This window comes from Micromonospora andamanensis (assembly GCF_016863495.1).
Classification (GTDB): domain Bacteria; phylum Actinomycetota; class Actinomycetes; order Mycobacteriales; family Micromonosporaceae; genus Micromonospora; species Micromonospora andamanensis.
In genome coordinates this window covers 1-115343 of sequence record NZ_BOOZ01000002.1, presented here as the reverse complement: position 1 = coordinate 115343, position 115343 = coordinate 1, and the positions used below count along the sequence as shown (strand labels likewise).

Sequence of the window (115343 nt, the reverse complement as noted above, 5' to 3'; positions counted from 1 at the left end):
TACTACTTCCAGTCGAAGGAACACCTGATCCAGGAGTTCTACGCCCGGACGCAGACGGAGCACCGGGCGGCGGCACAGCCGGTGCTCGACCGCGAATCCGACTTCGCCGCCCGGCTGGCCGGAGTGCTGCACGCGGGCATCGACGTGCTGACGCCGTCGCACGAGTTCGCGGCAAGCTTCTTCAAGACCGCCGCGGAGCCCACCTCGCCGCTGAGCCCGTTCTCCGCGGAGTCCTCCGGGCCCCGGGAGGCATCCATCGACCTCTACGCCGAGGTGCTCACCGGCTCGACCGCCAAGGTCGACGCGGAACTGCGTCCGCAACTGCCCGAGCTGCTCTGGCTCGCCTACATGGGAGTGGTGCTCTTCTGGGTCTACGACCGCTCCCCGGGGCAGACCCGGACCCGGCGACTGATCGACGGCGCGGTGCCGCTTGTCGACCGGCTGGTGAAGCTGTCGCGGCTACGCGTGCTGCGGCCGGTGACCCAACAGGTCGTCAGCCTGATTCACACCCTGCGTCACTGACCGAAGCGGACCGAGCGACACGCTTATCCGCAGGTCAAGTCCACAATTGGACAGCAACGAGACAGTGGCGGCGGCTTGCCGAGCGGGTTCTCGATACGTAGCGTGATCGGCACTGGAGCTTCACGCGGACCTGGGGGGAGGCTGCGGACCGTGGATCCGGCCCGGGATCCACGGTCCGCGCCCTGCCGGTGAGCGGTCAGCTCGGGTAGACGCCGTAGGACCGCCAGCCACGGTCGGGGAAGCCGGCCGCCTCCGCGACCCGCGCCGAGGCGCCGTTGCGCCGGTCGTGCAGATAGGTGGGCACCGCACCGTCGTCGAGCACCCGACGGGCGGCCTGGGCCACCAGACGCCGGGCCAGGCCGCGCCCCCGGGCCGCCGGGACGGTGCCCACCGCCAACTCGTGTCCGTGCCGGTCATGCCGCTTGATCCCGACGCCGGCCAGGTAGCGGCCCCGGTGGTCGCGCACGATGAGCACCGACCTGTCGAACAGGCGCAGCCAGGAGGGCAGACCAGCGGTGGTGGGCGGTACCCATTCACCGACCTCCGGCAGCGCCGTCGGCGTCACACTCCACCGAAACACGTCGTCGTGCACCGCCCAGCCGGGATATCCGACAGCCGAGGGCAGGGCGCTCAGCAGACCATCCGGATGGCGCGCCAGGTCGCGCACGGCCGCCACCCGGTCGGGTGCCACGGAGAGCACGCCGCTGCCTCCGGCGTGAACCGCGATGGCAGGACGCGGCCGGCCGTCCCAGGCGGGTCCGGTGCGCCGCCCGGACCCGACCACGTGCAGGCCCGGGCCGGCCGGCCACTGTCCCAGCCAGGTCGCCAGGTGCAGGTGGAGCCGCCGGTCGAGCATCAACACCTCCGGGTCCGTCACCGCCGACGCCGCTCACCGTACGACGGCGCGGTGAGTTCGGCGGGTAGGTGGGGGTGATCCGGGGAACCTTAACGATCGATCGACCGTCATATCCATTTCCATACATGGACAACTTTCTTTGGAACGGTGGGGGTATGCCGAAACAGCCGCAGGACCGTTATCAGCAGGACACCGGGTGCGCCTGGCGCGGCCTCGGAGCCACAGGCCGGTTCCCGGCTCAGGCTCCGTACCAGGGTCACCGCACCCTTCCCGGCGCGCTCTCCTGGTGCGAGCTGAACAGCCTGCCGGCCGGTGCCGTACGTCACCACCTGAACCCCCAATGACGCACCAACTCGGCTGCGAACTTGGTGCGTCGATGCATGGGAGTTGAATGTACGATTCGGCACATGACACGCATCACCGTGGACGTCAACGACGAGTGGCTTGAGGCCGCCCGGGAGGTGCTCGGCACCGACACCAAGGTGGCGACCATCAACGCCGCCCTGCACGCCTTCGCCCTGCGCCGCCAGGCGCGGGAAATAGTCGCCGCGTTCGATCAGGTCGAGATGGACTTCACCGGCTCCGGCGAGGGGTGGCACTACGGCGGCGGCCGGGATCTCGGTCGACTCGTCGAGGATGCTCGTGACGTCGAGGCCGCGTGATGGCGGGAGCTGTCTACCTCGCCGACACCTCGGTCTTCGTGCTTCAGGGGAGGCACCCGGCCGTCCGACGCCGGTTCGAGACGCTGCTGGCCGAGGGGCGGCTGGCGGCCTGCCACATGGCCGCTCTCGAGTTTCTCAACAACGCTCCCCACCCGAAGGGATACGAGATCCTGTGGCAGGCATTGCGCGGCCACCGATGGATGGATGTGACGGCCGAGGCGATGGACCGTGCTCTCGCGGTGCACCGCATGCTCGCGGCGGACAGCCAGCACCGCAACTTCCGGCTACCCGATCTGGTGATCGCGGCGACCGCGGAGGTGCACGGCGCGACAGTGCTGCACTACGACGCCGACTACGACCGGATAGCCGCGATCACCGGTCAGCCGACCGAGTGGGTGGCGCGCCGAGGAAGTCTCTAGCGCGGCGAGCCAGCGCGCGCTTTCGCACACCTGTCGGGTAACGTCTGCTGGTCCTTCGACGGGTCACGACAGGAGCTGGCACATCCATGGGCAAGAAGACGATCCACGTCTCCGACTTCAGCGGCACGGTGCTGGGTGCCGACGACGAGGCCGTCCGCGTCGTCGTGCTGGAGCACCCTGACCTGGTGGCCGGGCCCGTGCAACTGGACGCCACCCCGGTGGAGGTGGAGAGCATCGACGACGCGGCGCTTGACGTGGCGGTGGTCGAGATCCACGACCGGCACGGCCACGGCGAGCCGCGGCGGGTGGTGCTGACCGCCAGCGAGTTCGACGCGATGGCCACCGACGTGCCGATGGCGCAGTTGCTGAAGACCGCGGAGCGGGTCCGCCCGCCGAAGACCCGCCGCGGCGCCGAGAAGATCGACTACGGCACCATCGAGCATGCGGGCCGGCCGCACCGGGGGCGGGTCACCGAGGAGGAGGGCCGGCTGGTGCGGGAACGACTCGACGAGGTGAACAAGCGCCTCGCCGACGCCGGGCTACGCCAGATCGACCCGGCCGATCCGGAGCACGCCGCCCGGTACGGCTTCCCCGTCGAGTCCTGATCGGCTACTCGAAAGTCCGCAGTTTGGCCAGGGCCGCCGCGATGTTCGCCTCGGTGGCGGCCTTGTCCACACCGAGGCCGGTGAGCACGCCCTCGCCGTTCTCCTGCTCCAGCAGGGCCAGCAGGATGTGCTCGGTGCCGATGTAGTTGTGCCCGAGCCGCAGCGCCTCACGGAAGGTCAGCTCCAGGGCCTTCTTGCCGGCGGCGTCGTACGGGATCAGGTCCGGGACCTTGTCCGAGGATGGCGGCAGCGCCGCCGTGGCGGCCTCGCGCACGGCTTCCACCGACACACCGCTGGCAGCCAACGCCCGGGCGGCGAGCGCCTCCGGCTCGGCCAGCAGGCCGAGCACCAGGTGCGCCGGGGAGATCTCGGCGTTACCGGCGGCCTTCGCCTCGTTCTGCGAGGCCATCACCACGTTGCGGGCGCGTGGGGTGAACCGCTGGAAGCCTTCCTGCGGATCCAACGCCGAGGCCACGAAGCGCTTCTGGGCGGCCTGCTTGCTCACCCCCATGCTGCGACCGATCTCGGTCCAGGACGCCCCGGAGCGGCGGGCCTGGTCCACGAAGTGGCCGATCAGGTGGTCGGCGACCTCACCGATGTGGTCGGCCACGATCACCGCGTCGGAGAGCTGGTCGAGCGCGTCGGAGTGAGCCTGCTTGATGGCCTGGATCAGATCGTCGAGTCGGACCGGGTTGTTCATCTGGACGGGTTCAGTCATGCGTCAACTCTAGGTTGACGATTCCCGTCCGTCAACCGGAGGTTGACGATCACCGTCGCGCCAGCGCCGGCCGATGATCGCTGTTAACAACCTTGACTAATCTTGTCGAAATCGACAGACTCGGATTTGGAGAGCGCTCTCCACCCCCGCCTCGCCAGCGCAGCCGTCCCTCCACCCCCGAGGAGATCCCATCGTGTACGCCATCTCCCGCAGCCTCCGGCGGGCAGCCGCCGCCCTGAGCGCGGCCCTCGTGGCCAGCGCACTCCTGCTACCCGTGCAGACCGCACCGGCCGCCGCCGCGATCGGCGGAATCACCTGGCAGGACGAGTTCAACTCGCCGGCCGGCACCCCCGTCGACCAGTCCAAGTGGCGCTTCGACATCGGCGGTCACGGCTGGGGCAACAACGAACGGCAGTACTACACGAACAGCACGAGCAACGCGGTGCACGACGGGCAGGGCAACCTGGTCATCACCGCCCGCCGGGAGAACCCGGCCAACTACCAGTGCCACTACGGTCGGTGTGAGTACACCTCGGCCCGGCTGCTGACCGCGGCCACCTTCAGTCAGGCGTACGGCCGGTTCGAGGCGCGCATCAAGATCCCCCGAGGTCAGGGCATCTGGCCGGCGTTCTGGATGCTCGGCAACGACTTCGGCAACGTCGGCTGGCCGGCCTCCGGCGAGATCGACATCATGGAGAACGTCGGGCGGGAACCGAACACCGTGCACGGCACCATCCACGGGCCGGGCTACTCCGGCGGTGGCGGGATCACCGGCAGCCGCACCATCGGGCAGCCGCTGGCGGACACCTTCCACACCTACCGGGTGGACTGGGAGCCGAACATCATCCGCTGGTACCTCGACGGATCGGAGTTCTTCCGGGTCGACCCGAGCCGACTCGGCGGCAACCGCTGGGTCTTCGACCACCCGTTCTTCATGATCCTCAACGTGGCGGTCGGCGGTAACTGGCCCGGCTACCCCGACGGCAGCACCCAGTTCCCGCAGCAGATGCTCGTCGACTACGTGCGGGTCTCCAGCTACGTCCCGGACGGCAACACCGGCACCACCCGGATCCGGGGGCAGCAGAGCGGCAGGTGTATCGACATTCCCAGCGCGAACCCGGTCGACGGAGCGCCGTTGCAGATCTGGGACTGCAACACCACTGCCGCCCAGGCCTGGACCTTCGCCGCCGACGGCACCATCCGGGCGATGGGCAAGTGCATGGACCCGGCCTGGGCCGGCACCGCCAACGGCACCGAGGTCAACCTGGTCACCTGCAACGGCAACCCGGCGCAACGGTTCACCCTCAACGCCGCCGGTGACCTGGTCAACCTCAACGCGAACCGCTGCGTCGACGTCCGCGACAACAACCCGAACAACGGCGGCCGGCTGCAACTGTGGGACTGCGCCGGCACGCCCAACCAGAAGTGGTCCCGAGCCTGACGTCACCCGCCACCAGACCCGGCTCGGCGCGGGAACCGGGCAGCGCCCGCAAGCACGTCGGGCGCTGCCCGCGGTGAGCCCGCCGGGCGTGCCGCGCGTAAGAGTCGGTGACAGGCGGGTAGTAACCCGTGCGGTCATCGATGTACGGGAGGCGACGTGGAGAACGCTCAGACGGCCGGCGGGCGGCGGTTGTGGTGGTGGCTCGGGGCGATCCTGCTGGTCGTGGTGGTCGTGGTGGTGGCCACCTGGACGTGGGTGACGGTCCGGGGTGACGGCCGCGACGGACACGTCGTCACCGGCGCCGCCGGCGACCTGCGGGAGGCCACCTTCGTGCTGCTCGACGGCGCCGACGTGGTCCGGATGGGCACCGCCGACCTCGGCGCGGACGCGTACCGGGTGTCCACCCCCCGCGACGCGAGCGTCCGGCCCGCGGTCTCGCTCACCGACGGGAGTCTGCTGACCAGCCTGCGCGGCACCGACCGGGACGGCCCGGCGGTGGTGGAGGTGGTGCTTGCCGAGTCGGTCCGCTGGCACGTCCGACTCAACGGCGGGGCCAAGGAGCAGCACCTCGACCTGCGCGGCGCGCGGGTCGGCGACGTCGAGTTCACCGCTGGCGCGAACCGGATCGAACTGACGCTGCCCGCACCGGAGGGGACGCAGCGGACAGTGCTCGGCGGCGGGGCGAGCCAGGTCGTCGTCCACCTGGCCGGGGACGCTCCCGTGCAGGTACGCGCCGGTGGCGGCGCCGGTTCGGTCACCGTCGACGGCACCACCCACTCGGGGGTGGCCGGCGGAACGACTTTCACCCCGCCAGCGTGGAACTCCGCGACGGACCGTTACGACATCGACGCCGCCGGCGGCGTCTCCTCCGTCACCGTCGACCGCACCGCCGCCGGCTGAGCATCCGCAGACGCGGCTTGCTCGTCGCCGCCGACCGGAGAGTCAGGCGTCGAACAACTGGTCCAGCTGATAGTGCAACAGGGCGATCGCAGCCTCCGCCCCGCGCATGTTCGCCATCACGCTGTCGGCCAGGCCGGTCGCCAGCGCCAGCAGGTTGCCCGCCTCGGCGCCGACGTCCCGGGCCGAGGAAAGCTCACCGGCCTGCTGCGCGTCGGCCAGCAGCGCACGGAGCACGTTTTCCAGCTCCCCGGAACCTCGGGTGTAGGAGAGCTCGGCCAGCGCCGGATCGGTCAGGGCCAGGGCGTGGTAGGCGGCGAAGACGGTGTACGAGGCGCGTTGCTGCTCGTCGACGGGGATGAGCTGCACCAACCAGGCGTACAGGCGGTCGCGGACACCGGCTGTCGCGCTGGCCTCCAGCCCGGCGTCGATCCGCCGGCCGACCGCCTCGGCCTGGTGTTGCAGCCCCGCGAAGAGCAGTTGCTCCTTGGTGTGGAAGTAGTACTGCACGGTGCTGACCGAGACGCCCGCCTCGGCCGCGACCGTCCGCATGCTCGCGGCGTGCAGACCTCGACTCGCCGCGATGCGCAGGAGCGCGGCGACGATCAGGGCCCGCCGTTCCTCGTGGTCGGCCAGCTTCGGCATGCGCCACATCACCCTTCCCGCTTTGATGGTACGACTGTACTGTACGGTCGTACTATCAAAACGCAGAGGGGAGGCCCGGTGACAGCCACCAGAGATCCCGGCGTCGGACGGTTCGTCAACGACCAGGCACGAGAGAGATTCCTCCAGGCGTACGACGTGGCGATGCGGTCCTGGCCGCAGCCCCGACAGGAGTTCGACGTCGAGACGAGCTTCGGGACCGTCCACGTGCACCGCCACGGTGCCGGGCCTGGCGCACCTGTGGTGCTGCTGCACGGTGCCCAGGGCAACTCCTCGAACTGGTATCCGCAGGTCGCCGCGCTCGGCGAGCACCACCCGGTCTACGCACTGGACACCATCGACGACCCGGGACGCAGCGTGCAACGGCGTCCGGTGGTGGGCTCGGCCGAGAGCGCCGCCTGGCTCGACGAGACGCTCGCCGCTCTCGACCTGAGCGACGTGCACCTGGTCGGGATGTCGTACGGCGGCTTCCTGGCGCTGGCCGTGGCCGTGCACCGACCCGACCGGTTGGCGTCGGTCACCCTGCTCGACCCGGGCGGCCTCCAGAAGGTCCCGGTCAAGTTCTACGCCAACGTCCTCGCGGGTGCCCTGGCCACGTTGGCGCCGCGCCGCACCCGGGCCTGGTTCGCCCACCGGCTGGCCAACCACGCGCTCATCGAGTCTGCCGAGCAACTGGCCCCCGTCATGATCGCCGCGCGGCACTGGCGGACCCGTCGTCCTGCCGCCCGCCGGTTCGACGACGACGAGCTGCGGGCGATCCGGGTACCGGTGCTGCTCCTGGTGGCCGAGCGCAGTTCGCTGCTACGACCACGGCAGGCGGTGGCCCGGGCCCGGGCGCTGATTCCGTCGGTGCGGGCGGAGCTCGTGCGCGGTGCCGGTCACGGTCTCTCGCTTGAGCGTCCCGAGCTGGTCAACAGGCGCGTCCTCGACTTCATCGCCGACCGCACGTCGGACGGCGCCGTCGGACGCGACAAGCCCGGCCGGTGACGGCGCAGGGCGGCGTCGGGCGACCCGCCCGGGCTCGTGCCGACGCCCGCCCGCCGTCCGGCAACCGGCCTCCGGATACGGTACGTCCGATCGCCCGCCGCTCAGCGGGAACGACTGCGGTGTACCGAGGCTGGAGGGGCCGGCGTGGCCATGCGACTGCACGTCGGGTGTGCGATGTGGACCCACCGGTCGTGGCAGGGCAGACTGCTCCCCCATCCCCTGTCGGCGCAGGAGCGGCTACGGCACTATGCCGGCTGGTGCGACGCGGTCGAGGGCAACACCACCTTCTACGCCACCCCGGCCCGCGAGACGGTCGCCTCCTGGGCGGAGCAGACCGACCCTGATTTCCGCTTCGTGGTCAAGCTGCCGAAGGTGGTCACCCACGAACGCCGCCTCACCGACGTGGACAGGCCGATGCGCGCCTTCCTCGACGCGATCGAGCCACTCGGCTCCCGGGCGTACGCCCTCTGGGTCCAGTTGCCCGGCTCCTTCGGCCCGGACGACGTACCCACGCTCGCCCGGTTTCTGCGCCGCCTGCCCGCCGCCCACCGACCCGCCGTGGAGGTGCGCGATCCGGCGTTCTTCACCGACCCCCGCGCGACCCGGCTGCTGGAGACGACGCTCGCCGAGACCGACGCCGAGTGGATCCCGTTCGACACCACCGTGTTCTTCGCCGAGCCGCCGACAAGCGACGCCGAGCGCGACGCGTGGACGAAGAAACCCAGGATGCCGCCACGTACGGTGGCACTCACCGACCGGCCGATCATCCGTTACCTCGGCCGCGACGATCCGGAGCGCACCGTCGAGGGCTGGCGGCAGTGGGTGGACCTGACCGTGGACTGGCTGCACCAGGGCCGGTCGCCCACCGTCTTCATCCACACCCCGGACAACGCCGACGCGCCGACCCTGGCCCGCCGGTTCCATGACGAGGTACGCGCCCGGGTACCCGGGTTGGCGCCGCTGCCCGACCCGATCCCGGTCGAGCCCACCACCCTCTTCTGACTGCAGGCCCGGTTGACGGCATCAGCGCGGCGCGTCCAGATGCTTGTCGAGGTTGACAGCGGTGCTGATCAACGACAGGTGGCTGAACGCCTGCGGGAAGTTGCCCACCTGCTCCCCGGTCGGGGCGATCTCCTCGGAGTACAGGCCCAGGCGGCTGCTGTAGGTGAACATCTTCTCCAGGGTGAGCTGTGCCTCGTCGAGCCGCCCCGAGGCGGCGAGCGCCTGCACGTACCAGAAGGAGCACATGCTGAAGGTGCCCTCGGCACCGGGCAGACCGTCCGGAGAGGCAGCCGGGTCGTAGCGGTAGACGAGGCTGTCGGAGACGAGCGCCTGGTCCATGGCGCGCAGCGTCGACTGCCACATCGGGTCCGCCGGCGAGACGAAAGCGACAGACGGCATCGCCAGCAGTGACGCGTCCAGGATGTCCGTGTCGTAGTGCTGCACGAACGCGCCCCGCTTCCGGTGAAAGCCCCGGCTCATGATCTGGTCGTAGATGGCGTCCCGGGCCTGCGTCCAGTGACCGGTGTCGGCGGGCCGTCCACGGCTTGCCGCCAGACGGATCGCGCGGTCGAGCGCTACCCAGCACATCAGTCGTCCGTAGGTGAAGTCCCGCCGGCCGGAACGGGTTTCCCAGATGCCGTCCTCCGGCTGGTCCCAGTGTTCGCAGAGCCAGTCCATCAGCCGAGCGGTGTGCTGCCACCCCTCGTGCGACACGAACAGCCCGTTGCGGTCGGCGAAGTGCAGCGAGTTGAGCGCCTCGCCGTAGATGTCGAGCTGAAGCTGGTCGGCCGCGCCGTTGCCCACCCTTACCGGCGCGGAGCCGCGGTATCCCTCCAGGTGGCCCAGCAGTTCCTCGGGCAGGTCGGGTGAGCCGTCGACCCGATACATGATCTGAAGCGGCCGGCCGGCGTCGTGTGCGTCCCGGATCCGGTTGTCGAGCCAGGCCAGGTACCGCCGGGCCTCCTCCCCGAAACCCAGCCGCAGCAGCGCGTGCACGGAGAAGGACGCGTCCCTGATCCAGGTGTACCGGTAGTCCCAGTTCCGGGTGCCACCTACCTGCTCCGGCAGGCCCGCGGTGGGCGCGGCGACCAGAGCGCCGGTGGGGGCGTACGTCATCAGCTTGAGGGTGATCGCCGACCGCTCGACCATCTCCCGCCAGCGTCCCCGGTACGAGGAGCGCCCCAGCCAGCGCCGCCAGAACTCACCGGTCCGGTCGTGCAGCTCGTTCACCTCCGCCAGGTCGATGGGACGCGGTGGGTGCGGACACGCCGTCTCCAGGACGACACCCCCGACGTCTCCCTCGCGGAGGAGGTACGTCGCGCGCACACCCGCCTCGTCGCGCCGGATGCGACTTCGATCGATCAGATCGTCCCGGTTCTCGAAGGGGGTCAGGCTGAGCGTGAGCGCGCCGCTGCGGAAGACGTCGCCGTGCGGGTGCACCTCAAGCTCGTACCTGTCGCGTCCGTAGTTGAACCGTGGTCGGCAGTCGAAGCGGAACCGCATGGCGCCACGCACCACCCGGACGATGCGGATCAACCGGTGCCGGTCGGTGGCCCGTTCCCCGGTCACGGGCATGAAGTCGATCAGCTCACCCACCCCGTCCCGGCTGAGGAATCGGGTGATCAGGATCGGGGTGCCCGGCAGGTAGAGCTGCTTGCTGACGTAGTCGACCCCCTCCGGCGCGAACCGGAAGTGGCCGCCCTTGCGACGGTCCAGCAGGGCACCGAAGATGCTCGGCGAGTCGAACCGGGGTGCGCAGAACCAGTCCACCGTGCCGTCGTCGCTTACCAACGCGGCGGTCTGGAGGTCACCGATCAGGCCGTGTTCCTCGATCGCCGGGTAGTCGTCCACCCCGTCCTCCCGCCCTCGCGTCGGAGACGGCGACTACCCGGGACTTCCCGGGGCAAACGGCTCACCGAGCGGGACCGGCCGTGGCGCGATGGTCAGGACGCCTCCTTGATGAAACCGGCGATGTCGGCGACGATTCGTTCAGGCTGTTCACCGTTGACGGCGTGGGAGGCGTCCGGGTAGAGCCGTACGGTGCCACGGGGCAGGTTGCGGCGCGCGGTCTCGGCTGCCGACCGCGCGTCGTGCATCACCGATTCCCCAGCGATGATCGCCAGGACCGGCAGGTCGATTCGACGGAGTCGCTCCTCGCTGATCCGGGTGGGCTGCGGCAGCCGGAGCTTGTAGTGCCGCATGCCGGCTTCGATCATGTCGGCGACCGGCTCGTCCTCGACCGGGGCGCCCCCGGCGGTGTAGGAGTTGAAGCTGTCCCGCCACGCCTTCGGCAGCCAGGGCAGCGCGGCGGGGATCGAGCGCACGATGGTGCCGAGCGGCATGTCGGCGAAGACGTACACCGGATCGATGACTGCCATCGACGCGATGTGGTCCGGCCGGTGCAGGGCGAGGTTGACCGCCGTCCAGCCACCTATCGACAGGCCGACCAGGTGGAACTCGTCAGGCGGAAGCGCCTGGAGGGTCTGGTGCAGCCACTCGGCCTGCTCCTCGTCGCTGCCGATCGGGCGCTCCTGCACGCTCATGCCCGGTTCGCCGAGCAGGTCGATGGTGTAGACGTCGCTGATCCGCAGCAACAGGGGCAGGTTGTCGGCCCAGACCGGGGTGGCCGAGGCCCGCCCAGGCAGCAGTAGCAGCGGTGTGTTCGCACCGCTTTCCGTGCCGGCGTCGGTGCCGGCGAAGCGGTAGACGCGGACGATGCCGAAGTCGGTGCGTACGTCGATGGTCTCCACCGGGGCGGGCAGGGCGGCGAATGCCTCCGTGTAGGACCGCAGGAACCGGTCCTGGCCGTCGGCGCCGTCCCAGTGACCGATCGGAGCGGGCTGGCGGATGGCGAAGGTGACCACCAGCGCGATCAGTGCGAGCCCGGCCAGGACCAGGCGCAGCCATCGTGACCTGGGCCGCAGCCGGTTGAGAGCCTTCATCAGCCTGGTCCGCATGACACGCTCCTAACCGATCGGTAGATTTTTCGACCGTACGGTAGAATCCGGCGGGTGACAAGGAGACGAGAGGGCGCGACGGGCGAACTGACCCTGATCGAGCGCGCCCGCCGCACCCAACTGATCGAGGTCACCATCGAGCTGGTCGCCGACCGGGGTTACGGCGGTGCCTCACTTGCCGCCATCGCCGAGCGCGCCGGGATCACGAAGGCCGCCGTGCTCTACCACTTCCCGACCAAGGACGCCGTGGTACGCGCTGCTCACAAGCACGCCCTCGCCGCCCTCGTCGCAGACGTCGCCGGTACGGTCGAGGCCGCCGACGCGGCGAGCCGGCCCGCCGCGTACGTCAGGTCGATGGTGGGGCACCTACGGGAGCATCCGCGGCACACCCGCATGATCATCGAGGCGATGGTGCACGACGACGGCGACAGCGATCCGGCCGCCCGCTGGCGCCCCCTGGCCGAGCTCATCAGCGCGGCCCGGGCCGCACGCGGCGGCAACGGCGACACCGACGCCCGCACCACGGCGATCATCGTCGGTGGTGGCATCGACGCGATCGTCGCCGAGCAGCTCCACGACCCCGACTACGACACGGCGGCGGCAGCCGAGCACCTCATCGAGATGCTCGACCCGACGCTCTCGCCATGACGGGGTACGGTCCGTGGTTCCGGACCGGTCACGCCGCCGGCTGTCGCGGTCTCGGCTGCCTGTGGTATTTCGGCCCGCCCGGGGCGTGCATCTCGCCCCGGTAGATGCCGTGCCGCAGCTCGGAGACGTATCCCGCCAGCTCGGGCATGCCCAACCGGGCCGCCACGGCCAACTCGGCCTCGACGTCGTACGGCACCCGGACGAACTGGATCGAGAACGGCGCGTCGACCTCGGACCCCAGAACACCTTCGAGGATCACGTAGACCGGGGTCGGATCGTCCATGGCGTTGCCGACGCTGCCGGTGTTGAACAGGGTGCGGCGTTCGCGGTCCACCTCGTAGAACGGATCGTGGGTGTCGCCGTAGCCCACGACGGAGGGCGCCGGTCCGTCGCCGGTGGCCGGAGTGTTGGCGAACATGCCGAGGAACTCGGCCTCGTCGTGGTCGAACCGGACCCGACGGTGCACGCTCGTCGCCGAGGCGTGAAAGAGTCGGACCCGTCGCCCGCTCAGCAGGAAGTCGTGACTGAACGGCAGGCCGCGCAGCCACTCCCCCTGGCCGTCAGCGAGCTGCGCCAGCCACCAGGCGATCGCCTCGCTGTCGTAGGTCCGGTCCGGGTCGGGGAGGAAGTCGTCCCAGTTGCCGAGGATGTTGACCTCGCAGCGCTCCCGGCAGACCTCGATCACCTCCCGACCGCGCGGCCCCTTGCCGACGTAGTCACCGAGGTTGAAGATCCGCTCGATGCCACGTCCGTCGATGTCGGCGAGCACGGCCTCCAGCGCGGTCAGGTTGCCATGGACGTCGGAGATGAGGGCGATGCGGTCGAGGGGGTAGGCCACCGGCCGATCGTAGATGCAACGACGCCTGCCGTGGGTGCTGCGGGATCAGCTGTTTCATCCGCATTTCCGTGGTGCGTCAAAGCAGTGAAGACAGGCTTGCCACGCCATTAACAGAGCTGTATGTTAGCGCTCACATCGATCCATGCGGAATCTTTCCCTCCGGCACGGGGAGTTCCTGCACGTCCATCGACTCGTAGCGGATGGACGCAGTCAGAAAGGTCATCGCCATGGCATTAACCCGACGGCAGTTCGCCCTGGGAACGCTAGCCACAACCGCCTTCACCGCGACCGGGCTGGCGGTCCGCCCACATCCGGCCCTCGCGGCGACCAACACCGCGTACCTCAACACCTACTTCACCGAGACGCCGAACCAGTCGGCGTCAAGCTACGGCCTGCACCTCGCGGTCAGCCGGGACGGTCTCAACTGGAGCCCGTTGAACCAGAACAATCCCGTAGTCACGCCGACCCAGGGCGACCTCGGCCTACGCGACCCGTACATCTACCGCAAGCAGGACGGCACCTTCGTGGTGGTCGCCACCGACCTCCGGGGCCTCAACTTCGGCCGCAACAGTCAGTACCTGCACGTCTGGGACTCGACCGACCTGACCAGTTTCACCGGGTACCGCAGGATCCAGATGCACACCTACAGCAACGTGCACACCTGGGCGCCGACGGTCTTCTGGGACGCCGCACGGGGTCAGTACGGCATCGTCTACTCGGCGAACACCACGACCGACCTGTTCCTGATCAACTACACGAGCGACTTCCGCACGGTGAGCGCGCCACAGACCTACTTCAGCCCCGGCTTTCCGGTGCTCGACGCCGACATCCGGGTCAGTGGCGGTGTGACGTACATGTTCTACAAGAACCTCGCCAACGGGAACCTGTACGGCGCGCGGTCCAGCAGCGGTGCCCCGAACAGCTTCACCACCTACACCAGCGGGCTGCGGCAGGGCACGGCGATCGAGGGAGCACACCTGGTCCCACGCAACGACGCCGGCGGGTGGTGGCTCTGGGGCGACTCCTTCGGCCCGATCAACAACGACATGTACCTCTGGTCCACAAACAACGTAGGCGGCAACTCGTGGTCGGTGGCGAACCAGCGCGACTACACCCCACCGCTGAACTCCAAGCACGGCTCGATCGTCGGCATCACCGACGCCGAGTACACGAACGCGGTCAACCGATGGGGCCTGCCGAACTGGGTCCGGTTGAAGTCCTCCAACTTCCCCGACTACTTCGTCCGGCACAGCAGCAACGCGATCCGGATCGACCCGTACCCCTTCGACCCGCACCAGGACCAGCTGTGGCGGATGGTGCCCGGCCTGGCGGACTCCGCCGCGGTCTCGTTCGAGTCGGTGAATCGACCCGGCAACTTCATCAGGCACAGCGGCTACGTCGCGCAGCTCGCCGCGAACGACGGCAGCTCGACCTTCCGCGCCGACGCCACCTTCTACCGCACCGCCGGCCTGGCCGACAGCGCGTGGTCGTCGTTCCGCTCGTACAACTTCCCGGACCGCTACCTCAGGCACGCCGGCTACGTCCTGCGCATCGACCAGCTCAGCGCGGGTTCCCCCGCCGCAGACCGGCAGGACGCCACGTTCCGCGTCACCTCGTAGTGCCGCGCGGACGTACTCCCTGACTCCTGACGACGACGAGGTGAGGACGACAACAGTGGACAGCCTGCTCGCGAGTCGCCGCGCCGTGCGCGGTGCGCTCGCACTGCTCCTGGGAATCTGCACCGCCGTCGTGGCGGTGCTACCGACCGAGACCGCCAAGGCGGACAACCCGATAGTTCAACACATCTACACCGCTGACCCCGCACCGCTTGTCCACAACGGACGGGTGTACGTGTACACCGGTCGCGACGAGGACGGCTCCACCTACTTCACGATGCGGGAGTGGCGGGTCTTCTCCTCCGCTGACATGGTCAACTGGACCGACCACGGCGTGCCGATGAACCTCGCCACCTTCAGCTGGGCGAGTGCCGACGCCTGGGCCGGTCATGTCATCGAACGCAACAACCAGTTCTACTGGTACGTGCCGGTAAAGAACCGTGCCACCGGGCGGATGGCCATAGGGGTCGGCGTGTCCAGCAGCCCCACCGGCCCGTTCCGGGACGCCCTCGGCCGCCCGCTCCTCGAAAACGGCGAGATCGACCCCCACGCGTTCATCGATGACAACGGCCAGGCCTACCTGTACTGGGGCAACCCCAACCTGTGGTACGTCAGGCTGAACAGCGACATGATTTCCTTCTCGGGCGGCCTGACCCAGATCCCGCTGACCACAGCCGGGTTCGGCACCCGCACCGGAAACCCCAGCCGACCCACCCTCTACGAGGAGGGCCCCTGGGTCTACAAGCGCAACGGCACCTACTACATGATCTGGGCCGCCGAGTGCTGCGGCGAGTTCATCGCCTACTCCACCGCCCCCGGCCCCACCGGACCGTGGACCTACCGCGGCACGGTCATGCCCCGGCAGGGATCCAGCTTCACCAACCACCCCGGAATCGTCGACTTCAGCGGGAGATCGTACTTCTTCTATCACAACGGCGCCCTGCCCGGCGGTGGCGGCTTCACCCGCTCGGTCGCGGTCGAGCAGTTCACCTATCGGGCCGACGGGACCATCCCGTCGATGAACATGACCACCACAGGCCCTCCACAGGTCGGCACGCTCAACCCCTTCGTCCGCCAGGAGGCCGAGACGATCGCCTGGAACTCCGGCATCGAGACCGAGCGCGCCAGCAGCGGAGGCATGAACGTCTGGTCTATCGACAACGGCGACTGGATCAAGGTCAAGGGCGTGGCGTTCGGTACGGGTGCCAGCTCCTTCACCGCCCGGGTGGCCTCGGCAGCCGCAGGCGGCAACATCGAGGTACGCCTCGACAGCGCGACGGGCCCCCTGGTCGGCACCTGCCGGGTGCCGGGAACCGGCGGCTGGCAGACCTGGGTCGACACCTCCTGCGCGATCAGCGGCGCGACCGGCACCCGTGACCTGTACCTGCGGTTCACCGGCGGTTCGGGCAACCTGTTCAACGTCGACTGGTGGCAGTTCACCGCCGGCGGCACCTCGACGCCGTCCTACCGGATCATCAACCGCAACAGTGGACAGGTGATCGACGTCCAGTGGCCCAACCTCGACGACCTGGCCGTGATCGGTCAGTGGTCAAGTAACGGGGCCAGTTGGCAACAGTGGCGCTTCCTGGACGCCGGCAACGGCAACGTACGCCTGCAGAGCGTCAACAGCGGCAAGTGCGTCGACGTCAACAACTTCTCCACCGCAGACGGGGCACAGATCATCCAGTACACCTGCCATGACGGCCTCAACCAGGTGTTCAGCTGGCGCTCAGCCGGCAACGGCTACTACAACCTGGTCAACGCCAACAGCAACAAGTGCCTGAACGTGGTGGGTGGCTCGACAACCGCCGGCGCCGCGCTGGAACAACGGACATGCGGCTCCGCCACCAGCATGCAGTGGTCACGAGCCTGAGTTCGCACCCAAGGAGCAATCCATGACAAGCACGGCGAACCCCCGTACCCCCTCTTCCACCAGACGACGCCTGACAACCGGACTGTCCGCTGCCGTGGCCGTGGTGCTCGCCGCCAGCGCGATGGCGATCGTCAACGCCACGCCCGCCTCGGCTGCCACTGTCGACACCACCGCCTGGTACGTATTGACCAACCGCAACAGCGGCAAGGCGTTGGATCTGTACAACATGGCCACCAGCGACGGTGCGCGGATCACCCAGTGGGCCCGCAACGACGGGAACTGGCAGCAGTGGCAGTTCGTCGACTCCGGCGGCGGCTACTACCGGCTGCGCTCGCGGCACTCGGGCAAGGTGCTCGACGTGTACAACTTCTCCACCGCCAACGGCGCGTCGATCGTGCAGTGGAGCGACCACAACGGGACCAACCAGCAGTTCCGGCTGGCCGACTCCGACGGCGGTCACGTCAGGCTGATCAACCGCAACTCCAACAAGGCGCTTGAGGTGCAGAACGCCTCGACCGCCGACGGCGGCAACATCGTGCAGTACGACGACTGGGGCGGCGCGAACCAGCAGTGGCAGCTGGTCCGCGTCGACGGCGGCACCACTCCCACCAACCCGCCGCCGGGCGGCGGCACCTCGGGCTGCGGCAAGGCCCCGGGCATCGCGAGCGGAACGCACACCATCACCAGCAACGGCACCAACAGAAGCTTCATCCTGCGGATCCCCGCCACCTACAACCAGAACAACCCGTACCGGTTGGTCTTCGGCCTGCACTGGTGGGGCGGCACGGCGGTTGACGTGGACACCGGCCAGACGGTGGATCGCAACACCTGGTCCTACTACGGCCTGCAACGGCTGGCGAACAACAGCACGATCTTCGTCGCGCCCCAGGGCATCGGCAACGGCTGGGCCAACACCGGTGGCGAGGACGTCACCTTCATCGACAATGTCCTCAGCCGGGTCGAGTCCGCTCTCTGTGTCAACACGCGCCAGCGCTTCTCCATCGGGTTCAGCTACGGCGGCGCGATGAGTTTCGCCCTCGCCTGCGCCCGACCTAACGTCTTCCGAGCGGTGGTCGTCCAGTCCGCGCCCCGGGAACTCAGTGGGTGCAGCGGCGGTACCCAGCCCGTCGCCTACCTGGGCGTACACGGCATCAGCGACAACATCGCCAGCGGACGCGCGTTGCGTGACAGGTTCGTCCGCAACAACGGTTGCACTGCGCAGAGCCCTCGGGAACCGTCGGCCGGCAGCCTCACGCACATCGTCACCAACTACTCGGGCTGCCAGTCCGGGTACCCGATGACGTGGGCTGCCTTCGACGGGGGTCACATCGCTGCTCCTCAGGATGGGGCCGGTGGCGACAGCGGGCCTCGGACCTGGGTCCCGGCGCTGGCCTGGAGCTTCTTCACCCAGTTCCAGTGATCCAGCGTCCATCAGGTGACGCTGCTGGCCCACGCGGTGGCGTGGTTCCCGCGTAGGCCAGCAGCCCTGACCACCACCAGCCGACACTGGCACCAGGCGCCAGCGGAGGACAGTGGTGGCACGCCCCGGGACCGGGCAGGCACGGTGCCTGGTCCCGGGGCTGTCCATCAGGCGCGCCGACTCCACTGCTGGTTCGCGCCGCCGTTGCAGGACCAAAGGATGATCTTTGTTCCGTTGGCGGTGGCAGCCCCGTTGGCGTCGAGGCAGAGTCCGGACTGGACGTTCGTGATGGTGCCGTTGGCGTTGATGTTCCACTGCTGGTTGAGCCCGCCGTGGCAGTCCCAGATGATGACAGTGGTGCCGTTCGTGGTGCCGGCACCGTTGGCGTCCAGGCACTTGTTGCCGTACACGGTGAACTGCTTGCTGGCGGTGTAGGTCCACCGCTGGTGGGTGCCGCCGGAGCAGTCCCAGAGCTGCATCTGGGTGCCGTTGCTGGTGGCGGCGTTGGGGGACTCGACGCAGCGGCCCGACTGGCCGCCCACGATCTGTGCGTCACCCGTGTTGCCGGTGCCCTGCCGCCTGACCAGAGACTTCGATTCGGCGGATCGGTTGCCCTGTGCGTCGACGACGTAGAGCCGGTAGTCACCCGACGACGTCGGCACCGCGATGGACGTGGCGTTGCCGTCGGCCCGGGTCATCGTGGGGCCTGCGGCGAACGTGGTGGTGCCGGAGGGGGCCAACCAGAGCGACCTGGTCGGGTCGCCGCCGCTGCGGATCGGGATCGAGGACGTGCCGCTGCCGACGAAGGTGCTGGCCGGTAGGACGTAGTCCTGCATGGGCAGGTTGCGCGGCTGGGTGATGTCCCGGTACGAGTCCTGGAGCCCGGAGTTGACAGCGATCCCGTAGGCCGCCGCCGGCCAGACGTAGTCGGAGGAGACGAGGATGTCGTGGATGGTGCTGTTGGGCAGGTTCTTGTTTGAGACCTTGTTGATCGGGCCGTACGTGGACGTGATGCTCAGGTCGTGCTTACGGCCGAAGTCGTCGGAGTTGATCATCCAGGTGATGTTCTTGTCCACGCTCAGGACGTTGTCCCGGAAGGTGATGAACGCCGAGCCCTCGTCCGGGTGGAGTCCGTACTTGTGGCCGGCCGGCACACCGTGCAGATAGTTGTTGTGGATCGTGGTGCCCGGCTGGCTGCCCAGCGTGTAGATGGGCGCCGTGTCGCTGAGCCGCTGCACCGTGTCGATGATGTGGTTGTGACTGATTGTGTTGTTCTTCGCGGTGGTGGTCGGCCGGTTGGGGGCGATCGATCCTGAGGATCCGTCGAAGTTCCACCATCCCCAACCCATCGTGATGCCCGCCCACGGCGCCTTCTCGATGCGGTTGTGCTGCACCGTGAGGGTGTCGGCGAAGTACGCCGCGACCGCGCCGTGCCCGTTGAACAGCACCGAACTGTCGTGGATGTAGTTGTTCCTGATCTCGATGTTCTTCGGAAGTCCCTCCACCTGTGGTGGGTACTTCTCGCGGTTGCTCGACGTGTGATCGCCGATGTAGACGTGCTGCGGGTGCCCCACGCTTATCGCCGAACCGGCGATGTCGTTCGTGTAGTTGCCGACCAACTGCGTGTTCGTCACATCGTTGATCATGTTGATTCCGTCGGCGCCGGTGTGCGCGATCCGGTTCCGCTCCAACCGGATTCCGCTGGCGTTCTGCATGTGGATGATGCCGGGCGCGACGTCGACGTTGCGGTAGTAGTAGACGTGGAAATTGCCCCGGGCGTACGCCTGCGCACCGAGATTGCCCTGCTGGGCCTGCTTGTACACCGAGCCGGCGACGTTGAACAGGTTCCAGTCGGAGTGCCGCACGGTCAGGCCCGAGAATGTGATGTTGCGCGCGTGGTTGCTTGTCGAGGTGCCGGCGATCCGCAGCACCGTCGCCACGTTGTTGGGTGCGAAGACCGTCGCGGTGGACATGTTGTCGGCGCCGGCCTTGTAGTAGTAGAGCGTCCGGCTGGACTTGTCGAAGTAGAACTCGCCAGGCGTGTCCAGGAACTCGTAGGCGTTCATGACCTTGTGGCTGCCGTTGATCTGGGCGTTGCCGTTGAACGCACCCTGGGCGATGGCGGCCCCCGGCTGCTGGAACAGGGCGATGCGGCTCTGACCGTCACCACTCGTGGTCACCTGCCGCACTCCCACGATTGCCGTGGTCCAGGTGGTGGCCGTTTCGATCTCGATGTCGTCCTGGTTCCGGGGAATGGCCGGGAAATCGGCCGGGTTGTATCTCGCGCCCTCACACTGCGAGCCCGATTCCCACGCCCAGTCAGCCTGTCCTGCGGTGATGTTGTACGTGCCGTGGCAGCCCGCCGAGGTGATCGTCTTGGCCGCCATGTAGGCCCGCTGACCGTTCACGTAGAGCGCCCGCAGCTTGTTGGCCCGGTCCAGCGGCGCCTTCCAGATGTTGCCGCTGTGCTGGGTCCAGCCGGTCACCTGCACGCCTGCCTCAAGCACCGGCGCCTCGTCGGGGTACGCGGCGTAGATCACCCGGTGGCCGTTGGTGCCGGAGTCGCTCGCTCCGAACTCGATAGTGCTGCTCACCGGGTAGCTTCCGCCGCGAAGGTAGACCTGGATGTCCCCGGTCATCGTCGCGGTCTTCGTGCGGACCACGTCCCGGGCTCGCTGCAGGGTTCGGAACGGTGACGCGAGCGTGCCCGGGTTCGCGTCGTTTCCACCGGGCGCGACATAGAGCGCCTCCTGGACCGCGGCCTGAGCCGGAGTCTGGCCCGCGATCACGGCCGGCACCGTGGCGGCGACAAGCACGGCCAGGGCCACCAACGAACCCCTACCGGCATGGACAAAGGATTTCATCTCTGCTCCCTCCACGGGCAGCACGGACCCACCCGTCGATTAACTGACGGGAGCCGGGGTAACGACACTTCTGAATGCCGACAGGGAACTTCCGCTGCCATGTTGCAGACTTTCTTCGACAATGAGGAAAGTCTGCCTGTAGCGTAGGCGTCGAGCATGCTCGACGCAACCAGGGAAAACGGTTCCGCGCCGTGGCGAATGCGCAGCTCAATCAGCGGTACGACACGGTGACACACAATTCGGCCGCAGTATGGAGAACGGGCCGGAGACGCTGATCGGCAGGACGGTTTCGCCTACCGGAAAAAGCATTGATGAATGCGGTGCCGTACGCGCCGAGTCAGATTTTCTGCACCTGCCACTTCTGATTGTCGCCGCCCCAGCAGGCCCAGAGTTGTACCTTCGACGTGCTGGTGTTCACGTCCAGGCAGAGGCCGGACTGCGCACTGCGGATCGTGCCATCGCCGCCAACCGTCCAGCGCTGGTTGTCGCCGCCGTTGCACGCGTACGTGCCGACGACCGTGCCGTTCGTGGTCCCCCGGTTGTACGCGTCGAGGCACCGCTGTCCGGCGAGGGCGGTGATCTGCCCACCAGCCGTCACGGTCCACCGCTGGGCTGCGGTGTTGTTGCAGGCGTACACCTGGACCTGGATGTTTGCGGTGGTGGCGCCGGGGATGTCCAGGCACTGCCCGGTGCCGACGTTGCGGAGCTGACTGACCTCGTCCGGCACGCCGCCGTCGGTGAGTCCCCAGGCGTGCCTGAGCCGGTTGAGGCCGCTCGCGTTCGGGGTGCTGAGGGTCAGGTTGGTGCCGGTGCCGTGCAGTTTCTGCATGGCGTACCAGTCGTCGCCCTGACCCGCGGTGACCTTGCCACCCAGACCCGGCCAGTAGACCGAGCCGATCCGCAGTTCCCGCAGCACGTCGGCGGTGGCGCGGAAGTAGCGCACGAAGTTGTCGGTGCTCGTGGCGTCGAGGTAGTTGAGCCCGGTGTCCATCGGAGCGCCGAACTCGTCCATCACCGTACGGGCGGCGCAGGAGCCGATCGCGTCCCGCAGAAACGTCACCCACTGGTCATAGGTCTTCGCGCCGCTGAAGAAGGTGTAGTGGTGCAGCGACACGATCGTCCCGTCGAGCCGACGGTCGGCACACATCGACTTGATGTCGGTGTTCAGGCCGGCACCGCTGACGAAGACCCGGTGGCGTGGGATCGACGGGCGGGCGGTCAGCCAGTTGCTGACCACGTTTGCCCAGTCCGCGGCGCTGTGCCCGCCCGGCTCGTTCATCGGCTCGAAGTACACCAGGTCGTTGCCGCCGTACCTGGCGACCACCGTGTTCCACATGGTGTTGAAGACTGTGGTGTTGACGATCCGGCCACCGCTGGCGGCCACGCCGTCGTCCCAGTAGGAGAGGACGACCTTGAAGCCCTTAGCCGTGGCCGCGTCGATCGCGCCGGTGTACGCGTTCCACCAGTTCGTACCGACGGTGTAGGTGTTGATCGGCAGCCGGACCGTGTTGGCGCCCAGGTTGTTCTGGAAACCGGTGTAGATCGCGTTGGCCTTGGCCACCACCGTCGCGTAGCTGTCGGAGCTGCTCAGGCCGTGCAGGACCAGTGGCCCGCCGTGGAAGTTGTCACCCAACCTGGCCCAGTTGACCCCCCGGAACTGGGTGGTGTCCGCGGCAGCGGGCGAGACACCACCCAGCACGGCGGTCGGCACCGCGAGGAGAGCGGCCAGGGCGCCTGTGAGTATCCGGCTCAGGTGACGATGTGAGCGGGAACTGGCCATTGTCGTTCTCCTTCTGTGCGGTGCCGACTGCCGGGCTCGTCAGCTCAGGCCCGGGACCAACGTTGGTTGGCGCCGCCGTGGCAGCCCCACACGATGACCGCGGAACCGTTGGCGGTGGCGGCGCCGTTGACGTCCAGGCACAGCCCGGTCTGGGCGTTGCTGATCGTGGCGTTGCTGTTGATCACCCACTGCTGGTTCGTCCCACCGTGGCAGTCGTAGATCTGCACCCGGGTGCCGGCGGCGGCGTTGTTCGGCACGTCCAGGCACTTGCCCATCACCTGCAACGCCCGCCCGTTCTGGGTGAACTGCTGGTTGGCATTGCTGTGGCAGTCCCAGATGATCATCTGTGCGCCGTTCGCCGAACTCGCCCCGTTCACGTCCAGGCACCTGCCGGATGCCTCGTTGCGGAACCTGTTGCCGGTCGGGGTCGGGGTGCTGCCGCCGTTGAGCGTGTCGAGGACCGCCGTGTAGGCGGGCTTCTTGTTCCCCGCGCAGTCGAACAGCAGGGCGTTGTCGCCGCCGCGCCAGGAGTCACAGTCCCGTACGCCCCACACGGTGATGCCGGTGCAGCGCGAGATCGCCAGGCAGGCCCGGGTGACGGTGGCGTAGATGTTCGCCTGGTTGCCGCCCTGGGTGACGTCCAGCTCGGTGATCTCCACGTCGACGCCGAGGTCGGCGAAGCGTTGCAGGTTGGCCTGGTAGTCACCGGCGATCGTGGTGCCGAGGTGGGACTGGAAGCCGACGCAGTCGATGGGTACGCCGCGTTGCTTGAAGTCGCGCACCATGTTGTAGATGCCTGTCGACTTCGCGTTGATGCCGTCGGTGTTGTAGTCGTTGTAGCAGAGCTTGGCGCCGGGGTCGGCCGCGCGGGCGGCCCGGAAGGCGGCCTCGATCCAGTCGTTGCCGGTGCGTTGCAGGTTCGAGTCCCGCCGCGCGCCGCTGCCACCGTCGGCGAACGCCTCGTTCACCACGTCCCACGAGTAGATCTGCCCCCGGAAGTGGCTGGCCACCTGCGTGACATGGTTGATGGCCGCGTTGCGCAGGTCGCCGCCGGAGAGGCCCTGCGCCCAGCCGGGCTGCTGGGCGTGCCACAGCAGAGTGTGCCCCCGCACCTTCATCCCCCGCGAACGGGCGTGGTTGACGATGCGGTCGCCGGCGCTGTAGTTGAACACGCCCCGCTGCGGCTCGGTCGCGTCCCACTTCATCTCGTTCTCGGCGACGAGGCTGTTGAACTCGCGGTTCAGCACCGTCATGTACGTGTTGTCGTTGAACTTGTAGGTCCCGACGGCGGCACCGAAGTAGCGGCCCTTCTCCGCCGCGGCGGTGCCCAACGTGGTCCCCGCCTGGGCGGCACCGCTGGGCCCGACCAGCGCCATGCCGGCCACCAGCAACCCGACCGCCAGCCCACGCACCGTCGCTCCGGTGCGCCACCGCCGTCGCGGAGGACCGCTCGGATGTACGAGCTTCTTCATCTGTCTCAGCACCTTCCAGAGTCGCGTCACTTCGACTGGTTAGCGCTAACATCGCCCGGCGACTCACGTGCTCCTAGAGGCAGACCACAGGAGACGACACAACGCTACGCATCGATGAACGTGAGATTGCCACAAAGTTACGGAGCGCTCAAGAAGTTCAGCCCAATGACCTGAAAGAATCCACGTTTGCCAAGGTCAACGCCGCGCCTACCCGGATCGCCCAGAGCGATGTCGATCTCGACCACTCGCGGCCAGGGAGATCCATGGCGGCCCACCCACCTACGGCGCCCCCGACCTCCACACGCAATGTGCACGCGAACATCGCGGAGGTGTCGACCACTCAGGACGGTGCCACGGAAGCACTCCGCAGCCCCCTCGGGGAGTCGTCGCGTGGGACGTCGCCCGGCCGCTGGCCGCCGGCCTCCACGCTTTCGCCGACGGCCCCGTCGAACCCGTGGCCGCACCGCCAGACCCGGGCTCCGCGTCGGCAACAGGCTCCGCTGCGCCCCCGCGACCTCAACTCGGCCGCGACGTGGCGCCCGCCGAGCCGCCGACGCGTTCGCCGGCCGATCAGCGGCCGGCACCGACGGCACCGGGTCGGTCCCACCCGTCCAGCCCACCAGGCCCAGGGCTGCCGGCCACGGCGTCTCGGTGGCCAGCACGACCAGATGCTCGAAGTTCACCTCGGGCCGCTCGATTAGACATAGATGCGAGCTGATGTAAGGTGGAAGCGCTCCCAGACCGCGTACCCCACCCTACCTGCTCGAGGAGCTGAGAACATGTCGCGACGGCGTTGGCGCCCCGCCCCCACGCTGGCCGGGTCGCTCGTTCTAGTCCTGTCCGCACTCCTGTTGCCACAGTCGTCGGCGGCCGGCACCGCCGCGGCCCGTCCCAGCAGAGTGCCGCTGACCGAGCTGACCGTGGCGTACGAACAGGTGGCTTTCGGCCTGCAACGTCCGATCGCGCTCACCGGGCTGCCGGACGGCCGGATGCTCATCGCGGAGAAGAACGGCACCGTCCGCTCCTACCACCCCGACACCGGCCTGGCGGCCGACCCGGTGCTCGACCTGACCGCCCGGGTCGACACCTCGGGCAACGAACGCGGCCTGCTCGGCATCACCCCCGCGCCGAACTTCGCGCGCACCGGGATGCTCTACGTGGCCTACACCAGCCTCCCGGACGGTGCGCTGACCCTGGCTCGACTGCCGATCACCGCTCCTGAACGGCTACAGGTGCTGCTCACGCAGGAGCACGCCGAGTACAACAACCACAACGGCGGACAGGTGGCGTTCGGCCGCGACGGCTACCTCTACTGGTCCCTCGGCGACGGCGGCCACGCGAACGACCCGTACAAGGCCGGTCAGGACCTCGGCACGCTGCTCGGCAAGATCGTGCGGATCGACGTCAACCGCAGCTGCGGGGCGAAGCCCTACTGCGTACCCGCCGACAACCCCTTCGTCCGCAAGCGCGACGCGCGTCCGGAGATCTGGCTCTACGGGCTGCGCAACCCGTGGCGATTCTCCGTCGACAAGGTCGACAACTCACTCTGGATCGGTGACGTCGGCCAGGGCCTGGTCGAGGAGATCAACCACATCCGCCCCTGGCAGGGTGGGGCGAACCTCGGCTGGTCCTGCCGGGAGGGCACCCCGGTGTTCGACCCGGAGCAGTGCCGGCCGGGCGTGAAGTACACCGACCCGGTCTTCGAGTACGAGCACTACATGACCGAGAGCTGCTCGGTGACCGGCGGCGTGGTGTACCGAGGGTCAGCCACCCCGGAGGCATGGGGCACCTACGTCGCGAGCGACTACTGCTCCACCACCGCCTTCGCCGTACGCCCGAACCCCAGGGGTGGCTACGAGTCCGCCATCATCGGCAACTTCCCCATCCAGCCGACGGCAATCGACGCCGACGTGCACGGTGAGCTGTACGCGCTCAGTGACCTGCCGGGCTGGCTGAGCCGGGTACGGTTCGAGCACGTCCCGCCTGCCCCGAGCAGCCCGCCGGCGAACCGCTGAACCCGGCGCGAGGGGCCGGCGGCAGTCGCAGATCGTCGTGCTGCGCCGCCGGCCCCCGCCGCCGACCTGACCCAACTGGCCGTCGACGTGCCGTACGCCAGGATGGACGAGGGTGCGGAAGCTACTCGCCGTGGGTGAGTCGGGCGACCGGCCCCGCCTGCTGGTCGCCGTCGCGTTGGCGGCGGCGGCCGAACGCGTCAGCGCGCCCCCACCGCCCCGGTATGTCGAGCAGTTCGATCCGGCCCACCGACGGCGGCAGGTACGGATCGACGGCCAGATGGTCCGGGTACGGGCTGAGCCCCAGCATCGTGCGAAGTAGGAGCAGCGGCGCCCCCGCCGACCAGCCTTGAGGGCTGCACGCCGCCGGATACTCGACCGGGTAGCCGGTCAGGCTCCGCTCGTAGCCGGCGAATGCCTCGGGCAACCGGCCGTCGAAGTACCCCGACGCAGTGATCATGCCATCGGCGATCCGGGCGGCCTCCTCCCGGAAACCGTAGCGCCACAGCCCCCAGGCGATGATCGAGTTGTCGAACGGCCAGACCGCACCGACGTGGTAGCCGACGGGGTTGTATCGGAGGTTGGTGGTGGACAGGGTACGCACGCCCCAACCGGAGAACAGGCTCGGCCCGAGGAGGTGGTCCGCCACCCGGCGTGCCCGGTCCGGCTCGACAATGCCGCTCCAGAGCAGGTGCCCCATGTTGGAGGCGAGGGCGTCAACGCGTTTGCCCTCCGGGTCGAGCGCAAGCGCGTAGTACCCTTCCTCCTCGATCCAGAAATCGCGGTTGAACTGTTCCCGCAGTTGCGCCGCCTCGCCCTCCAAGCGGTCGGCGTACTCGGGGTCGTTCCAGAAGTCGCGGGCCATCCGCGCCCCGCGTATCTTGGCGTCGTAGGCGTATCCCTGTAGCTCGCAGGTTGCCCTGGGCAGGGCGGGCAGCCGGCCGTCCCGGTAGGAGATCGAGTCCCGGGAGTCCTTCCAGCACTGGTTTTCCAGGCCATTACGGGTGTTGCGCCGCCGGTAGTAGACGTAGCCGGTGCCAAGCAGGTCGCCGTACTCGTCGATCCAGTTGAGCGCGGCACGGGCTTGCGGTTCGAATCTCCGCACGGCCTCCACGTCGCCGCTCCACCGCTCGTACTCGTCAAGCAGGATGACGAACAGCGGGGTGGCGTCGGCAGATCCGTAGTAGGGGGTGTGCGGCTGCTCCTCGAACGCCGCCGACTCGCCGTACCGGAACTCGTGCAGGATCTTACCCGGCTCCTCCTCGCGGAAATCGTCGAAGGTGCTGCCTTGCAGCGTCCCCAACAGGCCCAGCACGGGCGGGGTCAGCGCAGGCACAAACGGCAGCGTCTGCAGGCTGATGAAGATGCTGTCCCGGCCGAAGAGGGTCATGAACCACGGCAGCCCGGCGGTCGGGATCGGGCTGGTCGCGGTCAGCGACGAGTAACGCATAGCGGCCAGGTCGTACAAACTGCGCTTGTATGCCGCCGTGAGCGGCTCGTAGTCGCTGGCGAGTCGTGGCGCGCGGGCGATCCAGCGCTCCAACTCCTCGCGCACCTGTGGCCTGCTCCGCCTGCGGTACGCCTCCCAGACGGTAACGGAACCGCCGACCCCCCGATTGATTATCGGTTCCACCTGGAGCTCGACGTCCCAGCGGCCGTGCGGTTCGAGACGGATGTCGAAGGTCATGCCGCCGTCGTCCACCTTGGCCGGTCTGTCACTGGAGATGATGGTGTCCCGGTAGAACGTCGCCCGCTCGTAGTGCAGACAGAGGCGCCCGTCCTCCTGACACACCGATCGCCTACCGCGCTTCGGTTGGTTCTCCTTGACCTCGAAGATGTCGGCGAAGTCGGCGTCCGCGTCTATCCGGATGGAGACGTCCGCCGGTTCGATGTCGTGGTTGAGGACTACGAGCCGTTCGACGAGACAGATGCCGATGGTCTGCTTACGGATGACCGAGAGCTTGGCGTTGACGTAGTGCGTGGGCTCCCCGGGGACGAGGAAGAACCGGGTCTCGAAGAATTGCAGATCGCTGCGGGACATCGGGCTGAGTCGCTCCCCGTTGACGCGCAGCACCCAGGTCGACAGGAAGCGGGTGTCGAACGAGAAGAGGCCAGCCGGTGAATTCGGGGACGGGGTGACATCGCCACGCACATCCGTGACCAGGAACGTGTTTCCGTCAAGGATGCTGAGCGTCTTCTTGACCATCAGGGGCCGGCTTCCTCATGAACGAAATCCCGTGGGTGATGGCCGGTGGGCGGTCCGGCGAACAGCACCATGGCGAGCATGTGCACCAGCCCCAGGTGCCCCTCGACCACAAGCGCGTTGCGGAAGAACAGCGGCACGAACCGTTCCTCGCCCCTGACCAGCCGGTCGAACGTATCTTTGTCGGTGCGCAGAACGGCGTCCGGCTCCGGCCGGGGCGTTTCCGAATCTGGCCTGCGGACCCGGGCAGTTCCGCTCTCCAGGGTGACGAACCACTGTTTCACGACGGTGCCGGCCGACTCTGTCACGTCCAGGCGGACGGTGCCCGTGGGCTCCGGCGGAATACTCTTGAAGGTGCGGCTCTTCCCACGCTCCAGCGTCTGGAGTGCGTCAGCCAGCTGGTCGCCCACTTGGCGTCAACATCCTTCCCTCGCGTGCCACCTCGGCATGACCGTGACCGGCTCTCCATCGGGCCCGCATCACCCGTTGCGCATGCCGCCGCTCAGATTCCGGACAGGGATGGGACGTGAGGCCCGAACGGGTACTGCCGGTCCAACGGCGAGATGGTTATCCACCGCAGGTCGGTGAATTCGGCGAGTGCCGCCCGGGAGCCGAACCGGCCCCAGCCGCTGGCCTTGACGCCGCCGAATGGCATTTGCGGCTCATCGTGGACGGAGGTCCCGTTGATGTGGCAGATCCCGGCTTCGATCCGGCGGGCCACCTGCAATGCGTTGGCCACGTCGCGGCTGAACACCGCGCTGGCCAGACCGAGCTCGGTGTCGTTGGCGACGTCGACGGCCTCGTCGACGCCATCCACCTCGATCACCGCAGCGACCGGCCCGAACGACTCTTCACTGTAGATCCGCATCTTCGGGGTCACGCCGCGCAGTACTGTCGGTGGGTAGAACAAGCCGTCGGCTCGGCCCCCGATGAGCACCTCGGCGCCATTGTTCTGGGCGTCGGCGACGAGCGATGCGACATGGTCGACGGCCCGCTGGTTCACCAGTGGGCCGAGCTCGGTCGACGGTTCATGTGGATCGCCCATGGCCAGCCTGCCGGCGTGGGTCACCAACTGGTCGAGAAACTCGTCGGCGACCTGGCGCTCCACCACGATCCGCTCGGTCGACATGCAGATCTGACCCTGGTTCATGAAGGAGCCGGCGACGGCGGCGCGTACCGCAGCCGGAATGTCCGCGTCGGCCAGCACCAGCATCGGCGCCTTGCCGCCGAGTTCGAGGACGGTGCGCTTCAGATGCCGGCCGGCCTTCTCGCCGATCACGCGCCCGACCGAGGTCGAGCCGGTGAAGTTGATGCAGCGGGTCTGCGGATGGCAGATCAACTCGTCGACAACGTCCGCCGCGTCGGCCGGCGCGTTCGTGATCACGTTGATCGCTCCTGGTGGCATGCCGGCGTCATGCAGGGCTGCGGCGATGGCCACATGGGTCGCCGGGGCCTCCTCGCTCGCCTTGAGCACCACCGTGTTGCCATAAGCCAGCGGAAGTGCGACGGCTCGCATGCCGAGGATCAGCGGCGCGTTCCACGGGGCAAGGCCGACGACCACTCCTACCGGTTGGCGGATGCCGAGCGCGGTCATGCCGGGCACGTCGGACGGAACGACGTCGCCGACGATGCCGTACGTCTGCGCGGCCGCCTCGATGAGCATGTCGGTGGCGAGCTTCAGGTTGAACTGGCCCCAGCTGAGCACCGCGCCGGTCTCCTGGCACATCGCCGCGACGATGTCGTCGCCGCGTTCGCTCAACAGACCTGCGGCACGCTGCAGCACCTCGCGCCGTTGCCCCGGCGACCACGTTCCCCAGGTAGCCCTCGCGGATGCCGCCGCATCAACGGCAGCCACCGCATCGGTACGGCCGGCGGCGGCGACCTCCGATAGCGGCTCGTTATCGATTGGGCGTAATTTTGTGGTCCTTCGCCCTGATTGGGCGGGTGTCCAGCTACCACCGATCAATAGATCGACAGTAGGGATGGCGTCCGGCATGGCGTCTCCCCTCCAGTCGCGCGACACGACCTGTCACTGCCGGACGCGGCTCGGCCCACCAGCGCAACCATGGCGTCGACGTCCGAACTACTGACCGGAATAACCGAGTTGCACCACTTCCAGGAGAATACTTCTCGAGGCGACAGCGGGCGTGGTTTCGAACGGAACCCTCCCGTCAGGAGCCGCCACCGCCCGGCGGAGCGCACTAGGAGGTTGCTGGCGGAGCGGCACAACGGTTGGTCGCTCGCCGCGCAGGCTGGGCACATCTCACCCCGACGGTCGCGGACGCCGTGCAGTCCCCATCCCGAGCATTCGCTGAGCCACACGGCATCGCACCGGAGGGGCATGACCGCCTACTCGTCAAAGGCCGCGCTCCGGCGCGGGTTCCAACGGCAGCATTCGGGCACGGCGGGGCAGGTGAGCTCCACGACCATCAGGCCATGATCAACCCGCGCTCCGCAGCTCGTAGGCGGACGACGGGCATGCCGCCGGCACGCGTGGCACGGCCACCGCACGATCTTCGGCTGGTCCTCACAGACCATCGATGATCAACGCGGTGGCCGTCCTCATTTCCATGCCAACGCCATGTGACGTTCGAGTACTAACAGACCGAGATGAGTTTGTTGCCCACGTAGAGGTTGCCATTGGTCTCGATCGAGACCGTCGTCCCCGGGTTTCCGACGGTGTTGCTCGCCCACAGGGCACGGCCACTGCTGTTGAGAACGACGAAGTTTCCGTCACGCTGGTACACCGCCTGGTGACCGCTGGGGTTCGTCCCAGAGGCCCAGCACACTCCGTACGTGTTCCTCAGCACGAGGTTTCCGTCCTGCTGCATGAGCAACTGGACGCCGCTCCGGGCGATGTAATCACCCTTGTGCATATACGTGCCCTTGTAGAGCCGCTGTCCGAGGTTGGCCGCGTAGGCTGGTGCCGTGGCGGTCACCATCGCCACCACCGCCATCGTCGCGACCGCGAGCCCACGCACGAGGCCCCTCATCGCCCTTCGTTCACTTGCCACCTGCAAAGCACCTCCACACAACTGCTGTCCTCCCCAGCACGCATTCATGATGTCCGTCAAAGGCAGGGTCGGCTTGCCGCCAGGCGTCAGGCTGTTGACGATCCGTGCCACGGTGCCGGGAGCGAATCGTCGCGGTGTCGGCGGTATTCGTGCGGGCTCATGTCGTACACGCTGCGGAAAGCTCGACTGAAGTGCGCTGCGTTGGTGAACCCCCAGCGCGCGGCGATCATGTTGATCGGCCGGTGGGCTGCCAACGAGCTGGCCAGGTCACGCCGGCAGCGTTCCAGGCGACGATCGCGGATCCAGGCGGCGACCGTCGTACGTTCTCTGTTGAACAGTCGGTGCAGGCTGCGCACGGACATGTGGTGCGCCTCCGCGATCGACGGGGGCGATAGCCCAGGGTCGCCGAGGTGCCGCTCGATATGGGCGTGAACGCGGGCCAGGAGCACCCGATCACGCGATTCCGGCGGCAGCATGTTCGAGGTGTCGAGGTAGTGCGCGAGCAGCGCGCCGAGCAGATCCAGGGTGACGGTGCCGAGCCGCGCCAGGTCGCTTGGCCGGTACTGCTCACAGTGGCCGGTCAACTGGCCGAGGTGCCGCGCGAGCAGCCCACCGATCCCCTGGTGCCCGGACATGGCAATGGCGTGCCGGGGAAGCTTTTTGCCCTCGACGGGAAGCAGCGCGCCCGGGATGGTCAGCGTGATCACGGTCGGTTGGGCACGAGATGGTCGGTTCACCGCGTGGAACATTCGGGACGGGCGCGAGAAGTCGTGGAAGCCGAACTGGTTGACCAGGACCGCAGTGTCCCGCCGGCCCTGGACGACGCTGGCCTCTCCGCGCAGGACGAGCGCGAGTTGGTACAGGCCCGGATCGGACTGTCTGATCAGCTTGGACGTGCGGTGCGCTTCCACCGTCGGGTACCAGAACCTCGTCGCCCTGGCGACACCGAGATCGACCGCGCGGAACGCCGCGTCGAAGTCGGCACGATGATCGCTGTACATCTCCAGCGGCACGATCGAATGGTTGACAACCTCCTGCCAGTAGTCGAACCGCTCGTGTGGCGCAACGGTTCGGGTATCACGGATCGTCTCGGCGGTCTGCACATATCCCCCATGGATTTGACTGTGCCGATGGCCAATGCAGTTGCATAACTCCAAGGCCAGCACGGCAATTGGTCACCGCCGATGCTACGTAAGTCGGGCAAACCGTTCCAGATTCCAATGAGCGACGCGGATGTAGCTTGCGGTAGGCACGCCACCGACGAGGACAGTCGACAACTCCGAGCGGTACTACGAGTTCGGTGGGCTCGCCGCGTCGCCCGCAGCCGCCCGGAGACGGCGGTGCCGGGTGGGCCAGCCGAGAAACCGATCGAACATGTCAGCCGCGTTGCCTGTCACGCTGGGGTTGAGCCGGTGCAGGTCATCGATGGCCTCGTGCAGGCAACTGGCCAGGTAGAGGAACAGGCTGACCGGCATGTCCCGGTACTCGGCCACGAGAGCCAGCCTTGCCGACCCGCACGGCCACGGGTGCCCACACCGGCGGCACAGCCACAGCGGGCGCTTCGGCAGATGCTCGCCCTCAACGGCAAGGTTCCGGTGCGCCGACAAGCGGCGCGGCTGCCTGGTCACCACCGAAAAGGCCAGCGGTGGGCTCGCCGGGGGAATGGCGAGCCCACCGCCGCCGCACGGCGGCTCGGGGTAAGCCGCCGATCACCCACCCACGCAGCCCCGATGGCGGTACGCAGGCGAGGAGTCGTACATCTGCGAGCGGAAGGATGTGGTGGCCGCAGCTGATACTCGTGGTCGGCCCATTTGGCCGAGCCCTGAGAATTACTCCGCTTCGGACAACTCACCTCGCACCTCCGGCTCAGCAGGTCAGACTTTGGTTACCTGCCTTCCACCCAACCGCTGTTCGCCGGCCGATCCCAGTGCGGCAATGACGCAAAACCGATGCATCCCTATTGCGGTGTATGCCGTGAGCTGAATGAATGGCTCTGTGATGCACGGTGGCGGAAATGGGCGGCGCACGTCGGGCTCACGCCGGTATCGACTGGCGCAGCGACGTAAGGCGATCGGTCTCAGCCAGGAGCGCCTCGCCGAGATCCTCGCCGTGGACCGTTCCACAGTCGTTCGGTGGGAACGGGCAGAGACGGATCCCCAGCCCTGGCACCGCCCGCACCTGGCCACGGCTCTCAAAGTGTCCATCGAGGAGCTGGCCGATATGTTGGCCGACACCCGTCAGCCGCCCGCCACGCCCGACAAACGTCTCGACCATGCGCTGCGACAGCCCGGTCGCGTCGACCTGATCGCGGTGGCGTACCTACGGGAGCGCGTGCGGCTTCTTGACGAACGCTACGACCAGACACCCTCGACCCTTCTGCTCGCTGAAGCGGCCCAGTTGCATGGCCAGGTGGTCTTCCTCCGTCAGTACGCCGACGCCAGCTCAGTTCAGCGCGAGTTGGCTGCCACGATCGCCGAATCGGCCACGCTGATGGGCCAACTGGTATGGGACGCCACGCAGCGACACGACCACGCCGCCAGCGCCGCATACTTCGACCAGGCGATAAACGCCGCGAAGGAAGCCCGCGATCCTGTCGCCGAAGCCAACGCGCTACTCCGCAAGAGCTACCTGGCGCTCTATGGAGTCAGGCGGCCAACCGCTGCCATCGCGTTGACCGCGCATGCCACTGAGGTAAGCCTTCGCATCAGCCCCGTACTTACGGGCCTCGCCCAACTACACCGCGCCGAGGCACACGCGATGCTCGGCGAGGTTCGGGACTGCGATGAGGCGCTCGGAGCGGCCGAAGACTCGTTCGCCTCGGTAGACCCGCAGGACCCTGCCTCCGTCCTCTACTGTCCCAGCCACCACGCCCGACTCGCAGGCTCGTGCTGGTTGTCGTTGAACAGGTTGGCGGACGCGATCACGGCGTTGGAGAAGGCGCACCAACTTGTCGCCGCACGCCGCAAGTCGACGGCCGTCGTCCTCGGCAACCTCACCCTCGCCAACATCCGTCATCGCGACCTCGATACAGCCATCTCCTACCTGCATCAAGCCATAAACGTCATTGAGCGGACCCGCGCGGGAGGCGGCCTGAACCTCGCCTTCGCCGCAGCCCGCGAACTGCGGCCCTGGAGCGACCGACCTGCGGTCCAGGATGTCAACGAACGCCTCCTCACCCTCATGACTCCATAGGAGCAACATCGTGACAAGCACCGACGACGCCAAGCAGGCCGTTCGCCGACGCGTCTGGGATCTCCTCGAACGCGAAGGCATGGCACCGCCAGGGGTGCATGGCCACATTCCTGACTTCACCGGCAAGGACGACGCCGCAGCCAGGCTCGCGGACCTGGATGTCTGGAAGAAGGCAAGGGTCATCAAGTGCAACCCCGACCGGGCCCAGTTGTCTGTCCGGGTGCGCGCCCTCCAAGAGGGCAAGCTGCTCTACATGGCGGTCCCGCGACTCGCCACACCGAAGCCGTTCTACCTGCTCGACCCGGCGGTGCTGGCAGTCCCGTTCGAGACTGCCGCCACGAGCACAGGCGCACCGGAGTTCGCCCCCACAGTCGGCCCCGACGACATGCGGCCGGTGGACATGATCGTGTGCGGCAGCGTCGCGATCAGCCGACGCAACGGCGTACGGGTCGGCAAGGGCGCCGGCTACTCCGACCTGGAGATCGCGCTTCTGACCGAGGCCGGGCTGGTCACCAGGCACACCGCCATAGCCACCACCGTTCACCAGAGCCAACTCCTCGACGAGGAACTTCCCCACGCCGATCACGACTTCGGCGTCGACTACGCGATCACTCCTGAGGAGGTCGTCGCGTACGCGCCTGACCGGGCGCGACCGCCCGGCATCATCTGGGAGAACCTTCGCCCCGATCAGCTCGACAACATCCCAGCCCTGCGTTGATCAAGCTCCGACGGATGGGCTGTCGTACCCGCGTACGCGAAAAGGCCCCGACCGGCAGTGTTCTACCAGTTCAGGGCCTTGCTCGTTGGTGCGCCGCCAGGGACTCGAACCCCGAACCCGCGGATTAAGAGGCGGCGTTGATCAGTGCTCTCCCATTGCTTCAGGTCTCACCGGTCCACGCGCTGCCTGGCTTTGCCCGTTTGTGCCAAACCGATGTATCCCCCAGTCCACTCTGAGCGAGCCGGTCCATGGCGGCCGAGCACCCAGGGAGCACCACCGTGACGGGCCTCGGGTGGGCTGTCGGCGTGGCGTCGTCCCTTGATGCGGAGCGACGTGCCGGGTGAATGCGCCCGGCCTACCCGGGCCAGTTGGCCAGGTAGTCGTCAAACGGAACGTCGTTAGGCCGCTGGCCGCCGATCTCGACGTAACTGTCGATGTCCCGGTCGTACGGTGGGCCGACGATGATCGGCAACTCATGTGTGGAGTGCCGGGCCAGAAACCGCCATGCCGCCCGGTTGAGCACCGGCTGCCGGGAGTTGGCCGGAGTCTCCGGACCACCACGGTGGAAGAACAACACCCGACCGTCGGCATCGCGCACCGCATGCCCCAGGCAGAGCCGTTCCCGACAACGGAAACACGCCAGATAGCCGACCTTCGACACATCCCACCCGTTACTCGGGTAGTCGGCGAATTCATCCTCGGGCCAGTCGGCAAGGTAGTCATCGAACTCGATGTCGCCAGGCTCATCACCGCCGATTTTGGCGGGCGGCCCGGGCGGCTCCCACATCTCGTCGTACTCCAGCTGAGAGTCGTAGATCACCTGCAGCTGGTGTCCGACGTGTTCAGCGAAGATCTTCCACAACGCCCCCGACATCTCCCGCGACTGACTGTGGTTAGGCGCATTCGGGTGCGCGTAGGCGAAGTAGATGATGTCGTCCCACGAGTTACGCACCGGCTTGCCGAGAAAGAGGCGGACTCGTCGGCAGAGGCAGAATAGGCTGGCATCTATCCCCACAGGTCGTCCCCCGTTCAGCCCGGCACGCCCATGCCACGCGCGCCTGGCATCCACAAGCCCAGCGGCCTGCCGTCCGGAGACCGAAACGCCACCCACACGTTCTGGTAGACGGCCAGCCGTGCATCGGAGCGGTTGCCCCAGAAGCTTTTCATCATGCCCTCCACAGCCGCCGCGTCGACACCGGGCGCTACCTGGACCAGCAACTCTCCGTCGTATTGCAATGTTGGGCGCCGCATCGCTGAGCCGGCCCGGAAATTGATTCGGTTTGCCGGCGAACGTCTTGACCTGGCGTCCCAGCACCAGCTTGCCCGACGCGTCGTAAAACAACACGTCGTATCCTTGGACGTTGTCCCCGGCCACCTTCGGCGTCGTCCCGGCCGGGCCGTAAAGGGCAAGCTCGGCGTTCTTTCGCGTCAGTGCCGGGCCGGCCTGCTTGGAGTGCTCGACAACCAGAGAGTCGATCGCCGCCTGCAGGTCGGCACCGGAAAGCGCGAGCACTCCTCCGCAGCCGCCACACGCCGCATACGCACGTCGGGTATTGCGGGCAAGCACCTCGACGGGATTGACCGGCGCGGCCTCGGGCTGAACCGAGGCCGCCACCTCGCTGGCCGCCGGCGCGGCGGTCGCTGGCGATGGGCTCTGGCTGACCGCTGGCGGTTGTATGCCGCTATCCGTGCCGCAACCGGCCAGCACAACCGACAACACCACCGCAAGAAACGCACTCGCCCCCGTGCGCGATGACATGTGATCCTCCCCCGGTCGTCGCCCAAGAGCCTAGCCAACATCCATCGATTCATGTGTCGGAGGACGAAGCAGTATGACCAACATGGATGGAGCCACCGCGATTCTCCTCAACGCGGCAGTCGCGCCCGGCCCTGACTCAGCACATCGGATCTCGGAAACAGCTAAAACGTCGGTCAACGACCGTCGGTCGAGCCATGTCCTACTGCGCTAACGGCACCTAGAGTGGTGCGGTGCTGACCCTCGGCGTCGACCTCGCAGCGGCGGACAAGCGTACGGCGATGGCCGCGGTCGAATGGCTGCCGGACCGCGCCATAGTGCGGGACCTGGTCCTCGACGTCAGCGACGCTCACATCGTCGAGGCCAGCGAGCGCGCCGAGAAGGTCGGACTGGACTGTCCCCTCGGCTGGCCGGAGCCTTTCGTGGCGGCCGTGCAGGCCCACCGCATCGGCCACGTCTCCGTTGCCGATGCCGACGGCGCCCAGTGGCGACGTCGCCTGGCTTACCGGCTGACGGACGAGGTCGTCCGCAACGAAACCGGCATCATTCCGCTGAGCGTGGCTGCGGACCGTATCGCTCATGCTGCCTTCCGCGTCGCCGGATTGCTGGCGATGCTCGCTGCTGCCGGGCACGACGTGGACCGTTGCGGCGGCGGCCGGGTTGTGGAGGTGTACCCGGCGGCGGCCCTGTGCCGTTGGGGGTTGGCGTACCGCGGCTACAAGGGCCGAGGTCAGCAGGATGTGCGCCATGCCGACCTGGTGACCGCGCTTTGCCGCGCCGCGCCCTGGCTGGAGTTGGGTGCTTTCGACAGGTTGTGCCGACGCAGCCACGACGCGTTCGACTCGGTGATCGCGGCCTTGAACGCACGTGCGGTGGCGGTCGGCCGGGCAGCCGAGCCGGACGACGAGCAGCGGACGGTCGCACGTATCGAGGGCTGGATCGCACTGCCCACCGGTCCGCTCAGCAGCCTCATTGTTGGCCCAGAAGAATGAGCGAAAGGCTTTCATGGCCTCAGGATTGAGCTGGCTGGACAGTTCCCGCGACGACCAGCAGCGCATGCGTGAGCTGCTCAAGCTGTTCAGCGACGCGGAGAGCCGGGACGAGCTGGGTATCGGCCAGGTCCGCGACGCGTTCAGTGACTTGCTGTTTCCCGGGACCTCGGTGCTGCAGACCCGGGCGCGGTACCTGCTGATCGTGCCGTGGTGTTATCAGGAGGCGCAGCGGCGTGGGCTGCGCGGTGAGCGCCTCGCCGCGCAGGTTGACCGCAACGAGCGGAAGGTGATCGCTGCGCTGCTGCGCGGGGACGACACCGAGGGTGTGATCGGCCGGCGGGCCGGCGTCGGCGTGCGAACCCTGCCATCGGCCATCTACGCGGCGGCGCTGCTGCGGTACGGCATCCGCACGGGTGACGATGACGCCCCGGACCGACGGCTGTCTCCCGGCCTGTCCGAGGCCGATGAGCTGGCCGACCGGTCGAGCGGTGCCTGGCACGCGACGCTTCCAGTCGCGCCGGCGAGTTTCCGAACGAGGTGGAGGGCGGGCTGAGGCTGTATCCGGAGGAGGCCCGCTGGCTACGGGAGAGGCTTCTCGCCGCAGCACCGAACACCCTGCTGGCGTACCTGCTCCAACCCGAGCATCGGCCGGTTACCGACGGCCACGCGCCATGGCAGCCGGCGGCGCTCGCCGCGCCGGAGCCGGTCGGCTCGCTGGTCCGGGACGCGCAGCAGTTCTCGCTGGCCATGCACCTGCTCGTCGCCGAGCGGTACGAGCAGGCTGGTCTGACCGAGCACGAGAATCCGACGGAGACGTACCGCGACGCCCTGCGGGAGTGGAGCGATCGGGTGTCGGCCTCGCCCGGCCTGAAGGGCTGGGAGCGGTCGGGAATGTGGAGCCGGCTGATCCAACAGAACCCGCGGATCGCCACGAACGCGGCGGCGCGCCGGTTCGTCGAGCGGTGGCTCGATGCGGTGACCAGCGGAGCCGCAGGTGACGCGGCCATCGAACCGAGCCTGCGGGCCTTGGTGGCCGAGCGGGAACGGTCGGTGAAGAAGGTCCAGTCGCGGCTGGTCAACGACAAGCTGCTCCGCACGTGGAGTGGCGCGTCGGGCAGCCGACGACTGGTGTTCCGGTGGCCGCAGGTGCGCCGGATTCTCGCCGACATCCACGATGGCTGCGCCGCCGACCTGCCGGAGGCTGCCGGTGCTCGCACCTGACTCCCGCGCCCTGCTGATCGACGCGCTGCGCCCCCCAGCGGGCGCGCTGCTGTCCCGAGCTGTGGCGTTGACGTTCACCCTGGACCTGGAAAGTTTGCTCGTCGCCCCGCTAGCGTTCGCCGCTCATGGGCTGCGCGAGTCGACCGACCCGATCGCGAGCGCTGGCGCGCTGGAACCGCATCGACGACGCCCTCGGCGCGCTGTTGGACGCGGAGGTCATCGGCCCAGACCAGGTGCGCTACCACCGGCTTTCCCGCGACCTCGTCCGGGACATCGTCATCCGCCCCCGACCGCCTCGACTGGCCGTCGAACTCAGCGAACGGATGGGCGTCCGGTCGGGTGGACCACGCTGGTAGCCGTCGTCAGACCAGCCGGCTCGTGTAACCGGCCGCCACCAGTCGCTCGAACGCAGCCCGGACCTCGTCCGGCATCTCCTGTGGGATCGCAAACCCGCGCTCGGCGTACACCTCGATCCGCTGGGTGTCGCCGACCAGCATCTCCACCACCCGCCGCGGGTCACCGATATTGCGCACGTACTCGTCGAGTGCCAACGGGTTCGACGCGCAGACCACGTCGACCTCCGGCCACATCAGCCTGCAGGTGGCGTACGCCCGACGCTGCTGGTACGGCCGCGACATGATCAGCACTGACCGCACCGGGATACCCCGTTCGGCCAGGAGCTGCCGGGTGTACCCCAGGTTCTGGGCGGTGTTCGTCGCCCGTGGCTCCACGAGAATCGAATCCGCCGGCACGCCCTGCTCCATCGCGTATTCGCGGTAGTGCACAGCCTCACCGCGAGGGAACCGCTCCACCGTCGTCGGCGCGTTCGCCCCGGTGAACACGATCCAGGGAAACAGCCCCTCCTGGAACAGGCGGGTCGCGATCACCGCGACACCAAGGTCATGGCAGCCTCCAGAGAGACATCCGTCGACTCCACGCCACCGCCCGGCGTCGTCCAGTACGGCGCCTGGTCGGACTTGATCCGCTTGATCAGCACGAGACGGTCGTCCTCATCCAGCAGAATGGCGCGCACCGACCTACGCACGATCCGACGCACGCCCAACCCCTATCCCCACCCGAGGCGATGCACGGGCGGCAGCGAACCCGTGTGATCTTTGAGCCTGACCGCTGGCGTCACACCACGTCCCACCGACGCCGCCCCGGTCCAACGGCTCCCGAGCGCCCACCGAGCGACCACCGCCCACCGGCGTACGCGAAGAAGGCCCCGACCGGCAGAGTTCTACCAGGTCAGGGCCTTGCTCGTTGGTGCGCCGCCAGGGACTCGAACCCCGAACCCGCGGATTAAGAGTCCGCTGCTCTGCCAGTTGAGCTAGCGGCGCTCGCTGACAACGGGGGAAACACTAGCACGCACCCTGAACCGGGTTCCAATCCGATCCCCGGGTCCCCCCTTCGGTCGAGCTTTCCGGACATTTGACAAAAACTACTCGCAAAGTGTGGGACCGGGGTGATGCCGGGCGGCAGCGATACGGCACGATGTCCGCCAGGGTGCGCTAGGACAGGGGTGGGGATGGGCAGGTTCGCGCGGGCCGGGGCGTTGTTTGGTGCCTTGGGGCTGGTGGCGTCGCTGGCATTGTCGGGCTGCGGCGAGGAACGCGCGGCTGCTGAGTTCGTACCCGGTCAGACACCCGGGGCGACCGGCGCGGAGACCCCGGGGACGCCGGGGGCACCGGAGGTGCCCAGTGGCCCGCCACTGGCGGTGAGCCCGGCCGACGGGGCGAAGAACCGGCCGGTGAGCGTGGAGATCGGCGCGAAGCTGCCGGAGGGCGGCGAGGTGTCGCAGGTCACGCTCAAGACCGAGGACGGCAAGACGGTCAAGGGCAAGCTGCGTACGGACGGGTCCTCGTGGGTTCCGTCGGCCCCGCTGAAGTGGTCCACCCGCTACACCGCCACGGTCTCCGCGAAGGGGCCGGACGGCACGGTCAGCGAGGGCGCCAGCACGTTCACCACGATGGCCAAGCCGGGCTCGATGATCACCTCCGGGTTGTACCTGTTCGACGACCGGACGTACGGGGTGGCGATGCCTGTGGTGGCGGAGTTCCACCCGGGCATCCCGAAGAAGGACCGGGCCAAGGTGCAGAAGCGGATGTTCGTGCAGACCGACCCGCCGCAGCCGGGCGCCTGGCACTGGGTGAGCAACGGCACGCAGGCGTACTACCGCGCGCCGGAGTACTGGAAGGCCGGCACCAAGCTGACCGTACGCATCGCCCTGGCCGGCATCCCGTTGAGCAACGGCCGGTTCGGCAACGTCGACCGTAACGCCACCGCGAAGATCGGCTCGGCCTTCGAGATGAAGGTGACCAACTCCGACAAGCAGATGCGGGTGTACGAGGACGGGCAGCTCATCAAGACGTTGCCGGTCAGCCTGGGCAAGAAGAAGACTCCCTCGTCCAGCGGCACCCTCGTGGTGATGGAGAAGAAGGAAGCCACTGTCTTCGACACGATGGACGACCCGGATCCGGAGAACCGGTACGTCACCGACATCCAGTTTGCCCAGCGCCTCACCTGGGGTGGCGAGTACATCCACGCGGCCCCCTGGTCGGAGGGCGTCCAGGGGCGGCAGAATGTCTCTCACGGCTGCGTGAACGTCTCGATGGCGAACGCCCGCTGGCTCTTCAAGCGTACGAAGATCGGCGATCCGATCACCATCACCGGCACCGAGCGCAAGCTGGCGGCGGGTAACGGTTGGACCGCGTGGAACCTGAGTTGGTCGGAGTTCGTCAAGGGCAGTGCGCTGCCAGTTCCGGATGGTGGCGCCGGTCCGGCCGTGTGACCGGACGAAATATGTCACTATCCGGACATCCCGCCCACAGTGTTTCGGTTCACTTGTCGCAACGGGTACGTGAACTGATGCGTCAGTGATGTGGACGGGCAGCGGACCACGACTGTGAGGACACCATGCGAGTTCGGGACCAGCGCAACCGGCGGCGGGGGGTGCTCGCCGCGGGCTTGCTCGCCGTGACGTTGGCACTGACCTCCGCCTGCACCGGCGGTAAGGGTGGCCACAAGGGGCCGGGCTGGCAGGACGGCGCCGATCAGCCGGCCGCGAAGGCGTCGGTGAGCATCAGCGAGCCGGCGGCGGACGCCAAGGACGTGCCGGCGTCGGCGGCGATCGCCTTCGCCACCGAGCAGGCCGAGGACGTCACGGTCGAGCTGACCGACGCCGACGGTGCGGCGGTCGAGGGTGACCTGGCCGCCGACGGCAGCAGTTGGCTGCCGTCGAAGGCGTTGACCTACGGCGCCTCGTACACCGCCACCGTCACCGCGACCGGCGACGACGGCCTGCCAGCGACCGCGACAAGCGCCTTCACCGTGATGGAGAAGCCGGACAAGCAGGTGCGCATCAGCAGTTTCCTCGGTGACGACCAGACGGTCGGGGTGGCCATGCCGCTGATCGTGAAGTTCGGCCGGGACATCCCCGAGAAGTACCGCGCCGACCTGCAACGCCGGATGACTGTGACCTCGGAGCCGGCCCAGGAGGGCATCTGGCACTGGGTCAGCCCCACCGAGGTCCGGTACCGGCCGAAGGAGTTCTGGCAGGCCGGCAGCAAGGTGTCGTACCGGGTGCAGGCCGGCGGGCTGCCGCTGGGCGACGGCTGGTACGGCCGCGCCGACCTGAGCGTGGACATCAAGGTCGGCCCGAAGCTGGTCATGACCGTGGAGAACCGAACCAAGCGGATGACAGTCACCCGGGACGGCGAGACGCTCAAGACGATCCCGGTGAGCCTGGGCAAGAAGAGCACCCCGTCCTCCAGCGGCACCATGGTGGTGATGGAGAAGCTGCGCAAGACGGTCTTCGACACGTACGACGAGCTAGGCCCGGACGACGGCTACCGGACGAAGATCGACTACGCGCAACGGCTCACCTGGGGTGGCGAGTTCATCCACGCGGCACCGTGGTCGGAGGGGCAGCAGGGCACGACGAACGTCTCACACGGCTGTGTGAACGTCTCGATGGCCAACGGCGCCTGGCTGTTCAACAACACGAAGGTCGGTGACCCGATCGTCGTCAAAGGCACCGAGCGCAAGCTTCAGCTCGGCAACGGCTGGACCGACTGGAACATGAGCTGGGAGGAGTACGTCAAGGGCAGCGCCCTGCCGTACGAGCCGGCGGACCCCGAGGTGACCGACCCGGACGTCACGCCTAGCGAAACCCCGATCGCCTGAACACCAGGTGAAACGCGTCAGGCCCCCTCCGTGGAGGGGGCCTGACCTTTGGGGTGACTGATGGGAATTGAACCCACGACAACCGGGACCACAACCCGGTGCTCTGCCAACTGAGCTACAGCCACCATGCCGCCGCGCCCGGTCGAACGCCCGGGGCGGGTGCGGTGAAATCATACCCCCACCCCGGCCGACCGCGTCCAGCGGGTTGCCGCCAGGCCGGGACGGGCAGGCGGTGTGGCGGTCAGAGCTCGCTGGCGATCGCCTTGGCGCTCTCCACGTCCGGCCCGGGCAGGGGGACGAAGATGGTGCGCCGGTAGTACTCCAGCTCCCGGATGCTCTCCCGGATGTCCGCCAGGGCCCGGTGGGCCAGGCCCTTCTGCGGCTGGCCGAAGTACACGCGGGGGTACCAGCGGCGGCACAGTTCCTTGATCGAGGACACGTCGATCATGCGGTAGTGCAGGTGGGCGTCGAGGCGGGGCATGTCCCGGGCGATGAAGCCACGGTCGGTGGCGATCGAGTTGCCGCAGAGCGGGGCGGTACGCGGGTCCTTGACGTGGCGGGTGACGTAGTCGAGCACCCGCTCCTCCGCCTCGGCCAGGGTGACTGTGGAGCGGCGCACCTCGTCGGTCAGCCCCGACTTGCCGTGCATCGTCCGGACGATCTCGGGCATCGCGTCGAGTGCCGCGTCGTCGGCGTGAATCACTACGTCGACACCATCACCGAGCACGTTGAGGTCGGGATCGGTGACCAGCGCGGCGACTTCGATCAGCTTGTCGCCACCGAGGTCCAGCCCGGTCATCTCACAGTCGATCCAGACGAGAAGATCAGCCACCGGGACAGCCTACGCGCAGCGCAACTCTCGTGGCTGCACGCCGTCACCGTCACCGACCGCTAGGGTCTTCCCCGTGCCCGCCGAACCCGCCACACCACCCAGCGTCGACCTGGACGACCCGGGTAGCCGTACAGCTCGCCGGTTCGTGGGAGCGTTGGCGTTGGCGGCGGTGCTTCCGGCCCTCTACCTGCCCGGGACCATCCACAACTTCTTCGACCTGAAGATCTACATGGCGGCGATGGACTGGTGGGCCGCCGGCAATCCGCTGTACGACTACGTACAGCCGGACCGGGTGCAGGGCGAGCTGTACTTCACCTATCCGCCGTTCGCCGCTCTGCTCCTGCTGCCGTTCTCCTGGCTGAAGCTGGGCGCCACCGTGGCGATCTTCACCGGGCTGACCCTGCTCGGCGTGGTGGTCACCACGAAGTGGCTGCTGGACCCGGTGATCCGTCGACACCGCCTGCCCCACCTGTTCACCCTCGTGGTGGGCGTGCTGCTCGTGCTCGGGGTGGAGAGCACCCGGGAGACGATCACCTTCGGGCAGATCAACATGCTGCTGGTGGTGCTGATCCTGGCCGACCTGCTGTTCGCCGTACCCCGCGACAGCCGCTGGGCCGGGGTGGGCATCGGGTTGGCGGCGGCGCTCAAGCTGTTCCCGGCCATCTTCGTGATCTACCTGCTGGCCACCCGGCGCTGGCGGGCGGCGGTGGTGGCCGGGGCGACAGCGGCCGGGGCGACCCTGCTCGCCGCGGCGGTCGCGCCCGGCGACTCGTGGCGGTTCTGGACCCACGAGCTCTGGGCCACCGACCGGGTCGGCCGCACCGACTACACGGGCAACCAGTCGCTGTTCGGAGTGCTGAGCCGGCTCACCGCCCCCGAGGAGCCGAACCGGCTGGTCTGGCTGCCGCTTGTCGCGGTGGTCATCGGGTACGGGTTGTGGCGGGCGGTGCGGGCGTCGCAGGCCGGGGACGCGCTCACCGGTCTGACGCTTACCGGCCTGGTGGCAGCGCTGATCAGCCCGATCACCTGGACGCATCACATCTACTGGTTCATCCCGGCGGTGGTGATCCTCGCCGACGCGGCGCTGGGCACCGATCCGCGCACCGCTGCGGGAGCCCGCCGACGCCGCCGGCTGGTGATCCTCGCCGTCGCGGTCATCGCGATCATCGTGTACGGAGTGGTGTCCTTCTACGACTGGGGAATCACCCCGTCGCCCACCGGCAGTCCGTGGGAGTTCCTACTCCGCAACGGATACGTGTGGCTCTGCCTGGTGCTGCTCGTCGTCCTGCCGGTCCGTGACGGGGCCGCTCAGATGCCGAAGCGGCAAACCCGCAAACTCGGACACTCTTCCCGAGGCACCCATTCATCAGTAATCTAGACCCCGGGTCACCAAAACCCCGGAGCCACCGATATCCCCCGGTGAAGGGCGGCCCTCCGCGTCGGCAGCACGGAGGGCCGCCCACCCCCACCCCCACCCCACCCTCCCGCGCCGATCATGCAGTTCTGGTCGCCGAAATGCCCCTTAGGTTCGCTTTTGTCGCGACCACAAGTGCAAGATCGGCGCGGCAAGTGCAAGATCGGCGCGGCGAGTGGGGGGCGGGGCGAGCGGGGGTGGGGGGTTAGGGCGGGGGGGCGGATGGGCGGAGGGGGCGGTTTGGGGTGGACGGGTCGGGAAGTTCGGCGAGGGTAGCTGGGCGCGGGACGGGGCCGATCGCCTGTCGACTCGTGGTGGCGGGCACCGTGGCAGTGACCGAGACGAGTTGACGCTCGGGCAGCCGGCGGGGGCCGGGCGGCGCCGGAGCGCCGAGGCCGGTGAGCGAGCTGACCCCGAGTCGCCCGGCGAGCACCGGCACCTGGTCCGGCTCGACCACGAACACCACCTCGCGGGGGCGGACCGGCCGCAGCAGTACCAGCGCGGCGAGAATCACCAGCAGCGTCCCGCCGGTGAGGGCACCCCAGGTGGCCGGGGCGATCCAGCCGGCCCGGAGTTCCGCCCGCAGGTCGAGGGTCACCCCGGCGGCACCGTCGGGGCGCATCAGTACCAGACTCAGCCGCTGCCCGGCCAGGTCACCGGGGCTCCATTCGAGCACGCCGTAGCCGGCCCGTACCCAGAAGGTCTGCGCGGCGGGCGCAGCCGGGACGGTGGGCGAGGTCCCGGCCGCCGGGGTGGCCTGCTCCAGCCGGACCGGCAGCGGACCCCGGGCCAGCGACATCCGCAGGACCACGGCGTGCGGCGCACCGGCCAGCCACCGCTGCGCCTCGTCGGTCGGGGCCAGCCCGACGAAGGCCGGCCCGTCCGGGGTACGTACGTCCAGCCGGAGTCGGGCCTGACCGCCCCGGGCGAACGGGACCTCCTGGCGCACCAGGGTGTCAAGGTCGGTCACCACCACCGCGTGTCCCGGGGTCTGCACGGTCTCGAACCGGGCGGTGAACGCCCCGTCCGGGCCGGCGTGACCGGTCAGCAGACCAAGCGCGGCCGCACCGAGCAGGGCGGTGGTGCCGACGGTCAGCAGCAGCATGCCGGTCAGCGTCCACACGAAACGCATGCGCCCTGTTCCCCTCTGTAGCCAGATACCCGGCCGACCTTACCTACGCCGACCCACCGATCAGTGGATATCCACGGCACGGCCGCAGAAAGCGGGCAGGCCCGCCGGGATCACCCGGCGGGCCTGTCCAGCGGTGACGCTCAGGAGGTGGGAGTCGCCGCCTCGTCGCCCGGGGCGGTACCGGCCTCGCGCCGGGGGCGGGCGAAGGCCAGCCCGCCGAGCACCAGCCCGCCGAGTCCGGCGATCAGCCCGGCGACCCCGAGGCCCACCGCGAGCCCGTTGCCACCCTCGTCGTCGCTGTCGTCGGACGGTGCCGCGGCGGGCGCGTCGGCCGGCGCCTCCGTCGGCGAAGCGGCGTCCGGAGGCGTGAGGGTGAGTACCGCAGCCGGGGTCGCCGGCTCCTCGCCACCGGGCCCCGGCGGCAGGTCGATCCAGCGCACCACGGCACCGTCGGAGTAGGTCTGCAACGCCTTGAAGACCATCTGGTCGGTCTCCGGCAGCGGGCCGAGGAGCACCGGGAACTCCTGGAAGGTTCCGGGGGCTATCGCCGCGTCGGCCGTCGCCGTCCAGGTGACCTTGGCGACCACCTCGGAGATCTCGGCTCCGTGCACCTGGACCGGCGGGTCGACAGTGCGCTTCTCCACGGCTGCCGTCCAGCCCGGCACCGGAGTGGTGGAGACCGAACCGATTGCCGCGTTCTCCGGCAGGAACACCTCGACCTTGGTGGTCGAGGCCTCGTCGCTCTCGTTCGGCACCCGGAACGCGAACCGGCCGTAGCCACCCTGCTCGGCCACCTCGGGACTGATCGTGACGTGCGCCGACGCCGGGGCCACGAAGCCGAACACGGCCGTGGCGACGGCGCCGAGCGTCAGAGCGGTGGCGGTGGCGGCGAAACGCCGGTGACGGAACATCGATGGAACCTCTCTATCGGACGGGCACGGTGGCGGTCACCGTGGCCTGGTCGATCTCGGTGGTACGGGCGGTCACCCGCAGTTCCCAATCCCCTGCCGCTGGGAGACTGATCTCGCCGGTGGCGTGGTTGTCGGTGAGCGGCAACAGCGGCACCTGGATCGCTTCGATGCCGGCCGCCGGCAGGGCCACCGTGACCTGCCACTCGACGACCGGCAGCGGCTGGTTGTCGAGGGTGTACGCGTACAGGTGCACCGAGTTGTTGCCGCGTCTGGCCGGTGACACCTCGATCTGCATGGAGTAGAGCGAGCTGGTCGCCGTGGTGTTGAAGTATCCGCTGTCGGCGGCGGCGACGTCGGTGGCCACGCTGCGGGCGGGGGTCGTCTGGACCAGGGTGGCCGACACCCCCAGCACGATCGCGGTGATGGTCAGCTCGGCCCAGATCGCCCGGCGTACCGGGGCCGGTCGGCTGGCCGCGACCCGGGTGCGTACCAGGTGACGGGAGTAGGCAGCCACCGCGATCACCAGGACGAAGAGCCCGATCTTGGCCAACACCAGCCGCCCGTACGCGGTGTTCACCAACGCCGCCGGGGTGGCCACCTCGATCAGCGCCTGGACAGTGCCGGCGAGCAGCAGCGCGGAAACGGCCAGGGCGGCCCACCGGGACCAGATCGGCAGGATCGCCCCCAGTTCCCGCTCGTCGGCCCGGCGCAGCAGAAACACGGCGAGCATCACCAACCCGCCCAGCCAGACGGCCATGCCGCCCAGGTGCACCGTGTCGACGAGCACCGACACCGCAGGGGCGGGCGAGGCCGCTGGATGCCCGGACAGCGGCCAGGTGACAAGTGCTCCGACGGCGAGGACACCCAGGATCACCAGGTCGGTCCGGCCGACCGGCCCGGCAAGCAACGGCCGGAGCAGCAACGCCACCGCGGCCAGCAGCCCGAGACGAACCAGGTGAGCGGCCCCGAAGGCGCTGCCGAGGACCAGACTCAGCCCTTCGCCGGTGACGTCGAACAGTCCGCCGCCATTGGTGTACGGCACCTGGAGCAGCACTGTCGCCACAGTGGCAAGCGCCACCAGGCCGAGGCCGGTCCAGGCCAGCCGGGCCGGCCCGCGTCGGGACAGCCGGCGCGGCCAGAGCAGGGCGAGCACCAGCGCCGGTCCGATGACCAGCAGCAGTCCGGCGTAGCCGACGAACTTGGCGACCTTCACCGCGGTGCCGACCACCGGATTGGCCCGGCCGTCGTCGCCGCTGTCCACCGGCGGCTCGGACGGCGCGCCGACGGAGTAGGTGAACGCGCCGGAGACCGGGTGGCTGTCCGCGGAGATGACCCGGTAGGTGACCAGGTAGGTGCCGTTGCCGCGACCGGTGTCGACCGGGATGTTGACCACGCTGCCGGCGAAGGTGGGTTCGCCCTGATCCGCGCGCGACCCGTCCGGCGCGATCACCCGGATCCGGTCCGGCACCTTGCGGACCGTTTCGCTGAAGGTGAGCACCACCTCGGCCGGCGCGGCGGGCACCACGGTCGAGGCGGCCGGGCTGCTGCTGGACAGCACGGCATGGGCGCTGGCCGGGCCGGCGGGGACGAGCAGCAGCGCCACGACGGTGACCAACAGGCCGGCGGTCGCGGCCAGCCGGGCGAACCGGCGGCGGTGGGCGGCAGTCATGACGCCCATGGTCGCTGACGACACCCGTTCCAGGCGAGCTCGCTCATCGATTGATCCCGATTTCCCATGATCGGGCGCGGGCGCGCGGGAACCGGACCGGACGTCATAGGCGGATAGTCGGCCGCCGGGACCGAAAAGTTCCCGGAGTGGCGCACCCCATGGAAGGGCCGAAGGACTCTGCTACCCACCGTTTCGCCGCGTAACCTAAATTGTCGTGATCCCCGCCCCGCGCGACGCCTCCGCCACCGCCGACACCGGCATCGTCGGCGCCGACCGCGCCGCCGACGGACCCCGGCGATCTGCCCGGATGCCGCAGGACGGGGAGCCGGAGCCGACAGTCGACCCGGCCACCGGGTGGGCGCTGGCCGCCCGGGGCGGCGACCCGGTCGCCCAGGCCGCCTTCGTGCGCGCCACCCAGGCCGAGGTATGGCGGTTCGCCGCGGCGCTCGTCGATCCGGACAGCGCCGACGATCTCACCCAGGAGACCTACCTGCGGGCGTTCCGTGCGCTGCCCGCCTTCGCCGGCCGGTCCAGCGCCCGCACCTGGCTGCTCGGCATCGCCCGGCGGGCCTGCGCCGACCACCTGCGCACGGTGGTACGGCGGCGGCGACTCGATCAACGGCTCAGCGCGCACGCGCACACCGACGTGCCGCACCCCGACCCGGCCGGTCAGCTCGGCGCGACCGACCTGGTCCGCCGGTTGACCGCCGAGCGGCGCGGGGCATTCGTGCTGACCCAGTTGCTCGGCCTGTCCTACGCCGAGGCCGCCGCCGTGGAGGGGGTGCCGGTGGGCACCATCCGCTCCCGGGTGGCGCGGGCGCGGGCCGAACTTGTCGACGCGGTCGGCGAGGCGTTGGCCGGATGAACAGCATGATGCGCACCTGGCGTCCCTGGCTCGGGCTGGCCGTCCGGCTCGGCCTGGCCGTTGTCTGGCTGTGGGCCGGTTGGTCGAAGGTCGGCGACCTCGCCGCCTCCGGTCGCGCGGTGAACGCCTACCAGGTGCTGCCGTACGACGTGGCGATGGTGGTCGGCGCGGCGTTGCCCTTCGTCGAGCTGGCGTTGGCGCTGCTGCTGCTGCTCGGGCTGGCCACCAGGCTGGCCGCCGGCGTCTCCGTGGCGCTGCTGCTGGTCTTCATCGCCGGCATCGCCTCGGCCTGGTCGCGCGGGCTGGCCATCGACTGCGGCTGTTTCGGGGTGGGCGGCGAGTTGCCGGCCGGGGAGAGCCCCAGCTATCTCCCGGAGATCCTCCGGGACATCGGCTTCCTGGCGCTTGCCGGGTTCCTGCTGATCTGGCCCCGCACCGCCGTCTCCGCTGACGGCGCGCTGGCGGGCGAACCGGTGGAGGACGACGATGAGTAGTCGCAAGGGGCGCAAGGACGCGGCCCGGGTGGTCCGGGAACAGCTGGCTCGGGAGCGGCGCCGCAAGCGGTCCCTGTGGATCTCGCTGGGCGCGGTGGTGGTGCTTGTCATCGCGGGCCTGATCGGTTGGAGCGTCTGGTCGAGCCAGCAGTCCGACGACTTCACCGCGCCGCCGGGCGCCAACGACGCGGGCACCGGCATCGTTGTCGGATCCGGGCCGGTGACCATCGACATCTACGAGGACTACCTCTGCCCGGCCTGCAAGCAGTTCGAGCAGACCAGCGGCGCCACCATCGAACAGTTGATCGCCGACGGCAAGGTGCGGGTGGTGTACCACCCGGTGGCCTTCCTCAACCGCTACTCCAGCACCGACTACTCGACCCGCTCCTCGGCCGCGTCCGGCTGCGCCGCCGAGGGTGGCAAATTCACCGAGTTCGGCAAGGCGCTGTTCGAGCGGCAGCCGCCGGAGGGCGGTGCCGGCCTCAGCGACAACGAGCTGATCGACATCGGGGCCGAGGTCGGGCTCGACCGCGACGCTTTCGGCAGCTGTGTCCGCGACGGGAAGTACCGGTCGTGGACGGAGCACGTCACCAACGAGGCGAGCCAGGCCAACATCACAGGTACGCCGAGCATCCTGGTCGACGGGGAACCGGTACGGGAGTGGACGCCGGAGAACATCACCGCAGCGGTGGAGGCGGCCGGCAGGTGACAGTGCTCGCCCGGGCCGGGCTGCTGCTCGCCGCCACGGTCACCACGATCCTCGCGACCGCCGCACCCGCCCTCGCCCACGGCGCGGACGCACCGAACGGCACCGACTACCGGGTGACCGTCACCGACACCGGTCGACCCGACCTGCGGGTACGGGTGATCGAGGCGGGTGCCCGGCTGGAGCTGACGAACACCGGCGACACTCCGATCGAGGTGATCGGCTACTCGGGTGAGCCGTACCTGCGGGTCGGACCGGACGGCGTGTACGAGAACTCCCGCTCGCCCGCGACGTACCTCAACCGCACGATCGTCGGTGACACCGCCCTGCCGGCCGAGGCCGACCCGGCCGCCGAGCCGCGCTGGCGTCGCCTCGACGGCGGCACGACGGTCCGGTGGCACGACCAGCGGGCGCTGTGGCGCGAGGCGCAGCCGCCCGCCCAGGTCCGCGCCGCGCCCGACCGTGAGCACCGGGTACGCGACTGGGTGGTTCCGCTGCGCGACGCGGACGGGCCGTCGGAGATCCGCGGCACCCTGGACTGGGTACCGCCGCCGGACGCGTACACCTGGTGGGTGGTGGCCACCGTCGGCGCGCTTGCGGTCGGTGCGCTCGGGGTGCTGCCGGCGACCTCCGGCCCCGGCCGGCGGGCGCTCGTCGCCCTCGGCGCGCTGCTGATCGTCGGCGGGACCGCTGCTGTCGCGCTCGCCCTCGGGCGCACGCTTGACGCCGGGTCGCAGGGTCTCGGCGGCGTACTGACCGGCCTGCTGACCGGACCGGTGTGGGCGCTGCTGACCGGCCTGGCGGCGATCGCCGCCGGAGCGCGCGCGGTGCGCGGCGGAGGCGGGACCGGTGAGCGGACCTCGGCTCCCCGTTCCGACGTCGACTTCGTGGTGGCGCTGGCCGGCGTCTGCCTGGCCCTGTTCGCCGGGGTGACGAACGCCGCCGGTTTCACCCGGGCCGTGCTGCCGGTGCCGTGGCCGCCGACTGTCGCCCGGGTCCTGGTGGTCCTCGTGCTGGCGGGCGGAGCCGGTGCGCTGGCCGCCGCGTTGCTGCGCCTGCACGCCGCCGCCCGCCGCGCACCGGCCGCCGCTACTCCCTGATCGACGCGCGGCCCGGGGTGGGACGGAACGGGTAGGGCAGTTCGAGACGGTGCCGGGCGAGCAGTTCCGCATCGTCGAGCAGTACGGGTGTCGGTCCGTCGGCCACGATCCGCCCGCCGTCGAGGATGACCGAGCGGTCGCAGAGTTCGAACGCGTACGGCAGGTCGTGGGTGACCATCAGCAGGGTCACCGGCAAAGTGCGCAGGATGCCGGCCAGTTCCCGCCGGGCCGCCGGGTCGAGGTTTGACGACGGCTCGTCGAGCACCAGGATCTCCGGGCGCATCGCGAGCACTGTGGCCACCGCCACCCGGCGGCGCTGGCCGAAGGAGAGATGGTGCGGCGTCCGGTCACGGTGCTCGGACATGCCCACCGCGGCCAGCGCCTCGTCCACCCGGGCGGCCAGTTCCGGCCCGCGTAGCCCCAGGTTGGCCGGGCCGAACGCGACATCCTCCGCGACGGTGGGCAGGAAGAGCTGGTCGTCCGGATCCTGGAAGACGATGCCCACCCGGCGGCGGATCTCCGCAAGCGTCGCCCGGTCCCGGCCGACGGTCAGGCCACCTACCGCGATCTGCCCCTCAGTGGGCGTCAGGATGCCGTTGAGGTGCAGCACAAGCGTGGTCTTGCCGGCACCGTTGGGGCCGAGCAGCGCGACCCGCTCGCCGCGCGCGACAGTCAGGTCGACGCCGTCCAGCGCGACATGGCCGTCGGGATAGGCGTACCGGACGCCACGGACGTCCAGACTGGGTGGGCTGGGCTGCACGCTTCGATCATGTCAGGACGGCGGCGGTGGCGGCGACGGTGCCGGCCAGGACCGGTACGGTGGCCGCGATCAGCCACTGGCCGCTCGTCGCCGCCGCGGTGCCCTGCCACACCGTCGGCATCCGACCTGTGTAGCCGCGCGACAGCATCGCCAGGTAGACCCGCTCGCCACGCTCGAAGGCGCGCAGGAACAGCGCTCCGATGCCGGCGGCGAAGCCGCGTAGCTGCCACACGAAGCGCGGGTCGTCGCCCCGGGAGATCCGGGCGACGCGCATCCGCCGGGCCTCGCCGACGAGCACGTCGAGGTAGCGCAGCATGAAGGTGGCGATCTGGGTGAGGATCTGCGGGCAGCGCAGCCGGTCCAGCCCCACGATCAGGTCACGGGTGTTCGTGGTCGCCGCCAGCAGCAGCGACGCCCACACGCCGAGGGTGCCCTTGGCGATGATGTTCCACGCCCCGTAGAGACCGTCGACCGACAGGTGCAGCCCGGCCACCTCCGTCCGTTCGCCCGCGCCGAGGAACGGCAGGGCCACTGCGAAGAGTACGAACGGCAGCTCGATGGTTGACCGCAGCAGCAGCCAACGGGCGTTCACCCGGGCCAGCGCCGCGACGACCGCGACCAGCAGGGCGTACGCGCCGAAGGCCCAGAGCGCCTCGCGGGGGGTGGCGACCACGGCGATGGTGAACGCCACCATCGCCGCGATCTTGACCTCCGGTGGCAGCCGGTGCACCGGCGAGTCGGCCTCCCGGTAGAGCACGTGGGCGTGACCGGCTCCCACCTCGGGTCAGCCGCCGCTCGTGACGGCCGGGTCGGTGCGCTCCGCCCCGGTCGCGTCCTGCGGCGCCCGGTCCCGCCGGCGGACCAGCCAGAAGGCGCCACCGGCCACGGCGAAGGTCAGCAGTACGCCCAGCACGCCGGAGAGCCCGGTGGAGAGGAAGTCGTTGTCCAGCCCCGCGATGCCGTAGTCGGCAAGCGGCCCACCGATCTCGTGCTCCCGCTCCTGCTGCGCCGGGCAACTGCCGCCGATGATCTCGTCGTCGGCGTCGAAGGTGCAGCCCTCCCGCAGCGACGAGTCCAGCCCGTCCGGGTGCGACGAGGCGAAGTTGCTGACCACGCCGGCCAGCAGCAGGGCGACGAGGAGCCCGCCGACGATGAAACCCCACTTCCTCACCGGACACCTCCGACGGTCGGGACGGTCACCGGCGCGGCCGGCTTCAGGGCGCGCAGCGCGTACACCAGGTCGGGGCGGACCTTCGCCACGGTGACCACTGTGGTGGCCGTGATCAACCCTTCGCCGATGCCGATGAACAGGTGGGACACGGCCATGGTGCCGGCCAGGCCGGCCAGGTTGCCGCCGAGGTCGGTGGTGCCGCCGAGCTGGTACTGCAACACGAAGCCCATCGCCGCGACGACCACGCTCACCAGCGCGGAGACGAAGGCGGTGACCGCCAGCCCGGCCGGGGTGCGCGGCAGGACCCGCAGCAGCACCGCGATCAGCAGGTACGCCACAGCGATGCCGATGACGGCCATGTTCGTGATGTTGAGCCCGAGCATGGCCACGCCACCGTCACCGAAGACGAGGGCCTGCACCACGAGGACCACCGCGACGCAGAGCGCGCCTACCCACGGCCCGACAAGCATGGCGGCCAGCGCGCCGCCGAGCAGGTGGCCGCTGACCCCGGCGGTGAAGATCGGAAAGTTGAGCATCTGCACGGCGAAGATGAACGCCGCGACCAGGCCGGCCATCGGCGCCAGCCGGTCGTCCAGGTCCTGCCGGCCACGCATGACGCAGTACGCCATCGCCGCCAGCGCGATCACCGCGAAGACCGCGGCGACCGGACCGTTGATGATGCCGTTGGAGATGTGCATCGCCAGGGCTTCCACGTGACCTCCCACGTGTCGGCGGGCCCGTGCCCACCGGCAGGGTGAGCGTATTTCCCATACCAGGCTGTTGCCAATAGCTGGCAACAGTGCCGTTTGCCGCGTAGGCCATGCCGCGCGGTCGAGCCGGCGCAGCGCGACGGTAGGGTCGTGCCATGACCGCACCCGCTCGCCTCTCCCCCGGCGACCCGGCGCCCGGGTTCAGCCTGCCCACCGACGGCGGCAACCAGCTCGCCCTGGCCGACCTGCGTGGCCGCAAGGTCGTCCTGTACGCCTACCCGGCCGCGATGACCCCCGGCTGCACCAAGCAGGCCTGCGACTTCCGCGACTCGTTGGCCTCGTTGCAGGCCGCCGGATACGAGGTGGTGGGCATCTCGCCGGACAAGCCGGAGAAGCTCGCGAAGTTCCGCGAGCGCGACGCGATCACCTTCCCGCTCGTCGCCGACACCGACAAGGCGGTGCTGACCGCCTACGGCGCGTACGGCGAGAAGCAGATGTACGGCCGCACCGTCACCGGCGTGATCCGTTCCACCTTCGTCATCGACGAGGAGGGCCGGATCGAGCGGGCGCTCTACAACGTGAAGGCCACCGGACACGTCGCCAAGCTGCGCCGCGACCTCGGCCTGGACTGACTGCGCGCACCACACGAACACCGCCGCGAGGCAACGCCATAGACTCTCCAGGCAGGCGGGAGTGGCGTAACGGCAGCCGCGGTAGGTTTAGGTCCTATTGTCCGAAAGGACGTGGGGGTTCGAATCCCCCCTCCCGCACCACGACTCCCTGTCGCGAGCATCACGATCATCGGCATTCACTGTCGAATCCGGTCAGGATGAGGCAGTGAGTCTGCGCTTCGTCCTCGACCCGGAACTGACCGATGAGCTGCGCGAACGGATCGTCGCGCTCTGGGTCGACGTGACGAACGCCGGCGGCGCGGTCGGCTTCGTGGCACCTGTCACCACCGACGAGGTCCGCACCATCGCCGACCCGACGCTGGCCGGCATCGCCGACGGACCGGACCGGTTGCTGCTCGGCTACGACGGCGATCGGCTCGTCGCCATGGCGATCTTCACCGATCCCCGGTTCCACCTGAAGACACACCTGCGGGTGCTCACCCGGGTGATGGTGCATCCCGACACGCAGGGGCGTGGCTTCGGCGAGGTGTTGATGCGCGAGGCCGAACGGGTGGCCCGCGACCTCGGGCTGGCGGCGCTGCACGTGACGGTCCGCGATGGGCTCGGTCTCGACCGGTTCTACCGCCGGCTCGGGTACCGGGAGGTGGGTCGTTGGCCCGGGGCGCTGCGCGTCGCCCCCGGCGACGACCGCGACGAGATCCTCATGTGGCTCGGCCTGGCTGACAACCGACCTGATCACCCGGCCGTCGGCTGACCGGCCCGGACGGACGACGCCGGCAGCCTGTCCAAGGCCCGGCCAGCCGCAGCCGTTCAAGGCTCGGCCACCCGGCGAGACCCGGTCAGCCGCCCCGCTGGTCGCGACCCGGCCAGCCGTCGCCCGGTCGCGGCTCGGTCAGCCGCAGCGGGGGGACGGCGCGGCCAGCGGTTCGGCTGCCAGCGCGTCGACGGCGGTCGGCTCGGCCGACGCTGTCGCCTCGACAGTCACCGCTGCCGAAGGCGTCGGCCGGGCGGAGGCACGGGTCGACGCGCTCGCCGACGGCTTCGGACGTGCCGACGGGGTGCCGGTGGACGTGACCGAGCCGCTGGAGCCGCCCCCGTACATCCGCACGGAACTGCGCTGCACCTGGCCGGGTGCCATCTTGATGCCGGTGGCGGTGACCCGGTGGCCACGGGTGTCGGTGACCCGGATCTGGTACGGGCCGGGCCCGGCACCGGAGTCGATCAGCCAGTAGTTGTAGCTCTCCCGAGTGGCCGCCCGCCACTGGCCTGAGCCGCCCTGCCGCACCTCGACCGAGCGCAGCGGGTTGCCGTGGCCGGCGACAAGCACCGCGAACCACCGCTGCGACGCGCCCTCCTTGATCCGGAAGGTGAGCGGACCGGACAGCGGCGGATCGGCGACCAGGCGGTAACTGACGTTGACGATGCCCTGCACCGGGTCGGCGATGCGGGCGAACGCCTCCCGGGACAGGTCGATGTGGCCGGGCGCGCACTCGGGGCACTGGTCCATCACCATGACCCGCACCGTGCCCTTCGGCCCGGTCACGTCGAGGTAGCCACCACAGGCGGCGCCGTCGGCGTACTCGGTGGGGCCGAGCGCGACGTAGCGCCTGTCGGCCGGGGCTGCCGGATAGGAGCAGTTCCCGCCCGCGCCCTTCGAGTCGTAGAAGGTGGCCTTTCCCTTGTGGAGGGTGCCGGCGGCGGGTGGGGCGAGCAGCGCGCCGTCGGCCACCGGCGCGACGCCGGGAGGGGGCGGGGCGGCGCAGGCGGGCGCGGCACCGGACCGCAGGGCGAGGCTGAGCCCGAGGACAGTGGCGAGTGTGGCGACGGCCCCACCAGCCAGCCAACGACGCAGCGGGAAACGCTGAGCCGGGGTCTGGTCGGCGGGGCCGTCGGTTCCGTCGGTCACGTGCAGACATGCTGCCCGAGCGCCGACCGCCGGGACAAGCGAGCTAAGCGAAAGCTAAGACGCGACCCATCTTGACTGCCCGTCGATGGCCAGCCGGCGCAGCGGCTCCACGGCGTCCGGGTGGCTGCGCAGCGCGTCCTCGATCCGGACCCGCCACACGCCGGCCTCGACCAGGTCGCGGCCGTCCTCGGGAGCCGAGCGCAGCCGGTCCCGTGTCTCGCGCAGCGACCTGGCGAACTCCGCGCCCAGCACGCGTTCCACCTCACCTGCGACTCTGGTGAAGCGCTCGTCGTCTTTTACCGCCCCGACAAGCGTCCGGGCCGCGTCCCACGCCACCCGGGGATGATGGATCACCGACATCTCAGACTCCTCGGTCGAGGTCCCCTTCGGTAATCATCTATCCGTCGGGCGACCAGCGGCAACAGGTGTCCATCTGTCGTCGCCGAGCCGTGTCCATCCGGTCAGTCGGCCAGTTCCACCGGGTCGCCGAGCTTCACCCGACCCGCCTCCAGCGGCACCAGGTTGAGTCCGAACAGGAGCTTACGATCGATGTTGCGGTGCCGGGCGAGGGTACGCAGCGGCTCCCGGCCGCGTACCCCGGTCTCCTGGTCGGTGGTGACGACCAGGCAGCGGGCCGACGGGCCGGCGGCGCGGAACCGGACGCCGCCGATGCGCAGCCCGCGCCCGACCCAGTCGTCCTCCGCCCAGGCCGAGGCACCGTCGACCACCAGGTTGGGCCGGAAGCGGGTCATCGGCACCGGTTGCTGGCCGCCCGCGACGAGCCAGTCGCCGAGGGCGGCCAGCGATGCCGTGCTGGTCAACAGCACCGGGTACGCGTCGGCGAAGCTGACCTGGTCACCGGGGTCGTACTCCTTGTCCTCCCGGCGGATGTGCCGGGCCGGACGGGCCAGCCGGACCAGCCGGACCGACCGGTCGAGCACCGCGCCGAACCAGGCGTCGGCGGCCGGGCCGGCGGGCAGCGCGTCGACCCTGAGCACCCGTCGGCGGAACGTCCGCACCGGCATCGCTGTCACGTCGGTCGGCTCGGGCACCAGCAGGTCGGGATGGCCGTCGGCACTCAGCAGCAGCCCGCCGGGGCGCGGCCGGGCGTGCACCCGGACCAGCGACGTGACCTCCCGCTGGGTGACGCCGACCCCCTCGGCGTCGACGAGCATCCAGCGCCGGTCCTCCGCCAGGCCCCACTGTCGTACGTCGGCCTCGTCGTGCACCAGGCCGTGACAGCCCTTCACCGGATAGGTGGTGATCCCGCTCAGCCGCACCCGCTCACCATGCCACGCCGATGCCATCCCCCGGGTACCAGTGGTTCGCCGGGGTCTCCCGGTAGGCGAGGAACCGCCGACCGGTGCGCTCGGCGTGCTCGGCCAGCACATTGGTATGGGTGACGTTGTCGGTGAGCAGCATCGCGCCCGGGGCCAGCTTCGGCTCGACAGCGGCGAACTCGCGCCGCTCGTAGGCCCGGCTGTGGTCGCTGTCGTGCAGGAACAGGTCCACCGGCCGGTCCAGCGCGGTTATCGACTCGACCGAGTCACCGATGACCAGGTCGATCACCTCCGACCAGGGCGCGGTGCGGGCGAGGTAGCCGGCCTCGGGGTTGATGTCGATGGAACTCACCCGGCCGGGATGCCCCTCGGCGGCGTTGCGCAGCAGCGCGGCGGCCAGCACGCAACTGCCCAGCCCCTTGTCGACACCGGTCTCCACGATGTGCTTCGGTCGCCGGGCCCGGACGATCGCGTACCAGCCGATGCGGCGGGCGTACCGGACCTGCTTGTCGGCCAGGCCACGGCGGGCCGCGCCCGCGATTGCCGAACTGATGTGCTCCCGCAGCGCGTCATCCGACTCGATCTCGGTGAGGTACCCCCGGACCTGCTTGACCGGCAGCTCGCAGACCACACTGACGAACCAGGCGAGATGGTTGCGACTGAGCTTGGTCAGCTCGTACGTGTAGTTGTGATGCTCCCGCGAGGCGACAAGCCAGCGGGCTGAGGTACGCAGCACCTTGGCGTCGTGCCGGGCGACGGCGACCAGGCGCTTCGGAAACGCGGCGACGGGGGCGAGGCGGGTGCGGGCGATCGCCCGACGCAGCTTGACGGCATCCACCGCTGCGTTCTACCAGACGTATGGAAACAGTGAAGTAACAATGCGCGCTTCGATACGCCCGGATCCGGGGCCCCCACCGAAACGCGAAGTCAGTAGCATCACCGCCATGTCGAGTGGTGAGCAGGCGGGGACCATCTCCCCGGACGAGACCCTGCCGACGGGGGACACCGACGGTTCGGAGACGACGGGCGCGCCGGCTGGGAAGAAGCGCCGCCGGTGGCTGCGGATCACGCTGATCGTGCTGCTGGTGTTCTCCCTGATCGGCGTGGGTGCGGTGGTGGCGAGCGGCTTCTACCTCAAGTCGGTGGAGTCTGACATCGCGCGGGTCGACGCGTTCGACAGCGTTCCCGAGGAGACGCGACCCGAGGTGGTAGCCAAGGGTGCGCTGAACATCCTGGTTCTGGGCAGCGACTCCCGTGATCCGGAGAGCACCGGTGGTTCGCGGGCGGACACCATCATCCTGGCGCACCTGCCCAAGGATCGCTCCAGCGCCCAGCTCATCTCGATCCCCCGCGACACCTGGGTAGCCGTGCCCCGCTCGAAGGAGGGACAAGGCGGTCGCGACGCCAAGATCAACGCCGCGTACGCCTGGGGTGGCGTGCCGTTGATGGTGCAGACGGTGGAGCAGTTCACGAAGGTACGTATCGACCACGTGGTGATGGTCGACTTCGCCGGATTCAAGGAGATTATCGACGCGCTCGGCGGCATCGAGATCGATTCCGAGAAGGAGTTCACCTCCATCCACCCGCCATTTCGTACCTTCCGCAAGGGGACGCAGCGGATGGACGGCGCGACGGCCCTGGACTACGCGCGCCAGCGCAAGCAGTTCCCGGACGGCGACTTCGCCCGGATCCGGCATCAGCAGCAGGTGATCAGAGCCATCATGGAGAAGGCAACCTCGGGTGGCATCCTCACCAATCCGGTGAAGCTCAACTCGTTCCTGCAGGCCACCTCGGACAGCCTGTCCGTCGACCGGGAACTGTCCCTGCTGGACATGGCGACCGAGAACCGTAACCTGCGCAGCGGCAACCTGTTCTTCCTGACCACCCCGACGAAGGGCACCGGCCGGGTCGGCTCGGAAAGCGTCGTCTTCGCCGACATGGAACGGTCCCGCGCCCTCTACGAGGCGGTCCGCGACGACGCGGCCAAGGACATCATCGCCCGAGCCGATCGGAAGTGACGGTCCCCCGCCCCAGCGGGAGATCGCCCGAGCGCAGCACCAACCGCTCGTCACGGGACGCCCGGCCATTAACGCGGCCGGGTCCGGCGGGCCTGGCTCAGTAGGCACCCCGCCGATCGAGGACCACCCGGACCGTGCGCCACAGAATGCCCAGGTCGTAGACCAACGACCAGTTGTCGACGTAGTGCAGGTCAAGCCGGACGGCGTCCTCCCAGGTGAGGTCCGACCGACCGGAGATCTGCCAGAGCCCGGTGATGCCGGGACGCACCAGGAGCCGACGACGGACATCGCCGCGGTAGTCGTCGTCCTCGGTAGGCAGCGGACGTGGGCCGACCAGGGACATCTGCCCCATCAACACGTTTATCAGCTGTGGCAGCTCGTCGAGCGACAGTGCCCGCAGATGACGACCGATCGGGGTGACCCGAGGGTCGTTCCTCATCTTGAACAGGAGGCCGTCGCTTTCGTTGTGTGCGCGCAGAGCCTCCAGCCGCTGCTCCGCGTCCGTGTACATGGTGCGGAACTTCCACACCTTGAACGCCTTGCCCTGGTGGCCGATCCGGGACTGCCGGAACATCACCGGACCCGGGGCGGTGAACTTGATGGCCAGTGCGATGCCAACCAGCACCGGGCTCAACACGATGAGCCCGAACAGCGCGGCGATCCGGTCGATGAGGCTCTTGGCCAGCAGGGACAGGCCGGAGATGGTCGGTTCCTCGACGTTGAGCAGCGGCAGCCCTTCGATCGGCCGCACGTGGATGCGCGGCCCGGTGACGTCTGTCACCTGGGGCACCACCACCAGGTCGATGCCGGTTCCCTCCAACTGCCAGGCCAGCTTGCGCAACTCGTACGACTCCAGGCTGGCCGGCCCGCAGACGGCGATGGTGTCCGCGCGCAACTGCTGCACCAACGGCACCAGGTCCCAGCCCACGTACACCGGAACGGGAGCGTGCACCCGTTCTCCCGTACGCGGATAGTGCGGCAGGTGGATGGCGACCGGGCGTAGCCCGGCACCCGCGTTGCGGGTGACCACCTCGTGCACGGCCAGCGCGTCGGCCAGCCGCCCGACCAGAAGCACCTTCTGGGAGGCGCGCTGGTTCACCCGGCGGATCCGGCGCAGCGTGATCCGGGCGACGATCCGGACGAACACGGTGTAGACGAGCAGGCCCACGATGATGGCGGCGACCGTGGCCCGGGAGACGTCCTTCTTGAAGCCGAGCGCGAGGAAGGAAACCGCGGCGGCCATGGCGATGTTGGCCCGTACCACCCGGTTGAGTTCCTCGGTGCCGCGGCCGAGGGCCCGCCGGTCGTACGCGCCGGCACCGGCCAGGATCGCCAGCCACAGCAGCGGTACGCCGAGATTGGCCACCAGCGCGAAGGCGCTCACCGCGCCGCCGAGCACCCGATCGTCCCAGAATCCGGCGTCGGCGTCCTGGAACAGGGCCACGACCGTGCGGCTGGCCGCCACCGCGGCGACGAAGTCGAGCACGATCAGGCAGGCCGCGTAGCGGCGGCGCCACTTCGCTCGCGGCGCGACAGGTCGGCCGAACACCGATCGCGGCATGCCGTTGGACGGCGGCATGATCACGCCCAGGTCCGGGTCGAACCTCGGCGAGGGCGCGACGGTCGCCATGATCTGCGTGTGCGCGGACACGTTCTTCCTTTCACCAGCCTCGTCTCCGAGGCAGCGAGGGCGGCGGGGACGGTCCGCCCTGACTTGAGGGGTTCAGTCCGGCGTGGGGCCGGCTCTGGCGGTGCCGGCATGCCGGCTGAGTTCATCGACAAGCGCCAGGTAGGCGGGTTTCGGCGTGAGGTTCGCGTCGAAGAGGCAGGCCGCCCCGTACCCGCGGTGGTAGCCGGGAATCCAGCTACGCGAGTCGGTGAAGCCCCACACGGTGAAGGACACGCACCCGGAGACCGCGAGGCAGGATCTGAGCGCCTGCCGGTAGACCGCCGCCTGGCGCTTGAGTTTCTCCGGTGTCACCGGAAGCTCGACCCGGACGTCGAGCTCGGTGATCGCCACCGACACTCCCACGTCCGCGAAGCGGCGCAGATTTCGGGTCAGCTCCCGAGGCGGTTCGTCCCAGGCGAGATGGCTCTGGAAGCCCACCCCGTCCACCGGGACCCCGTCACGGCGCAGGTCCCGCACCAGCGCCAGCAGCGCGTCGGCCTTCCTGGTACGTCCCTCGATGCCGTAATCGTTTATGAACAGCCGGGCTCCAGGATCGGCCGCGTGCGCCCAGCGGAAGGCGTCGGCGATGTAGCCGGGGCCCAGCTTCCGCAGCCACAGCGTCTCCCGCAACGAGCCGTCCTCGTCCAGCACCTCGTTGACGACGTCCCAGGCCCACACGCGTCCCCGGTACCGCGAGACGACCTCGGTCACGTGGTCCCGCAGTTCCGTCCGGATCCGCTCCGCCGGCCAGTCCGGCGACACCCACTTCGGCATGTCGCTGTGCCACACCAGGGTGTGCCCGTACACCTCCTGACCGTGCCGCTCGGCGAACTCCACAAGTTGGTCAGCGCCCGGCCAGGCGTACACGCCGGGCAGTGGCTCCAGGTTGCGCCACTTCATCGCGTTCTCGGTGGTCACGGCATTGAACTCGGTGCCGAGCAGAGAGCTGTAGGCCGGATCCAGGCTGAGGCCGCGACCATCGGCGGCCGAGCCGATGCGCACTCCCGGTGGCGCGAGTTCCCGGAGCGTCTTACGGCCCGGTGCCGCGGGTTCCGAGGCGACCGGCGGTGATCCGACCACTCCGGCCGGCCCGTCGCCGCGCGCCTTGACGACCAGGGCCAGACCCGTCGCGAAGAGCGCGGCGATCACCAGCACCAGCGACACCAGCACGATCGGCAGGCGGAGGGCCCGGGATCTGCCGGTCGGTGACCGGGCCGGATCAGCAGGTGGTGGCCGGGACACGTCGCGCCGGGCGGAGAGTTGATCGATCACGAGGGGGCCGATCCCGGAAGCGCCCACGGCGCTCGGGTGAAGTTCCATCGGGCCCGCTCGGCGAACTCCTCCCGAGCCAGTCGCGGGGCCGCCTCGTCGGTGAGCAGGCTGGCCAGCACCTTCGTGACCTCGACCGGGTCTTCCGGCACCCGGGTGAGCCGCCGGGAGTCCGGCTGGCCGATCTCGTCCAGGAAGTCGTCGCACTTCTGCTGGTAGGGCACGAGGGCGAATGGAACGTCAGCCAGGTAAGCGAAGACAGCGCCGTGCATCCGCATGTGCAGGCCGAGGTCGCAGCTCTTCATCTCGTCCCAGCACGCGCGCACACCGTCGCGCGCGGTCACCACACGGACATCACAACGCCCGTCCAGGGCACGGCGGAGTCGATCGCTGACCCGTTCGTCGCCGTGAACGGGGTGGGTGTTGAAGACGAACACGGTGACGTCCACAGGTTCCCGGCGGACCAGTTCGGTCACCCCGTCGATGAGCGCGTCCTCGCGGCGCTGCGCCTGCGGGGCAGCGGCTTCGTAGTCGACGCCGAGCAGTGTCACACCGAGCCGCGCCCTGGTGCCCTGCGCCCGCCCGGGCTGCTGCCCGATGCTCTCCCCGAGCGCCTCGGGCAGCAGCCCGGCGAGGTCTCCGGCGGCGACGAGCGTCCCGGGATGTCCCGCACGCCGGAGAAGCTCGGCGGAGGCCCGGTCACGCACCCCGATGAAGTTGATCCTGCGGAGCACCTCCAGTAGACGCCGTTCGGCCGAGGCTGAGAGGAACGGCCCGACGGAGACGCCCACGGCCGCCATCGGATGCCCGGAGAGGCGGGAGAAGAGGGAGAACAACCGCTTCTCGCTGAGCGGCCCCATGTCCCGGAAGACCGAACCACCGCCGAAGACGACCATCGAGGAGTCACGCAGCAGCGTCGCCTTGTTCAGCACCCAACCCATCCGGTCCGGAATGCTGCGGGACCGGTACCAGCGCGGGTTCATCCCGGTGCTCTCGGGCGGCAGGTCGACCATGGGCGGGGCCGCGAACACGGGCCGCTCACTGCCCCAGTACGTCCGACTGGCCCAGTCGGTCACCAGGCAGAAGGCGTTGTCGCCGACGTTCTCCATGCCGTAGTAGCCGACGACGAGCGGCCGGCGAGCGGCGGGATCGGCTTCAGGACGCACTCGGACTTCCCCTCGTCAGACGTCGGCGCAGATCGTGCCACGACGGCAGGTCCCCGCCGCGCACCACGTGGCGCCGGGCCGTGACCCAGAACAGCACACAGAGCGCGCCTTCGGCCAGCACAGTGGCGGAAGCTGTACCCCGCACCCCCCACATGGGAGTGGCCACCGCGAGGGCGGCCAGCAGCACCAGGGCACCGATTCCCTGGTGGACCACCTTGCGGCGGAGCAGCCCGCCGCTGGTCAGCAGCGCGGCTACGGCGGCTCCGCCGAACCGGAAGGGTACGGCGAGAGCCAGCACGGCCAGTACCGCGGCGGTCTCCCCGTACCCGGGGCCGAGCAGGATCGGCAGCAGTTGACCGCCGAGCGCGATCAGCCCCGCGACCAGGATCCCGAGCACGACCATTCCCGAGGTGCCGAACCGGTAGGCCAGCAGCACCGCATCCCGGTCGCCGTGGGCCCACCGGTGCAGCTTGGCCAGAAAGTACTGCTGGTAGACGACGCGCGGGACCAGGTACGCCGCGGTGATCACCGCCATCGGTACGGCCAGCAGAGCCGCGGCCTCGGGACCCAGCACCTCGGCTGCGACGATGGTGCCGAGATAGATACCCAACAGGTAGAACACGTTGCCCAGGACGAACGGGGTGGCGGCCGTGACCACCCGACTCAGCGGCACGTCGGTGATCGCGGCAGGTGCGGTGTCCCGATGCCCGTCCAGCGGCATCGTGCCGGCGACGAAGGGTCGCATCACCGCGATGCAGGCGACCACGGTGAGCAGTGCGACGGCGGCGTAGCCAGCGGCGACGGCCACCACGGACAGTCCGGCGGCCCAGCTGGCGAGCGCCACGAGCACTCGTCCGACGTGTGGTGCGACCTGAAGCACCGACAGCCCACGGTAGTCGCCGCGCAGTTGTTGCGCCGAAGCCACGAGGGTCAGCCCGACCTGGGCGACGATCACGCTGGTGAGCAGCGCGCGGACCGACGTGGCGGCAGGGTCGGAATTTCCGGCGAGGCTCCACACGAGCGCCGCGGCGAGCACCCCGACGCAGAGGCCCGCGACGAGCCGCAGCGACGGGCGTACCCACCGTCTGGCTGCGTGGCCCTCCAGACCGAACCGTTGCAACCACAGCTCGGAGACGCCGAAGACCACAAGCGGCGCGGCCAGCGCCATGACGGCCAGGGCCGCGCTGAACGTGCCGAAGGCGCTCTGCGGAAGGGTGCGAGCCAGCAGGATCTGGGTGCAGAAGGCGGCAACGGTGACGCCGACCTGACTCAGACCCAGCATGCCCAGGTGTCCGAGGATCCGGACGAGCCGGTTCGGGGCGGCACCCGGCCGTGGTGGGTCACCGGTCAGTCGATCAACGGCCGAGGGTGACAAGCCACTTGCCCGTCTCGCTCAATGTCCGCAGTGCCTTGATGGCCAGCCCCACCCCGGGCCACCGCACCGGCCGGTACATCTCGATCAGGCGGAACCAGAAGACCAGACCGGCGAGTCTGCCCCTGGTCACGTTGCCGTCGTGCCTGTGGAACCGGACGATGGGATGGGCCAGGTGACAGGGGTGCACCCCGGACTGCAAGGCTCGTAGCATCAGCTCGATGTCCTCGAAGAGCCGGAAGCTCTCGTCGTAGACACCGATCCGGTCCAGCAGGCGACGATCGATTGTCGTACCTGAGTGCTTGAACGGCAGCCGAGGCCGCGTCAGGACTCCGATCAGCATCCGCCGCGCCGAGGCGTACTCGGGTAGCCGGATCAGCCGGCCGGAACCACGGCTGACCTCGGTGTAGTCGGCATAGACCCAGCTCCCGCCGGTCTCGGCGAGCAGCCGGTGCAGTTGGGCCAGTGCGTCAGGGGTCAACTCGTCGTCGGAGTCGAGGACGGTGAGGTACCGTCCCGTCGCGGTGCGCAGGCCCAGGTTACGCGCCTCGGCGATGCCGGTGGGGGGCTGCGTCACCACCCGCACCCGGTGGTCCCCGGCGACTTTCGCCTCCGCCAGCACCGTCGTCACCGGCGTCCGCGAACCGTCGTCGACGACCACCAGCTCGAAGTCTTCGAAGGTGTTGGCGAGTACGCTGCGCACCGCGTTGACGAGCAACACGGCGCGGTCGCGCACCACGATGCAGACCGTGAAGGTCGGCTGCACCACAGCTGCGCCTCGGCTGTCAGGGTCGTCGCGTTCCGCCGTCTCGTGCACAACGTCGCGGAGCTGCTGATTCTGACTGTGCCCGCGCACCTGGGCGGGCGATGGCGGCCTCACGCCGCCGTCGGCTCGGTCATGGGCGAGGCCTCCCCGGCATCGTCCTGCTCAACGGGGGCGAGTGCGAGTATCACCATCTGTCCGAAGAAGAAGAGCCACAGGAAGTACGGGTACGCCAGCGGTTTCTGGGTCAGGCCGAAGATGACCAGCGCCCCGAACAGCACCATCAGCGCCACCCGGTGCGAGCGGTCCGAGCGGGCACGCACGACGCGGTACACCGTCACGAGGACCGCCACGGTCACGATCACGCCGACGAGTCCCCAGACCACCATCAGTCGCAGCAGGTCGTTGTGCATGTCCCAGGGCTCATAGCCGAACCCGAAGAGCCACACGTCGACCGGGGCGCGGCCGAGAATCTCCACCACGTCGTTCCAGATCGCTCCCCGACCGTGCATGAAGGTGTCGGAACGTACGTCGAGAGAACCGACCTCGGTGACGACGACCTCGGCCCGCCGCCAGATCGCGTCTCCCCAGAGCACGCCGGCCAGGGCGGCGACAGCGGCGAGTCCACCGCCGACCAGCAGCACACCCCGCCGGTTCACGTCGCCGCGGCGGCGCGCCGTGACCAGCGCACGCACGCGTTGCAGCTCGAACGCCGCGACGATCAGCACGAGGCAGAGAATGGTGAAGCGGTGCAGCGACACGACCCCCGTGGCGACGAAGAGCCCGATCAGTCCGTACCGCACGGCGGCGGGCACACCCATCCGCTCGCCCAGGACGTAGATCAGGAAGACCGAGAACATCAACAACCGGCCGAGTGACATCGGGTGGAAGTAACCACCGGAGGCTCGACCGATCTTCTGCCATCCGGCCAGTTCGAAGTGGAAGGAGTAGGGGATCACCTCGGCGACCTGCAACCACGCCAGAACGGAGTGCACTATCGCACCGATCACCACCACTCCCGCGACGAGCGCGAGACGGCGTACCGGAAACCAGTCCCGGCGCAGCAGCATCAGGCCGATGAGAGCGAGCGGGGCGAACCCGACAAGCAGTCGGACCGCCTCGGCGGGTATCGCAGCCGTCGGCTCCTGGGGCGGCCCGTAGATCGAGTATCGCCTGACGTCGAAGGCCGCCAGCAGATCAGCTCGGGCGTTGACGGCCAGGTAGCTCACCGCCGAGAGGACGAGCAGCAGCCCGATCCCCGCAGCCATGAGCAGCAGCGGTCGGGGTGGCAGCCGCCGGGAGCCGAGTGCGAACACACCGAGAGCGGCCACCATCAGCACGGCTCCCAGGGCGGTGAGCAGTGCACCGAGGTCGAGGCCGCCTCCCCGGCCCTCGCCGATGTCGAGCAGGGGTTTTACCGCCACGAGCACCAGCGCGGCGGTCGTCAGGTTACGTGCCAGCCGCAGATGCGCGGGTGCCGAACCGTCCTGGCCCGGCTGCCGGGACCAGGGCCTACGGGCCGGAGCGGTCAAGCTTCCCATGCGGGTGCGTCTCCCATCAGTATCCGCCGCGGTGACGACGGGGGACTGGGAGCTCGACATCGACGCCCACTGTGGTCGGCCCCCGCCCGGCCCCGGAAAACACGAGGACGATACCAGCGGGCCAACGGTCCACGGTGTCCCGCAGATTCATCCGGACGGCTGTGATTGGCAGCACAGTCAGGACGCACTCCGGGCAAGCCCGGATTCACACGGGCAAACCGTCGTACGGCAATGCCCAATGGGGACCTGTCACGCCGGCGCCTGCTTGCGACCTGACGATCGGCTCCGGCAAGCTTGACGGCCGTGCGTGCCGGCAGGTGACCGGGACGCACCTCCACCAAGGGTGATCCGCCGGCCGATGTGGCAGGTGGCGCCCTGCATCGACGGGTGAGACTGGTGACGAGCCATGAGCGACCGATGATCAGCGTGGTGATCGCCGCGCACAACGAGGCCGCGGTGATCGGCGGGTGCCTGGACGCGCTGCTGGCCGATGCCGCGCCCGGCGAGCTGGACATCGTGGTGGTGGCCAACGGCTGCACCGACGACACCGCCGAGGTGGCGGCGGCGCGCCCGGGCGTACGGGTGATCGAGGTCGCCGAGCCCGGCAAGGCCCACGCCCTCAACGTGGGTGACGCCGCGGCTCGCGGGTTTCCCCGGGTGTACCTCGACGCGGACGTGGTCCTCTCCCCTGGCGCGCTGCACGCGATGGCGGCGGAACTCTCCGCCGGTGACCGGCCGCCGTTGGCGGTGACGCCCCGCCGGGCCATGGTGACCGAGCATCGGCCACTCGCCGTGCGGGCCTACTACGCGGTCAACACCCGACTCCCGATCTTCGCCGACGCACTGTTCGGCAGGGGTGCGATGGCGGTCTCGGCCGCCGGCCGGCAACGCTTCGAACGCTTTCCGGAGCAGATTGCGGACGATCTTTACCTCGACTCACAGTTCAGCTCGGCGGAGAAACGAGAGGTCAGCGCCGCGACGAGTTTCGTTCAGGCACCCCGGCGCACGGGCGACCTGGTTCGCACCCTCGCGCGGGTCCGTGCCGGCAACACCATGCTGCGCGCCAGCCACGACGGGATCCGTGCCTCCGTGCCGTCGTCGTGGCTGCGGGATGTGGTGCTTCCCCGACCGTGGCTCGCGCCCGCGTCGGTGGTGTACGTGACGATCACCCTGCTGGCCTCGGTACGCGCCCGTCGACATCCGCGTGACGCCTGGGGACGGGACAACTCCACCCGCTGACGACCCCTGGCTGCGGCTGCCGCTCAGTACGTGGATCGACGGCGCAGCACCAGTACCGCCGCGCCGACCAGTCCGACCACCAGCGCACCGCCGAGCCCGGCCAGCAGGATCGGCAACAGGTTTGACGACTCGGACGAGTCCCGCTCGAGCCGGCTCCTGTCGATCGCGTTCTGTCGGTACGCCTGTGCGACGAGATTCGCCGGTGACGCCTCGGCCACCGCGTTGAACTGTGCGACCGCATCGTCACTCCGGCCGGCGAAGAAGGCGTCGAGGCCGCTCCGGTAGGCCCGGTCGGCATCGGCGAGCTCGTTCCGGACATCCGTCCCGTCGAGCAACCCGGAAACGGCGGACACCGGTACCAGTGCCCGGTTGGCGCCACCGTTGGCAGCTCGATCGTTGTCGATGACGCCGACGACCCGCCCCTGGGTGTCGATGGCGATGCCGCCATGCGAGTAGATGCCGAGGTCGTCGTTGACCCTTGCCACCTCGACGGTGCCTTGCTTTCCGGTGCTCGACACCTGGACCTGCTTGGCCTCGACGGTGTAGGTCGCCGCCCGGAAGTCGCTGTCGCCCGTTTGGTAGCCGATGAGCAGCAGAGCCGTACCGGGCCCGGGCTTGGCAGACGGGTCGAGTTCCGCCGTCGGCAGGTCGGACTGCGCGAGCTTGAGCAACGCCAGGTTGCCGCCGTCCGCGGCGAGGACGTCAACCAGTTGCGCGGGCACCGCCGGGTTGGCGGTCAGGTCACCTCGTGCGATGTTGAACTGGGCGAACACCTGCATGGCCGGGTCCACGTCCGGCTGATTGCCGGTGAAGGTGGTGGTTGCCATCTTGCTGCGGACGTAGCCGTCCAGTTCGGCGGCGGAGAGCTTGTTCTGCTCGATGAGGATGCGCCCGAGCGTGTACAGGGCGCGTTCACGGGCGACCTCGGCGCTCGGCTGGACGCACTGACCATTTGTCACCACGTGACCGTCCGGGTTGGCCACGAACCCGCTGCACCGCCGCTTGAACGTCACGGGCGTCGCGCTGAGGGGCACGTTGGACTTGGCTTCCCGCACGAATCCGGTGAACACCGCCTCCACGAAGACGAGCGAGGGCGCCGCGATCGCCAGCGCACGCTCCTCTGGGCTGTACGGCGCGACCTGGGCCCACGGCTTGATGCCCGGGTTGACCTGTGCGGGATTGGGGAAGCTGCTGCCGGAGCCTTCGGCCCCGGTCGGTGCCGTCTGCGGTGGCTCCGGGTCATCGTCGCCGGTGAGCGCCCAGACGGCGGCACCGGTACCGACGGCCGCCACAAGTGCGAGCGCTGCGACGGCGGCCCAGAGGCCGGTGCGTCGCTTGGGTCGGGCCGAGGGTTGGATCCGCCGCACCGGCGCGGTGAACGGGTCCAGCCCGAAATCGTCGCTGGCCGTGCCGGGGCCGGGTGAGATCGGCGCGCCGGAGACCGGACCCGAGGTGGGCGGCTGGATCGGGGCCGCAGGGCCGTGCCACGGCGTGTGCGGCGTCGCGGCGATCGGCCCGCCCTGGCCAGGACCAGGAGCACCCGACACCGACTGAGGGCCGCCCGACACCGGCTGCGGCGGACCCGACACCGGCTGCGGCGGACCGGAGACCGGTTGAGATGCCCCGGAGACCGGCTGCGGTGGGCCGGAGACGGAGACCGGCGGACCGGAGATCGACGCAGGCGGGCCGGACACGGACTGCGGAGCACCTGACACGGGCTGGGGCGGCCCGGACACCGGCGCGCCGGCGGGGGGCACTGGCTGGTAGTCGACGCCGAGGGCCCGGAACAGCTTCTCCGCCGCCGGGCCGGCCTCCGCCGGGTACGCGACCCAGGGCGCGGCGGCCGAAAAGTCCGCGTACGTGAAGGGCGAGCCGCCGGCAGCCTGGGCGAGACTGTTGGCGGTGCCGGCGAAGGCCTCCCGCCAGCCCGGAGCAGCGGCGACCGTGGCGTCGAGGACAGCCACCGTGACGAATCGGCCCTGCCCGTCGACGGCGGCCCAGGCCTTCCCGACCGGTGACCCACCCAGCATGTGGGTGTACCGGTAGGGACCGTCCGGCTGCATGTCCCACTCCTCTGCTCGACCGCCGATCGGGATCCTATCCACCCGGCGCTCGCCGCCTCGCCGGCCGGGCCCGCAGCCCGGCGACCGCCGTCATACCTGCAGGCCACGGTGGTCCATCGTGGAACGAAGCGGCAGGCTTGCTGAATGAAAGTTTTTATGCATAGAGTCATCGGGTGAATGAGGGAGCTACCACGGCGTCGACGGAGCGGGTCGTCGGCCTCTTCGACGGGGTCCGGCTCACCCCGACGCAGCGGCGGATCGCGCACTGCCTGGTGCAGCACGCCCCCGCCATCGGCTACCTCTCCGCCGCCGAGGTCGCCGAGCTGGCCGGGGTCAGCCAGCCGTCGGTCACCCGGTTCGCGGTGGCGCTGGGCCACGACGGCTACCCGGCCCTGCGTCGCCGGCTGCGCGAGCTGACCGCCGCCGCGCCCGGCCCGGCCCTCGCCGGCAACGAGCTTCAGCAGGCGGTACGCGCCGAGATCGGCAACCTGGACCGGCTGGCCGGGCAGTTGGCCGACCGGGAGCGGATCGCCGAGACCGGACGCCTGCTGGCGGCCAGCCGGCCACTGCCGGTGCTCGGCCTGCGGTCCGCCGCGCCGCTTGCCGCGTACTTCGCATACTTCGCCGCCAAGGTGCACCCCGACGTGCGGGTGCTCGACGACGGCGGCAGCCTGCTCACCGACCGGCTCGAACAGGCCGCCGAGGCGGGCGCTCGGGCGTTGCTGGCGTTCGTGCTGCCGCGCTATCCCCGGGAGACCCTGGACGCGCTGCGCGAGGCCCGCGCGGCGCGGCTGACGGTCGTGGCGATCACCGACTCACCGGTGAGCCCGGCGACCGAGCACGCCGACGTGGTGTTGCCCGCCGCGGTCGGCGCGCAACTGGTGTTCGACCTGCACACCGCTCCGATGACCCTGGCCATGGTGCTGCTCCAGGCGATCTGCGACGCCGCCCCGGCCGAGACCCAGCGGCGGCTGGAGGCGTTCGAAGCCTCGGCGGCCCGTCGACAGTTGTTCCTCGGTTAGGAGGAGTCCGCCATGACCCACGCCGACCAGACATCCCCCGGACCTGTTCGGGCCGCCCGTGGCCTGGAGCGCACCGCCCGAGGATGGCCACAGGAGGCCGCCCTGCGGATGTTGATGAACAACCTCGACCCCGAGGTCGCCGAACGCCCCGACGACCTCGTCGTGTACGGCGGCACCGGCCGGGCCGCCCGGGACTGGCCGTCGTACCACGCCCTGGTGCGGACCCTCACCGAGCTGCGTGACGACGAGACGATGCTCGTGCAGTCGGGTCGCCCGGTAGGCGTGATGCGGACCCACGAGTGGGCGCCCCGGGTGCTGCTGGCCAACTCGAACCTGGTCGGCGACTGGGCGACCTGGCCGGAGTTCCGCCGTCTGGAGCAGCTCGGCCTGACCATGTACGGGCAGATGACCGCCGGTTCGTGGATCTACATCGGCACCCAGGGCATCCTCCAGGGCACCTACGAGACGTTCGCCGCCGTGGCGGCCAGGAAGTTCGACGGCACCCTCGCCGGCACGTTGACGCTCACCGCCGGCTGTGGCGGCATGGGCGGGGCGCAGCCCCTCGCGGTCACCATGAACGGCGGCGTCTGCCTGATCGTGGACGTGGACCGCAGCCGGCTGGCCCGCCGGGTGCACGACCGCTACCTGGACGAGATCGCCGACGACCTGGACGACGCGGTGCGGCGGGTGCTCGCCGCCAGGCGGGAGCGTCGGGCGTTGAGCGTCGGTGTGGTGGGCAACGCCGCCACCGTCTTCCCGGAGCTGCTGCGCCGGGGCGTACCCGTCGACATCGTCACCGACCAGACAAGTGCGCACGATCCGCTGTCGTACCTGCCGGAGGGGGTCGAGCTGGCCGACGCCCGGGAGTACGCGGCGGCCAAGCCGGCCGAGTTCACCGACCGGGCCCGGGCGTCGATGGCCCGGCACGTCGAGGCGATGGTGGGTTTCCTCGACGCGGGCGCGGAGGTGTTCGACTACGGCAACTCGATCCGGGGCGAGGCCCGCCTCGGCGGGTACGAGCGTGCGTTCGACTTCCCCGGCTTCGTGCCGGCGTACATCAGGCCGTTGTTCTGCGAGGGCAAGGGACCGTTCCGGTGGGCGGCGCTCTCCGGCGACCCGGCCGACATCGCCGCCACCGACCGGGCGATCCTGGACCTCTTCCCGGAGAACGAGTCCCTCGCGCGGTGGATCCGGATGGCCGGCGAGCGGGTCGCCTTCCAGGGCCTGCCCGCGCGCATCTGCTGGCTCGGCTACGGCGAACGGGACAAAGCGGGCGTACGGTTCAACGAGATGGTCGCCTCGGGTGAGCTGAGCGCACCCGTGGTGATCGGCCGTGACCACCTGGACTGCGGCAGCGTGGCCAGCCCGTACCGGGAGACCGAGGCGATGGCCGACGGCTCCGACGCGATAGCCGACTGGCCGCTGCTCAACGCGCTCGTCAACACGGCCAGCGGGGCGTCCTGGGTCTCCATCCACCACGGCGGCGGGGTCGGCATCGGCAGGTCCATCCACGCCGGGCAGGTCTGCGTGGCCGACGGCACCGCGTTGGCCGGGCAGAAGATCGAGCGGGTGCTGACGAACGACCCGGCGATGGGAGTCATCCGGCATGTCGACGCCGGTTACCCCGAGGCCCGCGAGGTGGCCGCCCGTACCGGCGTCCGCGTCCCGATGGCGGAGTGAGGGAGGCAGTTGGTGACGCACACGGTGGAGGACGGGCACCGGCTCGACAGGTTCCGCGAGTTGTGGGGGGAGATCGCCCCGATCGGGCGGGACGAGCGCAGCGGCGGCTACCTGCGGTACGCGTTCACCGAGCCGGAGCTGCGGCTGCGGGAGTGGTTCCGGGAGCAGGCCGACGCACGGGCCATGCCTGTCACCGGGGACGGCAACGGCAACCTGTTCGCCTGGTGGGGTGACCCGGACGCCGGGGGTGCCGTGCTGACCGGCAGCCACTTCGACTCGGTGCCGCACGGCGGCGCGTACGACGGGCCGCTTGGCATCGTCAGCGCCTGGCTGGCCGTGGACGAGCTGCGGGCGGCAGGGGTCACGCCGTCGCGACCGCTCGTGGTCGGTGCGTTCGTGGAGGAGGAGGGGGCCCGGTTCGGCGTACCGTGTCTGGGTTCCCGGCTGCTCACCGGGCAGATCGACGCCGATCGCGCGGGCCGGCTGCGCGACGCGGCAGGCGTGAGCTTCGCCGAGGCGTTGGGGGCGCGGCCGGCGGGGGCCGATCCGGGGCTGCTCGGCCGGTTCGGCGCCTTCGTGGAGTTGCACGTCGAGCAGGGCCGCGCGCTCGTCGATCAGAACGCGCCGGTCGCGGTGGCAAGCGCGATCTGGCCGCACGGCCGCTGGCGTCTCGATTTCACAGGCGAGGGCAACCACGCCGGTACGACCCGGATGGCCGACCGCCGCGACCCCATGCTCACGTACGCGTTCACGGTGCTGGCGGCGAACAAGGAGGCCCGACTGCGCGACGCCCACGCCACTGTGGGTCGGGTGGTGGTGGAGCCGAACGCGACGAACGCGGTGCCGTCGCGGGTGACGGGCTGGCTGGACGCCCGCGCGGCCGAGCCGGACACCCTGGACGGCCTGGTCGAGGCGGTCCGGGTCAAGGCCGGTGAACGGGCGCGGCGGGACGGCACCGAGGTGACGCTCACCGAGGAGTCGGCGACCCCGCTTGTGGCTTTCGACGGCGGGTTGGCCGACCGGCTGGCCCGGTTGCTGGCCGCCCCGGTGCTGCCCACCGGCGCGGGGCACGACGCGGGGGTGCTGGCGGCGCACGTACCGACGGCGATGCTCTTCGTGCGTAACCCGACGGGGGTGTCGCACTCCCCCGCCGAGTCGGCCACCGACGCCGACTGCGCCGCCGGGGTGGTCGCCCTGGCCAGGGTGCTGGCGGAGCTGCTGCGATGACGTCGACGCGTTGGCTCGCGGAATACGCCTGGCTTCCCGAGGAGGCCGAGCCCACCCCGGACGTGCTTATCGAGACCGTGCACGACCGGATCACCGGCGTCACCCCGCTCGCCACGGGCGGCGGACCCGACGCCGGTGTCGACGTGCTCGTCGACGCGGTGCGGCTGCCGGGGCTGACCCTGCCGGGGCTGGCCAACGCGCACTCCCACGCCTTCCACCGGGCGCTGCGCGGGCGCACCCATTCCGGGCGCGGCGATTTCTGGAGCTGGCGCGACCAGATGTACGCGGTCGCCGCCAATCTCGACCCCGACTCCTATCTGGCGCTGGCCCGGGCGGTCTACGCGGAGATGGCGCTGTCGGGCGTCACAGGCGTCGGTGAGTTCCACTACCTGCACCACCGCCCGGGCGGCACACCGTACGCCGAGCCGAACGCGATGGGCGCGGCGCTCGTCGAGGCGGCGGCCCAGGCGGGGATCCGGCTCACCCTGCTGGACACCTGCTACCTGACCGCCTCGGTGGACGGGCGGGCGCTGACCGGGCCGCAGCAGCGCTTCGGCGACGGTGACGCGGTGCGCTGGGCGGAGCGGGTCGACGCGTTCACTCCGGCCGGCGGGCACGTCCGCCTCGGTGCCGCGATCCACTCGGTACGCGCGGTGCCGGCCGAGCAGCTCGCCACAGTCGCCGGTTGGGCGCAGCGCCGCGACGCGCCACTGCATGTGCACCTGTCGGAGCAGCCAGCCGAGAACGACGCCTGCCGGGCGGTGCACGGGTGCACCCCGACGCGCCTGCTCGCCGATCACGGGGTGCTCGGCCGGGCCACCACTGCGGTGCACGCCACCCACCCGACGAGCGCCGACGTGGGTCTGCTCGGCGACAGCCGTACCGGGGTCTGCCTCTGCCCGACCACTGAGCGGGATCTCGCCGACGGCATCGGGCCGGCCCGGCGGATGGCCGACGCCGGCATTCCGCTCAGCCTGGGCAGCGACAGCCACGCCGTCATCGACATGTTCGAGGAGGTGCGGGCGGTCGAGCTGGACGAGCGGCTGCGGACCCGCAGGCGGGGCCACTTCGCCCCGGCGGAGCTGCTGACCGCCGCGAGCAGCGCCGGGCACGCCGCGCTGGGCTGGACCGACGCCGGCCGGATCGCCGTCGGGGGCCGCGCCGACCTGGTCACGGTGCGGCTGGACAGCGTACGCACGGCCGGGGTCAGCCCGGCGGGCGTCTGGTTCGCGGCGAGCGCCGCCGACGTCGCGCAGGTGGTGGTGGACGGGCAGGTGCTGGTCCGCGACGGCCGGCACGTCCGGGTTGACGTACCGCGGGAACTGGCCACGGCGATCGCGGAGGTCACCTCATGAGCCTGGTTGTCGACAACATCGGTGAGCTGGTGACGAATGTGGCCGGCTCGGGCGAGGGCGGGCCGCTGGGCATCCGGCGACGGGTCGCGGTGCTTGTCGAGGAGGGCGAGGTGGCCTGGATCGGCCCGGCCGCCGACGCGCCGGCCGCCGACCGGCGGATCGACGCCGCAGGTGCGGCGGTGCTGCCCGGCTTCGTGGACAGTCACGCCCACCTCGTCTTCGCCGGGGACCGGGCCGCCGAGTTCGCCGCCCGCATGGCCGGTGAGCCGTACACCGGCGGCGGTATCCGCACCACTGTCGGCGCCACCCGGGCCGCCTCCGACGGCGAGCTGCGGGCCACCGTGCGTCGGCTGCACGCGGAGGCGTTGCGGCAGGGCACCACCACCATCGAGATCAAGAGTGGGTACGGCCTCACCGTCACCGACGAGGCCCGCTCGCTGCGGATCGCCGCCGAGGTCAGCGCGGAGACCACATTCCTCGGCGCACACGTGGTCCCGGCCGAGTACGCCGCCCGTCCCGACGACTACGTGTCGCTTGTCTGCGGGCCGATGCTTGCCGCCGCCGCGCCGCACGCACGCTGGATCGACGTGTTCTGTGAGCGGGGCGCCTTCGACGCCGACCACGCCCGGGCGATCCTCGCCTGCGGGCAGGCCCTGGGGCTCGGGGTGCGGGTGCACGCCAACCAGCTCGGCCCCGGACCGGGCGTGCGACTCGGGGTGGAGCTGGGGGCGGCAAGTGTGGACCACTGCACCCACCTGACCGACGCCGACGTCGACGCGCTGGCCTCGACCCGGTTCGACTGCATGTGCGCCGACGGCGGGCACACCAGCACCGTGGCGACGCTGCTGCCGGGTGCCGAGTTCTCCACCCGGTCGCCCTACCCGGACGCCCGCCGGCTGCTCGACGCACGCGTCACCGTGGCGCTGGCCACCGACTGCAATCCCGGCTCGTCGTACACCTCGTCGATGCCGTTCTGCATCGCCCTGGCCGTACGCGAGATGGGGATGACCCCGGCGGAGGCGGTATGGGCCGCGACGGCCGGCGGCGCGCGGGCGCTGCGCCGCGACGACATAGGCGTGCTGCGGCCCGGCGCCCGGGCCGACCTGATCATCCTCGACGCACCGTCCCACCTGCACCTGGCCTACCGGCCCGGAGTGCCTCTCGTCCGCCAGGTTCTGCACAACGGAGTACCGCGATGACAGTCACCATCCAGCCCACCGGAATCTCCCCCGTCGACGTGCTCGCCGTGGCGCGGGGCGGCGCGAAGGTGGTCCTCGACCCGGCCACCGTCGACGCGATGGCCACCAGTCGGTCCATCGTGGACGGCATCGAGGCCGCCGGCCGCCCGGTGTACGGCGTGTCGACAGGCTTCGGGGCCCTGGCGAACACCTTCGTCGCCCCCGAGCGCCGCGCCGAGTTGCAGCACGCGCTGATCCGGTCGCACGCCGCCGGAGTCGGCGCGCCGATGCCCCGCGAGGTGGTACGGGCGATGATGCTGCTGCGGGTCCGCTCGCTGGCGCTCGGCCACTCCGGGGTACGCCCGCTTGTCGCCGAGGCCCTGGTGGACCTGCTGAACCACGAGGTCACCCCGTGGGTGCCGGAACACGGCTCGCTCGGCGCCTCAGGTGACCTGGCACCGCTGGCGCACTGCGCGCTGGTGCTGCTCGGCGAGGGCTGGGTGCTCGGCCCGGACGGCGGACGGCTGCCCGCCGCCGACGCGCTGCGCCGGGCCGGCCTCGCCCCGGTCGAGCTGGCCGCCAAGGAGGGGCTGGCATTGATCAACGGCACCGACGGCATGCTCGGCATGCTGCTGCTCGCCATCGCCGACGCCGCCCACCTGTTCACCATGGCCGACGTGACCGCCGCCCTCGCCATCGAGGCGATGCTCGGCTCGGAACGGCCGTTCCTGCCGGAACTGCACGCCATCCGCCCGCACCCCGGGCAGGGCGTCTCGGCGGCGAACATCCATCGGCTGTTGCAGGACTCCGCGGTGATGGACTCGCACCGCGACGACCTGGCGCACGCCGTGCAGGACGCCTACTCGATGCGCTGCGCACCCCAGGTGGCCGGCGCGGCACGGGACACCCTGGAGTTCGTCCGGACCACAGCCGCCCGGGAACTTGTCTCGGTGGTGGACAACCCGGTGGTGCTGCCCGACGGCCGGGTCGAGTCGACAGGGAACTTCCACGGCGCACCCCTGGGCTTCGCGGCGGACTTCCTGGCCATCGCCGCCGCCGAGGTCGGCGCGATAGCCGAACGTCGGGTGGACCGCCTGCTCGACGTCACCCGGTCCCGGGACCTGCCGGCGTTCCTCTCCCCCGACGCGGGGGTCAACTCCGGGCTGATGATCGCGCAGTACACCGCCGCCGGAATCGTCGCCGAGAACCGCCGGCTGGCCGCGCCGGCCTCGGTGGACTCGCTGCCGACGAGCGGCATGCAGGAGGACCACGTCTCGATGGGCTGGGCGGCGACCAAGAAGCTGCGCACCGTCCTGGACAACCTGGCCAGCCTGCTCGCGGTGGAACTGCTCGCCGCCGTACGCGGGTTGCAGTTGCGGGCCCCGCTGGTCCCCTCACCGGCCGGGCGGGCGGCGATCACCGCGCTCGGCGGGGCCGTCGGCGACCCCGGCCCGGACGTCTTCCTCGCCCCGCTGATGGAGGCCGCCCGCGCCGTGCTGGCCGGCCCCGACCTGCGCGCCGCCATCGAGCAGGAGATCGGCCCCCTCGGCTGACAAGAAGGCCCACGCCGAGGCGGCGGCGGACAAGGTGTCCAGTGCTTCATGCCCGCCGAGAGGCGGGTGGTCAGGTGGCTGGCGGGAGCACCTTGGCGACCAGGGCGGCCAGTTCGCGCAACGCCTTGCCCCGGTGGCTGATCGCGTCCTTCTCCTGCGGGGTCAGCTCGGCGTTCGTGCGGTCCTGGCCGTCGCCGAGGAAGATCGGGTCGTAGCCGAAGCCGCCCTCACCGCGCGGGGCGCGCAGCAGCCGACCCGCCTGCCGGCCGTCGACCAGGTGCTCCTTGCCACCGGGCAGCACGAGCGCGACGGTGCAGACGAAGGAGGCGCCCCGGTGCTCGTCCGGCACGTCGCCGATCTGGTCCAGCACCAGTTGGAGGTTGGCCCGGTCGTCACCGTGCCGCCCGGACCAGCGGGCGCTGAACACCCCGGGCATCCCGTTGAGCGCGTCGACGGCCAGCCCGGAGTCGTCGGCGATCGTCGGCAGCCCGGTACGCCGGCAGCCCTCCCGGGCCTTGATCAGCGCGTTCTCGCCGAAGGTCAGCCCGGTCTCCGGCAGCTCCGGGTACGCCTCGACGTCGTCCAGCCCGATCAGGGCGACCCGGTGCGCGCCGAGCGCCCCGTCCAGGATGCGCTGCAACTCGATGAGCTTCTTCTGGTTCCGCGTGGCGAGCAGCACCTTGTTCATGGGAGTAGCGCCTTCCGCTGGGCTTCGGCCAGGTCCAGACAGCCGACCACGGCCAGGTCGAGCAGGGCGTCGAGCTGGTCGCGGGCGAAAACGCCTGCCTCGCCGGTGCCCTGCACCTCGACGAAGTCGCCGGTGCCGGTGCAGACCACGTTCATGTCGACCTCGGCGGCCACGTCCTCGTCGTAGCACAGGTCGAGGCGCGGCTCGCCGTCAACCACGCCGACGCTCACCGCCGCCACCGAACGGTGCATCACCTTCTCCGGCTTCCCGTTCAGGGCCTTGCGGGCGGCGAGCCAGTTCACCGCGTCGTACAACGCCACGTAGGCGCCGGTGATCGCGGCGGTCCGGGTGCCCCCGTCGGCCTGTAGGACGTCGCAGTCGAGCACTATCGAGTTCTCGCCGAGCGCCTTGAGGTCGATAGCGGCCCGCAGGCTCCGGCCCACCAGGCGGGAGATCTCGTGGGTACGCCCACCGACCCGGCCCTTGACGCTCTCCCGGTCCGAACGGGTGTTCGTGGCCCGGGGCAGCATCGCGTACTCCGCGGTCACCCAGCCCAGCCCGGAACCGCGACGCCAGCGCGGCACCCCCTCGGTGACGCTTGCGGTGCAGAGCACCCGGGTGCCGCCGAATTCCACGAGCACCGACCCCTCGGGATGGGTGCTCCAACCGCGGGTCAGGGTCACCTGTCGAAGTTGGTCGGGTCGCCGCCCGTCAGGTCGCGCCATGCCTGCACCCTATGTGGTGCGCTGAACGAACCCTCCCCGGGTGTCCGCCGCTCCCCGGCGGCCGGCCTCAGCGGTGGGCGTCGACGCCGTGCGCGCGGAGGAACCCGGCGACCGCCGCCGGCCAACCGAACCGCGCCGCCCGGTCCCGGGCGGCGGTCCGCCGCCGGGCCTCGGGTCGGGCCAGAAGCTCGCGGACGGCCCCGGCGATCGCCGCCGGGGAGCCCTCGGCGGCGAGCCCACCCGAGCCGATCACCTCGGGCAACGCGCTCGCCGCGTTGACCACCACCGGGGTACCGGAGGCCAGCGCCTCCAGACCGGCCAGGCCGAAGGTCTCCACCGGGCCGGGGGCCAGGACCACGTCGGCGCTGGCCAGCACCGCCGCCAGGGCACGACGGTCGGGCAGGAAGCCGGTGAAGGTCACCGGCAGGCCGGCCGCGCGCCGCCGCAGCGCGCTGCGGCGCGGCCCGTCGCCGACCATCACCAGCACCGCCGGCACACCGGCCCGGCGCAGCTGCGCCAACGCGTCGACGGCCAGCTCGGGCCGTTTCTCCACGGACAGCCGCGCGCAGTGCACAAGCAGCACCTCGGCAGGGTCGGCGTACCGGCGCCGGACCGCCGGGTCGGCCCGGCCGGGGTGGAAGGTGTCCAGATCGACGCCGAGCGGCACCAGGTCCACGTGCGGTACGCCTGTCGGTGCCGCGGCGCGACGTCCCCGGCGGGGCGGGCGCGATCACCAGCGGCTCGTGGCCGCGGGTGACGAGGTGCTCGGCGGCCCGCACGACCGAGTGCGCGACACCGTTGACGTCGGGCGGGAACGACTCGGTCACGATGGCGATCCGCATGCCTTCACGGTGGTGGTGGCAGCGAAGGTCCAGGAGACGTCCACCTGACCGCTCGGCGAACAGTGCGGCACGAACCCGCGCCCGGTGGATCAGACGTCGTAGCTGGCGCCGGGGCGGACCACTTCCAGCGGGCCGGCGTAGGCGGCGGAGGCGGCGGCGACAGTGAGCGCCTCACTGCCCCAGGCGGGGACCAGATGGGTCAACAGCAGCCGCCCGACGTTGGCCTTGGCCGCCGCCTCACCCGCCTCGCCGCCGGTGAGGTGCAGATCCGGCGGGTTGTCGACGCCGTCCAGGTAGCTGGCCTCGCAGAGGAAGACGTCGGCGTTCTGGGCCAGCCGCAGCAACGCCTCGCAGGGGGCGGTGTCCGAGGAGTAGCAGAGCACCCGGCCGCCGTGTTCAAGGCGTACGCCGTAGGTTTCGACCGGGTGCAGCACCCGGTCGACGGTGACGGTGAACGGCCCGATCGGGAAGGTGCCGGGTTGCAGCGCGTAGAACTGGTAGACGTCCTCGACGGTGCTGTCCTCCTGCCCGTACGCGGTGGCCAGCCGGTCCGGGGCGCCGGCCGGCGCGTAGACCGGCAGCGGCGGGTACGGCCCGTCCGGGGCGTACCGGCGCACCACCACGTAGGTCGCGGCGTCGAGGATGTGGTCGCAGTGCAGGTGGGTCAGCAGGATGGCGTCCGGGGCGTGCAGCCCGGCATAGCGCTGCAGGGTGGACAGTGAACCCGAGCCGAAGTCGACCAGGAGCCGGAAGTCCTCGGCCTCGACCAGATAGGCCGAACAGGGGGACTCGGGTCCGGGGAAGCTGCCCGCACAGCCCAGGACGGTCAGTCGCATCGAGTTGTCTCGCTGTCACGGTAGGTAGTGAACGTGCCGGCCGCCGCTCCGGCGATGATCACTACCGACGCGTACGCCACGCTGCGCAGCCTACGCCCGCGCGTGCAAGGGCAAGAATGATCTGCTGGAAGTTGTCATCAACGTGACACCGGTTTCGCCCGTCCGATCGACCACCCGTCACCGAAGTGGCCGGTGCGGACGAGCCGACGCGACGAGGGCCACCGGCGCGATGCCTGTGGCCCTCGTCACATGTCGATCGCGCCGCAGGTCAGGCCCAGAGCTGACCGTCCAGCGCCTCCTCCGCGTCGGCGAGCGTGCCGCCGTACGCTCCGGTGCTCAGGTACTTCCAGCCGCCGTCACTGACCACGAACGCCACGTCGGCACGACGGCCGGCCCGCACCGCCTCGTGCGCCACGGCCAGCGCCGCGTGCAGCACCGCCCCGGTGGAGAAGCCGACGAACAGCCCCTCCACCTCCACCAGTTGCCGGGTCCGCAGCACCGCGTCCCGGGTGCCGACGGAGAAGCGGCGGGTCAGCACCGTCGCGTCGTAGAGCTCCGGGACGTATCCCTCGTCGATGTTGCGTAGCCCGTAGACCAGCTCGCCGTAGCGGGGCTCGGCGGCGACGATCTGGATGCCCTCGACCTTCTCGCGCAGGTAGCGCCCGGTGCCCATCAGGGTGCCTGTGGTGCCGAGCCCGGCCACGAAGTGGGTGACGGTCGGCAGGTCGTGCAGCAGCTCGGGCCCGGTCGTCTCGTAGTGCGCCCGGGCGTTCGCCTCGTTGCCGTACTGAAAAAGCATCACCCAGTCGGGATGCTCGGTGGCGATCTGCTTGGCCGTGGCCACCGCCTGGTTGGAACCGCCAGCGGCCGGCGAAAAGATGATCTCCGCGCCGTACATCCGCAGCAACTGCACCCGTTCGGTGGAGACGTTCTCGGGCATCACGCAGACCAGGCGGTACCCCCGCAACTTGGCCACCATGGCCAGGGAGATGCCGGTGTTGCCGCTTGTCGGCTCCAGGATGGTGTCGCCGGGCCGGAGCCGGCCGGCGGCCTCCGCGGCCCGGACCATGAACAGGGCGGCCCGGTCCTTGACACTGCCTGTGGGGTTGCGGTCCTCGAGCTTCGCCCAGAGCCGTACCGGCGGCGCGCCCTCGGGCACCGTCGGCGACAGTCGGGGCAGCCCCACAAGCGGTGTCCCGCCGCAGGCGTCCAGCAGGCTGTCGTACCGCGCCATCGCGGCCGCCTCAGCTCGCGGTGACGCGCGTCCGGCCCTCGGCCGGCGCGACCGCGACGTGCTGCGCCATGGCCGCCGCCGCGGCGAAGCCGAAGGCGCCGCCGGCCACCGCGGGCAGGATCGTCACGCTGTCGCCGTCGTTGAGCTTGGCGTCCAGCGCGCCGAGGAATCGGACGTCCTCGTCGTTGACGTAGACGTTGACGAAGCGGTGTAGCGCGCCGGCCTCGGTGACCAGCCGGCCGCGCAGCCCGCTGTGCCGGGAGTCCAGGTCGTTGAGCAGGTCGTCAAGCGTGTCACCGCTGCCCTCGACGACCTTCGCGCCGCCGGTGTAGCTGCGCAGGATGGTGGGGATGCGAACCTCGATGGCCATGGTGTCGTACTCCTCGATCGGGTGGGTGCTCGGTGACGGGAAAAGGCGTGCGGGGGCTGAGGTTTGTCAGCGGCCCGAACACTCGTAGTCGACCGTCGCCGGGCTCTGCCCGAACATGTATGACTGCACGGCGTGCGGATCCACCCCGGCGTCGAGGATCCGCACCGGCTCCTCGGTCACCACGCCGTCCACGATGCGGAAGGAGCGGATCTCCTCCGTGTCGGGCTCCCGGGTGGAGACGAGCAGATAGTGCGCGCCGGGCTCACCGGCGAAGGAGATGTCCGTCCGCGACGGGTACGCCTCGGTTGCGGTGTGCGAGTGGTAGATGACCACCGGTTCCTCGTCCCGGTCGTCCATCTCGCGCCACACCCGCAGATGTTCCATCGAGTCGAACTCGTAGAACGTCATCGACCGGGCGGCGTTCTCCATGGGGATGTGCCGGGTCGGCGTGTCGCTGCCGACGGGACCGGCGACCACGCCGCAGGCCTCGTCGGGGTGATCCCGACGGGCGTGGGCGACGATCGCGTCAACGATCGACCGGTCGATGCTCAGCACGTCGCCAAGGGTAGCGCCCGAGTGCCGCCAACCGCGAGGCGGCGCCGGTCACAGTCAGTCGATCAAGGCGTTGAGCAGGGACTCCTGGAGATAACCGAGATACGCGTAGACCGAAAGCTGGAACACCCGGCTGGAACTGGGATCGTCGGCGACCGCGTCGTCGAGTTCCGCGCCCAGATCCGTCCCGTCCTTGATCTCCAACCGCACGCCCATCGCCAGCCGGGCGTCGTTGAGCGCGCGCAACCACGCCTCGGCCGCCTCGGCGTCCAGGCGGACCTCGCCGCCGCTGTCGCCGGGCAGCGCGGCCAGGACCGCACCGGCCTGGTCGATCTTCGCGGTCTTGAGATCACCCTCGGTGTACCGGCGGAACTCCGCGGTGCCCGCCGCGTCGTCCGGGTAGGCCTCCGGAAAGAGCCGGCAGACAACCGGGTCGGAGTGGTCGAAACCATCGGTGAGCAGGCCGACCACCTCGGAGGCGACCTTACGGAGCACACGCACCTCGTCCACCGCGAAGGTGGCAACGTACCGGTCACCCCGGCGACGGAACATGCTCACGACCGGTCCACCGTCGCCCAGAGACCGTACGCGTGCAGTTGGGAGGCGTCGTGTTCCATGCGTTCCCGGGCCCCGCTGGAGACCACCGCCTTGCCCTTGTGGTGCACATCCAGCATGAGCTGCTCGGCCTTCTCCCGGCTGTATCCGAAGAGCTTCTGGAACACCCAGGTCACGTAGGTCATCAGGTTGACCGGGTCGTCCCACACGATCGTCACCCACGGCCGGTCGGCTGCCGGCACCTCATCGGTGTCCGGGGTCTCGACCGGTGCAACCTGCGGAGCCGCCATGCCCCCCATCGTGCCACCGGATCCGGGGAATCGAGGAACCGGAACGCCGGACCACCCGGGATCACCACCCACGGCCGCAGCGTCGCCACCGCCGGTCGCGTCCCGGGCGCAGCAGGGCACCCCACCGGCACCGCCGGCGGGGTGCACGGCCGCCCGGTCAGGCGAGCAGGATGCCGTGTTCGGCAGCATCGGACAGCACCGTGCCGAGCGAGAGACGGACCGCCTCGAACCGGCGGGCGACCTCCCGCGACAGCTCCAACTCGATCTCCCGCAACGCCCGCTGCGCCCAGGCCCGCGCCGCGCTCGGATCGTTGTTGCCGGGCGAACGCCAGTGCTGCCAGCATCCTCCCGACAACGCCACGGCCACCGGCGGCAGCACCGCCGTACGGGGCGGCGCGGGGTAGCCGGACAGCATGTCGACGGCTGTCGCACCGGTCAGCGGCGCCACGCCCGCCGTACTGGTGACGAGGAACGCCCGCTCCAGTTCCTGCCCGGTGGGGTCGTCGACCAGGCTCCAGCGGATTGCCTTGTCGATCCGCCTGCGGATCCCCTCGGGCAGTGGCGCGCCGAAGAGCCGGCCGGCGGTGTCATCGACGAGTTCGCCGGCATGGTGGTCGCACTGCGCGGTGGCCAGCAGCGACAGCGCCGCCATCTCCCGGTCGAGCAGTTGGGGCAGGCCAGCACAGCCGACGCCGAAGACGATCTCCTGCACCACCCGCATGTGCATGTTGGCCAGTTCCAGGGCGAGGTGCTGCCGGATACGCCGAGCGGCGGTGCGGGCCTGCCGGTCGAGGTGCTCCGACCATTCGCCCGGTTCAGCCAGCACCGGCACCCGACCGCGCTCACCCGGCAGCTCGGGCGGCTCAAGGCTGCCCCGCCGCAACTCCTCGGCGGAGGCCCAGTCCACGAGCGCCCGCCGCACATCCGCCTCGGCGCCGGTGACCATGGGAAACCAACGGGCATCGGCCAGCCCGGGCACGGCGGCGAGCAGCGCGGCCCGGTGCGCCTCGACGGTGACCGTGACCGGATCAACCGCCGGGCCGCCGGGCTCCCCCGTACCCCGCACCGCCGCCGTGCCCTCACCGGCCGCCCAGCCGTCGGCGCCGGGCGTGACCGCGAAGAAGACCCGGACCGGCGTCCCGGCGATGTCGGACAGCAGGTCAAGTTCTGCGGCGCCGAACGACTGGTCCGCCGCGATCACGAACAGCAGCGCGCCGGCCCGGCCCAGCGCGTCGAGCAGCACGCCGCAACCGGCTGGACCCAACGTGGCGATGTCCGGCGTGTCGACGAGCACGAAGCGTTTCAGCAACGGCTGGGGCAGGCTCAGCTCCACCCGACGGGGTGGCCTGGCCAGCGCCGGGCCCGCAGTCGGAAGATCGGGTCGGTACGAATGCGGCGTGCGGTAGCCGGGGACGTAGGCGGCCCGGGTCGGTTCGGCACTGTGCCGTACCACCAGCCAGCTACCGCCCGGCACGGCGAGTAGCCCGGAGTCGAGTTCCAGCAGCGTGGCGAGCACGCCGGTCCGCCCGGCGGCGGCCGGACCGGCCGCGACCACCGCGACCGGCTCACGCCCGTCGGTGATCGACACACCGAGCCGCTCGGGAAAGGGCCGACGACCGGGCGGCCCCGCGGCGTCGTCGGGCGTACCGAGGTGGTGGATCGGGCCGGGCTTCATCAGGCGGCGGCCTCCGAGGCAGGGCGACCGGTGGACCGGCCGCGGTGAACATCCGACGACGACACTCGGATTCCGGAAGAGTAAGGGTGCGACCGTCGGGAACGGGACAATTGCGATACTCACCGGTAACCCTACGACTACTCAAGTTCGCCGTCGCGCGCTACCGTGCCGGCCGCAGTTCCGTCGATATGCTGCGCGAATGAGTCGGTGGAGCTTCGTGGGCCGGGCTGAGCAACTCGACCGTCTCCGGGTGGCGGTGGCAGGTGTCCATGGCCGGGGAATCCTCTTCACCGGCAGCGCCGGCATCGGCAAGAGCCGGCTGTTGCACGAGGGTGTCGACACGTTGCCCGGCGAGAAATACGCGGTCTGGCGGATCGCGGCCAGTGCCACCACGTCCGCGATGGCCTTCGGTGGGCTGGTCCAGGTGCTTCCGGAGCAGCCGCAGGGCCTGTCACCGGCCGGCATCCTGCGGTGGGCCGTCGACGTGTTGCAGCAGCAGGCCGCCGGCCGGCGGATCGTCCTCGCAGTGGACGACGCGCACCTGCTCGACCCGCCGTCGGCCGCGCTCGTGCACCTGGTCGCCCGGGCCGAGAACGCCTCAGTGGTCGGCACCCTGCGCGACGGGGAACAGATCCCGTTGCCCATCCGGGCACTGTGGACGGACGGCCTGGTCGAGCGGGCCGAGCTGGGGCCGATGACCCCGGACGAGACGGCCGCCATGCTCACCGCCATCGTCGGCGGCCAGGTGGACAGCGGCTCCACCGACCGTCTGGGTCGGCTCAGCGCCGGCAACCCGCTGCTGCTGCGCGAGTTGGTGCACGCGGCGACCAACAGCGGTGAACTCGTCGAGAAGTACGGCGTCTGGACCTGGACCGGGCGGCTGGAGCTGGCGCCCAGCCTGACCGAACTGATCGACATCCGGATCGGCCAGCTCACCCCCGGGGTACGGGCGGTGGTCGAGCTTGTCGCGTTCGGCGAGCCACTCGGCCTGCGGCTGCTGCACCAGGCCGTGGAACAGCACGACGTGGAGTACGCCGAGGAACGCGGACTCATCACCATGGTCGAGTCCGACAGGCGACTCGATGTCCGGCTGGCGCACCCGCTCTACGGCGAGGTGGTGCGCCGGCAGTGCCCGGTGAGCCGGACCCGTCGGTTGCAGGCGCACCTGGCGGACCTGCTGGAGAAGGTCGGCAAGCGGCGGCGGGAGGATCTGCTGCGGGTGGCGAGATGGCGCCTGGCCTCCGGCACCGCGCAGGACCCGGCGATGCTGATCGCCGCCGCCGGTGAGGCGTTCGCACGGTACGACGTACCCCTGGCGACCCGGCTGGCCCGGGCGGCGCTGGACGCCGGCGGTGGGTTCGACGCGGCCGAACTGCTGGCGACCATCCTGATGTTCGCCGACCGGCCCGCCGAGGCGCTCGGCGTGCTCGACGCCGTCGCCACCGACGCCGGCCAGGAGGAGCGGCTCAGCCGATGGCTGACGGTGCGTGGCATGGTCAGCTACTGGGGGCTGAGCCAGGCGTCCACCGTGGAGGAGATCGCCGCCCAGGGCACGAAACTCACCGACGCCGCCGCCCAGGCCCGGGTCCGCGCCTTCGAGGCGATCATGCGGCTGCACCGGCTGGACGCGCCGGCCGCGCTCCGGCTCGCGCAGGGTGTGCTGGACCGACCGGCGGCCAGCGTCGCCGCACGCGAGCTGGCGCGCTGCACGATCGCGCACCTCCAGGCCGTGCAGGGGCAGCTGTGCCGCAGCGCGGCTGCGGTGGACCTGGTGCAGGCGAAGGTGGCCAGTTGGCGGGCGGACATGCCGTACCTGCAACTGGCGGTGGAGCTGGCCCGGGGCACCCGACTGGCCCTCTCCGGAGATCTCGCCGGGATCGACGCGTTGGTCGCCGACGAGTTCGCCGACCTCGCCGACGCGGGCGACTTCCGGCTCGGCACCGGCTACCTGGCGATCCTGCGGGCGTACGCGGCTCGGCTGCGTGGTCGCAGCGACACCGCGTTGCAGGCCGCGCTCAGTGCCTGCGCGGTCCTGGCCACCAGCCGGGTCTACGCGGGGCTGGCCCAATCGGAGCGGGCCCAGGCCGCCGCGTTGCGCGGCGACGCCCGGCAGGCGGCCGAGGCGATGGCCGAGGCGGACCGTCTCCATTCACCGAGCATGGGCGTGCTGTACCCGTGGTTGGAGCAGGCCCGGGTGGCCACGCTGGCCGCCGGCGGTGACCTGTCCTCAGCCGTGAGTCGGCTGCACAGTCTGGTGGACCGGCTGCGAGCTGACGGCTTCGCCGGGCACGAGGCACTTGTGCTGCACGACCTGGTGCGGCTGGGCCAGGCCGGGGCCCAGACCGGTCCGAGGTGTTCCGACGGGAGCCGTCGCACCGTCGCGCAGCGGTTGACGGAGTTGTCCGAGCAGGTCGACGGGGAGTTGCCACCGTTGCTGGCCCGGCATGCGCGGGCGGCGGCCGACGGTCTGCCGGAGGGGCTGCTCAGCGCGGCCGACGGCTTCGCGGAGCGCGGGCTCGACCTGCTCGCCGCCGAGGCGTCGGCCGAGGCCGTGCACCTGTTGCGGCAGCGCCGTTCGCCCGAGGTTGCCCACGCCCGACAACGGCTCGGCGCGCTGCTCGCCTGCTGTGACATGGTGCACACTCCGGCGCTGCAGGCGGCCACCCCCACGTTGACCGACCGGGAGTGGCAGGTGGCTCGACTCGCGGCGGAGGGCGGCACCAGTCGCGCCATCGCTGAGCAGCTGTTTCTCTCCGCGCGCACGGTGGAGAACCACCTGCAGCGCGTGTACAGCAAGCTCGGCGTGACCAGCCGGGCGGAGCTGAGGGTGGCCCTCGGCACGATCCCGGGGCACGACGGCACGACGACGACGTGAACCCTAGTCTGAGGGGGTGTACACCCTTCGTCCTGCGCTGCTGACCGACCACTACGAGCTGACCATGGTCAGCGCCGCCCTGCGGGACGGTACGGCTGACCGGCGCTGCGTGTTCGAGGTGTTCAGCCGACGGCTGCCCGCCGGCCGCCGGTACGGCGTGGTCGCCGGCACCGCACGCCTGGTCGACCTGATCCGCGAGTTCCGGTTCGACCCGGCCGACATCGAGTTCCTGCGCCGCACCGGCGTGGTGGACGAGCCGGGCGCCGAGTGGCTGTCCAGCTACCGGTTCACCGGCGAGATCGACGGGTACGCCGAGGGTGAGCTCTTCTTCCCCGGTTCGCCGATCCTGACCGTCTCCGGCAGTTTCGCCGAGTGCGTGGTGCTGGAGACGCTTGTGCTGTCGGTGCTCAACCACGACTGCGCGGTGGCCGCCGCCGCGGCGCGGATGGTCACCGCCGCCCGGGGGCGGGCGTTGATCGAGATGGGGTCGCGGCGAGCACACGAGGAGGCGGCGGTCGCGGCGGCCCGGGCTGCCTACCTGGCCGGCTTCCGGTTCACCTCCAACCTGGCCGCCGGCCAGCGGTACGGCATACCGACAGCCGGCACCGCCGCGCACGCCTTCACCCTGCTGCACGACGACGAGCGGGCCGCGTTCGCCTCGCAGGTCGCCACGCTGGGCAAGGACACCACGCTGCTTGTCGACACGTACGACATCAGCCAGGGCATCCGTAACGCGATCGAGGTGGCCGGGCCGGAGCTGCGGGCGGTCCGCATCGACTCCGGCGACTTGGCCGTGATCGCCCAGCAGTCCCGGCAGTTGCTGGATTCGCTAGGCGCCACGGAAACAAAGATCATCGTCTCGGGCGACCTCGACGAGTACGCCATCGCGGCGTTGGCCGCCGAGCCGGTGGACATGTACGGCGCCGGCACCGCGGTGGTGACCGGCTCCGGCGCACCGACCGCCGGGCTGGTCTACAAGCTGGTCGAGGTCGAGGGCCGACCGGTGGTCAAGCGGTCCGAGCAGAAGGCGACGATCGGCGGACGCAAGGTCGCCGTCCGCCGGCACAAGCCGACAGGCACCGCCATCGAGGAGATCGTCGTCCCCCAGGGTGTGCCGGATCACCGCCCCAACGACCGGCTGCTGCAACGGTCGTACGTCGTGGACGGCGAGCCGGTCGGCCTGCCGACGCTCGACGAGTCACGGGAGCACCTGCGTCAGTGCCTCATCTCGATCCCGTGGGAGGGTCTCAAGCTTTCCGCGGGCGACCCGGCCATCCCGGTCACCGTGGTACCCGCCGAGTGAGAGGAGTGGAGTCGGTGAGCAACGCGTTGATCATCGTGGACGTGCAGAAGGACTTCTGCGAGGGCGGCTCGCTGGCCGTGGCCGGCGGGGCGGGAGTCGCGGCCGGCATCTCCCGGCTGCTGGCCGCCGAGCCGGACCGTTGGGATCACGTCGTGGCGACGAAGGACTACCACATCGACCCGGGCACGCACTTCGCCGAGTCGCCGGACTACGTGAGCACCTGGCCCCGGCACTGCGTGGTCGGCACACCCGGCTCCGAGTTCCACCCGGAGCTGGCCACCGACCGGATCGAAGCGATCTTCCACAAGGGCGAGTACGCCGCCGCGTACTCCGGGTTCGAGGGGAACGCCGACGACGGCGAAGGTCTGGCCGACTGGCTGCGACGACGCGGCGTGGATCGGGTGGACGTGGTAGGTATCGCCACCGACCACTGCGTGCGGGCCACCGCCCTGGACGCCGCCCGGGAGGGTTTCGCCACCACCGTCCTGCTGGACCTGACGGCGGCCGTCGCGCCGGACACCACAGATGTCGCGTTGCGCGCCTTCGAGGGGGCCGGGATCACCACGATCGGCGCCCCTGTGATCCAAGCCGCATGAGCCGTTAATTCGTTGGCAGCCGTCCGGCCGCCGGTCGAGGATGTCCGGCGGAGGTACGGACCGACGTGAACATGAAGCCTTACCGGGAGGCACTCGCCCTGCCCGGTCTGCGGTCGCTGCTGCTCGTGGCGGTGCTGGCCCGTGTCCCGCTGACCGCCACCGGCGTCACGCTGACGTTCTACGTCGTGCAGGATCTCGGGCGCGGCTACGGTGCGGCCGGCCTGGTCGGCGCGGCGATCACCGTCGGCGCGGCGGTCGGCGGCCCGCTGCTCGGCCGCCTGGTGGATCGTCGCGGCCTGCGTCCGGTGCTGGTTCTCACCGCTGTGGCCGAGGCCGTCTTCTGGTCCGCCGCACCGATGTTGTCGTACCACCTGCTGCTGCCGGCCGCGTTCCTGGCCGGTCTGCTGGCGTTGCCGATCTTCTCGGTCATCCGGCAGTCGATCGCCGCGCTGGTACCGGCGGAGAAGCGTCGGCCGGCGTACGCGCTGGACTCGATGTCGGTCGAGCTGTCGTTCATGATCGGCCCTGCCCTGGCCACTGTGGGTGTCACCACCATCTCCGCCCGCCTCACGCTCTACCTCGTCGGTGCCGGCATCGTCGTCGCCGGGGTGGTGCTGTGGCTGCTCAACCCGCCGGTACGCAGCGCCGCCGAGGCGTCGACCGGACCGCAGCCGCGCGTCGCCCGACGGCAGTGGCTCACCTCGCGGCTGGTCGCCGTGTTCGCCGTCAGCGCCGCAGCGACCCTGGTGCTCGGCGGCACCGACGTGGCGGTCATCGCGGTGCTGCGGGAGAACGGTGACGTCGGCTTCACAGGCGTGGTGCTCTCCGTCTGGGCGGTGGCGTCGCTGGTCGGCGGCTTCGCCTACGGCGCTGTGCACCGCTCGTTCTCCGCGGTGGCGCTGATGGGAGCGTTGAGCCTGTGCACCATCCCGGTCGGGCTGGGCGGGTCACACTGGTGGCTGCTCTGCCTCGCGCTGATTCCGGCCGGCGTCCTCTGCGCTCCCACAATCGCGGCCACCTCGGACGCGGTCAGCCGGCTGGCCCCGGCCAGTGTGCGCGGCGAGGCCATGGGCATGCACGGCTCGGCGGTCACCGTCGGCATCGCCGTGGGCGCCCCACTGGCCGGTGCGGTCATCGACGCCTCGGCACCGCTGTGGGGCTTCGCGGTCACCGGCGCCATCGGTGCCCTGGTGGCCCTGGCGGTGCTGCCGATCGAGCTTCGCCGCCGCCGCGCCGACATCGCGACCACCGCCCGGGCCAGCGATGAGCCCGCCCCGACCGCCCTCACCCCGACCACCTCCTGACCCCACCCCGTCTCCCACCCCGCCCCCTCCCGCCTCCTCCCGTCCCGCCTGTCCAGGTTGGCCCACCCCCGCCCACCGCGCACGCCGTACCCCGGCCGCACCGCGCGGGTCGACCGCTGCGGTGGGTAACCGTCCGCACCGCCCGGCCCACTCCCATCTGCATCCTTTGCTCTGCTTCAACCGACGCAATGAATTACGCACCGTGTTGAACCGGCCGACGCGTCGATGACGTGCCGCCGCATTTCAGCAGCTCAACGACTACTGCGTGGGTTGAAGCAGAGCAAAGGACGCGGAGGTGACAGGTGGGTCCGACCCGGTGACCTCACGCAGGGTGAACCTCTCCTGCCGATAGCACTCGTCACAGAGTGCGATATCGGGGGTAGCGACAGCGGTGCCGCAGGCACCTCGGGTGGCCGGCGCAGGCGGGCCACCGCCCGCGCATCAGCGACTTCAGCGGCCGGCGGCCCACAAGGGCGGCCAGGGGCGGCGTGGGGTACGAGACGGGCGCCGACCCTGGTGTGGGGGTCGGCGCCCGTCGTGCGACGCGTTGGTTCAGGCCGCGTGACGCGGTGGGTCAGCGGCGGTCGACGTCGCTGGCCACGTCCTCGGTGTAGCTGGCTCCACCGTCGGACTCGCTTGTCAACGGCTTGGAACCGCCCTCGGGGGGACCGGCCAGGGTCTGCCCGGCAGCCAACTCGGGGAACTTGTGATCGAACGCCGGCCGCTCGGAGCGGATCCGCGGCATCCGGTCGAAGTTACGCAGCGGCGGCGGCGAGCTGGTCGCCCACTCCAGCGAGTTGCCGTGACCCCACGGGTCGTCCACCTCGACCACCGGGCCGGCCTTGTAGGACTTCCAGCAGTTGTAGATGAACGGCAGCGTCGAGATGCCGGTGATGAAGGCACCGATCGTGGAGATCATGTTCAACGTGGTGAAGCCGTCGCCGGGCAGGTAGTCGGCGTACCGCCGGGGCATGCCCTCGCTGCCCAGCCAGTGCTGGATCAGGAACGTGGTGTGGAAGCCGATCATGGTCAGCCAGAAGTGGATCTTGCCGAGCCGCTCGTCGAGCATCCGGCCGAACATCTTCGGGAACCAGAAGTAGATCCCGGCGAAGACCGCGAACACGATCGTGCCGAAGAGCACGTAGTGGAAGTGCGCCACCACGAAGTACGAGTCGTGCAGGTGGAAGTCCAGCGGCGGGGCGGCCAGCAGCACTCCGGTCAGGCCACCGAAGAGGAAGGTGACCAGGAAGCCGACGGACCAGAGCATCGGTGTCTCGAAGCTGATCTGACCCCGCCACATGGTGCCGATCCAGTTGAAGAACTTCATACCGGTCGGTACGGCGATGAGGTAGCTCAGGAAGCTGAAGAAGGGCAGCAGCACTTGGCCGGTGGCGAACATGTGGTGCGCCCAGACGCTCATCGACAGGCCGGCGATGGCGATGGTGGCGGCGACCAGACCCTTGTAACCGAAGATCGGCTTGCGGGAGAAGACCGGGATGATCTCGCTGATGATGCCGAAGAACGGCAGCGCGATGATGTAGACCTCGGGGTGCCCGAAGAACCAGAACAGGTGCTGCCAGAGCATCGGCCCGCCGGTCTCCGGGCTGTAGACGTGCGCGCCGAGCAGCCGGTCGGCGGCCAGCGCGAACAGCGCGGCGGCCAGCAGCGGGAAGACCAGGATCACCAGGAGGCTGGTGACAAGCATGTTCCAGGTGAAGATCGGCATCCGGAACATGGTCATGCCCGGCGCCCGCAGGGTCAGGATCGTGGTGATCAGGTTGACCGCGCCGAGGATGGTGCCCAGACCGGAGATGGCCAGACCGACCACCCACATGTTGGCGCCCACGCCCGGGGCGTGCTCGCTGGTGCTCAGCGGGGTGTACGCGGTCCAGCCGAAGTCCGCCGCGCCGCCCGGGGTGAGGAAGCCGGCGGTGGCCATGGTGCCGCCGAACAGGTACAGCCAGTAGGCGAAGCTGTTCAGACGCGGGAAGGAGACGTCGGGCGCACCGATCTGGATGGGCACGACGTAGTTGCCGAACGCGAACACGATGGGCGTCGCGAAGAACAGCAGCATGATCGTGCCGTGCATCGTGAACAGCTGGTTGTACTGCTCGGGCGACAGGAACTGCAGCCCGGGCCGGGCCAGCTCGGCCCGCATGATCAGGGCCATCAGACCACCGATCATGAAGAACACGAACGCGGTGACCATGTACATGATCCCGATTTGCTTCGCGTCCGTGGTCCGCAGCATCCGCGCGATGGCCGACCCCTTGACCGGCTCCCGGACCGGCCAGGGCCGGGTCACGACCGGCTTGGGTGCGACGGTGGTCACGAGTGGCCTCCGGTTCTGGGTTGTCCCGCTCGGCGCGCGCTGTCTCAGCGGGCCGTCATCCGCAAGGAGGATAGTCCCCGGCAGGTGACATCACCGCGTGGGGTCGCCCCGAGGTGGATCACAGCGGGCCGAGGAGCAGCCGGTAGTGCTCCCCGAAGATGCGGTCGCCGCGTCCGCGCAGCAGCGGGTCGCGCAGCGCCGGCGGCACGTCGCGGGTGCGGTTGCGGTCCCGGGTCCGGTCCTGCACCCATCGGGTACGCGGGCGACGGCGGCTTTCGTACGCGGTGAGCGCCGCCTCGACGCTGCCCGCCGCGTGCAGCGACTCGGCGAGCACGACGGCGTCCTCCAGGGCCATCGCGGCGCCCTGGGACAGGGTCGGCGCGGTGGCGTGGGCGGCGTCGCCGACGAGGAGCACCCGGCCCCGGTACCAGCGCCCGAGTTCGACCTCGTCGGTGGTGGTGGCGTACACCCCGTCGAGCGCGTCGAGCACCTCCGGCACCGGTCCGCCGTACTCGCCGAACAGGTCCCGTAGCCGGGCCAGCGGGTCGGCCGGCAGGTCGGTGCCGGCCTCGTCGGCGTAACAGTGCAACCGGCCGGCGCCGATCGGCACCACGAGGAAGCCGCAGCGCCGCCCGAGCAGTGCGGTCCACTCGTCGACCGCCGGGCCGTCGCGTACGACGCCGCGGTAGACCACCTGCCCGGCGGGGCGGGGTGGGCCGCCGAGCGCGGCCAGCGCCCGGATCGAGGAACGCGGCCCGTCGGCACCGATCACCAGGTCGTACTCGGTCTGCGTGCCGTCGACGAAGGTGACGCCGACGGCGGACGGCAGCAGATCGATTGTGCGTACCTCCGCGCCGTGCCGGACCGCGCCGCCGGCACCGCTGAGCAGTACCCGGTGCAGGTCGGAGCGGGCCAGTGCGCGGCACTCGCCGACTCCGGCCCAGAGCGCGTCGAGGTCGACCTCGCACAGCGGCGCGCCTGTCGAATCGAGGAAGCGTTGCCGGTGGATGACCTTTCCGTACGGGCGGACAGGGTCGTCGAGGTCCAGCCGGCGCAGTGCGCGGGCCGCGTTGCCGGGCAGGTAGAGGCCGGCGTCGGTGAGGTCGTGCGGCGGCGCCTTGTCGGTGAGGTCCGGCCGGAAGCCCGCCAGGCGCAGCGCCCGGGCCACGGCCAGCCCGGCGATGCCCGCGCCGACGACGAGGATGCGCAGGGGGGAGCCACGCATGGGGGTGTACGCCTCCGGAGGGGTTCGGCACGCGTTGAAGGCAAGAGACTACTCGGCGCAATCGGCGCACACCAGAGGCAACCGGCCCACCCCCGACATCTCTCGGCACCGCCGGATACGCCCGTCGGCGCCGGTCACCAGCCAGCTGGAGTCGGGCGGCCAGCCGATCGTGGTGTCCGTGACACACGTCGCATTTGACGCCAATCACCCTCACCTGTTGCGCCCTTTGTTTCAGGGATGTAAATGTGACGATGAGCATGGGAGCGCTCCCGCAACTTTCGGCGGCGCATTCCCGACAGCTCCGTCCGCATCCGTAGGAGGCGTCCCGTGCGACGCCGCAGCGCTAGGAGCATCATGAGACGTACCTTGCGGGCCATCATGGCCGTCGGGCTGGTTGCCGCCGGCTCGATTGTCGCCGTGGCCCTCGGTGGCACCGCCTCCGCCGACACCCAGATCTGTGAGCAGTACGGCTCGACAGTGATCCAGAACCGGTACGTGGTGCAGAACAACCGTTGGGGTACCACCGCCCAGCAGTGCATCAACGTCACGAACAACGGCTTTGAGATCATTACCCAGAACGGCAGCAGCCCGACGAACGGCGCCCCGACGGCGTACCCGTCGGTCTTCCTCGGCTGCCACTACACCAACTGCTCCCCCGGCACCAACCTGCCGATCCAGGTCAGCCAGATCAGCAGCGCTACCAGCAGCATCAACTACCGGTACGTGAGCAACGGCATCTACAACGCCTCGTACGACATCTGGCTCGACCCGTCACCCAAGCGGGACGGCGTGAACCAGATGGAGATCATGATCTGGTTCAACCGGCAGGGCCCGATCCAGCCCATCGGGTCCCCCGTCGGCAACGCCAACATCGACGGGCGCAACTGGGAGGTCTGGCGGGGCAGCAACGGCTCCAACAACGTCATCTCGTACGTCGCACCGTCGGCCATCAGCAGCGCCAACCTGAACCTGCTGGCGTTCATCAACGACACCCGTAACCGGGGCGCGATCACCAACTCCTGGTACCTGACAAGCATCCAGGCCGGGTTCGAGCCCTGGCAGGGCGGCGTCGGTCTGGCCGTGACGAACTTCTCGGCCGCAGTGAACGGTGGTGGCAACAACAACCCGCCGCCCACCACCACCCCGCCGCCCTCCGGCAGCGGCGCCTGCGCGGTGAAGTACACGGCCAACGCGTGGAACAACGGCTTCACCGCCGACGTGCAGATCACCAACACCGGGTCGAGCACGATCAACGGCTGGACCCTTGCCTACTCGCTGCCGTCCGGGCAGCAGGTGACGAACTCGTGGAACGCCACGGTGAGCCAGAGCGGCTCGTCGGTGACCGCCCGCAACGTCGGCCACAACGGCACGATCTCACCCGGCGGCACGGCCAGCTTCGGCTACCAGGGCACGCTGAACGGGTCGTACGCCAACCCGACAAGCTTCACCCTCAACGGCGCCACCTGCTCGCGCTCCTGACGAGCGAATGCTGGGGTGCGGCGGACGCCGCACCCCAGCACTGATCAGGCCGTCTGACGTCACTGAAAGGTGGGCCCACCCGGGCCGACCGGCGACGAACCGGTTTTCGTCGAGGACAAGGGCCGCCGCTACGCACTTCACCGCTTGTCGCACACAGACCCCACGCCGCCCGCCGGCACCTGACGACGAGCGGGTGACCGGTACCGCTCGCGGGTTGCGGCAACTCGGGCTCTCCGCGCTGCGGGAGAGCCCGAGTTGCCGCATGTCGCAACGGCGTCCGCGGCGGGCGTCGTCCGGTCCCGATCAGGGGTTACCGAGGGCGTCGATGTCGCGCATCTCCTCGGCGGTCAGCGAGAAGCCGAAGACGTCCGCGTTCGCGCGGATCCGCTCCGGCGTCACCGACTTCGGGATCGCCACGATCTCGTGGTCGAGGTGCCAGCGCAGCACCACCTGGGCGGGCGAGACATTGTGCGCGCCGGCGATCCGGGTCAGCACCGGGTCGGACAGGTCGGTGGTCTTGAACGGGCTGTAGCCCTCAAGCACCACCCCACGGTCCCGGTGCTCGGCGTGCCGCTGCCGGTCGTAGAGCCGGGGGCCCCACTTGATCTGGTTGACCGCCGGGTTCTCCTCGGTCGCCTGGATCAGCTCGTCGATCTGGGCGGTGCTGAAGTTGCTGACCCCGACCGCCCGGGCCAGGTTCGCGTCGCGGGCGGCGAGCATCTCCCGCCAGACCGGGATCAGGTCACCCGGGTCGTTCGGTGGCCAGTGGACCAGCCACAGATCGACGTACTCGACGCCGAGGGCGCGCAGGCTCTCCTCGATCGTCTCCCGTTCCCGGCCGACCCGCTCGGGTGGCAGCTTGGTGGTGATGAAGACGTCCTCCCGGCGCAGCCCGCTCTCGCGGATCGCCCGGCCGACCTCCTCCTCGTTGCCGTACATGGTGGCGGTGTCGATGTGTCGGTAGCCGGCGTCGAGCGCGTCGAGCACGGCCTTGTAGCCCTCTTCGCCGGTCGCCTGCCAGGTGCCGAAGCCGAGCAGGGGGATCCGGACGTCACCGGGGAGAACTGCGGTGGGGTGGTCACTGTGGTTCATACCGACCGTTCTACCCCCGTTGACGCTCGGCATGCCCGGGATCAGGCGCGTCCACCCGCCGCCGGGCGCGTCGGCGCGATTTGCCGGAGAATGCGGGATGTGGCTGACCGGCTGGAGGAGTACCAGCGCAAGCGGGACGCCGCGCGTACCCCCGAACCGGTGCCGGCCGAGCGGCCCCGACGGTCCCGGGCCGGCGACCGCGCCCGGTTCGTCATCCAGCAGCACCACGCCCGCAGTCTGCACTGGGACCTACGGCTGGAGCGCGACGGGGTGCTCGTCTCCTGGGCGGTGCCGCGTGGGTTGCCGCGCGATCCGGGACGCAACCACCTCGCCGTGCACACCGAGGACCATCCGATGGAGGATCTCGACTTCGCCGGTGACATCCCGGCCGGCGAGTACGGCGGCGGCCGGATGATCATCCACGACCGGGGCGCCTACCGCTGCGAGAAGTGGCAGGACCGCGAGGTGGTGGTCGAGCTGCTCTGGTTGGAGGGGGTGAGCAGTCTGGAGGTGCCGTACCCGCAGCGCCGCGAGTTGCTCGACTCGCTGGCACTGTCCGGGCCGCGTGGCGCAGCGTGGACGTGAGCTGAGACGGCGAGGAGCGGCGTGTATCTGACCCACCTCGAGTGCCCGCGCTGCGGCCGGGAACACGACGCCGGCGTGCCGCAGAACCTCTGCGGGTGTGGCTCACCGCTACTGGCCCGCTACGACCTGGCGGCTGCGGCGCGGGTGATCGAGCCGGAGCGGTTCGGGTTGCGTCCCGCCGACCTGTGGCGCTACCGGGAGCTGCTCCCGGTGGCCGATCCGAGGTGTGTCACCACGCTCGGCGAAGGATGGACGCCGATGCTGCGGGCGCCGGCGTACGGTGCGGACATCGGCATCGACGAGCTGCTGGTCAAGGACGAGGGGTTGACCCCGACCGGCTCGTTCAAGGCGCGGGGGGCGGCCGTGGGCGTGAGCCGTGCCCGGGAACTGGGCGTACGCCGGATCGCCATGCCGACAAACGGCAACGCGGGCGCGGCGTGGGCCACCTACGCCACCCGGGCGGGGCTGGGCGCCACGATCGTGATGCCGCTGTCGGCACCGACCATCTGCCGTCGGGAGTGCGTGGCCGCCGGTGCCGACCTGCGCCTGGTCGACGGGCTGATCGGCGACGCCGGGCGCCAGGTGGCCGCGCTGGTCGCGGCCTCCGACGGCACCGTCTTCGACGCCGGTACGCTGCGCGAGCCGTACCGCCTCGAAGGCAAGAAGACGATGGGGTACGAGATCGTCGAGCAGTTGGGTTGGCAGGTGCCCGATGTGATCATCTACCCGACCGGCGGTGGGGTGGGGCTGATCGGCATCCACAAGGCTCTCGGCGAGCTACGGGAGCTGGGCTGGGTCGAGGACAAGCTGCCCCGACTGGTGGCGGTGCAGTCCACCGGCTGCGCGCCGATCGTCCGGGCGTTCGCCGCCGGGGACGACCGGGCGCGACCGTGGGAGAACGCGCACACCGTGGCGTTCGGCATCACCGTTCCGGCGCCGTTGGGTGACGAGTTGATCCTCGACGCGCTGCGGGCCACCGCCGGCACCGCTGTCGCGGTGGACGACGCCGAGATCCTTACCGACCTGCGGGACTTCGCCGCCCGGGAGGGCCTGCTGCTCTGTCCCGAGGGTGCCGCCTGCCTGACGGCCGCCCGCCGGTTGCGGGCCGGTGGCTGGATCCGTGCGGGCGAACGGGTGGTCGTGCTCAACACCGGCGCGGGCGTGAAGTATCCGGAGACGATCGACGTCTCAGGCGTCCCGGTGCTGCCCCGCTGACGAGCGCGGAAGTCGCCGTCGATGCGGAAGTCGCAGTTCACTCGGCTGTGGGCTCGGTCAGCCGCCACGCGGCGTTGACCTGGCCGATGTGGGACAACGCCTGGGGCATGTTGCCCAGGTGCGCCCCGGTGGTCAGGTCGATCTGCTCGCTGAACAGCCCGACGTCGTTGGCGTGCCCGCTGACCCGCTCGAAGAGCCGGGCGGCCCGCTCCCGCTCGCCCGCCAGCACCAGGCACTCCACAAGCCAGAACGAGCAGAGCACGAAGCCGGCCGGGTCGCCGTCCCAGCGGCGGATCAGCCCGTCGGCACCGCCCAGGTCCCGCTCGACCGCCTCGATAGTCGCCCACATCCGCGGGTCGGTGGCCGGTAGAAAGCCCACCACCGGCAGGTACAGGGCTGAGGCGTCCAACGTCGACGAGCCGAAGGCAGTGGTGAAGGCGCCCAGACGCTCGTCGAAACCGTCCCGGAGCACCATGGCCCTGATCTCGTCCCGGATGCCGGCCCAACGGCGGACGTCCGCCTGCCCGCCCAACTGCGGGGCCAGCCGCACCGCCCGGTCCATCGCCACCCAGCAGAGCACCTTTGACGACAGGTAGTGCCGCTCACGGTCGCGCGGCTCCCAGATCCCCCGGTCAGGCAGCCGCCAGGTGACCGCCACCTGCTCGGCGAGACCGATCACCATGGCGCGCAGCTCGGCCGGGAGCTGGTCACCGAGATAGTGGCGCAACCGCCAGACCGCCGAGATGACCTCACCCGGCACGTCGAGCTGCCGCTGGAGCCAGGCGTCGTTCCCGACGCGTACCGGTCCGGTTCCGGCGTATCCGACGAGGTGGGGACAGACGTGCTCGGAGACGTCCCGTTCCCCTTCCAGCCCGAACAGCACGGGCACCGGATCGGGGCCGACCCGGCCGATCGAGCGGGCCGCCCAGTCGAACAGCCGGGACGCCTCGGTCGGGCAGGCCGCCACCCACAGCGCCCGCAGGGTCATGGCGAAGTCCCGCAGCCAGCAGAACCGGTAGTCGTAGTTGCGGTCGCCGCCGATCCGTTCCGGCAGCGAGGTGGTAGCTGCCGCGGCGACCGCGCCGCTGCGGGCGTACGTGAGACCGGTGAGGACAGTGGCGCTGTGCCGCACCATCTCGGGATAGTGGCCGTCGTACCCGTGGCTCTCGCGGAACGCCTGCCAGGCCAGCGTCGTGTCCGCAAGCGTCCGCACCGGATCCAACCGGGCCGGTGGATCGCCGTAGGCCGGTGCGTAGGCCAGGTCGAAGCCGAGCACCTGCCCCTGCTCGACGGTGAAGGTGTGCCGCACCCGGTCGTGCTCGGCGCGCAGGCGCAACCCGTCGCAGCGCAGTGCCAGCTCCACCGGGCCGGCCGCGGCCGTCACCGCGCCGTCGGGCAGCTCCCGAAGGTACGGGGTGAGCAGGCCGTACTCCGGTCGCGGGCGGTAGTCCAGGACCATCGGCACCCGGCCGGACAGTCCCTCGACGACGCGCAGCAGGACGGCCGGTGAGCGCATGCCGAAGTCGTGGGCGCGAGCGCCCACCTCGGCGGCGAGGGCGTCGGTGACCGCGACGCTGCCCTCCGGGGTGTGGTGCACGGTACGCAGGATCAGCGTGTCCGGCTGGTACGCACGCTGCACCTGGTGTCCGGGCTGCCCCACGGCCACCGGTGCCAGGAGCCAGTGGCCGCCGTCCGGGTCGAGCAGCCGACCGAAGACCGAGGGCGAGTCGAACCGGTTCGGGCACCACCAGTCGATCGAGCCGGCCCGGCTGACCAGCGCACCCGAGCGGCAGTCGGAGAGGTATCCGTACTCGGAGATCGCCGGCTGCTGCATGCGGTCGGCGTACCCGGGATTCCGGGGCTCATCACGCCCGGCACGGGTGTCCGCCGGCCCGGTCGGGCCGGGCCGGCGGACGGGTCAGGAGGTCGGCGGCTCGTCCTCGCCCGCGGCCTCGGCGGCGTCGGCCTCCTCCTTGGTGCGGTGGACGGCCTGGTCGGCGTGCTCCGGCGGCCCGTAGACGGTGTAGAGCACGAGCGGATTCGGCCCGGTGTTGACGAAGTTGTGCCGGGTCCCGGCCGGCACGACCACCAGGTCGCCCTGCACCACCTCACGCTTCTCACCGGCCACCTGTGCCTCACCGGTGCCGCTGACGAAGGTCAGGATCTGGTCGATGTCCTCATGGACCTCCTCGCCGATCTCACCGCCGGGTGGGATCGTCATGATCACCAGTTGGGTGTGGTTCCCGGTCCACAGCACCCGCCGGAAGTCCGGGCTCTTCTCGGCGACTGTCGCGATAGTGAAGTGCTCCATGCTCCGACACATACCCCGTGGCGGGCCGGGCCACGCCGGGGTTCGCAAATGGTGGAACAGACCACCGCCGGAGGGTTTGGACCGGTGCCGATCGGGGATCGACACCAGCGACCGGTACGACAGGTCATGCCAGGTCCCCGCTGACGTACCGCCGTACGGCTGCGGCGGTGGGAGACGGCCGAGCGCGGCGCGGTTTCGACCCTCGGGTCAACGGCGCCGCGCGCTCGTGTGCGCCGGACGCGCCGGGCGGGAGGCTCAGGAGAGCACAGCGAGGTGAAAGGGGCGGTCGGCGGCCGACCCGGCACCGTCGAAGGTGGTCACGAAGACGGCGTTCGGAATGCCGGTACGACCGGCCACCGCTATCTGGCCGGCAGGGGCCAGCCCGGCGCTACCCGCGAGGCCGACGGTGCCGACCAGGCTGGCACCTGTCACGTCCTGGTCGAAGACCACCTGGTACATCCCGGTCCGCAACCGGCTGGCCGCTGCCGCGCCCAGCCCTCGGACCAGGAGGCCGTCGGCACTGACCACGGCGAACAGGACTCTCGCGGTCAAGGGCATGCCGGCGCCGGCGCAGGTGGTGTGTTCGGCCTCGGCGTGGGCCGTGGCCTCGTCCCCCGGCACCGGCTGGGGCGCACCTCTGCTCCTGGCTCTCGCGCTGGACATCGCACTCCTTCCCAGCCCGGCCGAGCGGCCCTGGCGTGTTTAGTTGTTTGCGGTGACTAAAGGGGGATCAGCGCCGATCGCCCCCCTTTGCGCTTCGAACGTATGTCGCGTTCCCTGTCGACAGCCAGGCGAACGACTGTCCGATCAAGGACAGCCGCACTGTCGATCATGGCTCTGACCTGCTTATACGCTCGGCACAACTGCCACGCTCAGTCGTCGTCGGGATCGAGGACCGGCACTCCGCCGACGCACCGCACCGCAATCTCGTACTCGCCACTCGGGCCGACGAACGTCACGTCCGCGTCGTCGTCCGGGCCACGATCGACGTCGTCGACCCGGTAACCCGGCCGGGCGCTCCAGGACTTCAGGAAGACCCCACCCGATACGCACTCGGCCACCGCGCTGCCCCCCGCCGTGGAGAAGCTGCGCCGGTTACCCGGCTCCACGCTCGGACTGGCCGGCGCAGCCGGGCCCGACGAGGACGCACTCGGGCCGGTGCCGGGCGCCGGGGTACCGGTCGGCGGGCCGCCGGGCGACCCGGTGCCGCCCGGTACCGGCTCGGCGAGCGCGCGAGAGATCTCCTCCTGGCTGCGGATCCCGCCGGGCGTCCCGGTGAGGCTCTCACCCACCACCCTGATCGCGGCGAGCCCGATCAGCGTGGCGACGACCGCGGTGGCCAGCCACCCGGCCACGGCGAGGAAGGTTCGACGGCCCATCCTCCGACTATCCCCGATCACCTGTTGGCGCGACCTTCGGGCAACGCTAAGGGACGGTTAACGAAGCCGGTCGGCGACGATCGTCGGGGATACCCTCCTGCTGTGGCCCGCCTGCTGCTGATCGAGGACGACCTGACCATCCGCGCCCCGCTGGCGCGGGCGCTGCGCGAGCGGGGACACGCCGTGGCCGCCGCCTCCACCGCGATGACCGGGCTACGCGACGCCCTCGACGATCGCCCCGATCTCGTCGTACTCGACCTCGGACTGCCCGACCTCGACGGCCGCGAACTGCTGCGGATGCTGCGCGCGGTGAGCGCCGTCCCGGTCATCGTGGCGACCGCCCGCGACGACGAGCGGGAGATCGTCCGGGTGCTCGACGCGGGGGCCGACGACTACGTGGTCAAACCGTTCACCGCCGCCCAGCTCGACGCGCGGATACGCGCGGTGCTGCGCCGGGGACCGGGCGGGCCGGCCGAGGAGGATCCGACGGTGGTGGTCGGCGGGCTGCGGATCGACCCCCGCTCCCGGCAGGTCAGTCTCGACGGCGAGTCTGTCGAACTGACCCCACGTGAATTCGACCTGCTGCGGCACCTGGCCACCCGGGTCGGCGAGGTGGTCACCAAGCGGGAGCTGCTGACCGAGGTGTGGCAGATCCCGTACGGCGGGGCGGACAAGACCGTCGACGTGCACCTGTCCTGGCTGCGCCGCAAACTCGGCGAGAGCGCCCAGCATCCCCGCTACCTGCACACCGTGCGCGGGGTCGGGGTGCGGCTGGTCATCCCGGAGGTGGGCGGGTGAGGGCACGCCTGGCGCTGCTCGTCGCCGCGGTGAGCGTCCTCATCGTGATCGCCTTCCTGGTGCCATTGGCGCTGCTGCTGCGTACCGCCGCCGAGGACCGGGCGACGGTGCGGGCCACCGCCGACGCGCAGAGCCTCGCTCCCGTGGTCGGCACCGCCGACACCGAAACCGTGCGGCTGACGGTCGAACAGCTCGCCGCCGAATCGGCCCGGCCGGTGAGCGTGTTCCTGCCGGACGGCACGGTGCTCGGGTCGTCCGCCACCCGCACCCCGGCGGTGGAGCTGGCCGGACGCGGGCAGAGCCTCACCGCCGAGACGGCCGACGGCCGGGAGGTGGTAATCGCGGTGCAAGGCCGCGCGGACGGCACCGCCGTGATCCGCACGTTCGTGCCGCGGGCGGAGATGGCCGCCGGGGTGGGCCGCGCCTGGCTGGTGCTGGCCCTGCTCGGGGTACTGCTGGTGCTCATCGCCCTGGCCGTCGCCGACCGGCTGGCCCGCACCCTGGTCCGCCCGATCGGCGAGCTGTCCGAGGTGTCGCACCGACTGGCCAACGCCGAACTTGACGCACGGGTGAACCCGTCCGGGCCGGCGGAGCTGCGCGAGGTGGGCAGCGCCCTCAACCACCTGGCCGGCCGGATCCAGGAGTTGCTGGTGCAGGAACGTGAACAGGTGGCTGACCTGTCGCACCGGCTGCGTACGCCGCTCACCGCGCTGCGTCTGGAGGCCGAGTCACTGCGCGACCCGCAGGACGCCGCCCGGGTGATCGACGCGGTGGACGGACTGGAACGGGCGGTCACCGGTCTGATCCGGCAGGCCCGCTGGCGTACCCCCACCGACGGCGCGGTGGTCGCCGACGCCGTGGCCACCGTGGCGGACCGGGTCGCCTTCTGGTCGGTGCTGGCCGAGGAGACCGGCCGCGCGGTCGACCTCGACCTGGCGCCCGGCCCGGTGCCGATCGGCGTCGCGGCCGACGAACTGGCCGCGGCGGTGGACGCCCTGCTCGGCAACGTCTTCGCGCACACCCCGGACGGCACCCCCTTCGCCGTCCGGCTCCGCACCCTCGGCGACCAGGTGGTGCTGACGGTGGCCGACGAGGGCCCCGGCATCACCGCCGACTCGGTGCGCCGGGGAGCGAGCCGGGCCGGGTCGACCGGGCTCGGGCTGGACATCGCCCGCCGCGCGGCCCAGGCCAGCGGCGGCCGGCTGGAGCTGGGCGAGCGGGAAGGTGGCGGGGCCGAAGTGACGCTGTGGCTCGGCCGGGCCTGACACTCGACACCGTCACTTCTCAGGATCGAAAAGGTCTTAACCGGGGCTTAGGGTTCGGACAGCGCGCCGCTATCGCGGCACGACCGATCCTCGATGCAACAACCGAGGAGAGGTGCAGACGATGAAGCGCAATCCCCTGATCCTGGCGTCGGTCGGCGGTGCGGCGGCGGTGCTCACGGTGGCCGGGGTGTTCCTCGGCGTCGCGGCGGCGGACGACAATCGGGCGCGGCAGACGACCCTGACCGCCGCGACCGCCGCCCCGACGACCGCGGGTGTTCCCGACGACACCACCACCGTGGACCCGAGCGCCACCACGGCCGACCCCACCGCCACCACCCCGACCGGCGCGGCGACGAGCGCTCCGGCGGAGCAGAGCCAGCCGGCCACCGAGGGCGACGCGGTGAGCCGGGAACGGGCCGGCGAGATCGCGCTGGCGCACGCCGGTGGCGGGCAGATCACCGAGACCGACCGGGACCGCGAGGACGGCCGGGACGTCTGGGAGATCGAGATCGTCAACGGCGGCACCGAGCACGAGATCGACGTGGACCGGCAGTCCGGTGAGATCGTCAAGGCCGAGCAGGAGCCGGCGGACGACGACGATGACCGGGACGACGACGATGACGATGACGACGACCGGGACGACGACTGACCCGAGCGTCTCGGGCCGGTGACGGCCCACCGGCACCCCCGGAGCGGTATCCCCGCCCGGGGGTGCCGGCGTTTCACGCCTCGGCGCGGTGCAGCCAGGCCAGCAGGTCCGGCGGGGCCAGTGCGGCGACCCGGGAGTGGTAGCGGGCCCGCGTCTCGTCGTCGAGCAGCGCACTGCCCTGCCCGGACCGACCGCTCCGGAAGAAGGCGTTACGGTCCTTCAGGACTCCGGCGGAGTCCGGCGCGAGCCGGTCGGCGCGGGCCCGCATCCGGGCGAAGGTGGCCGCCGCCACCAGATCAGGGCCGGGGGGTTCGAGGTCCAGCCGCTCGGCCAGGCGCCGCATCTGCCCGGACAGGTCGGCCTGGAGATCGTCGTAGTGGACGAGGTGCACGTTCGGCAGGTGCCGGCGGGCCCAGGCGTCGCGGAGGTGCCACATCACGCCCGGCAGTGAATCCAGTTCGGCGCTCGGGTCCGGATCGGCGTCGATCCAGCGTACGAGCGCCCGCTCGACCGGCTGCCGAGGGCCGTCCGGCGCCGGCGGCACGGACCGACCGGTCAGCTCGGCGAGCCGGGCGCGATCCAGATTGGCGCCCTGGTGGTGCAGCGAGACCGCCATGTCGAGCGGATGGCGGGCCACCACCACGTAGTGCACCCGGGGATCGCCCGGTACACCGTCGAGCGGAGTGTGGGTCTTGATGAAGCGACGGTGCCGCTGGGCGGCCAGCCGCGCGTACACCCGCTCCTGCGGCTCGACCAGCCAGTCGAGCCAGGGCGACAGCTCGATGAGCGGTGCCGGCAGTTCCGGCGTACGCAGCACCAGCAGGGCGCAGATCATCTGCATCCAGGTCGTCCCGCTCTTGGACCGCGTGCTGATCACGATGTCCCCCGGACGGAAGGGGAAGCCCAGCCAGCGGGCGCTGTCCTCGTCGGCGGACCGGTACCGGATCGGTGCGTCAGACACCGCGCGAGGATAGTCGGGGAGCTGACACCTGTCCGGTGAATTCCCGCTGTCCCGCCCTGGGAGGTGGGTAATCGTCTGGCTACATTGAATTATGATGCCCGTCCTCGGAGGTCGGGCGGAGGAGCCGGTCTACCGTCCCGTCCTCGCCGCACGGCGCGGGGAACTGGAGGCGCTAGGCCACCTCGACGACGCCCTCGCCCCGATGCTCAGTCCGATCCTGCAACTGTCCGACGTTGACAGATCCGTCATCGACTCCCTGGCCCGGCTTCCGCCAGGGCTGCTTCCCGCCGTCGACATCGGCGCTCTGCCCGACACGATGGCATCGACACTTGCCCGCCGGGGCGTACCGCTGGTGCCGGTGATCGGCCTGACGGACGGTGACCGGCGGTTGGCGGCGCTCGGTGTCACGGCCCGCGAACACACCCAGCGGGCCGTGGTGCGGCTACGGCTTCGTCGGGACCGGGCCGGCCCCGACTCCACCACCACGGCGGTGGAGCGGATCGGTCGGTACGCACGACTCGGCCCCGAGCAGTGTGACCTGGTGGTCGACTGCGGTGACGTGTGCTGCCCGGCGGACGTCCGGCTGGCCGAGCCCCGGGTCCGCCGGACCCTGGACTGGGCCCGGCGGCACGCGTGGCGTTCGGTGAGCGTGGTGGCCGGTGGCATGCCGCCGGCCCTGTCCCGACTGCCTATCGACGTGCCGGTGCGGGTGGACCGCTGGGACTGGCTGCTCTGGCAACGGCTCACCGATCTGGGCGTCGCCTTCGGGGACTACGGGGTGGCCCCGGCGGCGATCGCGGCCGAGCCGGCCGGCGACCGACACCTGACGGTCACCTACACCGGCCACGGCGCCTGGTGGATCCACCGCTGGTCGCGACGCCGTGGCCAGGGCGACCAGCGGGTCGCCGACCTGTGCCGCACGCTTGTGTCGGGGCCGCACTGGCCAACGACGGGCGCGAGCTTCTCCTGGGGCGATCAGGAGATCTCGCGTCGAGCGCGGCGGGGTGCCGGGGCGGGCTCGGCAACCAACTGGATGGCGTGGAGCACGTCGCACCATCTGGCCCACGTCCTGGACGCGCTGGCCCACCCCGCCCGCTCTACTCCTTCTCGGTGAAGCCGAACTGCACGACGCCCTCGTCGTCGACTGTCGCGTCGACCGAGGCGTCACCGAGCAGGTCAGCCGCGTCGGAATCGAGGAAGATCCGGGCCCCCTGGTTGTCGACCACGTGGTCGCCCTCGGCTGGCGCGGGGACCAGCTCGACGGTGAGCGAGCCGGCGGTGGTGTCCGCGGCGATGCGTACGCCACCGTCCTCGGAAACGTCCTGCTGCGCGGCGAGATCACGGATCACCAGGACGGCGTTGTCGGTCATCGTGAGCATGGTGGGACTCCTCGTGGGTGTTCTGGGCTCCCGGGCGGCGCTGGCCACCGCCACATCGGGGCAGCTCAAGGCCCCTCCAGCCCTCCACGGTGCCCGCTGTCGAGGCGTCCGTCAAATAGAGCGATGTCAGCACGACACGAGGCATGACGGCCCGCTTCCGGGGTATCCGAACCGGTTGCCCGCCACGTAGCTCAGGCCGGGGACCGGGGCGGGAGCGGGGCGGCGGGATCACCGCGTTCGATGAGCGCGGCGATGTCCGCGTCGTGCAGGCCGCGCAGCGCGAGCACCCGGGTACCCCACCGGTGCAGCCGGCACGGGTGCGGGCTGGCGTCGTTACGACAGACCGTGCCCCCCGACCAGCTTCGGGGCGCGTGCACCACGACAGCCCGTACGGCGAACTGGGCATCCTCGGCGGTCACGTACGGCGGCAGGGGAATATCCCGCAGCCCCACCCCGGTCCGCTCGCCGGTGGGCGGGTAGGGACGGACGGTACTGCTGCTGCTGTTCATCGGCCTGGCCTCCACACAGGACGGTGGAACACGGACAGCAGGACGTTACGACCCGGTGGACCCGGAGTGACGGACAAACTGTCCCGAGCGCTCAGCCGGAGGACGCCTGTGCCCGCAGTGCCGCCGCAGTCCGGCCGGGATCGTAGCCCGGTCCCACCCCGTCGAAGATGATCGCCGTACCGTCGATGTGCCGGGTGCGCAACGGCAGGATCTCCTGGTACGCCGGCGAGTCGTACCAGGCGTGCGCCTGCTGCCGGTCGGGGAACTCGAGGATGACCACGCTGCCCGGCCACTCGCCCTCGCGGACGTCCACCTCCGGGCCGTGCACCACGAACCGGCCACCGAAGGGCTCCAGCGTGGCCTGGATCCGCTCCAGGTAGGTCAGAATGTCCTCGTTCACCTGCGGGTTGTGCAGGTGGGCAAGTGCGTAGGCGGGCATTGTCCGTCCTCCCCGTGTCGTCTCGTCAGTCGCGTTCGACCAGCACCACCGGGATGTCCCGGTCGGTCTTCGCCTGATAGTCGTCGTAGGCCGGCCAGATGGCCGTCATGGTCGGCCACAGCCGGGCCTTCTCCTCGGGCGTGGCGGTCCGCGCCCGGGCGGTGAACCGATCCGCACCGACCTGCACCTGGACCTGCGGATCGGCCAGCAGGTTGAGATACCAGGCCGGATGCTGCGGGGCACCACCCTGCGAGGCGACCACCGCGTACGCGTCGCCGACCCGGCCGTAGATCAACGCGGTGCGCCGCAGCGCGCCACTGCGCCGGCCACGGGTGGTCAGCAGCAACGTGAAGACGCCCGGCCGCCACTCGTGCCCCTCGGCGCCGTCGGTGTCGACGTACCTGTTGATGTGCTCGGCCACCCAGTTGGTGGGACTGTCCAGCACCCCTTCGCCCGTGGTCATGGAGTCCTCCGGTCTCGTGGAACGGTCGCCGACCAGGCTACTGCCGAACCGGATCGCCGGCCGGGCAACGGCAGGCGTGCGCTGCGGACACCTGTCAGCGTAACGCGACGGCCTGGAGGCCGACGTTGCCACAGTGCGGGGTGAAGCTCTCCTCCACGGTCCAGGTGAGCAGCAGCCGGGTGCCCTTCGGGGCGTTGAACCGGATCGTCGCACCGGTGGACTGACTTGTGTGCCGCTCCTCCAGCCGCAGGGTACGGCTCGGGCCACCGCCGCTCAGCCGCGCCTCCAACCGCCCCCGGGCCATCCACACGCCCAGGTAGACGGTGGCGGTACGCGGTCGACCGTCGGCGACGACCGCGAGGCTGAACCCGTTGCCCTCCCCGCAGGTGTAGAGCCCCTCGGGCGTGACGTCGGTGGACCCTACCGGCGTGCCGTCGCGCCACCGGAACAGTTCCTGGTTGCCGTCCCAGCCACCCCGCTCACCCCGGCCGCCCAGGTCCCGGATCTCGGCGGAGCCGTCGCGCTTGCGCACTGTCGACCCGGCACCGCCCAGTCCCCAGTGCACCCAGTCGCGGTCACCCACCTCGGTCAGGTCCACAGTCGCCGGGATGTCCGTCCGATCGACGGTGAGCAGCACCGACTCCGCTGGTGCGGAGGCTTGCGTGGATCTGGGCGTGGGGACCGGGCTGGGGCTCGGTGGGCGCTCCCGGGGGCGCAGGCCGGGCACCGCAGGTGCGGTGGGCTGACCGCTGGGCAGGCTCGGCCGGCCGACAACCGCCGGCAGGCCGTCCGGCTCGGCCGGTTCCTCCGGGCCGGGCTCCGACCACCAGTGCACGTACCCGACGAGCGCCAACAGGCCGGCTGCTGCGGCGACCGCCTCGACCGCCCAGCGGCGACGCCGGCGGCTGCGCGCGAGCCGGCGGGTGGCGGTGCGGGTGCCGCCGTCCGGGGTGGTCGGCGGCCGACCGGGCGCCGGCCACCGGTGCCGGGCGGCCCTGTCCCGGTGAGCTGGCCGTGGTGGGTGGTCCTCCGCCACCGACGCTCCACTTCTCCCGGACCGGGCTCGCACCGGCACACTCCACCCGATTGTGTGGGCGACTCACAGTGGCATTGCCGGGACCTTCCGCGCTAGTCGGACGAGCAACCATGGCCCGTTCGGCCCACCTGAGGGCCGTCGGCGCTCAGCGTCGCGACGACGTCAACCCCGGATGTCGAAGCCCAGGGCCCGGGCGAGGGTCGCCGCCTGCATCACGTCGATGACGGCCCCGGCCCGGTGCACGGTTGTCGGATCCAGCCCGGCCAGGTCGCTGCCGCGTAGGTCCGCACCGGACAGTCGGGCACCGCGCCACTGCACGTCGGACAGGTCGCACCCGGTCAGTTCAGCGCCCGTCAGGTCGGCCCCGGACAGGTCGGTCTCGCGCATCCGGACGCCTGTGAACCGCGCGCCGCGCAGGTCGCCACCGGCGAGCGTGAGGAACGACCAGTCGCCCCCGGACACGGTAAGCGGCCGCAGGTCGCACCTGTCGAAGGTGCTGCCCACCAGCTTGCAGCCGGTGAACTCCGCCTCGAAGAGGTTGCACCTGGTGAAGACGCACCTGGTGAAGGCCGAGTCGGTGTGCCGGGAGACGTTGAACGCCACGTCGCCGAAGGTGCAGCCCTCGAAGATCGCGCCCCGGCTGGCCGCCTCGGTCAGATCCACCCGGTGGAAGGCGCAGTTGACGAAGTGCCTGTCGGCCAGGTCCTCGGCGTACCAGTCCTCGTCGCGGAAGGTGGCGTCCTCGGTGGGCTCCGGCATGCCTTGCAGGCTAACCAGTGACCCCGACAACACACCTTCCCCGCCTCGCGTACCGGCCGGTAGGTTGCCTGGGGTGAGCATGGCACCCAGCATCGAGGCCAGGCAGGTCGGATTCGACCCGACCCGGTTGGCCCGGATCGACGAGCACTTCGCCGGGTACGTCGACGCCGGCCGGCTGGCCGGCTGGCAGGTGGTGGTCACCCGGCGCGGCGAGATCGCGCACAGTTCGACGTACGGGCTGCGGGACCGCGAGGCCGGCACGCCAGTACGGCCGGACACGCTCTGGCGGATCTACTCCATGACCAAGCCGATCACCTCGGTGGCGGCGATGATGCTCTGGGAGGAGGGCCGCTTCGAGCTGACCGACGAGATCGGGCGCTGGCTGCCCGAGTTCGCCGACATGCGGGTCTACTCGAAGGGCTCGACGCTCAAGCCGTACACCGTGCCGGCGATCGAGCCTATCCGGATCTGGCATCTGCTCACCCACACCGCCGGGCTGACCTACGGCTTCATGCAGACCTCGGTGGTCGACGGGTTGTACCGGGCCGCCGGCTACGACCTGTACCCACCGGCTGAGGTCGACCTGGCCGAGGCGTGCCGGGTCTTCGGCGAGCTGCCACTGCTGTTCCAGCCCGGCACCGCCTGGGGCTACTCGGTCGCCACCGACGTGCTGGGCCGGCTGATCGAGGTGGTCTCCGGGCAGAGCCTGGACACCTTCCTCACCGAACGGATCCTGCGCCCGCTGGGCATGGGCGACACCCGCTGGCACGTCGACGGCGCCGACGCCGAACGGCTGGCCGCCCTGTACGTACCGGACCCGGCGTCCGGCCGCGCGGTGCGTCACGACGCGCTCGGTGCGCTGGCGTACGACAAGCCGGTGCTGCTCTCCGGCGGCGGTGGGCTGATCTCGTCGGCCGCCGACTACCACCGCTTCACCCAACTGCTGCTACGCGGCGGCGAGCTGGACGGCACCCGTCTGCTCGGTCCCCGCACGGTGCGGTTCATGGCGCGCAACCACCTGCCCGGCGGGCAGGACCTGGGCACCCTGTCCACCGGCGGGTTCGCCGAGACCAACCTCGACGGCATCGGGTTCGGCCTCGGCTTCGCGGTCGTCGACGACCCCGTGCCGAGCCGGGTACCGAGCAGCGTCGGCGAGTACTACTGGGGTGGCGTGGCCAGCACCGCGTTCTGGGTCGACCCGGTCGAAGAGATCACCGCCATGTTCTTCACCCAGCTCATGCCGTCGAGTACCTGGCCCATCCGGCCGCAGCTACGCCAACTGGTCTACTCCGCCCTCGTCGACTGACCTGTTCCGCCGACGTTAATGAGTTCTCATGCCTAGCCTGGAGGCGTGAGCGAGCTTGCGAGCGAACCATCAGGCACAGCAGCGGG

The 115343-nt window shown here is 70.3% G+C and carries 107 protein-coding genes, 3 tRNA genes and 4 pseudogenes (1 of these 114 running past the window's edge); 50 read left to right on the top strand and 64 right to left on the bottom strand.

Features of this window, described 5'->3' with window-relative positions:
• Nucleotides 1-522, top strand: the 3' portion of a protein-coding gene (locus tag Van01_RS01105; RefSeq protein ID WP_203997994.1) for a TetR/AcrR family transcriptional regulator. It extends 177 nt beyond the left edge of the window; 522 of the gene's 699 nt are visible here — the last part of the coding sequence; its start codon lies beyond the left edge, outside the window; its stop codon occupies nt 520-522.
• Between the two features lie 196 nt (nt 523-718).
• Here Van01_RS01105 and Van01_RS01100 read toward each other — a convergent pair whose 3' ends face one another.
• Complete coding sequence (locus Van01_RS01100) at nt 719-1378, bottom strand: GNAT family N-acetyltransferase (RefSeq protein ID WP_203998899.1); 660 nt, start codon at nt 1376-1378, stop codon at nt 719-721.
• Between the two features lie 155 nt (nt 1379-1533).
• Here Van01_RS01100 and Van01_RS01095 point away from each other — a divergent pair, with 155 nt between their 5' ends.
• The 4 genes from Van01_RS01095 to Van01_RS01080 all read left to right on the top strand — a co-directional run bounded on the left by Van01_RS01095 (nt 1534) and on the right by Van01_RS01080 (nt 3064).
• A complete protein-coding gene (locus Van01_RS01095) occupies nt 1534-1722 on the top strand; it encodes a DNA repair protein (RefSeq protein ID WP_203997992.1) in 189 nt (62 codons plus the stop codon).
• A gap of 63 nt (nt 1723-1785) precedes the next feature.
• Nucleotides 1786-2040: a type II toxin-antitoxin system VapB family antitoxin gene (locus Van01_RS01090; RefSeq protein ID WP_203997988.1), complete on the top strand. Its 255-nt coding sequence runs from the start codon at nt 1786-1788 to the stop codon at nt 2038-2040.
• Nucleotides 2040-2459, top strand: coding sequence for a PIN domain nuclease (locus tag Van01_RS01085; protein ID WP_203997986.1), 420 nt, complete (start codon nt 2040-2042; stop codon nt 2457-2459). The genes Van01_RS01090 and Van01_RS01085 overlap by 1 nt, the downstream gene beginning before the upstream one ends.
• Before the next feature lie 86 nt (nt 2460-2545).
• Entirely contained in the window at nt 2546-3064 is a 519-nt protein-coding gene (locus Van01_RS01080) for a hypothetical protein (protein WP_203997983.1), read from the top strand.
• A 4-nt stretch (nt 3065-3068) separates the two neighbouring features.
• On the opposite strand, the gene Van01_RS01075 is transcribed toward Van01_RS01080, so the two are convergent.
• Nucleotides 3069-3782, bottom strand: a complete 714-nt coding sequence (locus Van01_RS01075; RefSeq protein ID WP_203997980.1) for a Clp protease N-terminal domain-containing protein — start codon at nt 3780-3782, stop codon at nt 3069-3071.
• Nucleotides 3783-3975: 193 nt separating this feature from the next.
• Here Van01_RS01075 and Van01_RS01070 point away from each other — a divergent pair, with 193 nt between their 5' ends.
• The gene (locus Van01_RS01070) at nt 3976-5223 is read left to right on the top strand and encodes a glycoside hydrolase family 16 protein (protein WP_203997977.1); all 1248 of its coding nucleotides are present in this window, start codon (nt 3976-3978) and stop codon (nt 5221-5223) included.
• Between the two features lie 156 nt (nt 5224-5379).
• Nucleotides 5380-6123: a hypothetical protein gene (locus Van01_RS01065; RefSeq protein ID WP_203997973.1), complete on the top strand. Its 744-nt coding sequence runs from the start codon at nt 5380-5382 to the stop codon at nt 6121-6123.
• Nucleotides 6124-6165: 42 nt separating this feature from the next.
• Here the strand turns inward: Van01_RS01065 and Van01_RS01060 are convergent, their stop codons facing one another.
• Nucleotides 6166-6765: a TetR/AcrR family transcriptional regulator gene (locus Van01_RS01060; protein WP_203997970.1), complete on the bottom strand. Its 600-nt coding sequence runs from the start codon at nt 6763-6765 to the stop codon at nt 6166-6168.
• 78 nt (nt 6766-6843) lie between these two features.
• On the opposite strand from Van01_RS01060, the gene Van01_RS01055 reads away from it, so the two are divergent.
• Nucleotides 6844-7770, top strand: a complete 927-nt coding sequence (locus tag Van01_RS01055) for an alpha/beta fold hydrolase (RefSeq protein WP_239098800.1) — start codon at nt 6844-6846, stop codon at nt 7768-7770.
• A gap of 150 nt (nt 7771-7920) precedes the next feature.
• Entirely contained in the window at nt 7921-8772 is an 852-nt protein-coding gene (locus tag Van01_RS01050; protein WP_505745405.1) for a DUF72 domain-containing protein, read from the top strand.
• A gap of 21 nt (nt 8773-8793) precedes the next feature.
• Here Van01_RS01050 and Van01_RS01045 read toward each other — a convergent pair whose 3' ends face one another.
• Entirely contained in the window at nt 8794-10623 is a 1830-nt protein-coding gene (locus Van01_RS01045; protein WP_203997966.1) for a glycoside hydrolase family 15 protein, read from the bottom strand.
• 92 nt (nt 10624-10715) lie between these two features.
• Nucleotides 10716-11729, bottom strand: a complete 1014-nt coding sequence (locus Van01_RS01040) for an alpha/beta fold hydrolase (RefSeq protein WP_239098799.1) — start codon at nt 11727-11729, stop codon at nt 10716-10718.
• 54 nt (nt 11730-11783) lie between these two features.
• Here Van01_RS01040 and Van01_RS01035 point away from each other — a divergent pair, with 54 nt between their 5' ends.
• The gene (locus tag Van01_RS01035) at nt 11784-12377 is read left to right on the top strand and encodes a TetR/AcrR family transcriptional regulator (protein ID WP_203997963.1); all 594 of its coding nucleotides are present in this window, start codon (nt 11784-11786) and stop codon (nt 12375-12377) included.
• 28 nt (nt 12378-12405) lie between these two features.
• Here Van01_RS01035 and Van01_RS01030 read toward each other — a convergent pair whose 3' ends face one another.
• Entirely contained in the window at nt 12406-13215 is an 810-nt protein-coding gene (locus Van01_RS01030) for a metallophosphoesterase family protein (RefSeq protein ID WP_203997960.1), read from the bottom strand.
• 227 nt (nt 13216-13442) lie between these two features.
• Here Van01_RS01030 and Van01_RS01025 point away from each other — a divergent pair, with 227 nt between their 5' ends.
• The 3 genes from Van01_RS01025 to Van01_RS01015 all read left to right on the top strand — a co-directional run bounded on the left by Van01_RS01025 (nt 13443) and on the right by Van01_RS01015 (nt 18124).
• Nucleotides 13443-14834 carry a glycoside hydrolase family 43 protein gene (locus tag Van01_RS01025; protein ID WP_203997957.1) on the top strand — a complete coding sequence of 464 codons (1392 nt, stop codon included), beginning with the start codon at nt 13443-13445 and terminating at the stop codon, nt 14832-14834.
• A gap of 130 nt (nt 14835-14964) precedes the next feature.
• On the top strand, nt 14965-16704 hold the full coding sequence (locus tag Van01_RS01020) for a family 43 glycosylhydrolase (protein ID WP_373306195.1): 1740 nt from the start codon (nt 14965-14967) through the stop codon (nt 16702-16704).
• Between the two features lie 22 nt (nt 16705-16726).
• Nucleotides 16727-18124: an RICIN domain-containing protein gene (locus Van01_RS01015; protein WP_203997951.1), complete on the top strand. Its 1398-nt coding sequence runs from the start codon at nt 16727-16729 to the stop codon at nt 18122-18124.
• 167 nt (nt 18125-18291) lie between these two features.
• Here the strand turns inward: Van01_RS01015 and Van01_RS01010 are convergent, their stop codons facing one another.
• The 3 genes from Van01_RS01010 to Van01_RS01000 all read right to left on the bottom strand — a co-directional run bounded on the left by Van01_RS01010 (nt 18292) and on the right by Van01_RS01000 (nt 24240).
• Nucleotides 18292-20988 carry an RICIN domain-containing protein gene (locus Van01_RS01010; protein ID WP_203997948.1) on the bottom strand — a complete coding sequence of 899 codons (2697 nt, stop codon included), beginning with the start codon at nt 20986-20988 and terminating at the stop codon, nt 18292-18294.
• 337 nt (nt 20989-21325) lie between these two features.
• Complete coding sequence (locus Van01_RS01005) at nt 21326-22768, bottom strand: RICIN domain-containing protein (protein ID WP_203997944.1); 1443 nt, start codon at nt 22766-22768, stop codon at nt 21326-21328.
• A gap of 44 nt (nt 22769-22812) precedes the next feature.
• Nucleotides 22813-24240, bottom strand: a complete 1428-nt coding sequence (locus Van01_RS01000; RefSeq protein ID WP_203997942.1) for an endo-1,4-beta-xylanase — start codon at nt 24238-24240, stop codon at nt 22813-22815.
• 779 nt (nt 24241-25019) lie between these two features.
• On the opposite strand from Van01_RS01000, the gene Van01_RS00995 reads away from it, so the two are divergent.
• Entirely contained in the window at nt 25020-26255 is a 1236-nt protein-coding gene (locus tag Van01_RS00995) for a PQQ-dependent sugar dehydrogenase (RefSeq protein WP_239098798.1), read from the top strand.
• A gap of 121 nt (nt 26256-26376) precedes the next feature.
• Here Van01_RS00995 and Van01_RS00990 read toward each other — a convergent pair whose 3' ends face one another.
• The 6 genes from Van01_RS00990 to Van01_RS00965 form a co-directional block, all read right to left on the bottom strand.
• Nucleotides 26377-28458: an amylo-alpha-1,6-glucosidase gene (locus Van01_RS00990; protein WP_203997936.1), complete on the bottom strand. Its 2082-nt coding sequence runs from the start codon at nt 28456-28458 to the stop codon at nt 26377-26379.
• The gene (locus tag Van01_RS00985; RefSeq protein ID WP_203997933.1) at nt 28458-28865 is read right to left on the bottom strand and encodes an SCP2 sterol-binding domain-containing protein; all 408 of its coding nucleotides are present in this window, start codon (nt 28863-28865) and stop codon (nt 28458-28460) included. Before Van01_RS00985 ends, Van01_RS00990 begins: the two co-directional genes overlap by 1 nt.
• A 92-nt stretch (nt 28866-28957) precedes the next feature.
• Entirely contained in the window at nt 28958-30451 is a 1494-nt protein-coding gene (locus tag Van01_RS00980) for an aldehyde dehydrogenase (protein ID WP_203997930.1), read from the bottom strand.
• A gap of 601 nt (nt 30452-31052) precedes the next feature.
• Nucleotides 31053-31469 carry a hypothetical protein gene (locus Van01_RS00975; protein ID WP_203997927.1) on the bottom strand — a complete coding sequence of 139 codons (417 nt, stop codon included), beginning with the start codon at nt 31467-31469 and terminating at the stop codon, nt 31053-31055.
• A gap of 86 nt (nt 31470-31555) precedes the next feature.
• Nucleotides 31556-32635, bottom strand: coding sequence for a helix-turn-helix domain-containing protein (locus Van01_RS00970; RefSeq protein WP_203997924.1), 1080 nt, complete (start codon nt 32633-32635; stop codon nt 31556-31558).
• A 123-nt stretch (nt 32636-32758) separates the two neighbouring features.
• A complete protein-coding gene (locus Van01_RS00965) occupies nt 32759-33097 on the bottom strand; it encodes a hypothetical protein (protein ID WP_203997921.1) in 339 nt (112 codons plus the stop codon).
• Between the two features lie 355 nt (nt 33098-33452).
• Here Van01_RS00965 and Van01_RS00960 point away from each other — a divergent pair, with 355 nt between their 5' ends.
• Entirely contained in the window at nt 33453-34661 is a 1209-nt protein-coding gene (locus Van01_RS00960; RefSeq protein WP_308442348.1) for a helix-turn-helix transcriptional regulator, read from the top strand.
• 10 nt (nt 34662-34671) lie between these two features.
• Nucleotides 34672-35379: a 5-formyltetrahydrofolate cyclo-ligase gene (locus Van01_RS00955; protein WP_203997918.1), complete on the top strand. Its 708-nt coding sequence runs from the start codon at nt 34672-34674 to the stop codon at nt 35377-35379.
• Between the two features lie 355 nt (nt 35380-35734).
• Here Van01_RS00955 and Van01_RS00950 read toward each other — a convergent pair whose 3' ends face one another.
• Nucleotides 35735-37138, bottom strand: a complete 1404-nt coding sequence (locus tag Van01_RS00950) for a hypothetical protein (protein ID WP_203997915.1) — start codon at nt 37136-37138, stop codon at nt 35735-35737.
• Between the two features lie 230 nt (nt 37139-37368).
• Here Van01_RS00950 and Van01_RS00945 point away from each other — a divergent pair, with 230 nt between their 5' ends.
• The 4 genes from Van01_RS00945 (at nt 37369) to Van01_RS00930 (ending at nt 39704) form a co-directional block, all read left to right on the top strand.
• Complete coding sequence (locus Van01_RS00945) at nt 37369-38127, top strand: DUF429 domain-containing protein (protein WP_203997912.1); 759 nt, start codon at nt 37369-37371, stop codon at nt 38125-38127.
• A 13-nt stretch (nt 38128-38140) separates the two neighbouring features.
• Nucleotides 38141-38680 carry a DUF6361 family protein gene (locus Van01_RS33415; RefSeq protein WP_203997909.1) on the top strand — a complete coding sequence of 180 codons (540 nt, stop codon included), beginning with the start codon at nt 38141-38143 and terminating at the stop codon, nt 38678-38680.
• Nucleotides 38665-39348 carry a DUF6361 family protein gene (locus Van01_RS33410; protein ID WP_203997906.1) on the top strand — a complete coding sequence of 228 codons (684 nt, stop codon included), beginning with the start codon at nt 38665-38667 and terminating at the stop codon, nt 39346-39348. Before Van01_RS33415 ends, Van01_RS33410 begins: the two co-directional genes overlap by 16 nt.
• Before the next feature lie 125 nt (nt 39349-39473).
• Entirely contained in the window at nt 39474-39704 is a 231-nt protein-coding gene (locus tag Van01_RS00930) for a hypothetical protein (RefSeq protein ID WP_203998971.1), read from the top strand.
• Between the two features lie 6 nt (nt 39705-39710).
• Here Van01_RS00930 and Van01_RS00925 read toward each other — a convergent pair whose 3' ends face one another.
• From Van01_RS00925 to Van01_RS00915, 3 genes and pseudogenes are all read right to left on the bottom strand, one after another.
• Nucleotides 39711-40307, bottom strand: coding sequence for a YdcF family protein (locus tag Van01_RS00925; protein WP_373306194.1), 597 nt, complete (start codon nt 40305-40307; stop codon nt 39711-39713).
• Nucleotides 40250-40405, bottom strand: a pseudogene (locus Van01_RS00920) (NUDIX domain-containing protein); the annotation flags it as partial. The gene Van01_RS00925 and the pseudogene Van01_RS00920, both read right to left, overlap by 58 nt.
• Nucleotides 40406-40612: 207 nt before the next feature.
• Nucleotides 40613-40688: transfer RNA gene (locus Van01_RS00915), tRNA-Lys, on the bottom strand.
• Between the two features lie 188 nt (nt 40689-40876).
• On the opposite strand from Van01_RS00915, the gene Van01_RS00910 reads away from it, so the two are divergent.
• Together Van01_RS00910 and Van01_RS00905 are read left to right on the top strand one after the other, a co-directional pair.
• Nucleotides 40877-42139: a L,D-transpeptidase gene (locus Van01_RS00910; RefSeq protein WP_203997903.1), complete on the top strand. Its 1263-nt coding sequence runs from the start codon at nt 40877-40879 to the stop codon at nt 42137-42139.
• A gap of 125 nt (nt 42140-42264) precedes the next feature.
• Nucleotides 42265-43533, top strand: coding sequence for a L,D-transpeptidase (locus Van01_RS00905; protein ID WP_203997900.1), 1269 nt, complete (start codon nt 42265-42267; stop codon nt 43531-43533).
• A 49-nt stretch (nt 43534-43582) separates the two neighbouring features.
• Here Van01_RS00905 and Van01_RS00900 read toward each other — a convergent pair.
• Together Van01_RS00900 and orn are read right to left on the bottom strand one after the other, a co-directional pair.
• Nucleotides 43583-43658, bottom strand: a tRNA-His gene (locus tag Van01_RS00900).
• 116 nt (nt 43659-43774) lie between these two features.
• Nucleotides 43775-44365, bottom strand: a complete 591-nt coding sequence (gene orn, locus Van01_RS00895; protein ID WP_203997897.1) for an oligoribonuclease — start codon at nt 44363-44365, stop codon at nt 43775-43777.
• Nucleotides 44366-44438: 73 nt separating this feature from the next.
• Between orn and Van01_RS00890 the strand changes: the two genes are divergently transcribed.
• Nucleotides 44439-45743, top strand: a complete 1305-nt coding sequence (locus Van01_RS00890) for a glycosyltransferase family 87 protein (protein WP_203997894.1) — start codon at nt 44439-44441, stop codon at nt 45741-45743.
• A 241-nt stretch (nt 45744-45984) separates the two neighbouring features.
• Here Van01_RS00890 and Van01_RS32810 read toward each other — a convergent pair.
• The 3 genes and pseudogenes from Van01_RS32810 to Van01_RS00875 form a co-directional block, all read right to left on the bottom strand.
• Nucleotides 45985-46383: pseudogene (locus tag Van01_RS32810) on the bottom strand (hypothetical protein); the annotation flags it as partial.
• 668 nt (nt 46384-47051) lie between these two features.
• On the bottom strand, nt 47052-47822 hold the full coding sequence (locus Van01_RS00880; RefSeq protein ID WP_203997888.1) for a YcnI family copper-binding membrane protein: 771 nt from the start codon (nt 47820-47822) through the stop codon (nt 47052-47054).
• Between the two features lie 13 nt (nt 47823-47835).
• The gene (locus Van01_RS00875) at nt 47836-49491 is read right to left on the bottom strand and encodes a copper resistance CopC/CopD family protein (protein WP_203997886.1); all 1656 of its coding nucleotides are present in this window, start codon (nt 49489-49491) and stop codon (nt 47836-47838) included.
• 307 nt (nt 49492-49798) lie between these two features.
• Here Van01_RS00875 and Van01_RS00870 point away from each other — a divergent pair, with 307 nt between their 5' ends.
• The 4 genes from Van01_RS00870 to Van01_RS00855 are packed head-to-tail and all read left to right on the top strand — an operon-like array spanning nt 49799 to nt 52656.
• Nucleotides 49799-50356 (top strand): sigma-70 family RNA polymerase sigma factor, encoded by a 558-nt coding sequence (locus tag Van01_RS00870; protein WP_203998883.1) that lies wholly within the window; start codon nt 49799-49801, stop codon nt 50354-50356.
• Nucleotides 50357-50361: 5 nt separating this feature from the next.
• The gene (locus tag Van01_RS00865) at nt 50362-50850 is read left to right on the top strand and encodes a MauE/DoxX family redox-associated membrane protein (protein ID WP_373306193.1); all 489 of its coding nucleotides are present in this window, start codon (nt 50362-50364) and stop codon (nt 50848-50850) included.
• Entirely contained in the window at nt 50843-51559 is a 717-nt protein-coding gene (locus Van01_RS00860) for a DsbA family protein (protein WP_203997881.1), read from the top strand. Before Van01_RS00865 ends, Van01_RS00860 begins: the two co-directional genes overlap by 8 nt.
• On the top strand, nt 51556-52656 hold the full coding sequence (locus Van01_RS00855) for a hypothetical protein (RefSeq protein ID WP_239098797.1): 1101 nt from the start codon (nt 51556-51558) through the stop codon (nt 52654-52656). The genes Van01_RS00860 and Van01_RS00855 overlap by 4 nt, the downstream gene beginning before the upstream one ends.
• Here Van01_RS00855 and Van01_RS00850 read toward each other — a convergent pair.
• The 4 genes from Van01_RS00850 to Van01_RS00835 are packed head-to-tail and all read right to left on the bottom strand — an operon-like array spanning nt 52646 to nt 55300.
• A complete protein-coding gene (locus tag Van01_RS00850) occupies nt 52646-53416 on the bottom strand; it encodes an energy-coupling factor ABC transporter ATP-binding protein (RefSeq protein ID WP_203997874.1) in 771 nt (256 codons plus the stop codon). The two genes, Van01_RS00855 and Van01_RS00850, sit on opposite strands and share 11 nt — an antisense overlap.
• Nucleotides 53417-53423: 7 nt before the next feature.
• Complete coding sequence (gene cbiQ / locus Van01_RS00845; protein WP_203997871.1) at nt 53424-54194, bottom strand: cobalt ECF transporter T component CbiQ; 771 nt, start codon at nt 54192-54194, stop codon at nt 53424-53426.
• A 6-nt stretch (nt 54195-54200) separates the two neighbouring features.
• The gene (locus tag Van01_RS00840) at nt 54201-54587 is read right to left on the bottom strand and encodes a PDGLE domain-containing protein (RefSeq protein ID WP_203997868.1); all 387 of its coding nucleotides are present in this window, start codon (nt 54585-54587) and stop codon (nt 54201-54203) included.
• Nucleotides 54584-55300 (bottom strand): energy-coupling factor ABC transporter permease, encoded by a 717-nt coding sequence (locus tag Van01_RS00835; RefSeq protein WP_203997865.1) that lies wholly within the window; start codon nt 55298-55300, stop codon nt 54584-54586. Before Van01_RS00835 ends, Van01_RS00840 begins: the two co-directional genes overlap by 4 nt.
• 152 nt (nt 55301-55452) lie before the next feature.
• Here Van01_RS00835 and bcp point away from each other — a divergent pair, with 152 nt between their 5' ends.
• The 3 genes from bcp to Van01_RS00820 all read left to right on the top strand — a co-directional run bounded on the left by bcp (nt 55453) and on the right by Van01_RS00820 (nt 56683).
• A complete protein-coding gene (gene bcp, locus Van01_RS00830) occupies nt 55453-55929 on the top strand; it encodes a thioredoxin-dependent thiol peroxidase (protein WP_203997863.1) in 477 nt (158 codons plus the stop codon).
• Between the two features lie 55 nt (nt 55930-55984).
• Nucleotides 55985-56070 (top strand) — tRNA-Leu (locus tag Van01_RS00825).
• 64 nt (nt 56071-56134) lie between these two features.
• Entirely contained in the window at nt 56135-56683 is a 549-nt protein-coding gene (locus Van01_RS00820; protein WP_203997860.1) for a GNAT family N-acetyltransferase, read from the top strand.
• Between the two features lie 138 nt (nt 56684-56821).
• On the opposite strand, the gene Van01_RS00815 is transcribed toward Van01_RS00820, so the two are convergent.
• From Van01_RS00815 to Van01_RS00800, 4 genes are all read right to left on the bottom strand, one after another.
• Nucleotides 56822-57835, bottom strand: coding sequence for an expansin EXLX1 family cellulose-binding protein (locus tag Van01_RS00815; protein ID WP_239098796.1), 1014 nt, complete (start codon nt 57833-57835; stop codon nt 56822-56824).
• Between the two features lie 54 nt (nt 57836-57889).
• Complete coding sequence (locus Van01_RS00810) at nt 57890-58195, bottom strand: hypothetical protein (protein ID WP_203997857.1); 306 nt, start codon at nt 58193-58195, stop codon at nt 57890-57892.
• Between the two features lie 101 nt (nt 58196-58296).
• A complete protein-coding gene (locus Van01_RS00805; RefSeq protein ID WP_203997854.1) occupies nt 58297-59115 on the bottom strand; it encodes an MOSC domain-containing protein in 819 nt (272 codons plus the stop codon).
• Nucleotides 59116-59119: 4 nt separating this feature from the next.
• On the bottom strand, nt 59120-59953 hold the full coding sequence (locus tag Van01_RS00800; RefSeq protein ID WP_203997851.1) for an O-methyltransferase: 834 nt from the start codon (nt 59951-59953) through the stop codon (nt 59120-59122).
• 106 nt (nt 59954-60059) lie between these two features.
• Here Van01_RS00800 and Van01_RS00795 point away from each other — a divergent pair, with 106 nt between their 5' ends.
• Nucleotides 60060-61133 carry an LCP family protein gene (locus tag Van01_RS00795; RefSeq protein ID WP_203997846.1) on the top strand — a complete coding sequence of 358 codons (1074 nt, stop codon included), beginning with the start codon at nt 60060-60062 and terminating at the stop codon, nt 61131-61133.
• Between the two features lie 97 nt (nt 61134-61230).
• On the opposite strand, the gene Van01_RS00790 is transcribed toward Van01_RS00795, so the two are convergent.
• The 6 genes from Van01_RS00790 to Van01_RS00765 form a co-directional block, all read right to left on the bottom strand.
• The gene (locus tag Van01_RS00790; RefSeq protein ID WP_203998877.1) at nt 61231-62712 is read right to left on the bottom strand and encodes a sugar transferase; all 1482 of its coding nucleotides are present in this window, start codon (nt 62710-62712) and stop codon (nt 61231-61233) included.
• Between the two features lie 144 nt (nt 62713-62856).
• Nucleotides 62857-64074, bottom strand: coding sequence for an endo-1,4-beta-xylanase (locus tag Van01_RS00785; protein ID WP_203997843.1), 1218 nt, complete (start codon nt 64072-64074; stop codon nt 62857-62859).
• Nucleotides 64071-65237, bottom strand: coding sequence for a polysaccharide pyruvyl transferase family protein (locus tag Van01_RS00780; RefSeq protein ID WP_203997840.1), 1167 nt, complete (start codon nt 65235-65237; stop codon nt 64071-64073). Before Van01_RS00780 ends, Van01_RS00785 begins: the two co-directional genes overlap by 4 nt.
• Nucleotides 65227-66519: a lipopolysaccharide biosynthesis protein gene (locus tag Van01_RS00775; protein ID WP_203997837.1), complete on the bottom strand. Its 1293-nt coding sequence runs from the start codon at nt 66517-66519 to the stop codon at nt 65227-65229. The genes Van01_RS00780 and Van01_RS00775 overlap by 11 nt, the downstream gene beginning before the upstream one ends.
• A gap of 73 nt (nt 66520-66592) precedes the next feature.
• Complete coding sequence (locus Van01_RS00770; protein ID WP_203997834.1) at nt 66593-67378, bottom strand: glycosyltransferase family 2 protein; 786 nt, start codon at nt 67376-67378, stop codon at nt 66593-66595.
• A 107-nt stretch (nt 67379-67485) separates the two neighbouring features.
• Nucleotides 67486-68913 carry a class-II aminoacyl-tRNA synthetase family protein gene (locus Van01_RS00765; RefSeq protein WP_203997831.1) on the bottom strand — a complete coding sequence of 476 codons (1428 nt, stop codon included), beginning with the start codon at nt 68911-68913 and terminating at the stop codon, nt 67486-67488.
• A gap of 396 nt (nt 68914-69309) precedes the next feature.
• Between Van01_RS00765 and Van01_RS00760 the strand changes: the two genes are divergently transcribed.
• Nucleotides 69310-70152 (top strand): glycosyltransferase family 2 protein, encoded by an 843-nt coding sequence (locus Van01_RS00760; protein ID WP_239098795.1) that lies wholly within the window; start codon nt 69310-69312, stop codon nt 70150-70152.
• 23 nt (nt 70153-70175) lie between these two features.
• On the opposite strand, the gene Van01_RS00755 is transcribed toward Van01_RS00760, so the two are convergent.
• Nucleotides 70176-72215 carry a trypsin-like peptidase domain-containing protein gene (locus Van01_RS00755; RefSeq protein ID WP_203997829.1) on the bottom strand — a complete coding sequence of 680 codons (2040 nt, stop codon included), beginning with the start codon at nt 72213-72215 and terminating at the stop codon, nt 70176-70178.
• Nucleotides 72216-72388: 173 nt separating this feature from the next.
• On the opposite strand from Van01_RS00755, the gene Van01_RS00750 reads away from it, so the two are divergent.
• The 6 genes from Van01_RS00750 to hutH are packed head-to-tail and all read left to right on the top strand — an operon-like array spanning nt 72389 to nt 80230.
• Nucleotides 72389-73237, top strand: a complete 849-nt coding sequence (locus tag Van01_RS00750) for a MurR/RpiR family transcriptional regulator (protein WP_203997826.1) — start codon at nt 72389-72391, stop codon at nt 73235-73237.
• A gap of 12 nt (nt 73238-73249) precedes the next feature.
• Nucleotides 73250-74917, top strand: coding sequence for a urocanate hydratase (hutU, locus tag Van01_RS00745; protein ID WP_203997823.1), 1668 nt, complete (start codon nt 73250-73252; stop codon nt 74915-74917).
• Between the two features lie 9 nt (nt 74918-74926).
• Entirely contained in the window at nt 74927-76144 is a 1218-nt protein-coding gene (locus tag Van01_RS00740) for an allantoate amidohydrolase (protein ID WP_203997820.1), read from the top strand.
• On the top strand, nt 76141-77499 hold the full coding sequence (locus tag Van01_RS00735) for a formimidoylglutamate deiminase (RefSeq protein WP_203997817.1): 1359 nt from the start codon (nt 76141-76143) through the stop codon (nt 77497-77499). The genes Van01_RS00740 and Van01_RS00735 overlap by 4 nt, the downstream gene beginning before the upstream one ends.
• Entirely contained in the window at nt 77496-78698 is a 1203-nt protein-coding gene (gene hutI, locus Van01_RS00730; RefSeq protein WP_203997814.1) for an imidazolonepropionase, read from the top strand. Before Van01_RS00735 ends, hutI begins: the two co-directional genes overlap by 4 nt.
• Nucleotides 78695-80230, top strand: coding sequence for a histidine ammonia-lyase (hutH, locus tag Van01_RS00725; protein ID WP_203997812.1), 1536 nt, complete (start codon nt 78695-78697; stop codon nt 80228-80230). Before hutI ends, hutH begins: the two co-directional genes overlap by 4 nt.
• Nucleotides 80231-80300: 70 nt before the next feature.
• Here the strand turns inward: hutH and rdgB are convergent, their stop codons facing one another.
• From rdgB to Van01_RS00670, 11 genes and pseudogenes are all read right to left on the bottom strand, one after another.
• A complete protein-coding gene (rdgB, locus tag Van01_RS00720) occupies nt 80301-80918 on the bottom strand; it encodes an RdgB/HAM1 family non-canonical purine NTP pyrophosphatase (RefSeq protein ID WP_203997809.1) in 618 nt (205 codons plus the stop codon).
• Nucleotides 80915-81643: a ribonuclease PH gene (rph, locus tag Van01_RS00715; protein ID WP_203997806.1), complete on the bottom strand. Its 729-nt coding sequence runs from the start codon at nt 81641-81643 to the stop codon at nt 80915-80917. Before rph ends, rdgB begins: the two co-directional genes overlap by 4 nt.
• Before the next feature lie 67 nt (nt 81644-81710).
• Nucleotides 81711-82319, bottom strand: coding sequence for a glycosyltransferase (locus Van01_RS00710; RefSeq protein ID WP_308442346.1), 609 nt, complete (start codon nt 82317-82319; stop codon nt 81711-81713).
• A gap of 4 nt (nt 82320-82323) precedes the next feature.
• Nucleotides 82324-82485: pseudogene (locus Van01_RS33915) on the bottom strand (glycosyltransferase family 1 protein); the annotation flags it as partial.
• An 89-nt stretch (nt 82486-82574) separates the two neighbouring features.
• Nucleotides 82575-83321, bottom strand: coding sequence for an MBL fold metallo-hydrolase (locus Van01_RS00700; protein ID WP_203997800.1), 747 nt, complete (start codon nt 83319-83321; stop codon nt 82575-82577).
• 268 nt (nt 83322-83589) lie between these two features.
• Nucleotides 83590-84555 carry a PLP-dependent cysteine synthase family protein gene (locus tag Van01_RS00695; RefSeq protein ID WP_099847333.1) on the bottom strand — a complete coding sequence of 322 codons (966 nt, stop codon included), beginning with the start codon at nt 84553-84555 and terminating at the stop codon, nt 83590-83592.
• A 10-nt stretch (nt 84556-84565) separates the two neighbouring features.
• Nucleotides 84566-84925: a MoaD family protein gene (locus Van01_RS00690; RefSeq protein ID WP_203997795.1), complete on the bottom strand. Its 360-nt coding sequence runs from the start codon at nt 84923-84925 to the stop codon at nt 84566-84568.
• A gap of 66 nt (nt 84926-84991) precedes the next feature.
• Nucleotides 84992-85480, bottom strand: a complete 489-nt coding sequence (locus Van01_RS00685; protein WP_093401918.1) for a M67 family metallopeptidase — start codon at nt 85478-85480, stop codon at nt 84992-84994.
• 54 nt (nt 85481-85534) lie between these two features.
• Nucleotides 85535-86029: a DUF2017 domain-containing protein gene (locus Van01_RS00680; protein ID WP_203998872.1), complete on the bottom strand. Its 495-nt coding sequence runs from the start codon at nt 86027-86029 to the stop codon at nt 85535-85537.
• A gap of 2 nt (nt 86030-86031) precedes the next feature.
• On the bottom strand, nt 86032-86322 hold the full coding sequence (clpS, locus tag Van01_RS00675) for an ATP-dependent Clp protease adapter ClpS (protein ID WP_093401920.1): 291 nt from the start codon (nt 86320-86322) through the stop codon (nt 86032-86034).
• Nucleotides 86323-86479: 157 nt separating this feature from the next.
• Nucleotides 86480-87997 carry a P-loop NTPase family protein gene (locus Van01_RS00670; RefSeq protein WP_203997792.1) on the bottom strand — a complete coding sequence of 506 codons (1518 nt, stop codon included), beginning with the start codon at nt 87995-87997 and terminating at the stop codon, nt 86480-86482.
• Between the two features lie 199 nt (nt 87998-88196).
• On the opposite strand from Van01_RS00670, the gene Van01_RS00665 reads away from it, so the two are divergent.
• From Van01_RS00665 to Van01_RS00650, 4 genes are all read left to right on the top strand, one after another.
• Nucleotides 88197-90872 (top strand): LuxR C-terminal-related transcriptional regulator, encoded by a 2676-nt coding sequence (locus tag Van01_RS00665; RefSeq protein WP_203997789.1) that lies wholly within the window; start codon nt 88197-88199, stop codon nt 90870-90872.
• Nucleotides 90873-90888: 16 nt separating this feature from the next.
• Complete coding sequence (locus tag Van01_RS00660) at nt 90889-92175, top strand: nicotinate phosphoribosyltransferase (protein ID WP_203997786.1); 1287 nt, start codon at nt 90889-90891, stop codon at nt 92173-92175.
• Nucleotides 92176-92189: 14 nt separating this feature from the next.
• The gene (locus Van01_RS00655) at nt 92190-92771 is read left to right on the top strand and encodes an isochorismatase family protein (RefSeq protein WP_203997781.1); all 582 of its coding nucleotides are present in this window, start codon (nt 92190-92192) and stop codon (nt 92769-92771) included.
• Between the two features lie 71 nt (nt 92772-92842).
• The gene (locus Van01_RS00650) at nt 92843-94075 is read left to right on the top strand and encodes an MFS transporter (RefSeq protein WP_203998869.1); all 1233 of its coding nucleotides are present in this window, start codon (nt 92843-92845) and stop codon (nt 94073-94075) included.
• A 574-nt stretch (nt 94076-94649) separates the two neighbouring features.
• On the opposite strand, the gene ctaD is transcribed toward Van01_RS00650, so the two are convergent.
• Together ctaD and Van01_RS00640 are read right to left on the bottom strand one after the other, a co-directional pair.
• Nucleotides 94650-96407, bottom strand: a complete 1758-nt coding sequence (ctaD, locus tag Van01_RS00645) for an aa3-type cytochrome oxidase subunit I (RefSeq protein ID WP_203997778.1) — start codon at nt 96405-96407, stop codon at nt 94650-94652.
• A 118-nt stretch (nt 96408-96525) separates the two neighbouring features.
• The gene (locus Van01_RS00640; RefSeq protein WP_203997775.1) at nt 96526-97632 is read right to left on the bottom strand and encodes an FAD-dependent monooxygenase; all 1107 of its coding nucleotides are present in this window, start codon (nt 97630-97632) and stop codon (nt 96526-96528) included.
• Nucleotides 97633-97986: 354 nt separating this feature from the next.
• On the opposite strand from Van01_RS00640, the gene Van01_RS00635 reads away from it, so the two are divergent.
• The gene (locus Van01_RS00635) at nt 97987-99111 is read left to right on the top strand and encodes a glycoside hydrolase family 12 protein (protein WP_203997773.1); all 1125 of its coding nucleotides are present in this window, start codon (nt 97987-97989) and stop codon (nt 99109-99111) included.
• Nucleotides 99112-99414: 303 nt separating this feature from the next.
• On the opposite strand, the gene Van01_RS00630 is transcribed toward Van01_RS00635, so the two are convergent.
• The gene (locus tag Van01_RS00630) at nt 99415-100203 is read right to left on the bottom strand and encodes an aldo/keto reductase (protein ID WP_203997771.1); all 789 of its coding nucleotides are present in this window, start codon (nt 100201-100203) and stop codon (nt 99415-99417) included.
• Between the two features lie 99 nt (nt 100204-100302).
• Here Van01_RS00630 and Van01_RS00625 point away from each other — a divergent pair.
• Together Van01_RS00625 and Van01_RS00620 are read left to right on the top strand one after the other, a co-directional pair.
• Nucleotides 100303-100683: pseudogene (locus tag Van01_RS00625) on the top strand (DNA polymerase ligase N-terminal domain-containing protein); the annotation flags it as partial.
• Nucleotides 100684-100809: 126 nt separating this feature from the next.
• Complete coding sequence (locus Van01_RS00620) at nt 100810-102003, top strand: threonine synthase (protein ID WP_203997769.1); 1194 nt, start codon at nt 100810-100812, stop codon at nt 102001-102003.
• Between the two features lie 37 nt (nt 102004-102040).
• Here the strand turns inward: Van01_RS00620 and Van01_RS00615 are convergent, their stop codons facing one another.
• The 4 genes from Van01_RS00615 to Van01_RS00600 all read right to left on the bottom strand — a co-directional run bounded on the left by Van01_RS00615 (nt 102041) and on the right by Van01_RS00600 (nt 105693).
• Nucleotides 102041-103837 carry a glycoside hydrolase family 15 protein gene (locus Van01_RS00615; RefSeq protein WP_203997767.1) on the bottom strand — a complete coding sequence of 599 codons (1797 nt, stop codon included), beginning with the start codon at nt 103835-103837 and terminating at the stop codon, nt 102041-102043.
• A gap of 84 nt (nt 103838-103921) precedes the next feature.
• Nucleotides 103922-104314, bottom strand: coding sequence for a cupin domain-containing protein (locus tag Van01_RS00610; protein WP_239093734.1), 393 nt, complete (start codon nt 104312-104314; stop codon nt 103922-103924).
• 255 nt (nt 104315-104569) lie between these two features.
• A complete protein-coding gene (locus Van01_RS00605; protein ID WP_203997762.1) occupies nt 104570-104977 on the bottom strand; it encodes a hypothetical protein in 408 nt (135 codons plus the stop codon).
• Nucleotides 104978-105186: 209 nt separating this feature from the next.
• Nucleotides 105187-105693, bottom strand: a complete 507-nt coding sequence (locus Van01_RS00600; protein ID WP_203997759.1) for a septum formation initiator — start codon at nt 105691-105693, stop codon at nt 105187-105189.
• 102 nt (nt 105694-105795) lie between these two features.
• On the opposite strand from Van01_RS00600, the gene Van01_RS00595 reads away from it, so the two are divergent.
• The 3 genes from Van01_RS00595 to Van01_RS00585 all read left to right on the top strand — a co-directional run bounded on the left by Van01_RS00595 (nt 105796) and on the right by Van01_RS00585 (nt 108405).
• Nucleotides 105796-106491, top strand: a complete 696-nt coding sequence (locus Van01_RS00595) for a response regulator transcription factor (protein ID WP_203997756.1) — start codon at nt 105796-105798, stop codon at nt 106489-106491.
• Entirely contained in the window at nt 106488-107756 is a 1269-nt protein-coding gene (locus Van01_RS00590) for a HAMP domain-containing sensor histidine kinase (protein ID WP_203997753.1), read from the top strand. The genes Van01_RS00595 and Van01_RS00590 overlap by 4 nt, the downstream gene beginning before the upstream one ends.
• Before the next feature lie 121 nt (nt 107757-107877).
• The gene (locus tag Van01_RS00585) at nt 107878-108405 is read left to right on the top strand and encodes a PepSY domain-containing protein (RefSeq protein WP_203997750.1); all 528 of its coding nucleotides are present in this window, start codon (nt 107878-107880) and stop codon (nt 108403-108405) included.
• Nucleotides 108406-108478: 73 nt separating this feature from the next.
• On the opposite strand, the gene Van01_RS00580 is transcribed toward Van01_RS00585, so the two are convergent.
• A complete protein-coding gene (locus tag Van01_RS00580; RefSeq protein ID WP_203997747.1) occupies nt 108479-109366 on the bottom strand; it encodes a sulfotransferase domain-containing protein in 888 nt (295 codons plus the stop codon).
• A gap of 94 nt (nt 109367-109460) precedes the next feature.
• Between Van01_RS00580 and Van01_RS00575 the strand changes: the two genes are divergently transcribed.
• On the top strand, nt 109461-110480 hold the full coding sequence (locus Van01_RS00575; RefSeq protein WP_239093736.1) for a beta family protein: 1020 nt from the start codon (nt 109461-109463) through the stop codon (nt 110478-110480).
• Here Van01_RS00575 and Van01_RS00570 read toward each other — a convergent pair.
• The 6 genes from Van01_RS00570 to Van01_RS00545 all read right to left on the bottom strand — a co-directional run bounded on the left by Van01_RS00570 (nt 110464) and on the right by Van01_RS00545 (nt 113951).
• Nucleotides 110464-110745: an adhesin gene (locus Van01_RS00570; protein ID WP_099847355.1), complete on the bottom strand. Its 282-nt coding sequence runs from the start codon at nt 110743-110745 to the stop codon at nt 110464-110466. The genes Van01_RS00575 and Van01_RS00570 overlap by 17 nt on opposite strands.
• Nucleotides 110746-110936: 191 nt before the next feature.
• Complete coding sequence (locus tag Van01_RS00565) at nt 110937-111254, bottom strand: hypothetical protein (RefSeq protein WP_203997741.1); 318 nt, start codon at nt 111252-111254, stop codon at nt 110937-110939.
• 91 nt (nt 111255-111345) lie between these two features.
• Nucleotides 111346-111693, bottom strand: coding sequence for a DUF1330 domain-containing protein (locus Van01_RS00560; protein ID WP_203997738.1), 348 nt, complete (start codon nt 111691-111693; stop codon nt 111346-111348).
• Nucleotides 111694-111718: 25 nt separating this feature from the next.
• Nucleotides 111719-112156, bottom strand: coding sequence for a nitroreductase family deazaflavin-dependent oxidoreductase (locus Van01_RS00555; protein WP_203997735.1), 438 nt, complete (start codon nt 112154-112156; stop codon nt 111719-111721).
• A gap of 94 nt (nt 112157-112250) precedes the next feature.
• Nucleotides 112251-113192 carry a hypothetical protein gene (locus tag Van01_RS00550; protein WP_203997732.1) on the bottom strand — a complete coding sequence of 314 codons (942 nt, stop codon included), beginning with the start codon at nt 113190-113192 and terminating at the stop codon, nt 112251-112253.
• A 162-nt stretch (nt 113193-113354) separates the two neighbouring features.
• Nucleotides 113355-113951 (bottom strand): pentapeptide repeat-containing protein, encoded by a 597-nt coding sequence (locus Van01_RS00545; RefSeq protein ID WP_099847358.1) that lies wholly within the window; start codon nt 113949-113951, stop codon nt 113355-113357.
• Between the two features lie 79 nt (nt 113952-114030).
• On the opposite strand from Van01_RS00545, the gene Van01_RS00540 reads away from it, so the two are divergent.
• Nucleotides 114031-115257, top strand: a complete 1227-nt coding sequence (locus Van01_RS00540; protein WP_373306192.1) for a serine hydrolase domain-containing protein — start codon at nt 114031-114033, stop codon at nt 115255-115257.
• Nucleotides 115258-115343 lie beyond the last annotated feature (86 nt).

Coding starts and splice junctions, on each gene's coding strand:
- Van01_RS01100 (WP_203998899.1), bottom strand. CDS start 1,378: ATGCTCGACCGGCGGCTCCACCTGCACCTGGCGACCTGGCTGGGACAG.
- Van01_RS01095 (WP_203997992.1), top strand. CDS start 1,534: ATGCCGAAACAGCCGCAGGACCGTTATCAGCAGGACACCGGGTGCGCC.
- Van01_RS01090 (WP_203997988.1), top strand. CDS start 1,786: ATGACACGCATCACCGTGGACGTCAACGACGAGTGGCTTGAGGCCGCC.
- Van01_RS01085 (WP_203997986.1), top strand. CDS start 2,040: ATGGCGGGAGCTGTCTACCTCGCCGACACCTCGGTCTTCGTGCTTCAG.
- Van01_RS01080 (WP_203997983.1), top strand. CDS start 2,546: ATGGGCAAGAAGACGATCCACGTCTCCGACTTCAGCGGCACGGTGCTG.
- Van01_RS01075 (WP_203997980.1), bottom strand. CDS start 3,782: ATGACTGAACCCGTCCAGATGAACAACCCGGTCCGACTCGACGATCTG.
- Van01_RS01060 (WP_203997970.1), bottom strand. CDS start 6,765: ATGCCGAAGCTGGCCGACCACGAGGAACGGCGGGCCCTGATCGTCGCC.
- Van01_RS01050 (WP_505745405.1), top strand. CDS start 7,921: ATGCGACTGCACGTCGGGTGTGCGATGTGGACCCACCGGTCGTGGCAG.
- Van01_RS01040 (WP_239098799.1), bottom strand. CDS start 11,729: ATGCGGACCAGGCTGATGAAGGCTCTCAACCGGCTGCGGCCCAGGTCA.
- Van01_RS01025 (WP_203997957.1), top strand. CDS start 13,443: ATGGCATTAACCCGACGGCAGTTCGCCCTGGGAACGCTAGCCACAACC.
- Van01_RS01015 (WP_203997951.1), top strand. CDS start 16,727: ATGACAAGCACGGCGAACCCCCGTACCCCCTCTTCCACCAGACGACGC.
- Van01_RS01010 (WP_203997948.1), bottom strand. CDS start 20,988: ATGAAATCCTTTGTCCATGCCGGTAGGGGTTCGTTGGTGGCCCTGGCC.
- Van01_RS01005 (WP_203997944.1), bottom strand. CDS start 22,768: ATGGCCAGTTCCCGCTCACATCGTCACCTGAGCCGGATACTCACAGGC.
- Van01_RS01000 (WP_203997942.1), bottom strand. CDS start 24,240: ATGAAGAAGCTCGTACATCCGAGCGGTCCTCCGCGACGGCGGTGGCGC.
- Van01_RS00995 (WP_239098798.1), top strand. CDS start 25,020: ATGTCGCGACGGCGTTGGCGCCCCGCCCCCACGCTGGCCGGGTCGCTC.
- Van01_RS00990 (WP_203997936.1), bottom strand. CDS start 28,458: ATGGTCAAGAAGACGCTCAGCATCCTTGACGGAAACACGTTCCTGGTC.
- Van01_RS00980 (WP_203997930.1), bottom strand. CDS start 30,451: ATGCCGGACGCCATCCCTACTGTCGATCTATTGATCGGTGGTAGCTGG.
- Van01_RS00960 (WP_308442348.1), top strand. CDS start 33,453: ATGAATGGCTCTGTGATGCACGGTGGCGGAAATGGGCGGCGCACGTCG.
- Van01_RS00950 (WP_203997915.1), bottom strand. CDS start 37,138: ATGTCATCGCGCACGGGGGCGAGTGCGTTTCTTGCGGTGGTGTTGTCG.
- Van01_RS33415 (WP_203997909.1), top strand. CDS start 38,141: ATGGCCTCAGGATTGAGCTGGCTGGACAGTTCCCGCGACGACCAGCAG.
- Van01_RS00930 (WP_203998971.1), top strand. CDS start 39,474: ATGGGCTGCGCGAGTCGACCGACCCGATCGCGAGCGCTGGCGCGCTGG.
- Van01_RS00910 (WP_203997903.1), top strand. CDS start 40,877: ATGGGCAGGTTCGCGCGGGCCGGGGCGTTGTTTGGTGCCTTGGGGCTG.
- Van01_RS00905 (WP_203997900.1), top strand. CDS start 42,265: ATGCGAGTTCGGGACCAGCGCAACCGGCGGCGGGGGGTGCTCGCCGCG.
- Van01_RS00880 (WP_203997888.1), bottom strand. CDS start 47,822: ATGTTCCGTCACCGGCGTTTCGCCGCCACCGCCACCGCTCTGACGCTC.
- Van01_RS00875 (WP_203997886.1), bottom strand. CDS start 49,491: ATGACTGCCGCCCACCGCCGCCGGTTCGCCCGGCTGGCCGCGACCGCC.
- Van01_RS00870 (WP_203998883.1), top strand. CDS start 49,799: ATGCCGCAGGACGGGGAGCCGGAGCCGACAGTCGACCCGGCCACCGGG.
- Van01_RS00865 (WP_373306193.1), top strand. CDS start 50,362: ATGATGCGCACCTGGCGTCCCTGGCTCGGGCTGGCCGTCCGGCTCGGC.
- Van01_RS00860 (WP_203997881.1), top strand. CDS start 50,843: ATGAGTAGTCGCAAGGGGCGCAAGGACGCGGCCCGGGTGGTCCGGGAA.
- bcp (WP_203997863.1), top strand. CDS start 55,453: ATGACCGCACCCGCTCGCCTCTCCCCCGGCGACCCGGCGCCCGGGTTC.
- Van01_RS00810 (WP_203997857.1), bottom strand. CDS start 58,195: ATGTCGGTGATCCATCATCCCCGGGTGGCGTGGGACGCGGCCCGGACG.
- Van01_RS00795 (WP_203997846.1), top strand. CDS start 60,060: ATGTCGAGTGGTGAGCAGGCGGGGACCATCTCCCCGGACGAGACCCTG.
- Van01_RS00790 (WP_203998877.1), bottom strand. CDS start 62,712: ATGCCGCCGTCCAACGGCATGCCGCGATCGGTGTTCGGCCGACCTGTC.
- Van01_RS00775 (WP_203997837.1), bottom strand. CDS start 66,519: ATGCTGGGTCTGAGTCAGGTCGGCGTCACCGTTGCCGCCTTCTGCACC.
- Van01_RS00765 (WP_203997831.1), bottom strand. CDS start 68,913: ATGGGAAGCTTGACCGCTCCGGCCCGTAGGCCCTGGTCCCGGCAGCCG.
- Van01_RS00755 (WP_203997829.1), bottom strand. CDS start 72,215: ATGCAGCCGGACGGTCCCTACCGGTACACCCACATGCTGGGTGGGTCA.
- hutU (WP_203997823.1), top strand. CDS start 73,250: ATGACCCACGCCGACCAGACATCCCCCGGACCTGTTCGGGCCGCCCGT.
- Van01_RS00735 (WP_203997817.1), top strand. CDS start 76,141: ATGACGTCGACGCGTTGGCTCGCGGAATACGCCTGGCTTCCCGAGGAG.
- hutI (WP_203997814.1), top strand. CDS start 77,496: ATGAGCCTGGTTGTCGACAACATCGGTGAGCTGGTGACGAATGTGGCC.
- hutH (WP_203997812.1), top strand. CDS start 78,695: ATGACAGTCACCATCCAGCCCACCGGAATCTCCCCCGTCGACGTGCTC.
- rdgB (WP_203997809.1), bottom strand. CDS start 80,918: ATGAACAAGGTGCTGCTCGCCACGCGGAACCAGAAGAAGCTCATCGAG.
- rph (WP_203997806.1), bottom strand. CDS start 81,643: ATGGCGCGACCTGACGGGCGGCGACCCGACCAACTTCGACAGGTGACC.
- Van01_RS00700 (WP_203997800.1), bottom strand. CDS start 83,321: ATGCGACTGACCGTCCTGGGCTGTGCGGGCAGCTTCCCCGGACCCGAG.
- Van01_RS00695 (WP_099847333.1), bottom strand. CDS start 84,555: ATGGCGCGGTACGACAGCCTGCTGGACGCCTGCGGCGGGACACCGCTT.
- Van01_RS00690 (WP_203997795.1), bottom strand. CDS start 84,925: ATGGCCATCGAGGTTCGCATCCCCACCATCCTGCGCAGCTACACCGGC.
- Van01_RS00680 (WP_203998872.1), bottom strand. CDS start 86,029: ATGTTCCGTCGCCGGGGTGACCGGTACGTTGCCACCTTCGCGGTGGAC.
- clpS (WP_093401920.1), bottom strand. CDS start 86,322: ATGGCGGCTCCGCAGGTTGCACCGGTCGAGACCCCGGACACCGATGAG.
- Van01_RS00670 (WP_203997792.1), bottom strand. CDS start 87,997: ATGAAGCCCGGCCCGATCCACCACCTCGGTACGCCCGACGACGCCGCG.
- Van01_RS00665 (WP_203997789.1), top strand. CDS start 88,197: ATGAGTCGGTGGAGCTTCGTGGGCCGGGCTGAGCAACTCGACCGTCTC.
- Van01_RS00650 (WP_203998869.1), top strand. CDS start 92,843: ATGAAGCCTTACCGGGAGGCACTCGCCCTGCCCGGTCTGCGGTCGCTG.
- Van01_RS00640 (WP_203997775.1), bottom strand. CDS start 97,632: ATGCGTGGCTCCCCCCTGCGCATCCTCGTCGTCGGCGCGGGCATCGCC.
- Van01_RS00635 (WP_203997773.1), top strand. CDS start 97,987: ATGAGACGTACCTTGCGGGCCATCATGGCCGTCGGGCTGGTTGCCGCC.
- Van01_RS00630 (WP_203997771.1), bottom strand. CDS start 100,203: ATGAACCACAGTGACCACCCCACCGCAGTTCTCCCCGGTGACGTCCGG.
- Van01_RS00615 (WP_203997767.1), bottom strand. CDS start 103,837: ATGCAGCAGCCGGCGATCTCCGAGTACGGATACCTCTCCGACTGCCGC.
- Van01_RS00610 (WP_239093734.1), bottom strand. CDS start 104,314: ATGGAGCACTTCACTATCGCGACAGTCGCCGAGAAGAGCCCGGACTTC.
- Van01_RS00605 (WP_203997762.1), bottom strand. CDS start 104,977: ATGTCCAGCGCGAGAGCCAGGAGCAGAGGTGCGCCCCAGCCGGTGCCG.
- Van01_RS00600 (WP_203997759.1), bottom strand. CDS start 105,693: ATGGGCCGTCGAACCTTCCTCGCCGTGGCCGGGTGGCTGGCCACCGCG.
- Van01_RS00585 (WP_203997750.1), top strand. CDS start 107,878: ATGAAGCGCAATCCCCTGATCCTGGCGTCGGTCGGCGGTGCGGCGGCG.
- Van01_RS00575 (WP_239093736.1), top strand. CDS start 109,461: ATGCCCGTCCTCGGAGGTCGGGCGGAGGAGCCGGTCTACCGTCCCGTC.
- Van01_RS00570 (WP_099847355.1), bottom strand. CDS start 110,745: ATGCTCACGATGACCGACAACGCCGTCCTGGTGATCCGTGATCTCGCC.
- Van01_RS00565 (WP_203997741.1), bottom strand. CDS start 111,254: ATGAACAGCAGCAGCAGTACCGTCCGTCCCTACCCGCCCACCGGCGAG.
- Van01_RS00560 (WP_203997738.1), bottom strand. CDS start 111,693: ATGCCCGCCTACGCACTTGCCCACCTGCACAACCCGCAGGTGAACGAG.
- Van01_RS00555 (WP_203997735.1), bottom strand. CDS start 112,156: ATGACCACGGGCGAAGGGGTGCTGGACAGTCCCACCAACTGGGTGGCC.
- Van01_RS00545 (WP_099847358.1), bottom strand. CDS start 113,951: ATGCCGGAGCCCACCGAGGACGCCACCTTCCGCGACGAGGACTGGTAC.
- Van01_RS00540 (WP_373306192.1), top strand. CDS start 114,031: ATGGCACCCAGCATCGAGGCCAGGCAGGTCGGATTCGACCCGACCCGG.